The 115343-nt window shown below is 71.1% G+C and carries 90 protein-coding genes, 3 tRNA genes and 1 pseudogene (2 of these 94 only partly in view); 29 read left to right on the plus strand and 65 right to left on the minus strand.

The window, feature by feature from the left end; all coding sequences use genetic code 11:
- On the plus strand, positions 1 to 158 hold the end of the coding sequence (gene lnt / locus O0S08_RS38830; protein WP_269034524.1) for an apolipoprotein N-acyltransferase. The gene continues 1438 nt to the left of window position 1, outside the view; 158 of the gene's 1596 nt are visible here — the last part of the coding sequence; its start codon lies beyond the left edge, outside the window; it ends in the stop codon at positions 156 to 158.
- On the opposite strand, the gene O0S08_RS38835 is transcribed toward lnt, so the two are convergent.
- From O0S08_RS38835 to O0S08_RS38865, 7 genes are all read right to left on the minus strand, one after another.
- A complete protein-coding gene (locus O0S08_RS38835) occupies positions 130 to 588 on the minus strand; it encodes an NUDIX domain-containing protein (protein ID WP_269034525.1) in 459 nt (152 codons plus the stop codon). The genes lnt and O0S08_RS38835 overlap by 29 nt on opposite strands.
- A 58-nt stretch (positions 589 to 646) precedes the next feature.
- Positions 647 to 1405 carry a hypothetical protein gene (locus tag O0S08_RS38840; protein ID WP_269034526.1) on the minus strand — a complete coding sequence of 253 codons (759 nt, stop codon included), beginning with the start codon at positions 1403 to 1405 and terminating at the stop codon, positions 647 to 649.
- A 118-nt stretch (positions 1406 to 1523) separates the two neighbouring features.
- Complete coding sequence (locus O0S08_RS38845; RefSeq protein WP_269034527.1) at positions 1524 to 2612, minus strand: alpha/beta fold hydrolase; 1089 nt, start codon at positions 2610 to 2612, stop codon at positions 1524 to 1526.
- 34 nt (positions 2613 to 2646) lie between these two features.
- Positions 2647 to 5808 carry an efflux RND transporter permease subunit gene (locus O0S08_RS38850; RefSeq protein WP_269034528.1) on the minus strand — a complete coding sequence of 1054 codons (3162 nt, stop codon included), beginning with the start codon at positions 5806 to 5808 and terminating at the stop codon, positions 2647 to 2649.
- Positions 5805 to 9407, minus strand: a complete 3603-nt coding sequence (locus O0S08_RS38855) for an efflux RND transporter permease subunit (protein ID WP_269034529.1) — start codon at positions 9405 to 9407, stop codon at positions 5805 to 5807. The genes O0S08_RS38850 and O0S08_RS38855 overlap by 4 nt, the downstream gene beginning before the upstream one ends.
- Before the next feature lie 4 nt (positions 9408 to 9411).
- Positions 9412 to 10623 carry an efflux RND transporter periplasmic adaptor subunit gene (locus O0S08_RS38860; protein WP_269034530.1) on the minus strand — a complete coding sequence of 404 codons (1212 nt, stop codon included), beginning with the start codon at positions 10621 to 10623 and terminating at the stop codon, positions 9412 to 9414.
- Between the two features lie 157 nt (positions 10624 to 10780).
- Positions 10781 to 11470, minus strand: a complete 690-nt coding sequence (locus tag O0S08_RS38865; protein ID WP_269034531.1) for an HAD family hydrolase — start codon at positions 11468 to 11470, stop codon at positions 10781 to 10783.
- Between the two features lie 199 nt (positions 11471 to 11669).
- Between O0S08_RS38865 and O0S08_RS38870 the strand changes: the two genes are divergently transcribed.
- The 4 genes from O0S08_RS38870 (at position 11670) to O0S08_RS38885 (ending at position 17551) form a co-directional block, all read left to right on the plus strand.
- Positions 11670 to 12878 carry an FHA domain-containing serine/threonine-protein kinase gene (locus O0S08_RS38870; protein WP_269034532.1) on the plus strand — a complete coding sequence of 403 codons (1209 nt, stop codon included), beginning with the start codon at positions 11670 to 11672 and terminating at the stop codon, positions 12876 to 12878.
- Positions 12879 to 13109: 231 nt separating this feature from the next.
- Positions 13110 to 13183: transfer RNA gene (locus O0S08_RS38875), tRNA-Pro, on the plus strand.
- Positions 13184 to 13507: 324 nt separating this feature from the next.
- The gene (locus O0S08_RS38880) at positions 13508 to 15079 is read left to right on the plus strand and encodes a vWA domain-containing protein (RefSeq protein ID WP_269034533.1); all 1572 of its coding nucleotides are present in this window, start codon (positions 13508 to 13510) and stop codon (positions 15077 to 15079) included.
- Positions 15080 to 15277: 198 nt separating this feature from the next.
- On the plus strand, positions 15278 to 17551 hold the full coding sequence (locus O0S08_RS38885; protein ID WP_269034534.1) for an RCC1 domain-containing protein: 2274 nt from the start codon (positions 15278 to 15280) through the stop codon (positions 17549 to 17551).
- A gap of 225 nt (positions 17552 to 17776) precedes the next feature.
- Here the strand turns inward: O0S08_RS38885 and O0S08_RS38890 are convergent, their stop codons facing one another.
- Both O0S08_RS38890 and O0S08_RS38895 read right to left on the minus strand, forming a co-directional pair.
- Positions 17777 to 18025 carry a metalloregulator ArsR/SmtB family transcription factor gene (locus O0S08_RS38890; protein WP_269034535.1) on the minus strand — a complete coding sequence of 83 codons (249 nt, stop codon included), beginning with the start codon at positions 18023 to 18025 and terminating at the stop codon, positions 17777 to 17779.
- 35 nt (positions 18026 to 18060) lie between these two features.
- Complete coding sequence (locus O0S08_RS38895) at positions 18061 to 18351, minus strand: hypothetical protein (RefSeq protein WP_269034536.1); 291 nt, start codon at positions 18349 to 18351, stop codon at positions 18061 to 18063.
- A 397-nt stretch (positions 18352 to 18748) separates the two neighbouring features.
- On the opposite strand from O0S08_RS38895, the gene O0S08_RS38900 reads away from it, so the two are divergent.
- From O0S08_RS38900 to O0S08_RS38910, 3 genes are all read left to right on the plus strand, one after another.
- The gene (locus O0S08_RS38900) at positions 18749 to 19483 is read left to right on the plus strand and encodes a hypothetical protein (protein WP_269034537.1); all 735 of its coding nucleotides are present in this window, start codon (positions 18749 to 18751) and stop codon (positions 19481 to 19483) included.
- A gap of 75 nt (positions 19484 to 19558) precedes the next feature.
- Positions 19559 to 21022: an NCS1 family nucleobase:cation symporter-1 gene (locus O0S08_RS38905; RefSeq protein ID WP_269034538.1), complete on the plus strand. Its 1464-nt coding sequence runs from the start codon at positions 19559 to 19561 to the stop codon at positions 21020 to 21022.
- Positions 21023 to 21098: 76 nt separating this feature from the next.
- Complete coding sequence (locus tag O0S08_RS38910) at positions 21099 to 21776, plus strand: hypothetical protein (RefSeq protein ID WP_269034539.1); 678 nt, start codon at positions 21099 to 21101, stop codon at positions 21774 to 21776.
- 50 nt (positions 21777 to 21826) lie between these two features.
- On the opposite strand, the gene O0S08_RS38915 is transcribed toward O0S08_RS38910, so the two are convergent.
- A complete protein-coding gene (locus tag O0S08_RS38915; RefSeq protein WP_269034540.1) occupies positions 21827 to 22807 on the minus strand; it encodes a peptidyl-prolyl cis-trans isomerase in 981 nt (326 codons plus the stop codon).
- A gap of 253 nt (positions 22808 to 23060) precedes the next feature.
- Here O0S08_RS38915 and O0S08_RS38920 point away from each other — a divergent pair, with 253 nt between their 5' ends.
- The 4 genes from O0S08_RS38920 to O0S08_RS38935 all read left to right on the plus strand — a co-directional run bounded on the left by O0S08_RS38920 (position 23061) and on the right by O0S08_RS38935 (position 27303).
- Complete coding sequence (locus tag O0S08_RS38920) at positions 23061 to 25868, plus strand: SIR2 family protein (RefSeq protein ID WP_269034541.1); 2808 nt, start codon at positions 23061 to 23063, stop codon at positions 25866 to 25868.
- A 513-nt stretch (positions 25869 to 26381) separates the two neighbouring features.
- Positions 26382 to 26630: a hypothetical protein gene (locus tag O0S08_RS38925; RefSeq protein WP_269034542.1), complete on the plus strand. Its 249-nt coding sequence runs from the start codon at positions 26382 to 26384 to the stop codon at positions 26628 to 26630.
- A complete protein-coding gene (locus O0S08_RS38930) occupies positions 26627 to 26854 on the plus strand; it encodes a hypothetical protein (RefSeq protein ID WP_269034543.1) in 228 nt (75 codons plus the stop codon). Before O0S08_RS38925 ends, O0S08_RS38930 begins: the two co-directional genes overlap by 4 nt.
- A complete protein-coding gene (locus O0S08_RS38935) occupies positions 26851 to 27303 on the plus strand; it encodes a hypothetical protein (RefSeq protein WP_269034544.1) in 453 nt (150 codons plus the stop codon). Before O0S08_RS38930 ends, O0S08_RS38935 begins: the two co-directional genes overlap by 4 nt.
- A gap of 14 nt (positions 27304 to 27317) precedes the next feature.
- Here the strand turns inward: O0S08_RS38935 and O0S08_RS38940 are convergent, their stop codons facing one another.
- The 5 genes from O0S08_RS38940 to O0S08_RS38960 form a co-directional block, all read right to left on the minus strand.
- Positions 27318 to 28058: a hypothetical protein gene (locus tag O0S08_RS38940; RefSeq protein WP_269034545.1), complete on the minus strand. Its 741-nt coding sequence runs from the start codon at positions 28056 to 28058 to the stop codon at positions 27318 to 27320.
- A 214-nt stretch (positions 28059 to 28272) separates the two neighbouring features.
- Positions 28273 to 28716: a hypothetical protein gene (locus O0S08_RS38945; RefSeq protein WP_269034546.1), complete on the minus strand. Its 444-nt coding sequence runs from the start codon at positions 28714 to 28716 to the stop codon at positions 28273 to 28275.
- A gap of 4 nt (positions 28717 to 28720) precedes the next feature.
- Positions 28721 to 29662, minus strand: coding sequence for an NAD(P)-binding domain-containing protein (locus tag O0S08_RS38950; protein WP_269034547.1), 942 nt, complete (start codon positions 29660 to 29662; stop codon positions 28721 to 28723).
- Positions 29659 to 31371, minus strand: coding sequence for a 1-acyl-sn-glycerol-3-phosphate acyltransferase (locus O0S08_RS38955; protein ID WP_269034548.1), 1713 nt, complete (start codon positions 31369 to 31371; stop codon positions 29659 to 29661). The genes O0S08_RS38950 and O0S08_RS38955 overlap by 4 nt, the downstream gene beginning before the upstream one ends.
- An 84-nt stretch (positions 31372 to 31455) precedes the next feature.
- A complete protein-coding gene (locus O0S08_RS38960; protein ID WP_269034549.1) occupies positions 31456 to 31791 on the minus strand; it encodes a hypothetical protein in 336 nt (111 codons plus the stop codon).
- Between the two features lie 231 nt (positions 31792 to 32022).
- On the opposite strand from O0S08_RS38960, the gene O0S08_RS38965 reads away from it, so the two are divergent.
- From O0S08_RS38965 to O0S08_RS38975, 3 genes are all read left to right on the plus strand, one after another.
- Positions 32023 to 32937: a hypothetical protein gene (locus O0S08_RS38965; RefSeq protein WP_269034550.1), complete on the plus strand. Its 915-nt coding sequence runs from the start codon at positions 32023 to 32025 to the stop codon at positions 32935 to 32937.
- 38 nt (positions 32938 to 32975) lie between these two features.
- The gene (locus O0S08_RS38970) at positions 32976 to 33371 is read left to right on the plus strand and encodes a hypothetical protein (RefSeq protein WP_269034551.1); all 396 of its coding nucleotides are present in this window, start codon (positions 32976 to 32978) and stop codon (positions 33369 to 33371) included.
- A 623-nt stretch (positions 33372 to 33994) separates the two neighbouring features.
- Positions 33995 to 36676, plus strand: a complete 2682-nt coding sequence (locus O0S08_RS38975) for a hypothetical protein (RefSeq protein ID WP_269034552.1) — start codon at positions 33995 to 33997, stop codon at positions 36674 to 36676.
- Positions 36677 to 36806: 130 nt separating this feature from the next.
- On the opposite strand, the gene O0S08_RS38980 is transcribed toward O0S08_RS38975, so the two are convergent.
- Positions 36807 to 37838: a phosphoinositide-specific phospholipase C-related protein gene (locus tag O0S08_RS38980; RefSeq protein ID WP_269034553.1), complete on the minus strand. Its 1032-nt coding sequence runs from the start codon at positions 37836 to 37838 to the stop codon at positions 36807 to 36809.
- 89 nt (positions 37839 to 37927) lie between these two features.
- On the opposite strand from O0S08_RS38980, the gene O0S08_RS38985 reads away from it, so the two are divergent.
- On the plus strand, positions 37928 to 38575 hold the full coding sequence (locus O0S08_RS38985; RefSeq protein ID WP_269034554.1) for a hypothetical protein: 648 nt from the start codon (positions 37928 to 37930) through the stop codon (positions 38573 to 38575).
- Positions 38576 to 38780: 205 nt separating this feature from the next.
- Here the strand turns inward: O0S08_RS38985 and O0S08_RS38990 are convergent, their stop codons facing one another.
- The 5 genes from O0S08_RS38990 to O0S08_RS39010 form a co-directional block, all read right to left on the minus strand.
- A complete protein-coding gene (locus tag O0S08_RS38990; RefSeq protein WP_269034555.1) occupies positions 38781 to 40265 on the minus strand; it encodes a YfaP family protein in 1485 nt (494 codons plus the stop codon).
- 575 nt (positions 40266 to 40840) lie between these two features.
- The gene (locus O0S08_RS38995; RefSeq protein WP_269034556.1) at positions 40841 to 41551 is read right to left on the minus strand and encodes an NnrU family protein; all 711 of its coding nucleotides are present in this window, start codon (positions 41549 to 41551) and stop codon (positions 40841 to 40843) included.
- A 30-nt stretch (positions 41552 to 41581) separates the two neighbouring features.
- Positions 41582 to 43126 (minus strand): reverse transcriptase family protein, encoded by a 1545-nt coding sequence (locus O0S08_RS39000; RefSeq protein WP_269034557.1) that lies wholly within the window; start codon positions 43124 to 43126, stop codon positions 41582 to 41584.
- Between the two features lie 421 nt (positions 43127 to 43547).
- Positions 43548 to 45200 (minus strand): SWIM zinc finger family protein, encoded by a 1653-nt coding sequence (locus tag O0S08_RS39005; protein WP_269034558.1) that lies wholly within the window; start codon positions 45198 to 45200, stop codon positions 43548 to 43550.
- Complete coding sequence (locus O0S08_RS39010; RefSeq protein ID WP_269034559.1) at positions 45190 to 48387, minus strand: WGR domain-containing protein; 3198 nt, start codon at positions 48385 to 48387, stop codon at positions 45190 to 45192. The genes O0S08_RS39005 and O0S08_RS39010 overlap by 11 nt, the downstream gene beginning before the upstream one ends.
- Before the next feature lie 188 nt (positions 48388 to 48575).
- Here O0S08_RS39010 and O0S08_RS39015 point away from each other — a divergent pair, with 188 nt between their 5' ends.
- A complete protein-coding gene (locus tag O0S08_RS39015; RefSeq protein ID WP_269034560.1) occupies positions 48576 to 50189 on the plus strand; it encodes a M66 family metalloprotease in 1614 nt (537 codons plus the stop codon).
- A gap of 59 nt (positions 50190 to 50248) precedes the next feature.
- Positions 50249 to 51943, plus strand: coding sequence for a hypothetical protein (locus O0S08_RS39020; RefSeq protein ID WP_269034561.1), 1695 nt, complete (start codon positions 50249 to 50251; stop codon positions 51941 to 51943).
- A gap of 87 nt (positions 51944 to 52030) precedes the next feature.
- Here the strand turns inward: O0S08_RS39020 and O0S08_RS39025 are convergent, their stop codons facing one another.
- The 31 genes from O0S08_RS39025 to O0S08_RS39175 all read right to left on the minus strand — a co-directional run bounded on the left by O0S08_RS39025 (position 52031) and on the right by O0S08_RS39175 (position 86932).
- Positions 52031 to 53533 carry an outer membrane protein assembly factor BamB family protein gene (locus tag O0S08_RS39025; RefSeq protein ID WP_269034562.1) on the minus strand — a complete coding sequence of 501 codons (1503 nt, stop codon included), beginning with the start codon at positions 53531 to 53533 and terminating at the stop codon, positions 52031 to 52033.
- Positions 53534 to 53845: 312 nt separating this feature from the next.
- Complete coding sequence (locus O0S08_RS39030; RefSeq protein ID WP_269034563.1) at positions 53846 to 55066, minus strand: alpha/beta hydrolase family protein; 1221 nt, start codon at positions 55064 to 55066, stop codon at positions 53846 to 53848.
- Between the two features lie 377 nt (positions 55067 to 55443).
- Positions 55444 to 58929, minus strand: coding sequence for a TonB-dependent receptor (locus O0S08_RS39035; protein WP_269034564.1), 3486 nt, complete (start codon positions 58927 to 58929; stop codon positions 55444 to 55446).
- Between the two features lie 212 nt (positions 58930 to 59141).
- Complete coding sequence (murI, locus tag O0S08_RS39040) at positions 59142 to 59951, minus strand: glutamate racemase (RefSeq protein WP_276082563.1); 810 nt, start codon at positions 59949 to 59951, stop codon at positions 59142 to 59144.
- Between the two features lie 64 nt (positions 59952 to 60015).
- A complete protein-coding gene (locus O0S08_RS39045) occupies positions 60016 to 61161 on the minus strand; it encodes an acyl-CoA dehydrogenase family protein (protein ID WP_269034565.1) in 1146 nt (381 codons plus the stop codon).
- A 40-nt stretch (positions 61162 to 61201) separates the two neighbouring features.
- Entirely contained in the window at positions 61202 to 61393 is a 192-nt protein-coding gene (locus O0S08_RS39050) for a hypothetical protein (RefSeq protein ID WP_269034566.1), read from the minus strand.
- Complete coding sequence (locus tag O0S08_RS39055) at positions 61390 to 61710, minus strand: hypothetical protein (protein WP_269034567.1); 321 nt, start codon at positions 61708 to 61710, stop codon at positions 61390 to 61392. The genes O0S08_RS39050 and O0S08_RS39055 overlap by 4 nt, the downstream gene beginning before the upstream one ends.
- Positions 61707 to 62387: a cytochrome c biogenesis protein CcsA gene (gene ccsA, locus O0S08_RS39060; protein WP_269034568.1), complete on the minus strand. Its 681-nt coding sequence runs from the start codon at positions 62385 to 62387 to the stop codon at positions 61707 to 61709. The genes O0S08_RS39055 and ccsA overlap by 4 nt, the downstream gene beginning before the upstream one ends.
- Positions 62384 to 63145 carry a heme exporter protein CcmB gene (locus tag O0S08_RS39065; RefSeq protein ID WP_269034569.1) on the minus strand — a complete coding sequence of 254 codons (762 nt, stop codon included), beginning with the start codon at positions 63143 to 63145 and terminating at the stop codon, positions 62384 to 62386. The genes ccsA and O0S08_RS39065 overlap by 4 nt, the downstream gene beginning before the upstream one ends.
- A 75-nt stretch (positions 63146 to 63220) precedes the next feature.
- Positions 63221 to 63979 (minus strand): ABC transporter ATP-binding protein, encoded by a 759-nt coding sequence (locus tag O0S08_RS39070; protein WP_269034570.1) that lies wholly within the window; start codon positions 63977 to 63979, stop codon positions 63221 to 63223.
- Complete coding sequence (locus tag O0S08_RS39075) at positions 63976 to 65928, minus strand: hypothetical protein (protein ID WP_269034571.1); 1953 nt, start codon at positions 65926 to 65928, stop codon at positions 63976 to 63978. The genes O0S08_RS39070 and O0S08_RS39075 overlap by 4 nt, the downstream gene beginning before the upstream one ends.
- On the minus strand, positions 65925 to 66692 hold the full coding sequence (locus O0S08_RS39080) for a zinc ribbon domain-containing protein (protein ID WP_269034572.1): 768 nt from the start codon (positions 66690 to 66692) through the stop codon (positions 65925 to 65927). The genes O0S08_RS39075 and O0S08_RS39080 overlap by 4 nt, the downstream gene beginning before the upstream one ends.
- Before the next feature lie 2 nt (positions 66693 to 66694).
- A complete protein-coding gene (locus tag O0S08_RS39085) occupies positions 66695 to 68710 on the minus strand; it encodes a heme lyase CcmF/NrfE family subunit (RefSeq protein WP_269034573.1) in 2016 nt (671 codons plus the stop codon).
- A 21-nt stretch (positions 68711 to 68731) separates the two neighbouring features.
- Positions 68732 to 69151 carry a cytochrome c maturation protein CcmE domain-containing protein gene (locus O0S08_RS39090; protein WP_269034574.1) on the minus strand — a complete coding sequence of 140 codons (420 nt, stop codon included), beginning with the start codon at positions 69149 to 69151 and terminating at the stop codon, positions 68732 to 68734.
- A 7-nt stretch (positions 69152 to 69158) separates the two neighbouring features.
- The gene (gene moaA, locus O0S08_RS39095; protein ID WP_269034575.1) at positions 69159 to 70223 is read right to left on the minus strand and encodes a GTP 3',8-cyclase MoaA; all 1065 of its coding nucleotides are present in this window, start codon (positions 70221 to 70223) and stop codon (positions 69159 to 69161) included.
- Between the two features lie 159 nt (positions 70224 to 70382).
- On the minus strand, positions 70383 to 70916 hold the full coding sequence (locus O0S08_RS39100; RefSeq protein ID WP_269034576.1) for a cytochrome C oxidase subunit IV family protein: 534 nt from the start codon (positions 70914 to 70916) through the stop codon (positions 70383 to 70385).
- Between the two features lie 22 nt (positions 70917 to 70938).
- Entirely contained in the window at positions 70939 to 71622 is a 684-nt protein-coding gene (locus O0S08_RS39105; RefSeq protein ID WP_269034577.1) for a cytochrome c oxidase subunit 3 family protein, read from the minus strand.
- A 34-nt stretch (positions 71623 to 71656) separates the two neighbouring features.
- Positions 71657 to 73300 (minus strand): cytochrome c oxidase subunit I, encoded by a 1644-nt coding sequence (gene ctaD / locus O0S08_RS39110; RefSeq protein WP_269034578.1) that lies wholly within the window; start codon positions 73298 to 73300, stop codon positions 71657 to 71659.
- Positions 73301 to 73331: 31 nt separating this feature from the next.
- The gene (gene coxB / locus O0S08_RS39115; protein WP_269034579.1) at positions 73332 to 74360 is read right to left on the minus strand and encodes a cytochrome c oxidase subunit II; all 1029 of its coding nucleotides are present in this window, start codon (positions 74358 to 74360) and stop codon (positions 73332 to 73334) included.
- A 23-nt stretch (positions 74361 to 74383) separates the two neighbouring features.
- Positions 74384 to 75223: an SCO family protein gene (locus O0S08_RS39120; RefSeq protein WP_269034580.1), complete on the minus strand. Its 840-nt coding sequence runs from the start codon at positions 75221 to 75223 to the stop codon at positions 74384 to 74386.
- An 11-nt stretch (positions 75224 to 75234) separates the two neighbouring features.
- Entirely contained in the window at positions 75235 to 76020 is a 786-nt protein-coding gene (locus O0S08_RS39125; protein ID WP_269034581.1) for a hypothetical protein, read from the minus strand.
- Between the two features lie 17 nt (positions 76021 to 76037).
- Positions 76038 to 77294, minus strand: a complete 1257-nt coding sequence (locus tag O0S08_RS39130; protein ID WP_269034582.1) for a hypothetical protein — start codon at positions 77292 to 77294, stop codon at positions 76038 to 76040.
- A 2-nt stretch (positions 77295 to 77296) separates the two neighbouring features.
- The gene (locus O0S08_RS39135) at positions 77297 to 77950 is read right to left on the minus strand and encodes a c-type cytochrome (RefSeq protein ID WP_269034583.1); all 654 of its coding nucleotides are present in this window, start codon (positions 77948 to 77950) and stop codon (positions 77297 to 77299) included.
- A gap of 1 nt (position 77951) precedes the next feature.
- Positions 77952 to 78500: a DUF3341 domain-containing protein gene (locus tag O0S08_RS39140; RefSeq protein WP_269034584.1), complete on the minus strand. Its 549-nt coding sequence runs from the start codon at positions 78498 to 78500 to the stop codon at positions 77952 to 77954.
- Between the two features lie 3 nt (positions 78501 to 78503).
- Entirely contained in the window at positions 78504 to 79910 is a 1407-nt protein-coding gene (gene nrfD, locus O0S08_RS39145; protein ID WP_269034585.1) for an NrfD/PsrC family molybdoenzyme membrane anchor subunit, read from the minus strand.
- Between the two features lie 15 nt (positions 79911 to 79925).
- Entirely contained in the window at positions 79926 to 83189 is a 3264-nt protein-coding gene (locus O0S08_RS39150; RefSeq protein WP_269034586.1) for a 4Fe-4S dicluster domain-containing protein, read from the minus strand.
- 24 nt (positions 83190 to 83213) lie between these two features.
- Positions 83214 to 83867, minus strand: coding sequence for a cytochrome c3 family protein (locus O0S08_RS39155; protein ID WP_269034587.1), 654 nt, complete (start codon positions 83865 to 83867; stop codon positions 83214 to 83216).
- Positions 83868 to 84317: 450 nt separating this feature from the next.
- On the minus strand, positions 84318 to 84806 hold the full coding sequence (locus tag O0S08_RS39160; RefSeq protein ID WP_269034588.1) for a c-type cytochrome: 489 nt from the start codon (positions 84804 to 84806) through the stop codon (positions 84318 to 84320).
- 19 nt (positions 84807 to 84825) lie between these two features.
- A complete protein-coding gene (locus O0S08_RS39165; RefSeq protein WP_269034589.1) occupies positions 84826 to 85539 on the minus strand; it encodes an SCO family protein in 714 nt (237 codons plus the stop codon).
- Complete coding sequence (gene cyoE / locus O0S08_RS39170; protein WP_269034590.1) at positions 85536 to 86522, minus strand: heme o synthase; 987 nt, start codon at positions 86520 to 86522, stop codon at positions 85536 to 85538. The genes O0S08_RS39165 and cyoE overlap by 4 nt, the downstream gene beginning before the upstream one ends.
- On the minus strand, positions 86519 to 86932 hold the full coding sequence (locus O0S08_RS39175; RefSeq protein ID WP_269034591.1) for a hypothetical protein: 414 nt from the start codon (positions 86930 to 86932) through the stop codon (positions 86519 to 86521). Before O0S08_RS39175 ends, cyoE begins: the two co-directional genes overlap by 4 nt.
- Positions 86933 to 87129: 197 nt before the next feature.
- Between O0S08_RS39175 and O0S08_RS39180 the strand changes: the two genes are divergently transcribed.
- The 4 genes from O0S08_RS39180 to O0S08_RS39195 all read left to right on the plus strand — a co-directional run bounded on the left by O0S08_RS39180 (position 87130) and on the right by O0S08_RS39195 (position 95031).
- Complete coding sequence (locus O0S08_RS39180) at positions 87130 to 88059, plus strand: alpha/beta fold hydrolase (RefSeq protein WP_269034592.1); 930 nt, start codon at positions 87130 to 87132, stop codon at positions 88057 to 88059.
- 140 nt (positions 88060 to 88199) lie between these two features.
- A complete protein-coding gene (locus tag O0S08_RS39185) occupies positions 88200 to 89930 on the plus strand; it encodes a rhomboid family intramembrane serine protease (protein ID WP_269034593.1) in 1731 nt (576 codons plus the stop codon).
- Positions 89927 to 93076, plus strand: coding sequence for a serine/threonine-protein kinase (locus O0S08_RS39190; protein WP_269034594.1), 3150 nt, complete (start codon positions 89927 to 89929; stop codon positions 93074 to 93076). The genes O0S08_RS39185 and O0S08_RS39190 overlap by 4 nt, the downstream gene beginning before the upstream one ends.
- A gap of 188 nt (positions 93077 to 93264) precedes the next feature.
- Positions 93265 to 95031 carry a DUF2330 domain-containing protein gene (locus tag O0S08_RS39195; protein ID WP_269034595.1) on the plus strand — a complete coding sequence of 589 codons (1767 nt, stop codon included), beginning with the start codon at positions 93265 to 93267 and terminating at the stop codon, positions 95029 to 95031.
- A 352-nt stretch (positions 95032 to 95383) separates the two neighbouring features.
- Here the strand turns inward: O0S08_RS39195 and O0S08_RS39200 are convergent, their stop codons facing one another.
- Positions 95384 to 96109, minus strand: a complete 726-nt coding sequence (locus O0S08_RS39200; RefSeq protein WP_269034596.1) for a hypothetical protein — start codon at positions 96107 to 96109, stop codon at positions 95384 to 95386.
- A 165-nt stretch (positions 96110 to 96274) separates the two neighbouring features.
- Here O0S08_RS39200 and O0S08_RS39205 point away from each other — a divergent pair, with 165 nt between their 5' ends.
- Positions 96275 to 97813: a serine/threonine protein kinase gene (locus O0S08_RS39205; RefSeq protein WP_269034597.1), complete on the plus strand. Its 1539-nt coding sequence runs from the start codon at positions 96275 to 96277 to the stop codon at positions 97811 to 97813.
- Positions 97814 to 98203: 390 nt separating this feature from the next.
- Here the strand turns inward: O0S08_RS39205 and O0S08_RS39210 are convergent, their stop codons facing one another.
- The 6 genes from O0S08_RS39210 to O0S08_RS39235 form a co-directional block, all read right to left on the minus strand.
- Positions 98204 to 98851, minus strand: a complete 648-nt coding sequence (locus O0S08_RS39210) for a peroxiredoxin family protein (RefSeq protein WP_269034598.1) — start codon at positions 98849 to 98851, stop codon at positions 98204 to 98206.
- On the minus strand, positions 98848 to 100269 hold the full coding sequence (locus O0S08_RS39215) for a DsbA family protein (RefSeq protein ID WP_269034599.1): 1422 nt from the start codon (positions 100267 to 100269) through the stop codon (positions 98848 to 98850). The genes O0S08_RS39210 and O0S08_RS39215 overlap by 4 nt, the downstream gene beginning before the upstream one ends.
- Positions 100270 to 100389: 120 nt before the next feature.
- Positions 100390 to 102498, minus strand: coding sequence for a DsbA family protein (locus tag O0S08_RS39220; RefSeq protein WP_269034600.1), 2109 nt, complete (start codon positions 102496 to 102498; stop codon positions 100390 to 100392).
- 81 nt (positions 102499 to 102579) lie between these two features.
- Entirely contained in the window at positions 102580 to 104016 is a 1437-nt protein-coding gene (locus O0S08_RS39225; protein ID WP_269034601.1) for a DsbA family protein, read from the minus strand.
- 126 nt (positions 104017 to 104142) lie between these two features.
- Entirely contained in the window at positions 104143 to 104676 is a 534-nt protein-coding gene (locus O0S08_RS39230; protein WP_269034602.1) for a hypothetical protein, read from the minus strand.
- 195 nt (positions 104677 to 104871) lie between these two features.
- Positions 104872 to 104944: transfer RNA gene (locus O0S08_RS39235), tRNA-Gly, on the minus strand.
- Between the two features lie 310 nt (positions 104945 to 105254).
- Here O0S08_RS39235 and O0S08_RS39240 point away from each other — a divergent pair.
- A tRNA-Asn gene (locus tag O0S08_RS39240) sits at positions 105255 to 105327 on the plus strand.
- A gap of 68 nt (positions 105328 to 105395) precedes the next feature.
- Here O0S08_RS39240 and O0S08_RS39245 read toward each other — a convergent pair.
- Positions 105396 to 106580 (minus strand): hypothetical protein, encoded by a 1185-nt coding sequence (locus tag O0S08_RS39245; RefSeq protein ID WP_269034603.1) that lies wholly within the window; start codon positions 106578 to 106580, stop codon positions 105396 to 105398.
- A gap of 450 nt (positions 106581 to 107030) precedes the next feature.
- On the opposite strand from O0S08_RS39245, the gene O0S08_RS39250 reads away from it, so the two are divergent.
- Positions 107031 to 107372 carry a hypothetical protein gene (locus O0S08_RS39250; protein WP_269034604.1) on the plus strand — a complete coding sequence of 114 codons (342 nt, stop codon included), beginning with the start codon at positions 107031 to 107033 and terminating at the stop codon, positions 107370 to 107372.
- Here O0S08_RS39250 and O0S08_RS39255 read toward each other — a convergent pair.
- Both O0S08_RS39255 and O0S08_RS39260 read right to left on the minus strand, forming a co-directional pair.
- Positions 107366 to 107815, minus strand: a complete 450-nt coding sequence (locus O0S08_RS39255; protein WP_269034605.1) for an RDD family protein — start codon at positions 107813 to 107815, stop codon at positions 107366 to 107368. The genes O0S08_RS39250 and O0S08_RS39255 overlap by 7 nt on opposite strands.
- Before the next feature lie 88 nt (positions 107816 to 107903).
- On the minus strand, positions 107904 to 109124 hold the full coding sequence (locus tag O0S08_RS39260; RefSeq protein WP_269034606.1) for a hypothetical protein: 1221 nt from the start codon (positions 109122 to 109124) through the stop codon (positions 107904 to 107906).
- Positions 109125 to 109262: 138 nt separating this feature from the next.
- Here O0S08_RS39260 and ygiD point away from each other — a divergent pair, with 138 nt between their 5' ends.
- The 3 genes and pseudogenes from ygiD to O0S08_RS39270 all read left to right on the plus strand — a co-directional run bounded on the left by ygiD (position 109263) and on the right by O0S08_RS39270 (position 110990).
- Positions 109263 to 110042, plus strand: coding sequence for a 4,5-DOPA-extradiol-dioxygenase (gene ygiD, locus O0S08_RS39265; protein WP_269034607.1), 780 nt, complete (start codon positions 109263 to 109265; stop codon positions 110040 to 110042).
- Positions 110043 to 110110: 68 nt separating this feature from the next.
- Positions 110111 to 110371, plus strand: a pseudogene (locus tag O0S08_RS51460) (transposase); the annotation flags it as partial.
- Positions 110372 to 110387: 16 nt separating this feature from the next.
- A complete protein-coding gene (locus tag O0S08_RS39270; protein WP_269034608.1) occupies positions 110388 to 110990 on the plus strand; it encodes an IS5 family transposase in 603 nt (200 codons plus the stop codon).
- On the opposite strand, the gene O0S08_RS39275 is transcribed toward O0S08_RS39270, so the two are convergent.
- The 3 genes from O0S08_RS39275 to O0S08_RS39285 all read right to left on the minus strand — a co-directional run bounded on the left by O0S08_RS39275 (position 110987) and on the right by O0S08_RS39285 (position 114497).
- Positions 110987 to 112936, minus strand: a complete 1950-nt coding sequence (locus tag O0S08_RS39275; RefSeq protein WP_269034609.1) for an N-6 DNA methylase — start codon at positions 112934 to 112936, stop codon at positions 110987 to 110989. The genes O0S08_RS39270 and O0S08_RS39275 overlap by 4 nt on opposite strands.
- Positions 112937 to 112946: 10 nt before the next feature.
- Positions 112947 to 113597, minus strand: a complete 651-nt coding sequence (locus O0S08_RS39280; RefSeq protein WP_269034610.1) for an NADPH-dependent F420 reductase — start codon at positions 113595 to 113597, stop codon at positions 112947 to 112949.
- Positions 113598 to 113675: 78 nt separating this feature from the next.
- A complete protein-coding gene (locus O0S08_RS39285) occupies positions 113676 to 114497 on the minus strand; it encodes a hypothetical protein (RefSeq protein WP_269034611.1) in 822 nt (273 codons plus the stop codon).
- Positions 114498 to 115060: 563 nt separating this feature from the next.
- Here O0S08_RS39285 and O0S08_RS39290 point away from each other — a divergent pair.
- Positions 115061 to 115343, plus strand: the 5' end (the start) of a protein-coding gene (locus tag O0S08_RS39290; protein WP_269034612.1) for a DUF4178 domain-containing protein. It continues 368 nt past the right edge of the window; only the first 283 of its 651 coding nucleotides appear in the window; the start codon lies at positions 115061 to 115063; its stop codon lies off the right edge, out of view.

Here is a 115343-nt window from a genome sequence, read left to right on the forward strand (position 1 = left end):
GCCGCGACACCGCCTCCGCGCCGACCGTGTACGCCCGCGGCGGCTGGCTGTTCGGACATGTCTGTCAGGCCAGCGTGCTGGTCGTCCTCGCGCTGCTGTGGCGTCGCCGCCGCTCGGACCGCGAGCGGCTCACCGCCACGGCGCGCCCTCGGGCGTGATCAGCGACAGCGGGTGCACCGGCAGGCCGCGCTCGACGGCGGTGAACAGCTCCTCGACCTCCTCGCCCCGCAGCGGCAGCGCGCGCAGCTCGGCCAGGGTGACCCACCGGGCCTCGAGCGAGTGCTCGTCGGCGGTCGACTTCGGCGGGCGCTCGTCGACCGGCTCCGCGGTCAGGAACACGCGCACGCGCGTCATCTCGAAGTGGGCGGTGTGCTCGACCCGCAGCACCCCGGTCAGCTCGACGTCGAGCCCGGTCTCCTCGAGCACCTCGCGGCGGGCCCCGTCGAACAGCGACTCGCCCTGCTCGATGCGCCCCGCGGGCAGGTACCAGAGCTGGCCGTGCTTGACCTCGCGGACGACCAGGAAGCGGTCGCCGCGGCGGACCACCACGAGCGCGAAGTAGTACGAAGGGACCGGCGGGCGCGGCATCTCGCGCCCAAGACTACGCCCGCGGCCGCGCCGGCACCAGCGCACGCGAACGCGCGCGTCAGACCGGGCAGCCGGGGTCGCCCGCGTCGCAGCAGGCGCACACGGCCTCGCCGTCCTGCACCTCGCACGCGCCGTGGTCGTAGGTCGCGCCCATCCCGTCGCCGACCTCCGTGCACTGGACGAAGCAGTCGACCTCGGTCGTCTTGCCCCACTTGCAGCCGGCCCAGGTGCTCGCGCCCTCGCAGCTCGGCGCGTCGCCCGAGCAGGCCGCGCCCGAGCCCGAGCCGCACTCGACGTAGACCGTCGCGCCGTCATCGACGCAGCCGTACGCGAAGTCGTAGCCGTCGAGCTCGCACGTGTCGTCGAGCGAGGTGTCCTCGGCCCACACGCCCCCCTCGCAGTAGTACTGCGCGCTGCCCTGCGGCCCGCACGAGGCCGGGTTGGTGCAGAAGAAGCTCTCGCTGTTCTCGTCGCAGCTCGCCGGCGGATCGACGGCGTCGGGGCACGCCTCGCCGCCGCTCGTCCCGTCGCTGGTCGGCTCGCCCGTCCCCTCGGTCGGCGTCGCCGTGGTCTGGTCGGGATCGACGCAGCACGACAGGTCGTCGGCATCGTCGGGGTTACACCACGCATAACCGAGGTTGCAGAGGCACTCCCCGTTCTCCTGCGAGCTGTTCGGGTCGGGGCACGCTTGCGGCCCGCCGGTCTCGTCGCTCGAGCTCATGCCGTCGGTCCCCGGGCTGGTAGTCGTCTGCGTCACCCCGTCGGTGGTGAGGATCGGCTCGGACGAGTCGCCGCAGCTCGCCAGCGCCGCGCTCACAAGTACGAAAAGCCATGTCCTTAAAAACATATCCTTGAATCCATGTTTGAAGGGACAGGCTGGCGGCCTCGCAACCACTGCGGCGCCCCGGCCCGTCTTCACCACGAAGCTAGCACACTCAGAGCAGGCAGCCCGGCTCGTCGCGGTCGCAGCAGACGCAGGCGGCCTCGTCCTTGCGGATCGCGCAACGCCCGGAGTCGCGGGGCGTGCCCTCGGGGTCGCCGACGCTGCGGCAGCGCTGGACGCAGTTCGTGGCCGTCATCTTGCCGCGCTCGCAGGCGACCATCGCCACGCCGTCGCAGTAGGCGTCGCTGGTCTCGGGGGTGCACGTCGTGCCGGGCCCGAAGCCGCACGCCATCTCCGGGTTGCCCTCGGTCGGCACCGCGGTCGGGTCGAAGGCGAAGTCGTAGCCCTTGTCCTGGCACAGCTCGTCGGCGGTCCGCAGCACCGGCCCGGCGGCGGGGTTGCGCGGGTCCTGGCCGCGCCACGGGACCTTCACCGCCATCAGGTGCCACAGCTCGGTCCACGTCCGCCAGTCGTGCCCGCCCGGCCGCGTGAACACGTGCTCCGGCGGCAGCATGCGCCCCAGCATCGCCCGCCCGCGGTCGCCGTCCTCTGTCCCGTAGCCGAGGAAGATCGGCGGGTTTCTGGCCGCGCTCGCCAGCTTGAGCCAGCGCCAGATCTCGTAGTCCCACGGCCCCGTCTCCGCCTGCGGCTGCCAGTTCTCCGCCCCTGCGGCTTCGATCGCCCGCAGCGTGCGGCGACGCCCGAGGTACGGCGCCAGCAACACCACGCCGTCGATCTTCCCCGGGTGCATCGACGCCGTCCAGATCGCCCCCATCCCGCCCATCGAGATGCCGACCAGCCACACCCGCGCGTAGCCGGCCGCCCGCGCCGGCGCGACGATGTCCTCGTACAGCCGCGCCTCCGTCGACTTGTCGGCGTAGTAGCCCGAGTGCGCGTCGGCCACGATCACGTCGACCTCGGCGGCCTTGAGCTCGGCGACGAAGCCGTGGCGCACGAACTCGTCCGGCGCGTCGCCGTGGCCCTGAAGCAGGATCGCCACGGTGTCGCTGCGCTCGCCCTCGTGCGCCGGCAGCCCGCTCCAGCGCATCGGCACCTGGGTCGCGCGGGGGAACGGGCAGGCCGCCAGCGCCGCCAGCGCGAGCGCGCCGAGGCCGGCGCCGATCCTGAGAACCTGGCTCATGAGACACCCTCTCCGAGCCGAAACCTATCACCGTTCAGCGGCGGCGCCACAGCACCCGGCGGGTCCACTCGCCGGCCGCGAGCCGGAGGTCGTCGAAGTAGGTGTACGCGACCGGCACGACCACCAGCGTCAGCACCGTCGCAGTGGTCATGCCGCCGACCAGCGTCTTGCCGAACGGGCCGTAGTCGAGGCCCTCGCCGTTGGGGGTGGTGAACGCGAGCGGGATCATGCCGCCGACGGTCGTCAGCGCGGTCATCAAGATCGGGCGGAACCGCTGCATGCCGGCCTGGACGATCGCCTCCTCGCGCGACAGCCCCGAGGCGCGGGCGCTGTTGATGAAGTCGACCAGGACGATGCCGTTGTTCACCACCACCCCGAGCAGCAGCAGGATCCCGATCACCGCCAGCGCGTCGATCGGCGAGCCGGTGAACATCAGGAACCACCACACGCCGATGAACGACAGCGGGATCGACGGCAGCACGCTCATCGGCAGGATGAAGCTCTCGAACAGGAAGCCCATCACCAGGAAGATGAACGCGGTCGACAGGATCATCGCCCCGACCATGTCGTTGCGCAGGTCGTCGGTCTCGCGCGTCTCGCGGTCGGCGTCGAAGCTGACGCCCGCGGGCAGCCGGTAGCCGGCCATGAACTTGCGCAGCTTGTCCATGGTCTCGATCCGGCCCTCGTCGGCCAGCTCGAGCCGGATCAGCGCCGCCACCCGCTTGTCGTTGCGGATCAGCGCCTGGTCGCCCTTCTGCACCGTCATCTCGGTCAGCACCCGCACCGGCACCACGGTGCCCGGCTTCTTCTCGCTCGGGACCTTGAACTCGAGCAGCTCGCCGAGCTGCTCGCGGTCCTCCTTGCGGTAGCGGATCCGGACCTCGATCTCGCGGTCCTCGGTGGCGCTCTGGAACCGCGGCAGCACCTGCCCGCGGATCGCGTAGGCGATCGAGCTGGCGATGTTGCCGGCCGGGATCCCGAACCGCTCGGTCATGGTCCGGTCGACCGCCAGCGCCAGCTCGTCGCGGCGGACCGCGTCCGAGCCGCGGTTCGACACCCCGAGCACCCCGGGCTGCTGCAGCAGCTGCGTCTGCAGCGTCTCGCGGGCCTCCTGCACCGAGTAGTGGTCGTCGCCGTAGAGCGTGACCATGAACGTGTTGTCCTGGCCGCCGTCGGCCCCGCCGAAGCGGGCCTCCTTCACCCAACCGGGCCGGTTGGGCATCTTGTCGTAGACCTCCTGGCGGACCTCGTTGAACGGCCGCTCGCCGGGCTGCTGCGGCTCGAAGAACACCTGCACCTGGGCGAAGCTGCCGTCGAAGCCGATGTACTGGCCGGAGATCCGGTACTCGTCCTTGGCCTCCGCGATCGACTGCTCGACCTCGACGAAGAACGCCTCCGCCTCCGGCTTGGTGACGTCGGAGGGCATCGAGTAGTAGGTCCAGAAGTTGCGCGTGCCCATGTTCTCGCCGCTCGAGAACTTCACGCGCTGCATCGGCACCGCGCAGGTCGCCACCAGCATCAGCAGCGACGGGATCACCACGTCGATGCGCCGGCGCAGGCTGGCCCGCAGGAGCGCCCCGTACCACGCGTTGACCCGCCCCAGCGTGGCCACGTACACCCGGCCCATCCACGCCTTCCACCAGGCGTCGACCGCCAGCAGCCCGCGCCACAGCTTGCCGTTGCGGCGCAGCGGGTCACCTGTCCCGAGGGCCATGGCGCTGGTCATCGGCACCAGCACCAGCGCCACGAACAGGCTGGCCAGCAGCGACACGCACACCGGCGTGACCATGCGGATCATGAAGAACTGCGTCGGCCCCGAGCTGAGCAGCGCCGCCGGCGCGAACACGATCATCGTCGTCAGCGTCGCCAGAGTGATCGGCAGCGCCACCTCGGAGGCCCCGTGCAGCGCCGCCGCGTACGGCCCCATCCCGCGCTCGCGGTAGCGGTCGATGTTCTCCGCGACCACCACCGAGTTGTCGACCACCAGACCGACGCAGATCATCAGGCCGAGCAGCGAGATGATGTTGATCGACTGGTCGAGGAAGTACATCACCGGCAGCGACAGGAAGATCGACAGCGGGATCGAGGCGGCGATGAGCAGCGTCAGGCGGACGCGGCGCAGGAAGAACAGCAGGACCACGATCGCCAGCACCCCGCCCTGCAGGCCCGAGCTGGTGACCTGGTTGAGCGAGTAGCGGATCGCGTCGCCCTGCATGAAGAACGCCTTGACGTCGAAGCCCGAAAGCCCCGGCTCGCGCACCGCCGCGTCGACAGCCTCGCGGATCTTGTCGCAGACCTCGACCGTGTTGGCCTGCGACTCCTTGAGCACGAACAGCACCATCGACGGCCGCCCGTTGAAGCGGTCGATGCGGTCGCTCTCCGGGTAGTCGTAGACGACGTCGGCGATGTCCTTGAGCCGCAGGTTCTTCGACCCGACGATCGTGTCCTCGAGCTGCTGGACCGTCCGGTAGGTCGCCATCGAGCGGACCACGAAGCGCCCGTCGGGGTCGCGGATCTCGCCGCTGGCGAGGTTGAAGTTGGCCTGCGACAGCTTCTGCGCCAGCGTGAAGATGTTGACCCCGGCCGCCTCGGCGAGCGGCCGGTTGAGCTCGATGCGGATCTCGCGGTCCTCTTTGCCCCACAGGTTGACGAGGGCGACCCCGTCGATGCGCTCGATGGCGCGGACCAGGTGCTTCTGCACCCGGTCGCGCGGCAGCTCGATCGACTCGTCCCACGTCACGCTGTAGAACGCGACCGGGATGCCGGCGCCGGACTGCTTGTTGATCCGCACCCGCTGGACGTCGCTCGGCAGCTCCGGCCGCGCGCGCGCGACCCGGTCGCGGACCTCGCGGTAGGCGATGTCCATGTCGGTGTCGCCCTCGAACAGGAGGCTCACGCTGGCGCGGTCGGCCCGCGAGGTCGCGTTGATCTCCTCGAGCCCCGGCGTGGTCGCCAGCGACTGCTCGAGCGGCCGCGTGATCCGGTCCTCGATGTCCTGCGCCGTCGCGTTCGGGTACGGCACCTCGATCTGCAGGAACGGCGGCGAGAAGCCCGACGGGATCAGCTCGAGCGGGATCCCGAAGAACGCGACCACGCCGATCACCACCGCGCTGAGCAGCGCCATCAGCATCGTCACCGGCCGCACCAGCGACAGGTGGACCATCCCGTTGTCGCGCAGCTCGGGCCCGACGCTCATGACTTCGGCACCTCGACCTCCGGCGCCAGCTGCTCCGCGGTCACCGCCCGCACCTCCCGCAGCAGCGTCACCTCGCGCGACTCCGGCACCCCGCCGCCGAAGATGCGGTCGACCCCGGCGTAGATGGTCGGGATCACGATCAGCGTCAGCAGCGTCGAGAAGCTGAGGCCCGCGATCACCGTGATCGCCATCGGCGTGCGCAGCTCGGCGCCGTCGCCGAGCCCGAGCGCCATCGGCACCAGGCCGAGGACGGTCGTCAGCGTCGTCATCAAGATCGGCCGCAGGCGCACCTGCCCGGCCAGCGCCAGCGCGTCGTCGGTGCTGTAGCCGCGCTCCTTGAGCTGGCCGGTGTAGTCGACCAGCACGATCGCGTTGTTGACGACGATGCCCGCCAGCAAGATGAGCCCGAGGATCACCAGCACGCTGACCGGCACGTTCAGCAGCAGCAGCGTCCAGACCACGCCGACCAGCGCCAGCGGGATCGTGATCAGGATGATCATCGGGTACATCAGGCTCTCGAACTGCGAGGCCATGATCACGTAGACGAGGAAGATCGACAGGCCGAGCGCGAGGTACAGCGAGCGCGACGAGGTCTCCCACTCCTCGCTCTGACCGGTCACCGCCGTCGTCACCCCGGCCGGCAGGCTGAGCTTGGCCAGCCGCTCGTCGATCTCCCGCGCCGCGCTGCCGAGGCCCGAGCCGGCCAGGTTGGCCGTGACCAGGCCGACCCGCTGCTGACCGATGCGGCGGATCTCGTTGGGCCCGCGCCCGAGCGTGATCTCGGCCACCGCCGACAGCGGCACCGGCCGCGGCTGGCCCGGGTTGACCACCAGGTCGGCGAGCTCGTTCACGGTCGCGGTGTCGATGTCCTTGAGCCGGACCCGCACGGGGATCTTGCGGTCCTTGCGGTTGTACTTGGTGGCCTCGTAGCCCTGGACCTTGTTGCGCACCAGCTCGGCGACCGAGCGGATGTCGAGGTTGAGGCGGGCCAGAGCGTCGCGGTTGTAGACGATCTGGACCTCCGGGCTGCCCGGCAGGATCGACGACTTGACGTCGCGCAGGTCGGCGATGCCCGCCAGCGCGTCGCGCACCGCGTCCGTCGCGTCGCGCAGCTCGTCGAGCTCGTAGCCGCGCACCTGGACCTCGATCGGCGTGGCGAACGAGAACAGCACCGGCCGCGCCACGTGGATGATCGCGTCCGGCACCCCCTTCACCAGCGGCCGGATCACCGCCAGCGCCGCCTCCTCGGCCGCCGCCGGGTCGAGTTTCTTCTCCTCCTCCGGCTGCCGCGCCTGACCTTCGGGACCTGTCCCCTCGGACGTGTCCTTCACGCCCTGTCCTTCAGGACCTGCCCCTTCGGCCTTGTCGGCCGGCTTCGCCCGCTTCTCGCCGAGGGCGACGCGCAGGCGGGCGGTGTGCTCGCCGCGCTCGCCGGCCTCGCTCGAGTCGCGCTGGCTGCCGATGGTGGTGATCAGGGTGCGCAGGTCGGGGATGCTGGCCAGCAGCTGGCGCTCGAGCGGCGCGGTGGTCTCGTTGGTGGCCAGCAGCGGGGTGCCGACCGGCAGGCTCATCTCGACCGTGAACTCGCCCTGGTGGAGCTCGGGGATGAGCTCGCTGTCGAGCCGCGGCGCCGCCCACAGGGTGGCCGCGCCGGCGCCGAGGGTCAGCGCGTAGACGACGAAGCGGTTGCGCAGGCTCCAGCGGATCAGCTTCGGGTAGCCGGTCTCGAGCAGGCGCAGCAGGCCGTCGAACAGGAACAGCACCGGCATCAGCGGCCAGCGCAGCAGCCAGCCGCCGACCCGCACCGCCCGCACGGAGGCGAAGCTCAGCAGCAGGAACAGCGCGGTGAAGAGCTTGCCGAGCAGCTCGAACACGAAGTGGAGCGCGAAGCGCAGCACCCCGTAGAGGATCGGCACCAGAGTGATCCACCACCAGCTGGGGCGGACCGCCCGCCGGAGGTCGCGCAGCGACTCCCAGTCGAGCCACAGCCGCCCCAGCGAGCGCCAGAAGCCGACCGCGGGCCGCTCGTTCGACGGCGGCCCGCCGATGAACCGGCGCGACGCCAGCATCGGGATCAGGAACAGCGCCACCGCCAGCGAGGCCAGCAGGCTGAACACCACGGTCAGGCCGAGGTCGCCGAACATCTGCCCGGCGATGCCCTCGACGAACACCATCGGGAAGAACACCGCGACGGTGGTGAGCGTCGACGAGATGACCGCGCTGCCGACCTCGGACACGCCGCGGATGGTCGCGCGGACGTAGTCGTCGCCCTCCTCCTTGCAGCGGTGGATCGACTCGAGCACCACGATCGAGTTGTCGACCAGCATGCCGATGCCGAGCGCCAGGCCGCCCAGGCTCATGATGTTGAGCGAGACCCCGGCGATGTTGAGCGGGGCGAAGGTGACGAGCACCGAGATCGGGATCGAGATGGCGACGATGAGGGTGGTCTTCACGTCGCGGAGGAACAGGAACAGGATGATGACGGCGAGGATGCCGCCCGAGAGCGCGGTGCCGCGGACCTCGTCGATGCTCGACTCGATGAACTTCGAGCGGTCGGTGAGGATGTCGACCTGGGCCCCGTACTCCTTGAGGATCCGCGGCTGCACCCGCTGCTCGACCGCGTCGGTCACGCGCGCCGCCATGTCGACGATGTTGGCGTCGGCCTCCTTGTGGACCTCGATCTCGACCGCCTCGCGGCCGTCGACGCGGGTGATCACGTCGCGGTCCTTGAAGCCGCTCGAGACCTCGGCGAGGTGGCGCAGCTTGATGTCCTTGCCGTCGCGCGAGACGACCACCAGGTCGCGGATGTCCTCGAGGTCGCGGAACTCGTTGACCGTGCGCACCAGGTAGCGCGTCCGGCCGTCGCGCATGCTGCCGCCGGCGAGGTTGATGTTCTCCGCCTGCAGCCGCTTGATCACGGTGTCGATGTTGATGTTGGTGCGGCGCAGCTGATCTTCGTCGAGCCGCACCTCGATCTCCTCCTCGAGGCCGCCCTTGACCTTGACCGCGGCGACGCCCTCGAGCGGCTCCAACAGGCGGCGGATGTCGCGGTCGGCGATCCGGCGCAGGTACTTGAGCCCGGCGGTGCCCGCGAACGTCTCGCCCTCGCCGCTGATCGACAGCGTCAGCACCGGGTCCAGCGTGGGGTCGTAGCGGAGGATCAGCGGCTGCTTGATCTCCGTCGGCAGCGTCGGCTTGATCGCGTCGATCTTCTCGAGGACGTCCTGGTTCGCCTCGTCCATGTCGGTGTCCCAGGCGAACTCGAGGATCACGTCGCTGTAGCCGCCGCGCGACACCGAGTCGATGCGACTCAGCCCCGTGACCACCCCCAGGATCTCCTCCATGGGCCGAGAAACGTTGTTCTCGACCTCCGCCGGGGCCGCGCCGGGGTACTCGGTGCGGACCGTCAGGCGCGGATAGCTGATGTCGGGCATCAGGTTCAGCGGCAGCAGGCGGATGCTGAACGCGCCGAACACCACCACCGCGAGGAACACCATCAGCACCGCGACCGGCCGCGTGACCGTGAAGCGGTAGCGCTCCATCTCGCGGGCCTTGGCCGCCAGCTGGAGGTCGCCGGACTCCGGACGAACGGGCTCCACGGCTTTAGTTCTCCTTGTTGGCGGCCTTCGCGTCTTCGACCTTCGCGTCCGTCTTGGCGACGACCGCCTCGGCCTTCGCCTCTTCGACCTTCGCCTCGGCCGACTTGGCCTCGCCGCCCTCGGGTCGGCCTTGCATGTCGACGCGGACGATCTTCGCCCCGTCCTTGAGGCCCGTCTGACCGGCGACGATCACCGCCTCGCCGGCCCCGAGGCCCTTGAGGATCTCGACCTTCTCGGCGTCCTGCAGGCCGAGCTCGACGCGCACGCGGCGGGCCTTGTCGCCCTCGGGCACGAACACGTAGGTCTGCTCCTCGTCGTGGACGATCGCGCCCTTGGGCACCAGCGCGACGTCTTCGCGGTGGTCGACGGTGAGCGTCACCTCGGCGTACATGCCGGGCAGAAAGCCCTGGGCGCCGGCCAGCTCTTGCGGCAGCGCGACCGTCATCTTGACGGTGCCGGTGCCGGCGTCGACCGTCGGTGAGATCCGCAGGACCTTGCCGGTGCCCTTGCGGCCCTTCGCCGCCTTGCCGACCACCAGCGCCTCCTGCCCGACCCTGACGCGGTCGAGCTCCTTCTCGGGCACGAACACGCGGGCGACCAGAGTGTTGAAGTCGGTCACCTGCAGCAGCTCGGCGCCGTTGGTGACGAAGCCGCCCTCGATGACCTTGCGCTGGGTGATCGTGCCGGAGAAGGGCGCGGTGACCTTGGTGTTCTTCATCTCGCGGGCCCGGTCGCGCAGGTCGAGCTCGGCGATGTCGAGCTGGTTGCGGGCCTTCTGGTACTCCTCGTGGCCGAGCACGCGCTCGTTGTAGAGCTGCTCGATGCGCTGGAAGTCGGTCTGCGCCTTGGCCAGCGAGGTGTTGGCGCGCAGCAGCGAGTTGGCCTGGGCGTCGAAGCGGATCCTCGCCAGCACCTGACCTTCCTTGACCTTGTCGCCCTCCTCGACCGTGAGGTCGACGAGCCTGCCGACCGACTCGGAGTGGACGGTGACCTGGCGTTCGGCCTCGATCGTGCTCGCGGCCGAGATCGTCGCCGTGATCGCGCCGCGCTCGACGGCGCTGACGACGACGGGGCTGGGTTGCTCGACGACCTCCGCGTCCGCGGCCTTCTTCTCGACGCCGCCGGCGCTGGCCTGACAGCCGAGCGCGAGCGCGAGCGAGAGCAGCAGCGAACGACGCGAAGGACGGATCCTCGTGGGGGCGGGCGAACTCAGCATGTCCGGGCCTTACGCCCCGCGGCATAGCACGAAAGCGGCGAGATCGCCGCGGACACCCGCGACGCTCGCCGCGACGACGGAGCCGCGCGGCGGAGCCTTGCGACCTCCGCAGCGCGCGCCCAGTTTCGCGAACCTGCGAATTCTCGCGTAGGGGCCCTCACGCCCCGACGGCGAGCGCCGCGAGGACGGCCTCGGCCATCTCGACGAAGCCCTCGCCCTCGCGGGCCTGGGTGATGAATTGCGGGGCCTCGGGCAGGTACTGCAATTGCCCGGCGATGTCCGCAGTCCCCACCGTGGCGCCGAAGCGGCCGCCGACGAACAGGCCCGCGTCGTTGGGCGCGTCGCCGATCGTCACGATCGCCCGCGGGTCGAGCCCCAGCTCCGCGGCCATCTGCAGCACCGCCGCGCCCTTGTCCGGCACCGACTCGGCGAGGTGCACATGCACGTTCGACCACACGAGGTGCACGCCCATCTCGGCGGCCAGGTCGCGCAGGCGCACCAGCTCGGGCTCGTCGCGACCGTCGCGTTCGTAGGCGATATCACCAAGTCGGCAGAAGTCGTCGCCGGTGAGCCGCAGACGGGCGTCGTGCTCGGCGTTGAGGCGCTCGCCGACCTGGCGCAACCGCGGCTTGTCGGTCGGTTTGCCCAGCCAGCGCGGCGCCCGGTCGGGGATCACCTCGAGCAAGCCGTTCTCGGCCAGTCCACGCGTGACTCCGGGCAAGTAACGACACAGTCCCGTGACTTCACCCGCCGGCCGGCCCGACACCGGCATGACCGCGACCCCGGCGGCGACCAGGCGGGTGATCGCCGCCAGCGCCGCTGGGTCCAGCTTTCCCGCCCGGGTCAACGTTCCGTCGACGTCGGTCGCAATCAGCGCAGGCCGCTGGGGCGTGCTCAGGCGCGAAATCGGCGTAATTTCCGGGGCTTTACCCGATGTGCGCTGGGGGGTGGGTCGGCTCGGCAGGTGTGTGTTCATGGGACCGGCGGCTCGTTCGCGGGCCCCCTTGCTGTCTCGCGGGGCCCTCGTGATAGTTTTCGGGCGGGCTATGGCGCTTGTACTTCAACCCGGGGATGTCTACGCCGGAAACATCAAGATCCTGCGGGTCCTCGGCAGCGGCGCCTTTGCGAGCGTGTACAAGGTCGAGGTCCGCGGCTACGACAAGCCGCTCGCGCTGAAGCTCACGCGCGAGCCGGTGACCTCGGGCGACCAGGCCCAGCGGGCGCTCCGCGAGATCACGATCTTGCGCTCGCTGACCAACCCGCACGTCGTGCGCACCTTCGACTGCGGCCTGCGGCCTGACGGCCACGTGTACATGTTGATGGACTACCTCGAGGGCCAGACCCTCAACACGTGGCACAAGTTCGACCAGCCGCTGCACCCGGCGCAGGCGGTGACGATCGTGCACCAGGCCTGCCTGGGCCTGGCGGAGCCGCACGCGCAGGGGATCGTCCACCGCGACGTCAAGCCGGAGAACATCTTCGTCCAGGACAACGGGCAGATCAAAGTGCTCGACTTCGGCCTGGCGCGCTCGTGGGACGGCAAGAGCGTGATCGGCATGAACGCGACCCAGATCCACATGGTCGTCGGCACGCCGCACTACTGCCAGCCCGAGCAGCTGAAGACCCGCGTGCTGTCGCCGGCGAGCGACGTGTACAGCCTGGCGACCATCCTGTACGAGCTGTTGTCGGCGCGATCGCCGTTCCACGGCGACCGGCCGCTCAACGCGGTGCGCGAGGAGTACCGCGAGAAGCCGGTCCGATGGTTGCATGCGCACGCGAGCATGCCGGTGGTGCCGATCGACAAGCACGAGGGCTGCGAGGGCTTGCCGCGGATGTTGGTCAAGGGGCTCATGGCCTCGCTCGACAAGGAGCCGGAGCGGCGGCCGCACGACGCCGGGGTGCTGGCCAACATCCTCGGCGAGGTGCTGCACCGCGAGCTCGGCATCCCGGTGGCGGCGACCTTGCGCCTGCGCTGGCCGGAGGGCGGGGTCGAGGAGCGGATGTTCCTCCCCGGCAGCTACCGGATCGGCAGCGGCGAGCGCTGCGAGATCATGCTCCCCGACCATCACTCGCAGCACATCCGGCGCGTCCACGCCGTCCTCGAGTGGAGCGGGATCCCCAACCATCCCTTTCTCCGGCCCATCATCGGCGACGGCTCCGTGCGCGTGAACGACACCCCCGTCCAGCGCCCGGTCGAGCTCGAAGAGAACGACAAGATCTGGGTCGGCCCCTACGAGATCTCGATCGTCACCTGAGGCGCGGCGCTCGCCGGCCATTTTGCGGGCCTTTCGCGAGCCCATTCGGGCGCCTGGAGACGCGCGATCTCCCGGCCGCCGTCGCCGCGCTCGCCGCTCCTGGACCGCGGCCGTCGCGCCCGCCTCAATTCTCGCTCCTGAGCCCGTTTCGGCCCCGAGACCAGCGAGTTTGATCACGTTTTACCCTTTGACACGGACCCTTCGTTTCCGCTATCTACCCGGCCTCCTCTTCGGGGTGTAGCGCAGCCTGGTAGCGCACCTGGTTCGGGACCAGGGAGTCGGAGGTTCAAATCCTCTCACCCCGACAACAAAAGTAAGAAGGCCCGCGGTCGCAAGACTCGGGCCTTCTTGCTTTGGTCGCCTCGCCGCCCGGGCGTCGACCCTCGGCTCGAGCGCGACCTTCGCCGCTCGTCGGCTCGGGAGATCTCCGCGACCGCGAGGCCGACCCGCGCGCGGACATCTTCGGCGACTCGACGGCCCTCGGCGGCGTCGACGCGCAGGAATCGAGTGTCCCCTCGAACATGTCCCGAGGGACATTTGATTCCCTGCGCGCGGGCGTCCGCGCGGGCGCGCCCGCGCGCCACGGCGTCCTGTAAGAGCCTCCGGGACCCCGGCGTTCGGGCGGCTGCATGACCCGCCCGCGTCTGTTCTCCGTCGTCGCCCTGCTGCTCCTCACCCCGGCCTGCGCGAAGCGGGCGTCGTTCGCGGAACGGAGCTACTACGCGACCCCGGCCGCGGTCGCAGACGAGGCGCCGAACACCGAGAGCTACGCGCACATCGCCGAGAACGCGTTCAAGCGGGTGACGGACGACCCGCTCTCGACCTTCTCGATCGACGTCGACACGGCCTCGTACAGCAACGTGCGCCGCTTCCTCGAGGACGGCCAGCTGCCGCCGGCCGACGCCGTCCGCATCGAGGAGATGATCAACTACTTCACCTACGCCTACCCCGAGCCCGAGGGCGCGCAGCCGTTCTCGGTGCGGACCGAGGTCGCGGCCTGTCCGTGGAACGACAGGGCGCGGCTCGTGCAGATCGGGATCAAGGGCAAGTCGCTGGCGCCGGCCGAGATCCCGCCGCGCAACCTGGTGTTCCTGCTCGACGTGTCGGGCAGCATGGCGAGCGCCGACAAGCTGCCGCTGCTGCAGCGGTCGCTGACGATGCTGGTCGCCGACCTCCGCCCGGTCGACAGCGTCGGCATCGTCGTCTACGCCGGGGCCGCGGGCGTCGTGCTCGAGCCGACCTCCGACCGCGACGCGATCGTCGCCGCGATCGACAAGCTCTACGCCGGCGGCTCGACCAACGGCGGCCAGGGCATCGAGGCCGCCTACGCGCTGGCTCAGCGGTCGTTCCGCAAGGGCGGCATCAACCGCGTGATCCTCGCGACCGACGGCGACTTCAACGTCGGCGTCAGCAGCGAGGGCGCTTTGCAACGGCTCATCGAGCAGAAGCGCGACAGCGGGATCTTCCTGTCCGTCCTCGGCTTCGGCACCGGCAACGTCAAGGACAGCACGATGGAGCTGCTGGCCGACAAGGGCAACGGCAACTACGCCTACATCGACAGCCTGCAGGAGGCGCGCAAGGTCCTGGTCGAGCAGGCCGGCGCCACCCTGGTCACGATCGCCAAGGACGTGAAGATCCAGGTCGAGTTCAACCCGCTCAAGGTCGGCGCGTACCGCCTCGTCGGCTACGAGAACCGCGTGCTCGCCCACCAGGACTTCAACGACGACAGCAAGGACGCCGGCGAGATCGGCGCCGGCCACACGGTCACCGCGCTCTACGAGGTCCTGCCGCCCGGAGCCGAGGGTGCGGTGCCGGGCGTCGATCCGCTGCGCTACCAGCAGGAGAAGGCCGCGCCCGCCGCGAGCGCCGGCAGCGGCGAGCTCATGCACGTCAAGCTGCGCTTCAAGCAGCCCGAGGGCGGTGACAGCCAGCTGCTCACCATGCCGGTCGCCGATCCGGGCAGCGCCCTCGACGCCGCCTCCGCCGACCTCCGCTTCGCCGCCGCGGTCGCCATGTTCGGCATGAAGCTGCGCAACTCCGAGCACGCGCGGTCGGTCTCGTACCGGCAGATCCGCGGCCTCGCCGAGGGCGCCCTCGGCCCCGACCTCAAGGGCTGGCGCCGCGGCATGCTGGCCCTCGTCGGCCTCGCCGCTCGCCAGCAAGGCGAGCCCCTCGACGCGCCCGCCACCGTGGCCCGCTGAGCCTCGCGCAGCCGTGAGGCGCTCGCGCGAGGCCACGCGCACAGGACCTCGCCGTCCTCGCCGCGACGGCACGCCTCGGCTCCTTCACGACGGCCGCTCTGCTCGCGGCGCCTGCGGGCTCCGGCAGGCCGCGGCCCTCGCGCTCGGGCGCCCGCGATTTGCGGCCGTCCGCCGCCTCGGCCCGGGCATACTCGCCGCATGCGCCGCTCCCCGCGCGCCCTCGGCCTCGCCGCGGGCCTCCTCGCCCTCGCCGCCTGCGCCACCGGACCGCGCGGCTACCCGACCGCCAAGCCGCCGACCACCGCCAAACCTGGCTCTCAGAACACGTCCCCCGGGACAGGTCCTTCACAACCTGTCCCGAACAACACCAACACCGGCCCCGACCCTGCCACCGCGGTCGCCGCCGGCGGCGCGCACACCTGCGCCGTGCTGCGCTCGGGCGCGGTCGACTGCTGGGGCCGGGGCGGTAGCGGCGAGCTCGGCGACGGCAACCTGCGCGACAGCCCGCGACCGGTGCGGGTGGTCGGCCTCGGCGACGTCGTCCAGCTGGCGCTCGGCGACCAGCACAGCTGCGCCCTCGTGCGCGGCGGCCAGGTCCAGTGCTGGGGCAGCAACGCGGCCGGCCAGCTCGGCGACGGCGCCGGTCGGCCCGGGGCCCAGAGCGCCCGGCCCACCACCGTCCGCGGCATCACCGACGCCGCCGCGATCGCGGCCGGCCCGACGCACACCTGCGCCGTGCGCAAGACCGGCCAGGTCGCCTGCTGGGGCGACAACCGCCACGCCCAGATCGGCGACCTCAGCCGCCAGGTGTGGGTCTCGCCCGCGCTCGTCCCCGGGGTCACCGGCGCCGGCGAGGTCGTCGCCGGCGCGCGTCACAGCTGCGCGAGAGTACAGGGCGGAAAGGTCATGTGCTGGGGGACAGGTTCTCACGGACAGCTCGGCGACCGCGGCAGCGCCCGCGCGCCCGGTCCGGTCCCCGGGGTCGACGGCGTGCAGGCGCTGGCCGCCGGCCAGGGTCACACCTGCGCGCTCAAGGCGGGCGGCGGCGTGCTGTGCTGGGGCGCCGGCTTCGGCAAGAACCCGGTCGACATCGCCGGCGTCGCCGGGGCCGTGGCCCTGACCGCCGGCGAGGCCCACACCTGCGCCCGCACTGGCGACGGCGCCGCGCGCTGCTGGGGCGACAACGCCAACGGCCAGCTCGGCGACGGCACCGCCGAGGATCGCAAGGCCGCCGCCGCGGTGGTCGGCCTCACCCAGGCGGTCAGCATCGCCGCCGGCGCCGACCACACCTGCGCTGCCCTGCGCAGCGGCGGCGTGGTCTGCTGGGGCAGCAACGGCGCCGGCGCGCTCGGCAACGGCGTCGCCGGCGAAGAGACCGAGGGCGTCGCGGTCAGCGTCCGCAACCTCACCGGCGTCAGCGAGATCGCCAGCGGCGACGACTTCAGCTGCGCCCTGTCCGGCGGCTCCATCCTGTGCTGGGGCGCCGGCAACATGGGCCAGCTCGGCGACGGCTCGCAGGCCGATCGCGGCGGCGCCGACGACGTCAGCGGCATCGACGACGCCGTCCAGATCGCCGCCGGTCGCAACCACGCCTGCGCCCGCCGCAAGACCGGCGCCGTCGCCTGTTGGGGCCAGAACGGCCGCGGCCAGCTCGGCGACGGCAGCAAGCAGGCCCGCACCCGCCCGGTCGCGGTCGCCGGCCTCAGCGACGCGGTCGAGCTCGGCGCCGGTCGCGACCACACCTGCGCCCAGCGCAAGTCCGGCCAGGTGGTGTGCTGGGGCCGCGGCGCCGAGGGCCAGGTCGCCGTCGGCAAGATCGAGGACGCCGACCGGCCCACGATCGTCAATGGATCTTTCGGACAGATCACTCAGTTCGCCCTCGGCGAGGTCCACAGCTGCGCCCTGCAGAGCAACCGGATCCCGCTGTGCTGGGGGCAGAACCGCTGGGGTCAGCTCGGCAACCTCGCCGGCGTCGGCACCCAGACCGGCCAGGCGGTGGTCCCGGTGATGAAGCTGCTGCCCGCCGAAGAGATCGCCGCCGGCGCCCTGCACACCTGCGCGCGCACCAGCAACAGCGAGGTCTGGTGCTGGGGCAACACCGACGACGGCCAGCTCGGCGCCGGCCTCACGATCGCCTCGGTCGCGCGCGTGCGGGTCAAGGACATGCGCGGTACCACGACCATCGCCGGCGGCGAGGCCCACGCCTGCGCCGCGGTGGCTGGCGGGCAGATCTACTGCTGGGGTCGCGACAACGCCGGCCAGCTCGGCGACCGCGGCACCCAGCTCCAGCGCTTCCCCGTCCCCGGCCCGCGCATCGACGGCACGATCCGCCTCAGCGCCGGCTCCGAGCACACCTGCGCCCTGCGCCAGAACGGCCGCGTGCTGTGCTGGGGCAGCAACCAGCGCGGCCAGCTCGGCGGCGGCGCCGGCAGCCAGTCGAACACCCCGACCCCGGTGGTCGACCTCCCGTGACATGCTCCAACAGACATGTCCATTAGGACATGTCTGTTGGAGCTCTGCCCACCGCTCCGGCGGCCTCTCGATGTCTCATGGGATATGCCTTTCAGGGCATGTCTCAACGGTCCTACGGCGCTCGTTGACCCAACGGGACCCGCGCGACATCAGCTCGGTGTGTTCGAGGTCGACCTTGCGCAGCAAGATGCGAGGGCGCCCCAAAAAAGTTACGAGCGCTGACGGCTAGCGGTCGAACCACGCGAGCCATTCGGTGATGAGGGCGAGCCGCTTCCGATCGAGCGTGTAGACCCGCGTACGACCGCGCTTCTCCTGCTGGAGCAGCCCCGCCTCCGCGAGCACGTGGAGGTGGCGCGTGGTGGTCGGCCACGCGTGCTCGAAGCGCTCGGCGATCTCGCCGGCGGTCGCCTCTCCGCCGCGAAAATGGAGCGTGAGCAGAATCTGCCGGCGCGCGGGGTGTGCGAGCGCCGACACGACTCGATCGAGAGCCTCGAGCTTCTCCTGCGCTTTCAGATGGGCTCTACCTCGCAGATGATCAGCTCTTCGAGGACCGGTCCCATCGGCTCCCAGACCGCCATCACTTCGGGTGTCTGGTGCGCGACGTCGGACGATCTCCCGTCCTTCCACGCGAATTGCTCGATGAACGACACGCGCTGCTTCCGGATGTCGAACGCCTTCCACACTCGGAACGGCTCCGGCCCGGCGAGGCCGACGCTGCGCAGCGCGGGCTCGTGCTTCTTCACGAGCGCGAGCAGCTCCTCCTCCTTGCCCACCTTCGGCACGTACGTGACGACGTTCATGACGGGCGCCTCCGGGTCTTTGCGTCTGCGGTCGGGTTCGTGACTCATGAGCATTCTGCCTCCACGGCCCCCGTTTAGCCAACCGGTTCGATCTTGTCCATAAAATTTAGCAGATCGGCTAAATAACACTCACGCCCATGAGCGAGGATCCCGGCCCGCTCCTCGCACAACCCCGCCTTCGCCGCTCGACCCGCGCAGACTGCCGCGGGCTCGAGCGACTGGCCGGCGGCGCCGGTCTGTCCCGGCACGCTCGACATCGACGTGGCGGTCACGTTCGCGCAGGAGCTCCCGTGGGTGCCCGCGCAGGACCTGGTCCAGGCCACCGACCTGCCGCTCCAGGGCTGCTGATCCCTGCGCGCGCGTGGACACGTCGCCGGCGCGCGCGCATCCTCGAGACATGCGCACTGCGATCCTTACCTTACCTGTCCTTTCGACCATCCTCGCCTGCGGCCCCGGGGCGCCGGGCGACACCGACACCGACCCCACGACCTCGAGCTCGAGCGACGCCTCGACCGCGCCGGGCACCACCTCGACCGCGAGCACCACCACCACCGAGCCCGCGACCACCGACGCCCTGCCGACCACTGTCGCTACCACCCTCACCGAGGCGCTGCCGACCACCGGCGTCGAGACGACCACCGGCGAGACCACCGCCGAGACCACCACCGAGCCCGTCGAGACGACCACCTCGACCACCTCGACCGATCCCTCGACCACCACGACCACCGACAGCGCCGGCCCGCCCGACGTCGCCTTCGCCGCCGAGTTCTGGGCCGGCGGCCTCGATCACCTCACCGTCCGCATGGCCGCGCTCAAGGACGACTTCTGCGTCGACATTCGCTTCGCCCGCCCCGGCGACGTCCCGGCGCCCGAGCTCACCCTGCCGCCCGAATGGTGGTACCAGGGCGCCACGGTCTCGCAGGGCGCCGCCGACTGCCTCGACTTCATGGCTCCGATGCCGCAGGCAGTCGCCGCCGACAGCGTCGCCGGCGTCGCGGTCTGGGTCACCGAGCCGTTCTGCCCCCCGACGATCGACAGCCTCGACCTCGTCCTCGGCTTCCCGCAGGACCTGCCGTGGGTGCCCGCGGAGGTCAGCGTCGTCGCCGACTCTCTGGCGGTCAGCGGCTGTTGAGCCGCCGAGCGCTGTTCTGCGGCGGCGCGGCGGGCGGCGGCCTGGGCCCCGCGAGGGCCTGGTAGCATCGGCTTCATGTCCACGCAGGAGCAGGACGGCCTCGTCGAGCTCACGAGCCCGCCCGACGACGACGCCCTCCGCAACGCCGACCTCGACCCGACGCCGCGCAGCGAGCGGACGTGGAACCGCTGGAGCCTCGCCGCGCTGTGGGTCGGCATGAGCGTGTGCGTCCCGACCTACGTGCTCGCGGCCTCGCTGATCAAGAGCGGCATGAACTGGTGGCAGGCCATGCTCACCATCCTGCTCGGCAACCTGATCGTGCTGGTGCCGATGATCCTGTGCGGCCACGCCGGCACGCGCTACGGCATCCCGTTCCCGGTGTTCGCGCGGGCCGCCTTCGGCACCCGCGGCGCGCACATCCCCAGCCTGGCGCGCGCCCTCATCGCCTGCGGATGGTTCGGGATCCAGACCTTCATCGGCGGCCAGGCGATGTCGCAGCTGATCGGCCTGCTGTGGCCCGCGTGGCACGACCTCGGCGGCGGCGGGACCTTCATCGGCCTGTCCTTGCCGATGTGGCTGGCCTTCCTCGGCTTCTGGCTGCTCAACGTCGTGTTCGTCTACAAGGGCACCGAGTCGATCAAGTGGCTCGAGAACCTGGCCGCGCCGTTCCTCATCGTCGTGGGGTTCGCCCTGCTGTGGTGGGCCCAGAGCCGCGCCGGCGGCCTCGGCGTGATCCTCACCCGCTCGCAGGCGCTCGTACAGGGCTCTCGGGACATGTCCTCCTGGACATGGTTCGTGCAGGTGTTCCTGCCCGGCCTGACCGCCATGGTCGGCTTCTGGGCCACGCTCTCGCTCAACATCCCCGACTTCACCCGCTACTGCCGCAGCCAGCGCGAGCAGCTGCTGGGCCAGCTGTACGGCCTGCCCACCACCATGCTGCTGTTCTCGTTCATCGGCGTGGCGGTCACCTCCGCGACCCTGATCCTCTACGGCGAGGCGATCTGGGACCCCGTCGAGCTGGTGGTCCGGATGTCCCGAGAGACAGGCTCGACCCTGCTCGCCGTCCTCGCCATGCTCACCCTGGCGGTCGCGACCCTGTCGACCAACATCGCCGCCAACGTGGTCGGCCCGGCCAACTCGCTGGCCAGCGCCTTCCCGCGCGCGCTCGACTTCCGCCGCGGCGGCCTGGTCGCCGCGGCCGTCGGCGTCCTCGTGTGCCCGTGGCTGCTGCTCGACGTCTACCAGGCCTGGCTGGTCAGCTACTCCGGCCTGCTCGGGGCCGTCAGCGGGGTGCTGCTCGCCGACTACTGGCTGGTCCGCCGCACCGAGCTCGACCTCGCCGGCCTCTACCGCTCGCACGGCCCCTACACCTACCGCCGCGGCTTCAACCCCGACGCGATGCTGGCGATGGGCGTCGGCGTCGCGGTGGTCCTGCTCGGCAAGCTCGTACCTGGCCTCGAGTTCCTGTTCTCGGGGGCATGGTTCTCCGGCTTCGCCGCCTCCGCCGCGGTCTACCTCGCCCGCACCCGCAAGGCCTGAGCCGCGGCCTCCGCGACGAGCGCGCTTCGAGCTCGCCCTGCCTCGACAGCCGGATCGCGTCTCCTATACTCCGGCCATGCGAACTTACGCTTACGCGCTCCCCTTCACTGCCTTGCTCCTCGCGCTCACGCCCGCCTGTGCCACGACCCTGTGCGGCAACGACGGTGACTGCGCACCCACCGACACGGCCACCACCGGCGACCCTCCTGCGTCGACGACCGACGAGACCGGCACGACCAGCGAGCCGACCTCGACCGAGACCGAGACAGGCCCGACCTCGACTTCGGAAGAGGCGACGACCACCACCGGCGAGCCCGAGACCACCACCGGGCCCGGCACCACCGCCGAGACATCGACCGGCGAGACGACCGAGGGCCCGCTCGTCGGCCAGCCGAGCGCGCACAACGAGACGTGTGCGCCCGACGACGGCCCGGCGGTCGAGTTCAAGATCGACCTCGCCGAGCGCGCCTGCGACTCCGACTGGCCGGAGGACGCGCCGCTGCTCCGGATCGTCCTGTTCAAGGGCGTCGACTCGCTCGCGCTCGGCGAGCACCCGCTGAACGGCGGCTGGGGCTTCGCCTCCTACGACGACGGCGACGGCACGCCGGAGACCAGCGACCAGGGCACCGTCGTCATCACCGAGATCACCGCCGACGGCGTGCGCGGCACCTACGAGGTCACCCTGCCCGACGACGTCCTGCTGGCGGGCGCCTTCGACTCGCTCTACTGCCCGGCCGACGTGATGTGCGGCTGAACATGTCCGCTCGGGCATGCCCCTGAAGACATGTCCCACGGGACCGGCGGCTACAGCCGCTGGTCGATGTGCGTCTTGGCCCGCAGGCTCGACCGCAGGTCCTTGACCGCGCGGGCGAACGACTCCTGCTCGAGCTGCATGCGGATGCGCTCCTTGGCCTGGTCGAACGGCAGCACGTTGCCGGTGTCGTGGCGGACCACCTTGACGACCAGGTAGCCCTGGCCGGTCTCGAGCGGCCCCACGGTCTCGCCGACGCGGGCGGCGAAGATGGCGTCCTCGATGGTCGGCGCGACCTCGCCGCGCGACAGCGTCGCCTTCGGCTCGGTGATCAGGAACTCCTGCGCCAGCGCCATCGGGTCCTCGCCCGAGCGCATGCGGCGGGCGACCGCCTGGGCCTTGGCGTAGGCGGCGTCGCGGGACTTCGCGGTCTGCTCCTCGGGCGTGAACACGAAGCGCAGCAGGTCGGCCTTGATGTCGACGCCGCGGACCATCTTGCGGTACTGCTCGCGGATCTGCGCGTCCGTCACCGACGTGTTCGCCAGCGCCCGGGTGGTCTGGTACACGAGCAGCTGGTCCTTGGTGTCCTGGATGTAGTCGGCCCAGCTGCCGTACTGGCCGCTCTGCTCGACCGCCTCGCGCAGCTGCTTGATGTTGGAGAACCCGTTCTCCTGCGCGATCTGCTGCAAGTAGCGGTCGACGTCGGCGTCGGTGATGCTGATCTGGAAGCGCACGGCCTCCTTCTTGATCAGCTGCTGATCAATGAGCTCGTCGAGCGCCTGCGTCCGCGCCTCGCGGGTCGCCATCTCGACCTGCTGCTGGGTCGGGTTGCGGCCGTACTTCTGCAGCGCCTCCTGCATCAGCGGCGAGCTGGCGACCAGGGTGTCGAGCTGGCTCAGGAGGATGATCTCGTCGCCGACCACCGCGACGATCCGGTCGAGCACCAGGCCCTCGGCGCGCGCCGATCCCGGACCGACCGCCCCCGAGGCGAACCCCGCGACCACGAGCGCTGCGACGCGTGCGACCCTGCGCATGCGACCCTCGTAGCACCGCCCGCCCGCCGGCACAAGGCCGCAGCCCCGGCGGCCCGCCCGCGGTCCGCCCGCCCGCGGCGACGAACCTGCCCCAAAGACCAGGAATAACCGCGCCGGACGGCCTGCGCCTCGTCGCCCTCGACCCCGGCCGCCGCGCTCGCGCGCGGGCCCGGTCGCCGCCGCGCCGGCGAAGCGGTCGCCGGCCTCCCCGGCCCTTGCGGGCCGCGGTCGCGGGGGGTCATCCTGGGCCCGCATGAGCGTGGTCGAGCCCGAAGAGTGGGGCCCCGAGGGGCTGTGCGAGCAGTTCTGGGACATCGACCGCAAGATGCACAACCGGCGGTTCGCCTTCATCCTCGGCGCCGGCGCGTCGGTGCAGTCGGGGATCCCCGCGGCCGGCGCGCTGGTGCGGCGCTGGCTCGGCGAGCTGCACCGGCGCCTCGCTCGCGGCGGCGTGCCGCTCGAGCGGTGGGCCACCCCCGAGGCGCTCGAGATCCGCGACTTCTCGCTCCCCGACGCGCCGGCCTTCTACAGCCAGGTGTTCGCCCGCCGCTTCCGCCAGCACCCCGACGAGGGCTACGCCGACCTCGAGGACATCATGCAGGGCAAGGACCCGAGCTTCGGCTACTCGGTGCTGGCCCACATCCTCGCCGAGACGCGCCACAAGCTGGTGATCACCACCAACTTCGACAACCTCGTCGGCGAGGCGCTGTCGATCTTCACCGGCACCGCGCCGCTGGTGTGCGGCCACGAGTCGCTGGCCAACTTCGTCCACGTCGAGCCGCGCCGGCCGGTGGTGGTGAAGATCCACCGCGACCTCCTGATGGCGCCGATGAACCACGCGGCCGAGATCGCGGCCCTGCAGACGGCGTGGATCGAGCCGCTCACCCGGGTGTTCCGCGCCTACACGCCGATCGTGATCGGCTACGGCGGCAACGACGGCAGCCTGATGGGATTTTTGAAGGGGCTGCCGGAGGACGCGATCCCCGGCGGGATCTTCTGGTGCTACTACGGCCCCGCGGGCCCGCCCGGCCCCGAGATCCGCCGGCTCGTGGCCCGCCACCGCGGGGTCCTGGTGCCGATCGAGGGCTTCGACGAGCTCATGCTGCGCCTCAGCGCGCGCCTGCGGATCCCCCTGCTCGACCAGGTCATCGAGTCGAAGGCCCGCACCCGCGTCGACAACTACCGCCGCCGCGTCGAGGAGCTGCACGCGCGCGTGTTCCCCCCGCCCTCGCCGGCGCTCGAGGAGGCCGAACCCGAGCTCGAGGCGCGGGAGACCGAACGCGGCGAATCTTCCGAACATGTCTCTTCGACCAGCTCTCGTCCTGGTCGCCCCCCGGCGCCGCTGGCGGGCGCCTCGCGCCTCCATGACTCTTCGGAGATCCACGCCGAGGCCGCGCCTTCGGCAGAACCTGTCTCTTCGACCAGATTTCGCCCTGCACACCCCGCCGCGCCGCCGGCGGGGGCATCTCACACACCTGTCTCTTCGGACATCCACAGCGAGGCCGCTCCTTCGGCCGAACCCGCCTCCTCGACCGGCTCTCGCCCTGCACGCCCCGCGGAGCATTCGGGCGCATCGCGCACACCTGTCTCTTCGAACATCCGATCCGAGGCCGCCCCCACCTCTTCGACCAGCCCCGACCCTGCGCCGCCCGCGGCGGCTCCGCCTCGCGCACCGCGTCAACCTGTCGCTTCGGACAGCCGCGCCCCGGGCGGGCCGTCCGCCGCTCCTGCTGTCCGTTCGGAAGCCCGGGCCGGGTCGCTCGGCGCGGGGGACGACCCCCCGCAGCGTCAGGCCGTCCCCGCGAACCGCAGCGCCGCGGAGCCGTCGCCTGTCTCTTCGGCCATCTTAACGCCACCGCCGCCGCCGCCCGCCCGCGAGTCGCGGTCCGATTCGCAACCGCCGCTGCGCGGCCTCGAGTCCACGCGCCGTTCGTCTCCTGTCCGTTCGGACAGCACCCCCGTCGCGCGCACCGACGGGCGCGGAAAGATCGCGGAGGCTCCCGGAGGCGCCTCGCGCGAGGCGGCCCCGACCGGTTCGCCGTCCCCGCTCGGCGCCTCGGTCGATCCGGCGCAGCGAGGGCCCGAGTCGCTCCAGGCCGCGCCGATCCCTCGACTCGACGATCCCGCAGGTCGCGACCCGAGCGCCGAGCCCGCCGCAGATCCTGACCTCTCGGACATCTCGCAGCTCCCTTCCGGCTCCTCTCGCCCTGCCGCGCCCCCCGAAGCGGACCGGCGCTCGCAACGGCAAGACGCGGACGACGACGCCGACCTCGCACTCGCTCCGGAACCCGTCGTGGACGAGTCGTGGGCGGCCGAGGCCGAAGAAGTTGCCGCCGTGCCCAGGTCGTGGACCGCGGGTCCTCTGCGGCGCTGGCCGGCCGCCGCGGGCGACCTGCAGCGCGCCATGCAGCAGGTCGCCGGCGAGGCCGCTCACACCGACCCCTGGGCGATCTCGATGCAGGCCCGCGCCGAGCCGGATAGCGGCCGCGCCGTCGCGTTGCTGCGCGCCGGCCTGGAGCAGTTCCCCGCCGACCGGACGCTCTCCCTCGACCTCGTCGAGCGCCTCACCGATCCGCCCACGCACGAAGCTGTCTCATCGGCCATGTCGCTCGTCACGACCCTGCTCGCCGCCGATCCCGACGACAAGCTGGCGCTGGCGCACCGCACCCTGCTGCTCGCCTGGCAGGGCCAGTTCTCGGCGGCCGAGGACGCGCTCCGACGCCTGCACCGCGCCGTGATCGGGCAACACGCGAACAACATGGAGCTGGCCGGCCTCGCGTTCCTCGCCGGCCTGCTGCAGCGCCTGCAAGGTCGAGACGACCGCTACGTGCTCGCCCCCTTCCAGGTCCACGCCCGCGGCTTGTCGCCGCTCCTGGGCCTCCCGCGCGGCCTGATCGGCGCCCTCGCGCGCCGCCTCGATCGGGCGTCGCGGCGCTGCTACATCCGGCTGGCGCAGCGCCTCGCCGGCTCGCTGAGCGCCGCCGAGCTCGCTCGCCTCGAGCCCCGCCTCGCCGAGCTCCCGCCGTTCGACCTCGAGGCCCTCGAACACGAAGCCCCCTGAATGCGCGCGCTCGCCGGGCGGAGGGCCGCCGAGCTCGCAGGCCGAGCGCCGAGCTCGAGCTCTCGCCGTTCGGCCCGAAGCCGCCGGCGCGATGCCCTTTGCATGCGCGCGCTCGCGGAGCTCATGGGCCTGTCAGGCCCCGCAGCGGAGCGGCGGAAGAGGCTCGGAGCATGAGTCCGGGACCAGGACCTGGGCGAAGGCACCGGGCTCGCCGTCACCACGCCGAGGCATGTTCGCTCGCGGAGCGAGGTCGCAGCCGTCGCGCTGCCGCGGACGCATTCGCATGTCCCTCAAGACATGTCGAAAGGCTTGGAACTCCCGGCTCCACGCAGCACGACCTGTCTCTTCAACCGCGACCCATCCGTCCTTCATGCCGCCTCCCCGGCCCTGCCTCGAGGCCAGCTCGAATTCGCACCATCACGAGGAACGCTGCCTACACCCGCCTTACTCGCCTTTTTTCACTTCTTGAAAATGATATTCAAAACCCATATCAATTAACACCGAGAGCACCCCATGCACCCCACACGCCCCTGTCAGCGGACTCGCCTCGCCACCAGCGCGATGGTCACGATCGATGCGTGCAGCTGCACGATGATCCACCTCAACGTCGGCGCCACCACCTTGCGCTTCACCCCGGAGGCGTTCGAGGGCCTGTCGGCGCTGATCCTCGAGGCGGTCGCCGAGCTGGCCGCGCGGCCGCCGAGCGACCACGACGGCGGCCTCCCGCTGCACCTCGGGCGGCGCGTGCGAGGTGAGGCGTGAGCGGACGTCCCGACCCGGTCGTGCTGGCCAGCGCCCCCGGCTACCGCGTCGAGCTCGCCGGCGACGGCGTCGTCCACGTCCACGCCGGCCCGCTCAGCTTTCGCCTGGCGCGCGACGCCTGCGAGGCGCTGACCACCACCCTCGCGCGGGCGATGGTGCAGCTGGCGCGGGTCTGTCCCAGGCGACCTGGCCTCGAGGTCCTGCCCGGCGGAGGCGAGGGGTGACCGCCGGCTTCCCCGCCAGCGAGCCGCCCGAGGCCGGCGCGCTGCGGCTGGTGTTGACTCTGGCGCTGACGCGGCGGGAGGCTGCCGGCCTGCTCGCGCGCGCCGGCGAGGTCGAGTGCCTGTGGCCCTCGGCCGTGGTCGCGGCGCTGGGCGACGCCCTCGCCGACGACGAGCAGCTGTGGCGCGAGGTGACCGCGACCCTCGACGACCGCCTCGCCCCGTGGCTCGCCGAGCTCGGCGGCCGGCCCCTGCGCGACCTGCTGACTCGCGTCTCCGGCGACGCCGACGTCGACGTCCCCGCGCTCGCCGCCCTGTTGTGGTCGCTGGTCCGCCGGCGCCAGCGCGTCCTCGGCCCGCTGCTGGCGCACATCGTCCGCGAGGTCGAGGGCCTCATCGTCGCCGACGCCGGCCGCCGCGCCCGCGACCTCCGCCGCGAAGCCTCCGCCTGATGCCACGCCGGCCGTCAGAACTGGCAGGTCGCCTCGCTCTCGTCGGACATGTCCATGCAGTCGGCCTCGCCGTCGCACATGAAGGAGAACGCGATCGACTCGCCCGAGCCGCACACGAACGGTGGAAAGTCTTCGCACTTCTCCTCGGCGACGAGGGCGGTCGCCGGCGACGCCTTGGCGCACAGCCGCAGCTGCTCGAGGAAGGTGCCGTTGCACTCGAGCTCCTGCGGCCCCAGGTCGACCAGCTCGTCGCAGCTCAGCGGCGAGGTGCAGGTCGCGTAACCCTCCTCCGCCGCGGCCATGCACGCGATGTACTCCGCGTGCGCCGGATCGACCTCCTCGAGCTCGCAGAGGCACGCGACGTAAGGCGCGCCCTCCGTCGCCGAGTCGTCGAGGCAGGACTCGACGTCCGGCTCGAGGTCGGACTCGACCGCGCAGGGACACCACACCTCGTCCGTGTGCTCCAGCGCAGCCGCGTACTCCCCGCACGCGCCGGCCGGCTCGCCCGTGGTGGTCGAAGCGCCGCCGGTCGTCGGCAGGCCCGTCGTGCCCTCGCCGCCGCTCGTGCTCCCGCCGCCGCTCGTGCTCTCGCCGCCGCTCGTGCTCTCGCCGCCGCTCGTGCTCTCGCCGCCCGTCACCGCCGTCGTCGTGCCGCTCGAGCCGTCCGTGCCGGAGTCGCCCTTGTCGACCCCGGGACACCCGCCGAGCAGCACCACCGCGATCGCTCCTGATAGACCAAGTCTTCGCCAGTCCATGGGATCGATCTACCACGACCCGGCCGCGGCTCGGGGCGCGGGGCATGTCCTTTCGCCCATGCCCGAAGGAACATTGCCCTTCAAACATGCTCCAGGAGACATGCCCCTGGAGACAGATTTTATTAGCCCGACGACGCCGTACAGCGGCTCGGGCTCGGGCTCACCGCGGCCGAACCGCGTCGGTCGCCCGGGCCCCGCGGCCGGCTCGGCTCGTTCAGCCGGTGGTCGCGCCGGTGTCGGTGCCGGTGGTCGAGGTGCCGGTCTCGGGCTCGTCGGTGGTCGTCCCGGTCGTCTCGTCCGTGGTCGTCGTCCCGGTCGACGTCGTGGTCGCGTCGGTCGTCGGCGTCCCGGTGGTCGGCGCAGTGGTCGTCTCGCCGGCGGTCGTGCCCGTGCTCGCGCCCGTCCCGGTGTCGGTCCCGCTGCTCGTGCCGGTGGTGAGCGGCTCGAACGAGTCCGACTCGGTCGCGGGCACCCCGTAGACGGCGGTCACCAGGCAGCCGCTCAGCGTCAGGCCGGACACCAGCAGGGCCGCGGCGGTGCACACACCTGTCCCCGAGGACAGGCTCGCGTCGCAGTGCGGGCAGCAGGCGGCGCCGGCTCGCAGCAGCTCGCCGCAGGCGGGACAGGGGACGTAGCGGGTGGTGGGCAGCAGATTCATGACGTCACTCTTCTCCGACCTCGCGCGACATCAACGCGGCGACGGCCTCGCCCGCGGGGATCTCCCGCGCGAAGGCGGCCGCGCACAGCGTGATCACGGGCGCGTGCAGCTTGACCCGGCGGGTGTAGGCGGCGATCCGGCCGGCGCTCTCGAGGCCCTCGAAGTAGGTGCCGCCGATCGAGCCGATCTGCTCGAACGGCTGGTTCTCCGCGATCGCCCGCCCGATCGCCAGCTCGGGCCGCTCGTCGCCGGCGACCGCCGCCATCAGGTCGCCGAAGCCCGCCAGGCCCATGAACGTCTCGTGCTTGCCGCCGAGCACCACGCCGATCCGCGCCGCCTCGGCCATCGCCCGCGTCGCCAGCATCGCCTGCGCCGCCGGCCCGAGCCCGTGGCCCTGGGCGAACCCGATCGCGGTGGCGAACAGGCCGACCGCAGTCGACGCGAACTCGGCCCCGGTGACGTCGTCGGTGCTGTAGAGCCGCACCGACGACCCGCCGATCGCCTCGCGCACCGCCGCCCGCACCTCGGGGAAGCGGCTGGCGACCACCCCCCCGCTCGGCGCGCCGGTGATCAGCGCCTCGGCCACCAGCGGCCCCGCCAGCGCGCCGACGCGGCGGCACGGCGTCTCGCTGCGCAGCACCTGCGTCAGGCCGTGCAGGTCGTCGCCGACCACCCCGCGCGAGATGTGGACCAGGAAGTGGCCGCCGTCGAGGTGCACGCCGAGCTCGCGGGCGATGCTGGCGACGTACGGCGACGGCACGGCGAAGAAGATCAGCTCGGCCTCGGCGAGCGCGGCTGGCCCGGAGACCAGGTCGATGTGCTCGGTGCCGGCGCGCTGCGGCCGGCGGCTCCACAGCAGCGCCTGACGCCCGGCCCGCTCGACCGCGTGCGCGAGGCCCCAGCCGAAGTTTCCGCCTCCGACGATCCCGACCGGCGGCGCGCTCATGCCTTGCCTCCCTGGTTGACGATGCTGCGCGCGGCGGCCAGCGTCTCCTCGGTCGCCAGCTCCTCGGCCCACGGCAGCAGGCGGTTCTGATAGAACAGCAGCAGGTTCGGATCTTCGATCAGCACGTCGTCGCCGACCTCGCGCGCGACGACCTTGGTGTGGTAGTCGCGCCAGGCCGACAGCGCCTCGGAGACGAGCCGCTCCGGCGACTGCGAGCGCAGCACCGGCCCGACGTGGACCCGCCCCTCGGCCTCGGCCCGCAGCAGGCGGTCACGCGCCTCGGCGACCTCGCTCACCAGCTGCTCGCGCGGCATCGCCACCTCGCCGCGGCGGCGCTGGCGGCTGAACAGGTCGAGCTCGGGCGTGGCAAACACCAGGTAGCGGTAGAGCACGTGGGCGACCAGCTGCGTCCAGACGATCACCGTCTCGCGCTGGTACTCGCGGGCGATCGCGTCGCCGAGCTCGCGCGTGTAGCCGGCGTCGCGCGCCGGGTCGACCGACGGCACGCCGCGGCGGCTGACGTACGAGCCCGGGTCGACCGGCTTGCCCGACGGCGCGATCGACCGGCCCTCGTCGTCGACGGGGTTGCAGAACGGGTCCATCGCGTCGCCGAAGCGGACCACCAGCGCCGAGCGCAGCGTGACCAGCTTGGTCAGGAACGCGTAGACCCGGTCGACGCGCGAGAACTCGTCGTCGTCGATGATGTAGCGGGCCTGGCCCGCGCCCTTGAGGTGGTCCTCGATCAGCGTCTCGGCCTCGAGCACCAGCGCGTAGTTCAGCGTCGCCGGCACGAAGAACACCGGGCGGTGCAGCCCGCGCGACTGGTTGCGCGAGAACGCCTCGACCGCGGTGCCGGCCAGCCCGAGCTTCAGCTTGCGCTCGATCGTCCCCGAGCGCGAGCGCGTGCCGCCGGGGAAGAACAGCGAGTGATAGCCGCGCTCGATCATCAGGCACGAGTAGGTCTTCAGCGCCTCCTTGTAGAGCATCGCCGAGACCCGCCGGTCGACGCGGTAGGCGCCGAGGTTGTGCATGAAGAAGCTGATCAGCGGGTTACTGAACAGGTTCTTGCCGGCGCCGTAGACCACCGGCGGCAGGTTCTCGCGCATCAGCACGTAGCCGAGCGCGACCGAATCGAGGTTCGACGAGTGGGTCGGGACCAGCACCAGCGTGCCGATCTGGGCCAGCCGGCGCAGCTTGTCGAGCGGGCCCTCGGCGGAGATCAGGGCGTCGAGCTGGGCGAAGCCGCCGGCCAGCAGCTGGTTCGGCAGGCCCATCGGGTTCATCACCGCCGTCAGCACGCCGGGGATCAGCCGCGTCGCCAGCTTGTACACCCGCGGGTCGAAGTTACCGGCGATGTCCTCGGCCATGACGCGGGCGATCGCCCGCAGGCTGTCGGCCCGCTCCTCGTCCGACATCTTGCCGAGCCGCTTGACCAGCCGGCGCCACGAGCCCAGCGCCTGGTCGGCCTCGGCGTCGCCCTGCGCCGACAGGCGGCGGATCTCGGCGTGCCCGGCCTCGTTGAGCGCGTACAGCAGCTTCTTCGGATCGGCCGCGAAGTGCTGCTCGGTCCGCCGCACGACCTCGGCGATGATCTGCTCGCGCTCGCCGTTGAAGCGGAAGATCTGCGGGTCACCCGGCTGCGGCCTGGGCCCGAGGATGGCCGGCAGGCGCAGCGGGCGGGACAGCAGGCGGTGCACGAACGAGCGCATGGGCCGGGGGAGCATAACCGGCTCGCGGCGCCGCAACTACTCCCACGGCGTCACGCGGGTGCGTCGGCGCGAGCGCGCCGCCCGTCACCGCGCGGCGAGGGGCTCGCAGTAGAGCGAATAAACCTCGTTGGTGTAGCCGGGATCGCACACGCAGGTGGGCTTGGCGTCGACCGCCACGCACTGGCCGGCCTCGCCGCAGAAGATCCCGCGGCACACGTTGAACTTGTCGTAGCAATAATCGCCGTCGGGGTCGCACACGCTCGTCGGCTCGTTGCACAGCCCGCCGGGCGCGCAGAAGCCTCCGGGCGAGCCCGGCGGCGGCTCCTTCGGGCCCGGACCTTCGTAGCACGCACCGCCGAGCAGCGCGCCCAGCAGCGCCACGCCCAACCACTCGCGAACTCCGTGGTGGCCTGTCGTCACCCGATCAACGTAGCCGCAAAACCGCGCGCATGGGAAGGGCGGCGACGACGGGCCCGCGAACATGGACGGTCGTCGCCGGGCCTCGGGGCCAGGTCGAGGCACTGCGGCACGGAGACCCCGCCGCGCTCCTCGACGGCTATTCCGGGGGTGCTGCTCACAGCTCTGCGGGCCTGGCATTCGCGCCTCGGGCGCGTGTTTTCCTCCGCCGTCGGCCCTGGTACCGTGCCCGGGATGATCGCGCACTCGATCCCGGGACCGGCGCGAAGGCCCGTCCCGAAGCTCGCTGCGGCGTTGCTCGCCGTCACGCTCCCGATCACGACGTTGCCTCTGCCGGCGCTGGCCGGGGATGTCACGCCGGCCAGCGCCGCAGGCGTGCGCAAGACGGTGCAAGATCGCGCCAAGCCGATGCTCTCGAGCGATCCCGGCGGCGCGGCCGAGCTGCTCGCCGGCGAGGCCAAGAAGACCAGCGACCCGGTCCTCTACATCGACGCCGGCGAGGCCTTCCTCGCCGAGGGCGTCGCCGAGCGCGACAAGGCGGCGCTCGAGCGGGCCGTCGAGCACGCCTCGATCGGCATGGACATCGCCGCCTTCCAGCAGGACCCGCGCTGCGACCCGGCCTGGCAGCACCTCGACGCCGGCGAGTTCGACCGCGAGATGACCCGCGGCAAGAAGGTCGTCGAGGACAGCGAGAAGGCCATCGCCGACCTCGACAAGCCCGTGGAGGCCCCGCCGCCGGTCGAGGAGCCGAAGAAGGAGAAGGGCACCCCGCGCGACGGTCGCGGCCTCATCGCCGGCGGCGCGCTGGCGACCGTGGTCGGCGTCGGCGGCCTGGCGATGATCGGCGCCGGCCTGGCGCTCAGCAGCAAGGCGCAGAAGGACGTCGACGCGCTCGACCCCTCGGCCATCGACTTCGACGCCCAGTTCGCCGACATCGACAAGAAGGGCAAGACCGCCAACGTGGTCGCCTACGCCGGCATCGGCGTGGCCGCCGTCGGCCTCGGCGTCGGCATCGCGCTGCTCGCCCTCGGCGTCAAGAAGCGCAAGGCCTACCGCGCCGAGCACGGCGCCGACGAGACCGCGCGCGTCCACGTCGCCCCCGCGCTCGGCTACGGCTACGGCGGCCTCACCCTCGGCGGTCGCTTCTGACCGTGAGGACATTCCCCTTCGACCAGGAACCATCGGCCATGTCCTTCCGTACACCCGCCGTCCTGTCCGTCCTCGCCCTCGCCCTCGCCCTCGGCGCCGCCGCGCCGGCCCGCGCCGCCGCCGCGTGCTCCGACGCCAGCGGGGTGTGCCTGTCCGACGACAAGGCCAAGTGGGAGCCCGACGCGTCGCTGTCGGCCAAGCAGCTCAAGGCCAAGCGCAAGGGCCCCGCCTGCAAGGTCGCGTTCGAGATCGACGGCGGCCGCGGCAGCGTGTTCGTCAACGGCCGCTACGCCGGCACCGCCCCCGACGCCAACCTGTCGCTGCTGCCCGGCAAGCACGACATCCAGGTCCGCGACGGCCAGAAGATCCTCGCCGAGGGCGTGCTCACCGTGCCCAAGACCGGCAGCCTGCAGGTCACCGTCCGCCACGGCTGAGGTCCTTCTTCAAGAGAGGTGAGACCGCGCGAGGCGTGCTCGATCGCGGCAGCCTCCACGGTGCTTCGGCACATCTTCTTTCTCGAAGATGTGAGACCTCGCCGAGGCGTGCTCGATCGCGGCAGCCTCCACGGTGCCACGGCGGATCTTCTCTTCAGAGAGAAGTGGAACCTCGCTGCCGGACCCGCGCGACGGGCAGGCTCCTCGTCGGCGCTCCGCAGCACGGACGTATCCTCAAGGCCAGGTGAAGCTGCACCGGTGTGCCTCCAGAGTCGCAGGTCGTCGGCGTTGATCTGTCCTTTGGAGCAGACCGACGGACCGGAGTAGCTCGCGCGCATCGACCTGTCTTCGCGGCCAGGTCCGTCGTCACGCGGCGCTCGCCGGGCCGATGCGGACGCCGGTCGGACGCGACCGTCACTCGTGACCTGCGCCTCACCTGCGGGCCTCGGAGCGCGCCGGCGCTTCGACTGCGCCGATCGGCCGGATCGGCCTCGCCGTGACACGACCTCGGGCGGCGCGGGCGCACTCGGCTCGCGCACCTCTTTCGCGGGGGGCAGGCGCTCGGCGGACGAGCAGGGACGTGCCGACGCAGCGACCGCGCCCGCCGGCGTCATCTTCGCGGTGTGAACCACCGCTCTCGCGTCCGCCCGCGCGCCCTCGGAGCCGCGACGTCGGTCCTCTGCCTCGCCGCCTGTCCCCCCTCGGAAGGGCAGGCCCTGCGCGGCGCGCCCGGGGTCTCCGTGTTCTCCGCCGAGTTCGCGCTCGACGAGCCGGTCGTCGCCGCCGCCCCGGGGGATGCCCCGGCACTCGGCTTCAGCGGCGACCAGTGCCTCGCCGTGTGGCGCGACTTCCGGACCCTGCGCCCGCAGCTCCGCGGCGCCCGCATCGGCCTCGACGGCGAGCTCCTCGACCCGTCGGGCTTCCTCGTGCGCGACGTCGCCGACAGTTACAGCGTGCCGTCGGTCGCCAGCGACGGCGTCGACTTCATGGTCGTCATGCCCTCGGTCGACGGACCGATCCACGCCACTCGCGTGCTCGCCGACGGCACCGTCCCCGACCTCGACGGCGTCCTGCTCGCCACCGGCGGCTGGCTCGGCGCGCTCGAATTCGACGGCACCGACTTCCTGTACGCCTGGACCGGCGCCCCGGGGCTCCACGTCGCACGCCTGAGTCCTTCGGGGCAGGTCCTCGCCACCGGCGAAGAACCTGTCCTCGCGGACATCTCGCCGAGCTCGCTGGATATCGCCTTCGACTGGCAGCACCACCTCGTGGTGTGGCAGCGCGAGGCCGGCTTCGGCTCCCGCGTCGTCGAGGCCGCCCGTCTCGGGCTCGACGGCACCCTGCTCGATCCTGTGCCCATCACGATCGACCCGTTCAGCGGCATGGCCGGGCCGGTGGTCGCCTTCGACGGCGTCCAGCACGTCGTCGTCTGGGGCCGCAACGTCGAGGGCGATCCGGAACCGGACAAGCTGATGGCCGCGCGCGTCACGTCCGCCGGCGTCGTCCTCGATCCCGGCGGCCTCCTCATCGCCGAATACGACGGCGAGTTCGACGGCTTCTCCCGCATCGACGTCATCGGCAACGGTCTCGGTGCCACCGTGGCGTGGAGTCGCGACGGCTCCGACGACGGCGGCGATTTCTGGCTCGCAGTCGAGACCGCCCGGATCGGCCTCGACGGCGCGATCACGAGGAGTGCTCCGCTCCCCGGGGCCCGCGGCATCGACGTCGCGCTGGCCGGCCACGGCAGCGACGACGCCCTGCTCGCGTGGAGCGCCGGCGGGTCGAGCCCCGACGAAAACTTCGCCCCGATCTTCGGCCTGCGCCTCTCGTCCTCCTCCGGAGCGGCGATCGAGCCGTCTCCGCGGCGGATCTCCGGCCACGCCAACGCCCAGGAGGTGCGCGCCGCCGCCTCGGACGGCGACGACTTCCTGGTCCTGTGGACCGATACCCGCGACCTCGCCAGCCAGGGCCGCGACCTGTTCGCTACGCGCGTCACGCCTGCGGGCGTGGTGCTGGATCCCGCCGGCATCGCTCTCCCCGGGCACGTCGACGACGTCGACGTGGTGTTCGACGGCCAGAACTACTGGATCATCGGTCTGCAGTACTTCAATGACAGCGACCAACAATCCCGCGCCGTTCGCCTCCGTCCCGACGGCACCATCCTCGATCCAAAGCCGCTCCCTTTGCCCATGTGCGAAGCCTTTCCCGCAGCGGCTCGCGGTGACGCCGGGGTGCTCTTGCTGGGCCCCAGCTGCGAGTACGACCCGCAAGTCGGCTACCATGAGTTCGCCGCGATCCTCCTCGACGGCGCCGGCGCACTCTCATCCGTGCACTGGCTGTCCGAGGGCCCCGACGACTCGATGATCCGCGAGCCCGCTCTGGCGTCGCACGGCGACGGCTTCCTGGCCGCGTGGATCTTCCACGACACGATCTTCGGCCAGCGGCTCGGTCCCACCGGCGCGCCGCTCGGGCCGCGGTTCGTCGTCGTCCCTGCGTCGCCCGGCGTGGCCGTCAGCGACCTCTCGCTGCAGTTCGGCGCCGACGAGTACCTGGTCCTCTGGCAAGACACGCTCGGCCTGCACGCGACCTTCGTCGCGCTCGCGGGCCCGGCAGGGGCCTCGCCGGTCCTGTCGCTGGCGCCGCCCGAGGTGCTGACGGATGGTTGGGGCTGTAGCCGGTTCGCCGGCGCGTGCCCCAAGGCCGTGTTCGCCGACGACCGCTTCCTCGTCACCTGGCGCGCGGGCGCCGGCGGCTCGATGCCGGCGTCGCTCGACCTCGCGGTCGCCGAGCTCGATCCGTCGGGAGCGCTGCGCGGCCCCGTCGCCCTGTCTGCTGCGCCCGAGAGCGAGGGCGCGGCTGTTCTGGCCGTGAACGATCGCGGCGACGTACTCGCCACCTACTCGCGGTTCGTGGCCGACAGCGCCGTCAGCTCTCGCCGGGCCCACGCGCGGATCCTGGCCTCGCCGCCCGACCTCGCCGCCGGCGCGAGCTCGAGCGGCGGCGAGGCGCCGTCGACCAGCGACGAACTCACCACGAGCGCGACGTCCGACCCCACGAGCAGCGGCGAACTGCCGACGACCGGGGGCAGCGACGGCACCGCTGTCCCGACGTCCGGGCCGAGCGAGCCGGTCCCCGACGACCTCGAGACGACCGCCGCCGGCGCCCCGAGCGGCGCCGAGACCTCGGCCGGCGAGCCGCAGCAGTTCGCCAGCAGCGGCTGCTCCCTGCGCCGCGATTCCAGGCCGCCGTGGCTGCTCGCGCTGCTCGCCCCGCTCGCGCGACGCCGGCGTCGCGCGAGCACATGACCCGAAGGACAGGCCGCAATCCTCCCTTCACCCGGCCCGGAAGGACAGGAGGCGGGCGGGCCGCGGCCCCGGATGGACCTCGCGCGGCCGAGCGCCGCGGATCGCTGCCCAGCGCGCGTGTGCCCCTGCGTCACACCCCGTTGATCGCGTCGACCACCGCGAACAGATCGCCGCGCTCGTAGTAATCGACCGCCACGAAGTTGGGGAAATCGCCGCTCGTCTGCATGCACTCGACCACGCGCGCGTGCAGGACCTCGTAGGTGTTGACCTCGATCGCGTTCATCTCGCTCGGCAGGTCGAGCACGCTGTTGACCCAGTGGTTGACGAGGAACAGCGGGTTCTCGGTGCTGCCGCGGTTGAGTTCGCACGAGAAGTCGTCGGGGCTCATGTACGAGTAGGGCGTGTCCCACGCGAGGTCCCACAGGTGGTGGTACCAGGCCGGCGGCGGCCCGCCCTGCTCGGCGGTGACGACCAGGCGGGTGTCGGCGGCGATCATCGCTTCGAGCGTCGGGAACTCGCCGCCCCCGTACACGAACACCCGGTCCTCGAGGTCGAGCGCGGCGTAGTCGGCGGCGATCGCCTCGACGCTGGCCGAGTCCTCGTAGAGGATCGTCACGACTTCGCGCGGGTTGTCGGCCAGGAACGCGGCGATGTCGGCGAGCACCTCGACGTGGGGCGTCTTGCCGTAAGTACATGACCCATGGCACAGGGCCGTCGCGCCCTCGTCGAGGTGGACGTCGAGCATCAGCGCCCGCACCCCGTCGGCGAGCTGGACGGCGACCGTGCGCCGCTGGTTGGCGACCAGTTGGGTGAAGCCCGCGTCCTGCGACGAGTAGCTGTTGTGGGTGCACGGGTAGGCGACCTCGTCGTAGCGGCGCGAGCACAGGGCGACGTGGCCGTTGCAGGCGAGCGCGGGGTCCTCACCGGTCGAGGCCGCGGTCGTCTCTCCGGTCACCTCGGTGGTCACCTCGGTCGGCGATCCGCCAGTCCCTGTCGTCGTCGTCACATCGCCCGTCGATCCGGTCGCGCCCTCCCCGCTGGAGCCGGAGGTGCTCGAGGTCGCCGTCGGACTCTCACCTGCGTCGGTTTCGCTGGCGGATGTCGCCGGCTCACCGGTGCAGGCGACCAGGAGGAGGACGACGAGCGGCGATCGTGGGCTCATCTGCGCAGGATATCCGACGCTCGCCGATCGCTGCACCGCGCGGGCTCGCCCGTCGCAGTTCATCGCGGGAGTGATACGCTGGCGGCACGATGATGAAAGCCTTCCCCTCGCCTACCGACCTCGCTCCCCGTCACGCCCTCGCCGCCGACCTGACGCTCGGCGGCGCCGTGGGGACCCTGTTCGGCCTGCTCGTGGGCCTGTCCGGCTCGACCGCCGTGGCCGCGATCGCGGCGGTGGCGACCGCCCTGGCCGGCTCCGTGGTGGTGCTCCGCGGCTCCGAGACCGCCATCCGTCCCGCCCGCGCCGGCGCGCTGGCCGTGGCCGCGATCGCCTCCCTGGTCTTCGGGACATGGCTTCAACGCCATGACGCGTTCGGCCCGACGCCGGCCGAGGACGTCGCCGCCTGGCAGGCCGCGGGCCTGAGCAAGCGCGACGCGCTGACGGTCACCGCCGGCATGTGGACCGGCACGCCGCTGCAGATGGCGCCCGCCGCCCCGGCCGCCAAGGCCGTCGACAAGAGCAAGCTGACCCCGGCGAAGCGCATGGCCAAGCGCTCGGCCGAGCAGTACTGCGCCGACCTCGAGCGCCGCAAGTACACCCCGACCGAGGAGCTCCGCTCGTGGAAGATGCGCGGCGACTCGTGGCGCCAGGCCGCCCAGTTCGTCGAGACCCTTCCGTGCGGCCTGCGCCTCAAGACGATGAACGAGCTGCGCGCGATCGCCTGCGGCCGCCACTGATTCGCAGGGCCCGCCCAGCTGCGGCCGCACGACCGCCCGACCCGAACGGTCGAGGCCGTGCGGCCGCAAGCATGAGGAAGACCTGCGGCCGCACGAACGCCCCGACCCGAACGGTCGAGGCCGTGCGGCCGCAAGCGTTTGGTCGCCCCGCGAGCCTACCCGGGCCCATCGCCGGCCCTGGCAATCACATGTCCTCAAGGACATGTCACAGCCGGCGCGAGCGACCCGCCCGCGGCTCGGCGGGCGCGAGCACGGACGGCGGTTCCCCGCCGCGCCAGGCGGCAGCGAGCGCGCCGAGGGTGCGGAACGCCTGGTCCTGGCGAAGGTCGAGCTGTTCGCGGCCACGCATGTCGGCGATGTACTCGTCGAGCGTGCGACCGCCACCGGTGATCGCCAGAGCGCCGAGCATGACGTCGATGATCGCCTTCGGATCCTCGATGCGGAGGATGTGCGATTGCGGCAGGACCTCACCCCACTGGCGGAGGATCACGTCGTCGCTGTAGCTGGCGTACACGCCGGCATCGGCAGGGTGTTCGGCGGGCCGCTCCGCAGGGTCGTAGTCGAACTCGAGGATCGTCACCTCACTGTCGACCCCAGTCTCGCCCTTCTCGGAGATCACGCGGGTGAAATGCTCGACCCTGCCGTTGATCTCGACCTCGACGCGGAACTGCGTCGGCCGCTGGTCAGGCTCGTGGAAGCGATAGTTGTGGACGAACACGCGGTAGCGGCCGGCGGGGGCCGAGCCGCGGATCCACTGCACGTTCTCGACCGGCTTGATCGACTCGCCCCGCACGTTCATGTCGACGTCGAGCCAGCCGCCGCACTGGGAACGCTTGTGGGCGTAGTAGATGTGCTCGCCCGACGGCGCGATCACGTGGAGGTCGAGGTCGTTGCGGTTGTCCCAGATCAGCGACGCGCGGATGTCGACGCCTTCGTAGCGGCCGCCGGCCTGGAGGACGCGCTGGCGGATCTCCGCGTCGATGTCGGCGCGCCGCTCCGACATCGACTTCTGCGGGTAGATGAGGAACGTGTGGAACTTGTCCTGCAACTCGCGGAAGATCGTGCGGCTGTCGACGCCGGTCGCGCCTGGCTGCGCGCCGAAGCCGTCGCGCGGGTCGCCGCCGTGGACCGGCTGCGCCTCCGGCATGTCGTGGCCGAGCACGCGCCTCACCTGCTCGGCGCTGACTTGAGGATAGAACCCCTCGTCGCCGAGGAAGAAGAAGTAGCCCTTGGCACCGCGCTCGAGGCACGCGAGCTTGGTGTGGCGGGCGTAGTAGTAGGCCGCGAGCTCGTACGACTCCTGGCCCGAGCCGCCGCCGCCCTCCTCGATCCAGCACTTGCTGAGCGCCTCGTCGAGGCGGTTGTCGGCCTCGAATTGGCCGATCTGGAGCGGCGCCTTGTCGCCGGCGGTCGCGTCACCGATCGCGCAGAAGCTGATCGCGGCGCCGGGCACGTAGCCCTTGAGCTCGATCTGGCCGATGAACAGCGGCAGCTTGGCGTAGATGATGCGGGTGTCGTCGCCGCGCGAGCGCGTCACGTCCATTGCCACCACGATCGGCGTCGGGTTCATGCACTCGCGCACCTTGCCCTGCGCATTGAGCAGCGGGTGCACGCCCCGCGGCCCGTGCGGGCTCGCCTCGCCGCGGTAGGTGAACACGTCGCCGCCGCGCGAGCGCGACTCCCTCGCCACTTCGCCGTCGTAACTTCCGCCGCCCATGTCCGCTCCGGGCGCGCGGAGGATGGTCTTCGGGACAGGTGATGCCCGGGCCGCGCGCCGGCCTGCACGGTAGCGCGGCCGGCTCGACGGCTCAACGGGCGCGAACGCGCCGCCACGCGGTCGGCATCGCGCGGCCGTCCGAGTTTCGAGCGTTCGCTGCGTCCCGCCCACTTCGCCGTCCGCCCGCCGGACCGCGGCGTGCGTGGCTGAGGTCGGCGCGCCCGGACGGGGCGCGACTATAGACAATGACTCTCGGGACAGGTCCGATCTGCCGCCGACTCGCTCCTCGCGCGACCCGGCGGTCGCCGAGATCGCTGAGCTTGCCGAGCAGGCGGTTCACGTCCTGCGTGCGGACCATGCCCTCGCCGCCGAGATCGTGTACGAGGCGTGGCGGGCGAAGTCATCGTGAGCCGGCGGTAGATTCTCGAGCGCGACGGCGCCGTGCGGTCACCGAGGCGTTCGGGCGCGCCGGCCCGGCGCAGCAGGTGCGGGTCGTCGCAGACGTCGACCGCGTCTCGCGGCCTGTCCTGAGGGACATGCACAAAAGTTCAGGGGAACGGCAGCGCCGACACGCCGATCAGCAGCGGGTGGGCGGCGACGATCGCCGCGGCCACCAGCAGGGCCACGCCGGCGCGCCACAGGCCGATCTCGCCGGCCACGAACTGATTGCGGCCGGCGGCGATGGCGGCGAACGGGACGATCGAGGTGGCCGCGGCGTAGCGCTGCCAGCCGACCGGATCGCGACGGGCGCGCTTGCGATCGATGCTGAACATGCCGGCCAGCGCGGGCACTGCGATGGCGATGAACAGCACCAGCGAGGCTGCGTCGCCGTTGGCTGCCGTGTGCGCCGCGGCCCACAGCACGAAGCCCCACAGCATCGGGTGGCGGGTGACTCGCAAGATGCCGCGGGCCGGCGCGGGAGCATGCAGCGCGCGCTCCATGCCGACCGAGGTGGGGTTGGGCGTCGTCAGCGAGCCGACGAGCAGCAGCAGGGCGACCGGCATGACGACCAGCGGCGTCCACAGCGCCGCGTGGCTGGGCACCCACAGGTCGAAGTTGATACCGGGGGCGGCGGCGCTGCGGTACGCCATCACCAGCGCGACCAGGCTGGCGAGCGATAGCAGCGAGAAGATGCCCTGAAAGCCAGGTTCGCGGACCTTGGCGACGATGACGCGCCGCAGCGGTGAACCGGCGACCACGAGGTGGAGCAGGATCCACGCCCCGGCGGTGACGATCAGCGCGCTCAGCTCCGGCGTCATGCCGGTGACTGTCGCACGCCCCGACGGGCGCTAGAAGAGCTTCCAGCCCTTCTTGGCGGGGGCAGCGGGCGCAGCGGGCGCGGCGGGCTTGGGCGCTTCGGGGGGATTTACTGCCTGCGTGTTCGGCGAGGGCACGCGCGGGCCCGAGCCACTCGGCGGCTTGCTGGGCCCGCCGTGCTTGGCGAGCAACGCCCTCGCGCGCGCGAGCAACGGCTGGCCGCGCGCCGGATCGACCATGGCGACGAAGCAGGCGTAGCCGTGCACGGCCGCGAGCACGTCGCCGCCATTGCCCCAGCGCTTGCCCGCGGGGCCGTCCTTCTCGATCTGGAAGAGCGTCGCCCGGAACTTGCGCAGCTCGTCGCGCGGCACCGTCGGCCGGTCGTTGACGACGATGCCGGTGACCTCCTGTCGCCGGCCGCGACGCATCACCCGCGTCTTCTCCGGGTGCACGACGAAGCCCTCGTGCGCGACGATGTCGGCGACCCCGCGCAGCAGCTTGCCGACGCGCTTGCTCTCGGCTGCCTCGCCGCGGCCGCTGAACGTGAGGTCGTCGGCGTAGCGGGTGTAGACGAAGCCGAGCGCCTGGGCGAGGCCGCCGAGGCGGCGGTCGAGGCGGCGGCACAGCAGGTTGGTGATCGCCGGGCTGCACGGCGAGCCCTGCGGCAGGTAGCGCTGGCCGCGGGCCACGAACCACGTGGTACCGTCGAGCGCGACCTCGTCGACGTCGGGCTCGGTGCAGAGCAGCGCCAGCGCGGTCGCTACCGACTCGCTGTAGCCGAGGCGGCGCACTGCGCCCTTCACCCGCGGGAAGGTCACCGTGGGGAAGAAGTCCTTGAGGTCGAAGTTGACGACCACGTCGGCGCCGACGTGGGGCCTGGCGTTGGAGACGATCGAGCGGCCGGCGACGAAGCCGTGGGCGGCGGGGTCGACGGTCAGCTTGGCGAAGATGTGCTCGAGCGCCCACCGCTGGGCCTGCTTGAGGCGGGGCATCGGCGCCGAGATCAGGCGGAAACCGCCTGTCTTTTTGGGCAGGAGGAAGCGGCGGTAGTGGGAGACCCGCGAGACCTTGCGGTTGTAGGCGAGGAAGCGCAGCGCCTTGACCTCGACGCCGATCGCCTTGGCCAGCTCCTCGGCGCCGGCGAGCGGCGGCAGGCCCTCCTTCTTCAGCAGCTCGGCGTCGGATGTCTTTTGGGACATGCCCCCGGAGACATCTTCACCCAGGTGCAGGATCTCGCCAGCCTTGCGGGCCGCCCACTTCTGGGCCCGCTCCTGGCGCTCGCGCTCGCGGCGGGCCTTCGTCTCTTTCTGCTTGCGCCGCGACTCGAGCAGCCGGGCCTTGCGCTGCTCGGCGATCAGGACCTTCTCGTTGTAGAGCTTGCGCGACTTCTCGCGCAGCTCGGCCAGCTGGCGCTCGAGCTCGCCGCGGCGCCGGATCTCCTCGGCCGGGTCGTGCGGCACCGTGCCCTGCGCCGGCCAGAAGCCGAGACGGACCATCTCCTCGAGGATCACCTCCTCCTTGGAGGTGCTGCGGATCCGCTCGTACAGCGCTTCGCGGGATGTCGGTTGGCCGGCCATGATCCAGGCTGTTCCAGAGGCTCGTGAGGGGCGCGTCGGAGGGCGCGTCAGCGGTCGTGCAGCGGCGTGGAGATAGGTGTCATGACAACGGCGAAGACCCGCTACGAAGGCTCAAAGGACTGGACCGCTCAACTCAAGCGGCCCCGGGTAGCCATCGCTCAGTCGCTTCATGGAAGTCACACCGGAATAGCGATGGCTACCCGATGGGCCGCACAGTCAAGAGCGGGCCAGTGAAGCGTGAACGAGCATTTCGCAAGGACGGCGATCCACCGCCCGGGTTGCTAGGCTCGGCCTTCGCCGTTGTCATGACGAAACTGGGTGGGTGATGCGCCTCGTGGGGAGGGAGGATGGCGGACGAAGCGAAGAATCGCGTCAGCGGGAGGGAGCAGGTGGTTCGCGTGAGCTGCCCCGGAGGACAGGTTCAGAGGCCTCCGCCCTGGGCTCGGCGGTGCTGGATCCGCAGGGCCAGTATATGCTCACACGGCCCCTTGTACAGTTTATTTTGCTGGTAGAAGTTGCACGTGCACGACGCGGAAGCGAGCCGTTCGTCGCGGTCGAGCGCGAGCTCGGGCTCGTAGTTGTGTGAGCCGTCGCGGACGCGGCCGCGCAGCACCAGCCCGCCCTCGCCCGAGGGGAGCGCCTGGCGGACCGTGGCATGGTTCTGCTGGACCAGCGCCTGCGCCGAGGCCTCGCGCTCGTTGGCGAACCGCAGCTTGTCCATCGGCAGCGGGTCGCGGCTGAGCTCGCGGACGCGGTAGACCTGCTTGTCGAGGTCGTACATGGCCCGGCCGGCCTGCGTGTACGCGGCGAGGGCCCCGTAGACGGCGCTGGTGTCGAGCTCGAGCTCGCGCGCGAGCGCGTCCGGCTTGTAGAACCAGTGCTTCTTGAGGCCGTCGAACACCCGCCGCTTGGTGAACTCGTCGACGGTGGCGCGGGGGGCCATGAGGTCGAAGTTGCCGGCGGTGGACCAGTCGTTGGCTGTCCAACCGGACAGGCCGAGGGTGAAGTTCATGTCGCCGAGGTCGGCGATGTAGAACGACGGCAGGCCGGTGCCGAGCAGGTGGACGGTGAACTTGCTCGCCAGCTGGATGAGGCGCTCGAGGATGAGGATCCGCCGGCGGCCCCACACGCGGACCTCGTGCTCCTTGTCGCCGCGGAAGATCGAGCGGGGGAACACGATTTCACGGTTCCACGGCTCGAACACGACCTTGACCGGGTGCCCCGGCTTGAGCTTGTACCGCAGGCTGCGCGGGCCGACCTTCTCCTTGTGGCGGCGGAGGACGAAGCACAGGTTGTGCACGTCCATCGGGTGAAGATCGAAGGAGATCGTCGGCAGCGTCATCGCCGAGCTGACCTGCAGGAAGCCGCGCACCCACGAATCGGGCAGGTCGATCTTCAGCTCCTTGAAGTCGTCCTCGGCGGTGGTCTGCACGCCGAAGCCCGACGGGTCGACGCTGAACATCGTCTGCTTGTAGCGGCGGATCTTCTGGAACTCGTCGTAGAGGGCCGCCGAGTAGTCGATGTTGGTGGTGCCGCAGGCGAACTCCTTGACCTGCTTGAACACCTCGTAGCGCGCGCCGAGCCGGCCGTAGGTCGACTCGTCCTGCGAGAAGCACTCGAAGAACACCTCGTCCGGGTGGACCGTGATCACCGGGTCGAGCACGAACCAGGCGTCGCGGTCCTTCTGGTACAGGTAGTCGAAGTAGCGCCGCTTGGCGGTGTAGTAGCCCTGCATGCGGCTCGAGCTGGTGCGGTACAGCCCGTCCAGCTCCTCCTGCATGCGCTTGATCTCGGCGGCGTTGCGCGAGCGCTGCAGCGCGACCTGCTGCCAGTTGACCTGCTCCTGCTTGGCCAGCCACTCCTTGTACTCGGTCTTGTCCTTCGGCTTGAAGCGGAGGTCGGACACGACGACGTCGTGCAGCGCCGAGATCGCCTCGCGGAACTCGAGGCACTTGCCGAGCTCGCCGACGAAGTAGGTCGGCTCGCGCCGCGTGTCGGGCGAGAACGACATGCTGGTCGCCCGCGCCGACGAGTCGACGGCGGTGCTGCCGTGATAGCGGTACTCAAACTCCACGCTGCACCTGTCCCTTCGTCCGCACCGGCGGCTGGCGGATCTCGATCGGCATCGGCACGTCGCCGAAGCGCTGGCGCACCCCGACCATGGCGACGATGCTGGCCGCGCGGTCGCCGATCGCCATCGTCAGGCTCTGCCGCGTCATCAGCTCGGCGACCAGCTGCGCCCCCTCGGGGCTCTTCTCGGCCTCCGCCGTCAGGAAGCGGAACACCCGCGCCTTGGCCACGCGGCCGCGGTTGACCCGCGACAGCACGCCGAGGAAGTACGGCGTCAGCTCGCGCAGGCGCCCCGGCGAGCCGGCCGCGTACTGCTCAAGGTAGTTGGTGGCGAACAGCTGCACGTCGGCCGACGGGTGCTCGCTGAGGCGGCGCAGGTACTCGAGGCCGTGCTCCTCCTGGAAGCAGCGGGTGATCATCTCGCGGCCGAACGCCTGCACGTCGGCGCGCACGGAGTCGGCGATCGCCACCAGGACGTCGGGCGGGAAGTCGGCCGGCTGCAGGCGCTCGCGGAAGAACGCGAACGCGAACGCGCGCGAGTCGTCCCACTTGGCGTCGAGGATCTTGATCGCCTGCGGCAGCTCGCGTCCGATCCGCTCGACGTTGCGCTCGAAGAAGCTCCACGCGGCCTGGCGCACCGCCAGGATCTCGTGGCTCGCCAGGCGCGCCACCTCGCCGACGTCGAGGCTGTCGGGGTCGACGTTGCGCGCCAGCAAGATGCCGCCGAGCTCCTGCGCCGCCGAGGCCTTGGCCCGCAGCAGGCGCATGACGAGGTCCTTGTCGACCGCGCCGAGGGCCTGCTCGAGGTCGGTCTTGAGCAGGCGCAGGACGAAGCTGTGCACGCCCTCGTGGGCCTCCTTGACCAGCAGCGCGCCGATCAGCGGGGCGACGATCGCGGCGGCGAACGCCGGGTCGCGGCTCGCCAGGCGCTGCACCACCGGGCGGATGGCGTCGCGCTGGTCGACGTGGGCCGAGGTCAGGAAGGCCAGGATCAGCGCGCCGCGGTGGACGAGCACGCCGTCGGGCAGCTCGCCGAACAGGCGGATGCCGAGGCTGCGCACCGCCGCGTGCTTGCTCTCGACCGCCAGCGCGGCGACCAGCTGCTCGGGCAGGTCCTCGGGCCGGGTGTCGTGGTTGAGCAGGATGTTGGCCGCCAGCAGCTGGGCGCCCTCGAGCGGGTGGGCGACCAGGTCGACGACGATGTTGAGGCCGACGCCGCGCAGCGGGCGGGCGAACGCCCGCATCAACGTCTCGCCGACGTCGGCGGCGATCGCCGCCGCCTCCGGGGTGTCGGGCAGCGCGAGCACGCCGGCGACGGCCCTGCCGATCAGCGTCGACGCGGCCGCGGCCGGCAGCGGCACGCCCTGCAGCAGGACGCGAGCGTAGGCGCGGGTGTCGGCGTGGGCCGAGAACAGTAGCGCGATCAGCAGGTCGTGGGCGCCGGCGAAGCGGGCCCGGTCGGCGTCGATCCACCCGTGGGCCAGCTTGCGCGCGGCCGGGACGGCGCAGTTGGCGACGGCGGCGATCAGCGCCAGGTCGGGCTCGTCGGGGTTGTAGCGGGCCTTGGCCAGCTCGAAGCCGAGCTGCGCGGTGACCTCGAACGGCCGCTCGAGCAGCATGACGATGCCCTCGACGTCGAGGCCGGCCAGGAACTCCTTGTTGTCGCGGACCGCCCTGACCGCAAATTCATGCACCAAAGTACATGCGCTCTCGGACAGGAGGTGCATGAGGCCCATCGGCACCTGGTCCCAGATCTTCGGGAACGACTCCTCGCGGCTGGCGGGCGCCGGGTCGCCGGGCTTGTAGTTGCCGCGGCAGCGCCAGGTCGCGCCGCGCACCCGCGGCTCGTAGCGCGGGCTGTTGCCGCCGTAGAGGATCGCGTTGAAGGCGTTGTAGGCGGCGAACCGGTCCCAGCGGGTGACCTTGTTCTTGCGCGTGCTGTAGCTGTAGCGCGTGGCCGTCTTGACCTCCTGGCCGTCGGCGTCGGAGAACGGCAGGAGGACGCCGACCGCCATCTTGACGTAGCCCATGGCGTCGCCGGCCTCGGCCAGGCGCCGCAGCGAGCGGAAGGCGCGGCGCCGCAGGTAGTCGCGGGTCTTGCTCGAGTACGCCAGGCGCGAGTCGGTGCGCTTCAGCTCCTTGCCGACGTCGGTCCAGCGGCCGCCGAGGTACATGTTGCGGCGCGAGCCGAAGGTCGCCGGGGTCTTCTCGACGCGGTAGGCGATGAGGCCGAACACCTCGGCGTCGCCGCGGACCTCGGCCATCTTGAGCAGGTGGCGGACGTGGCGGAAGCTGCCGACCTGCAGCGGGATCGTGCGCAGGCCGGCGAGCAGGCCCGGGCGCACGGTGTCGTCGTCGATGCGGTAGAGATCCTCGAGCGCGGCGGTGTCGCCCGCAGCCAGCGCGGCCAGCAGGACCGCGGTGAACGCCTCCGGATCGCCCTTGCTGGCGAACTCCTTCAGCGTCGGCGGCAGGGCGGCGCGCGCCTTCTCGGCCACCGCGGCCCGCAGCTCGTCGCTCCAGCCGCGCAGCATCTCGAGCGTCATGCGCATCACCATGTCGCTCTTGGTCGCGCGCGGGATGAACAGCCGCACCGCCTCGTCGATGCTGCTGGCCTGAAGGCCAGGTTCGTTGCGGGCCCGGGCCAGCGCAGTGAAGGTGTCGGCGTCGCCGCAGCGGGCCAGGGCCCAGGCGATGCAGTAGTCGAGCATCGCGTCGCCGCTGCCGATCAGGCGGATGAGGTGCGGCACCGCCTCGCGCAGGCGGTACTCGCCGGCGCGCCAGACCACCCGCGCCGGCTTCCACGGCTTGCGCCCGCCGCCGCCCTGCAGGCGGGCGAGGATCGCCTCGCCCGGGGTGGTGAAGGCGGGGCTGGCCTTTCGGGCAGGTGCCGCCGCGGCCGCCGTCTCGCTCGGGGTGCCGCCCAGCGTCCGCGCCGCGGCCGCCGCCTCGCTCGACTCGGTGTAGCCCTTGCGCTTCTTCTCGTCGACGAGCTTGGCGAACACCGAGCGCGCGGTGGTCTCGCTGACGGGCGCTTCGGTCTTGGTGCCGTCCTTCAGCGGGCCGCCGCGGCGGCCGAACTGGAAGTTGACGACGAACTTGCCCTTGCTCACCTCACACAGGTCGACGATGTAGACCTTGTCGGAGGAGCCTTCGCGCAGGCCGAGGGAGACGCGACGGATCAACTTCACGGCACTCCCGCTATAGCCCTGACCGGCTTGCACCTGCAAGCAGGTGCGAGCGCCGGCCGAGATCACGCCGGGGACCGACGCGCGCGGCCGCCCGCGCCCGCGAAGACGCCGGAAAACCTCCCCGAGCGGCCCACGAGGCCCCCCCGAGCGGTACTCCGCGCCGGCCCGGCCTGATAAAGTCGCAGGCGATGTCGCGCCCCCGCCTCGCGTCCGTCCTGGCGATCGTCCTCCTGCCCGCGTGCGCCGACGACCCGGCGAGCGGCACCGAGTCCCTGCCCTCCTCGACCAGCAGCACCGGCGACGCCTCGACCGGCACCGGCACCGGCACCGCGGCGCCGACGACGAGCACGAGCTCCACCTCGACCACCGGCGAGGACGAGGAGCCCGCGCTCGAGTACGCCAGGGGGATCCGCCTGACCCGCGCGACGGTGAATCAGGGGGTCCAGCTGGAGATCGTGCGCGACGGCGTCGAGGTGCCCGGCGGCGAGCTGGGGGCCCGCCTGCTGGCCGGGCGCAAGGCGGTGATGCGCGCCGACTGGCTGCTCCACGCCGGGTTCGCGCCGCGCGAGATCATCGGCCGCCTGACCCTGTGGACCCCCGAGGGCGAGACCCGCGTCGACGACTTCAAGGTGATGGTGAGCGGGCCGAGCAACGACGGCGACCTGTTCACCACCTTCTCATGGGAGCTGCCGGCGTCGCTGGTCGGGCCGGGGCTGCAGTACCGCATCGAGGCGCTCGAGCCCGACCCCGCGGCGGCCACCGGCGAGGTCAGCGATCCGCCGCCGCTCCTGCCGCTGGCCGGTCGCGGCACGCTGCAGGTCGAGGACGCGCCGATGGAGATCAAGGTCGAGCTGGTGCCGCTGCAGCACGTCATCAACGGCATGACCTGCACGCCGACCATCACCGACGCCGACGTCGAGGCGATGCAGGTGTGGATGGAGCAGCACAACCCGATCCAGCGCGCGGTCCTGACGGTGCACGCGCCGTGGGAGTACACCGCGACGATCGGCAACGAGCCGAACGGGTTCGTGCCGATCCTGACCAAGCTCAGCGAGCTGCGGGCCGCCGACGCGCCGGCCGACAACGTCTACTACTACGGCCTCATCGAGAGCTGCGACGGCTACCCGCCGGGGCTGCTGGGCCAGGCGGCGGGCATCCCCGACCTGCCCACCAAGGGCTACGCGTACCAGCGCCTGGCGGTCGGTCGCTATCAATCGTCGGGGGCCGGCGCGCGCGACACGTTCGTGCACGAGATCGGCCACACCCAGGGCCTCTATCACGTCCGCTGCAGCGGCGGCGAGGCCGGGGCCGACCCCGAATACCCCTACCCCAACGGTCGGATCGGCCGCTGGGGCTATGGGATCCACGACACCGGGATGCGCTCGCCGACCAGCTTCCGCGACTACATGAGCTACTGCTCGCAGTCGTGGGTGTCCGACTTCGGCTGGGAGAAGACCTTCGATAATATCCGCGAGCTCACGTCGTGGGACGCCGGCGGAGCGCCGCTCGAACCAGTCGCGCGACCGATCGTGGTCGGCACGCTGATGAAGGACGGCAAGTCCCACTGGTACACGACAGTCGGCGAGGTGCCGCTGCGCGGGCGCGCGAGCGACACCTTCGTCGAGTTCGCGGTCGACGGCGCGACCGTGCGCGAGCCGGCCGCGGCGGTGGAGATCCCCGACAGCGACGCGACGATGGTGGTCGCCGCCCTGCCGCCGGGGAGCCTGAGCGGCCTGTCCTTCAAGACAGGCGGCAAGCTGCGCGCCGAGGTCGGCGCGAGCCAGGTCGTGCGCCTGCGCTGAGCGACCATCGCCTGTCCTCGCGGACAGGTACGAGCCGCGCCCGCTCGAGGACTTACGCGATGGTAAAAAAGTACGACGAGCGCAGGCTCAACTTCTTCTACCTCGACCCGTCCCCGGCGGCCATGGCCGCGCTCGTCGAGGAGTTCCTCGCCGAGCTGCCCGGGTGGCAAAAGGCCGCCGAGGAGGGGCCGCCCGCTCAGCGACCGCAGCGCGAGCAGACGATCCTCATCTACATGGCCTTCTTCGTCCACGCCGCGGCGGCCCGGCCGGAGTTCGTCCGCGTCTACGAGCAATTCGTCCGCGAGCGCTTCGAGGAGGCGTCGATGCTGGTGCCGATCCTCCGCGACGTCGGCGACGAGCAGAGCGACGCGGTCCTCCGCGAGATCGGCCAGCGGGACCCCGACCTCGCCGAGGCCATCGACGCCCTGCTCCGCGCGCCGCGCGGGTCGAACGGGGCCGAGCAGCTGCGGGCGCCGATCACCGAGCTGCACCAGCTCGACATGCGCTGGTCTCACTTCTTCGCCACCGGCGAGGCCGCGCCGATCGACGAGCTGCTGCAGCTCCTGACCTGGCCCGACGGCGTGCGCGCCCACCTGAAGGCCAAGCTGCAGCCGAAGACCGGGCTGCTGGCGCGCCTGTCCGGCCGGCGCGCGCGGCGGCGCGAGACGATCCGCGAACTCGCCGAGCTCGGCGTGCGCATCGACCCCGACACCTGCGCGGTGATCAACCGCGACGACCTCGACCGCTTCATCATGATGACCGGCTGTCGCCAGGACGTCGAGCGCTTCAAGGCCGTCAACGCCGCCCTGCCGGCGAAGGTGCCGGCCGAGCCGCTCGTGCGCGCGGCGATGAAGTCGTCGGCGATGTGGTCGCTGGCCGTCAACGGCGCCGAGCACCCCGCCGTCGTGGCGGTCTGCGAGCAGGCCGCCGAGCGCTTCGAGGGCGCGGCCTTGCTCGGGGTGCTGGCGATCCTCGGCCACGCGTACGCGCAGCGCGGCGAGTTCGCGGCGGCCCATCGGGTCACTGCGCGGCACCTCGAGCTCGACCCCGATCGCGTCGATCTGCGGCCGTCGCTGGCCCGCTTCGAGCTCGAGGCGCAGTTCGCCGAGCTGCGCGCGCGCACCGGCGACGGCGGCGGCGAGGCCGTCGCACCCGAGGTGGTCACCGCGGCGCTGACCGCCTGCGCCGCCCGGTTCCGCCGGCCGCCGACGTATCACGCCCGCGTCACCGAATCCGTCCACGGCGAGGACTGGAGCCGCTGCGAGTACCGGGCCCGCTTCGCCGGCCGCGAGCACGAGCACGTGACTCTCGGCCGCTGGAACCGCGAGCACGACGGCCTCGGCGACGAGTGGATCCGCCGCGACAGCGCGACCTACGTGAACCCTGGTCTTTGGGCCAGGTTGCCGGACGAGTGGCGCGACCGCTGCAAGGCCCCCGCGCACGTGCGCGTCGATCCGTTCGCCGCCGTGGCCGCCGGCGGCGCGCCGGTCCGGGCCCACGCGCCGGCCGACTCGCCGCACCTCGTGCTCGCCTGGGAGGTGCCGCGCCTGCCCGGGTTCGAGCCGCCCGGCGACCCGGGCCCGCTGGCGGTGGCGCTGTGGATCGATCACCGCGACGGCTGGATCGCCCACGCGCGCGTCGAGCCGGCGGCGCCCGGCCCCGCGGGGCCCGGGTTCGAGCTCGAGGCGTGGTTCATCGCCGCCGACCCGCCGTTCACGATCGAGGCGCCCGCGGACGCCATCCGGCCGCGCTGAGCTCGCCCGAATGAACCTTCGGGCATGCCCTCTCGGTCATGCCCTCTCGGCCAGGTCCTTCACGACATGCCGCGAAGGACAGGCGAGCTACGGCCGGAACAGGCCGACCCAGCTCTGCGACTCGCCGGCGGCCACCTGCACGCCGCCGAGGTAGGCGGTCGCGTCGGCGCCGACGGCCGCGTCGTAGGCGATGATGTCGGGCGGCAGCAGGTCGGGGCTGGGCGCGCGGTGTCGGACCCGGCAGCGTACCTCGCCGTCGCCGCCGAGGCGGGCCACCCACGCCTCGCGCCACTCGAGCTGGGCCTGCTTGTCCTTGACGCGGAAGCCGCCGGCGAGCACGACCTCGCCGCCGGGGGTGAAGGCCGCGCCGTCGAGCGACCAGCTGTCGCCGTCGTTCTCGTAGTCGGCCAGCGCCCGCTCCCACAGCAGCTCGTTGTCGGGGCCGACCTTGTAGATCCAGAAGTTGGGCACCGCGCCCTGCAGGCGCACCGCCGTGTAGAGCACGTCGCCGGCGGCGTCGACGGAGACCCAGCCGGGGCCGTGGTTGTGCACGCTGCCGTCGGCCAGCGGCGAGAACACCCACTCGGCGGGGCCGCCGTCGCCGGCGAACTTGAGCAGCACCGCCTCGCCGATGTTGTAGTCGACGTACTCGCGGGCGCCGACGTAGATCGAGCCGTCCTCGGCGACGGCCAGGCGGCCGGCGTCGTCGTTGGAGAACATGCCGTTGCCCTCGCCGCTCCACACGGTCGTCCACACCTCGGCGCCGTCGGCCGCGGCCAGCTTGCCGACCCACACGTCGCCGCCGCCGGGCCCCTCGATGACGTCGCCCGCGATCACCACGTCGCCGTCGGGCGCGAGCGCGATCCCGCTGGCGCTGTCATCGCTCGTCGGCTCGGCGCCGTCCTTGTCCATGGTCCAGAGGACATGTCCGTCGGATCCATCCAGCTTGACCGCGCGGACGTCGTTGCCGTCGGCGCCGTCGACCGTGGCCGCGACGTAGACGTGGCCGTCGGCGTCGACGACCCCGTCGACCGGGGTGAGGCGGACGTCGGCGGGGGCGAGCAGGACGTCCCAGGCCGGCTGCGCGTCGGGGTCGTAGCGGATCACCCGCGTGCGCGCGAGGCCGATGGTCTGCATGCCCTCCTCGTCGCTGGTGATCTCCCGCTGGCGCGCGATCGCCACGAAGCCACCGTCGGGCGCCGGCGCGACCGCGACCACCCACAGCTCCGATTCGGCCGAGGGCGCGAGCGCGACGGCCTCGCCGGCCAGGCCGCACGGGACCAGACAGGCGCTGTCGCAGCCGTCGTCGTCGGCGTCGTTGCCGTCGTCGCACTCCTCGTCGGCCTCGAGGTAGCCGTTGCCGCACACGGGCGCGGGCGGGTCGAAGCCCGGGTCGCCGCTGCTGCTGCTCGTGGGGTCGCCGGTGGTCGTCGGCGCCGTCGTGGTGCCGGTGGTCGTGCTCGTGCTCGCGCCGGGCTCGCCGGTGTCGGTCGCGGTGGTGCTGCTGTCGTCGGTCCCGCTCGCGGTGGTCGCGGCGGGGTCGTTGCAGGCGCAGAACAGCGCGAGGAGGACGCCGGAGCGGCGCGTCACGAACGAACCGTACATCGCGGTCAGGATGCCGCACAGTCGCGCTCCGGTGCAACCCGAGCACCGCCCCGCGCGAACGCGACAGGCGCGACCCGGCGCGTGGTGCGGCCCGGGCCCGCCGGCTATCGTCGACGCGAAAGGAGGGTCCGATGAAGACGAAGTCGAAGGTGAAGGCGGGCGGCCTGAACGTCAGCGGGCTGTGACCCGACCCGCGCCACGACGGCGCAGCGAGGGCCCGGCGGCGACGCCCCGGGCCCTTCGTGCGTCCGGAGGAGCATCCGCCGCCCCCGCACGCCGGCGGTCACGCGCGAGGCGTCACGAGCACTCGTTCTTGTCGCACGGCTCGGGCGGCGGGACCGCGTTACCGACCCCGATCGCGCACCAGTCGGGCATGCCTTCGGGGATCCCGAACTCGTTGTAGGGCGACTCGCCCGGCGCCAGCCAGTACGGGTGATCGAGGAAGAAGTCCCACAGCGGGGCGAACGCGGTCTGGCCGGGGTCGACCGGGAACGGCGGCGTCGAGTGGTTGCAGTTGTGGATGCACTCGAGCACGAAGTGGCCGCCGGCCTCGAGGTTCTGCTCGAGGTCCTTCGACGTCTGCTCGAAGTCGATGAGGATGCAGAAGTCGTCGGGGCCGCCCCACAGCACCATCGCCGGCATCTTGTGGGCGGGCGCGGTCCACGGCTTGATCGCGCCGCCTGTCCCTCCGGACAGGGACATGAAGGACGACAGCACGTCGCCACGGCCGCCCGCGAGCTGGCTGGTGAACAGCGCCCCCGCGCTGACGCCGGTCGACGAGACGCACTCCTTGTTGACGTTGAACTGCTCGGCGACGCACGACAGCATGTCGTCGAAGAACTGGAACTCGGCCTGGAGGTCGGCGTCGCTGTCGATCGCGCTGAACGGCCACTTGAACAGCAGGTCGCCGCGCGCCTCGGGGATGACCGCGATGAAGCGCTTCTGGTTGACCGCGTTCTGCACGTCGCCGCGCTCGTAGAAGTCCTGGGCCTCGCCGCCGAGCCAGTGCCACAGGAAGATCACCGGCAGGCGCTCGTCGGGGCTCGCGTCCTCGGGGGCGATGACGAGGAACAGGCGCTCGACGGTGTTGTTGCCGAGCTGCTGCGGCAGGACGTTGAACGCCTGGCCCTCCATGAAGCCGACCTCGAGGGCCGGGCAGGTGCCGCCGTACGCCGCGATGTCCGGGGCGAGGGTGGCGCCGTCGGGCGGGTCGTCGTGGCAGCGGAGGAAGTCGTCGCCGCCGCTGCCCATGTCGGGCTGCGGCGGATCGGCCGTGGTGCTCGTCGGCGGCTCGGAGGTCGACGTCGCGGCGGCCGTGGTCGTCGTCTCGGCCCCGCTCATGCTGCCCTCGCTGCTGCCCTGCGTGGGCTGGGTGGTCGTCGCGTCGGTCGGGCCCGGCGTGCCCGTGCTCGACGTCGGCTCGGACGTCGCGAGCGTCGCCACGTCCGTGTCGCCCACGAGGTCGTCGCCGCAGGCCAGGGCCGCGAGGAGAGGAAGACAGAGGAACCCACGACGCATGATGCCCGCCATCATCGCACGAATCGGAGCGAAATCGCGACGCACCCGCGTTCGCCGACACGGGCCGCGAAGGGCCCATCATCGGGAATCGACGGGCCTGCCTGACGAATCACGGCACTGCCGGGAATCATGCCACTCCGCCCAATGCTCGCCGGCCAGGCGCCGCATTCATGGGTGGGAATCGACGCAGCCCGTCGCGAGTAGTTTAGCGGTGAATGATTCGAGTCGACGACTCCGGACGCTCACCCCCGCGGATCGTCACGCTGCGGACGAGCGGAGCGGCGCCGCCGGGCGGCGCGGGCCAGGGCCCGAAAGCGGCTCGGCCCGCCTGTCGCGGACAGGCGGGCCGACGCGGCTCGCGGGCTCGAGGCCGGGCTTCAGAAGCGCAGGCGGAGCTCGAACTGGGCGCCGATCGGCTGCTGGAACACGGTCTGGACCAGGAAGTTGCCCTGCGGCGGGAGCACGCCGCGCTGGAAGAAGCTGGTCGGCGCGTTCGGGCTCTGCAGCTTGGCGTGCTTGAGGTCGTCGAGGTCACCGCCGGCGATGGCGCGGCCCTGCGAGAACGAGTAGGTCTCGTCGACGCGGAGCACCGCCTTGTTGTTGGTGATGTTGACGAGGCGCGCCGAGACCTCGAGCTCGACCTCGCCGGGCAGCGGGTAGGCGTAGCTGATGCCGACGTTGGCGAAGTAGTTCGGCTCGAGCCGGCCGCCGGCGCCGCGCGGGATGGCGTAGACCAGGAACTGGCCGGGGTAGCGGTTGTTGTCGGCGAACACGCTGATCGGCGTGCCCGACTGGTAGCGGAAGTTGAGGCCGAGGGTCAGGCGGCCGGCCTTCTTGAGGTCGAACGAGTAGTACCCGTCGAACTTGATCTGGTGCGGCCGGTTGTCCCACAGCGGGCCGTAGCTGTTACGGACCAGCTCCGGGATGTCGTAGGTGGCCGTGGTGCCGATGTCGATGGCGCCGGTGTTGCGGTTGACGAAGCCGTCGTAGTTACCGATGAGGCGGCTGTAGATGTAGCTCGCCTGGATCGTCCAGTTCTTGGCGAAGCGCTTGGTGATGTTGAACACCCACGCGTCGTAGTTGCGGACCGGCTTGTTGAACAGCGTGCCGACCTTGGTGTACGCGTCGGCGAGGAAGGTGCAGCGGTTGAGCTCGCGGGCGAGGACGTCGCGCTGCGGGTCGTCGTCGGCCGCCTGGTCGAACTGGTCCTGCAGCTTGGTACAGGCGTCCGTCTGGCGCTGGATGTCGGCGGCCGAGACCGACTCGCCGGGGTTGGCGATGATGAAGTTGAGGCCGCCGTTGGTCGACACGTCCTCGACCGCGCGGCCGAGGCTCTCGTGCTGCCACTTGACGCCGACGAGCAGGTCTTCGATGACCTCCTGCTCGTAGCCGACGACGAACTTCTGGGTGTACATGCCGCGCAGCTTCGGCACGACGGAGCCGGCGGTCAGGCCGGTGGTCGACTGGTTGAAGTCGGTGCACCACTCGGTCGGGTGGCCGTCCTCCGACCGGGCGCGCGCCTCGCCGCCGATGAGCACCGGAGTCGCGCAGTCGGACGCGCGGTAGCTGCGTTGGACGTTGACGAGGCCGCCGAAGGCGCGGTTGTTCAGGATGACCGGCAGCTGCTGGTAGAACCAGCCGTACGACGCGTACAGGCGGCTCTTGCCCTCGTCCGTCCAGTCGTACACGAGGCTGACGCGCGGCGCGACGTTGTCGTTGATGAAGATGTTGCGCTTGCCGAACACGTCCTTCATGTCCTGCATCTCCCAACGCACGCCGGCGTTGAGGTACAGGTTCGACAAGATGGACCACTTGTCCTGGACGAACAGCGCGTAGTTCTGGGTGGTCAGCGTCGAGTTGTAGGCCGAGACGCGGACGCCGGCGCCGATCGGGCTGGCGATCGCGCGCAGGTCCTCCTGCTCGTAGCGGACGCGGCCGAAGCCGAGGGTGCGGCGGTTGTCCGGGTTGTCGGCGTCGACGATGCTGATGCGGTTGTTGTTGACCCGGTTCGGGCTGACGTCGCCGCCGATCAAGTAGTTGTTGGTGGCCGGGTCGTAGCAGTACTCGCCGCCGCCGACAGTGCCGACCGGACAGTTCTGGTAGAAGTCGGGGTCGTTCTGGCCCGAGTAGGCGGTGCTCTGCTTGAGGCGGACGCTGTCGATCTCGGTGCCGTACTTGAGCTGGTGCGCGCCCGCCCGCTTGCCGCTGAGGAAGTGGGTCAGCGCCAGGTTGCCGCCGACGCGGTCCTGCACCGACTGCGAGTAGGTGCCGATGCCGCCCGAGAGCCACGTCCGCGTCGGACAGGTGAGGCCCGGCAGGTTGGCGTTGTTACACGCCTCGTCGACGCCCTGGACCAGGCGCACCGCGCCGTCGCGGTCGAGCAGGTCGTAGAGGTTGCGGCCCTGGCTGTCGGTCTCCTGCGTCAGCGGGACGTTCCGCTGATTCTCGTTGTCGAGCTTCCACGCCTGCTTGTTGCTGAAGCGCGAGTAGTAGATGCCGGCGTCGATCTCGAGCTTGTCGTTGGCGACGCGGCCCTCATAGTCGAGACCGACCTGGGTGCCGTTGAACAGGTCGCTGCCGAAGCTGTTGTTGACGACGCCCGAGCCGACGCGCGAGGCGCCGCCGATGGTCGCGTTCGGGTTGGTGCCGAACGAGTTGGGCTCGGACCCCGCCGGCTGGCGGTAGCTGCGGCGCTGGGTGGTCGGGCCGCCGCCGCCCGACAGGCGCAGGCGGTGCTTCGGGTTGATCTGCCAGTCGAGGGTGGCGAACCAGCCCATGTCGAAGCGGCCGGTCTTGAACCGCTGCTCGGCGAACTTGACCGAGTCGATGTAGTTGCCGTTGGCCGCGCAGTCGTTGGTGCCGTTGTCGTAGGCGCAATCCTCGTAGCCGCCCGAGCGGTCCTTGTCGCGGCGCTTGTAGAACGACTGGATCAGCGAGTTGTTGCGGCCGCCCGGCGACACGCCGACGGCGAAGAACAGCTTGTCCTTGATGATCGGGCCGGACAGGGTGACGACGCCCTGGCCCTCGTAGTTGTTGATCTCGGCCACGCGCAGCGACTCGTCGGTCGCGCTGATGAAGCGCGGCGTGGCGATGCGCGGGGTCATGCGGAACAGCACCGTGCCGCGCAGCTTGTTGCTGCCGCCGATGCGGCGCGCCTTGACGAGACCGCCGCTGGCGCCGCCGAGCTCGGCGTCGAACACGCCCTCGACGACCTCGACCTCGTCGATGAACTCCTGGACGATCGTCGCGCCGACGGTGCCGAACGCCGGGCTGGTGGCGTTCTGGCCGTCGACGACGTACTTCGCCTCGGCGCCGGTCGAACCGCCGAGGCGGATGCCGGCGGCGTCACGGCTGGCGGTCGGCGACATGTCGACCACGGCCGTGAAGTCGCGGCTGGTGCCGCCGACCGGGATGTTGCGCGCCTGCTCCATCTTCACCTTGGTGACCTGGGCGGCGTCGTTGCGCGTCTTGGTCTGGACCTCGATGTCGACGCGGAACTTGAGCTTCGGATCGATCTGGAAGTTGGCGCGCATCTTGGCGCCGGGCAGGACATCCATCGTCTTGTTGACGTTGGCGTCCTGATACAGCACCTGCACCGTGTACTTGCCCTGCGGCAAGTTGCGGAAGGTGTAGAGACCGTCCGCGTTGGTCATCACCTCGCGCGCGCCCTGGAGGCACGTACACTGGATGATGACGAGGGCGCCCGAGATCTTCTGGCCGGTGTTTTGGTCGGTGACGACGCCGCTGATCGTGACGTCGGAGGCCGCCAGCGCGAGGTTGGGGGCCATCGCCGCGACCGCCGGCGGGATGACGACCAGCGGCAGGGACAGCGAGTACTTGAGCAGAGAGCGGCTTGTCTTCACAGGAGGGTGCTCCTTGCGGTCACGGCGAGCGCCTCGGGCATCGGCTTGGATACCAGCGGGGGGTATATCACAACGAAAGCAACACTGAATACGGGAATCTTGCCAAAAGTGCCGCCCCCTCGGGGCCGGACTGCGATCAGACTTCCCCCCCACGGCCGCGAAAACCGCGGGCCTGCGAGACAGCGTCCTGCTTTGAAAACACCAGAGGTCCGTTACAGGTCCACCAGCTCGACGTCCTCGGGCGCGATCGCCTCGCCGAGGAAGACGGCACCGACCCGCGCGAACCGGCCGGGCGCATCGGTGGCGAGGAAGCGGACCCCCGCCTGCCCTGCCCCGCCTTCGCGGGTCCGGTGGCCGGCGCGCAGGTCCGATCGCAGGAGACAATCGACCACGACCTCGGCGGTCGTCTCGGCCGAATCGACCAAGCGGACGCGCGGGCCGACGGCCGCGGCGATCGCCTGGCGCAGGACCGGGAAGTGGGTGCAACCGAGGACCAGACAGTCGAGCGTCGGCCGCTCGCCGACCACGTTCGCGAGGTAGCGCTGCGCCACCGCCTCGGCGACGGGCCCGTCGATCCAGCCCTCCTCGGCGAGCGCGACGAACAGCTGGCACGCGACCGAGACCACGTCGGCGCCCGGACGCACGGCCCGGATCGCCCGCTCGTAGGCGCCGCCGCGGACGGTGCCCTCGGTGGCGATCACGCCGATCAGCCCGCTGGCCGAGGCGGCGCCGGCGGCCGCGGCCCCCGGCTCGATGACGCCGATCACCGGCAGCGGGGCGAACACCGCCGCGAGGTGACCGAGAGCGACCGACGAGGCGGTGTTGCAGGCCACGACGAGCAGCTTGATCCCGCGGCCGACCAGGACGCGGGTGGCCTGCTCGGCGTATCGCGTGACCGTCTCGCCGCTCTTGGTGCCGTACGGCAGGCGCGCCGTGTCGCCGAGATATATGAATCGCTCGTCTGGTAATGCGGACCGCAGGGCCCGCAGTACCGTGAGTCCGCCGACGCCGGAGTCGAACACGCCGATCGGTAGATCGGCCGCAGTCGCTGCGGGTGCGGACGCCTCGGCTCGCGACCCGCTCACGCTAGCCTCGAGCGAGGATGTTCTTGGCGATCACCATCCGCTGGACCTGCGAGGTGCCCTCGTAGATCTGCATCAGCTTGGCGTCGCGGTAGATCTTCTCGACCGGGTACTCGCGCGTGTAACCGTAGCCGCCGAACACCTGCACCGCGTCCGCGGCGCACTTCACGACGCTGTCGGCGCCGACGCACTTGGCGATCGCGCTGGTGGTGGTGCGACGGATGCCCTTGTCGACCTCCCACGCGGCCTTGTTGTAGAGGAGGCGCGTGGTCTCGTAGGCCATCGCCATCTCGGCGATCATGAACTGGATCGCCTGGTGCTCGGCGATCGGCTTGCCGAAGGTCTTGCGCTCCTTGGCGTAGCGGGCCGACTCGTCGAGGCAGCGGCGGATCATGCCGGCGCACTGCGAGCCGATCATCGGCCGCGAGCGGTCGAACACCTCCATCGCCACGTAGAAGCCCTTGCCCGGCTCGCCGATGATGTCGGCGTCGGTCAGCGGCACGTCCTCGAAGATCACGTCGCAGGTCTCGGAGGCGCGCTGGCCGAGCTTCTTCTCTTTCTTGCCGATGCTGATGCCGGGGCGCTCGCGGTCGACGACGAAGGCAGTGATGCCGCGGTGACCGAGCGCCGGGTCGAGGGTGGCGAAGCCGGTGAAGATGCTGGCGTGGCCGGCGTTGGTGATCCACCGCTTCTGGCCGGTGAGGCGCCAGCCGTTGCCGTCGCGCACGAGGCGGGTCTTCATCGACGCCACGTCGGAGCCGGCCTCGGGCTCGCTGCAGGCGTAGCTGATGAAGATGAACTCCTCGGTCAGCCGGCGCAGGTGCTTCTGCTTCTGCTCCTCGCTGCCGGCGACCAGCAGCGGCAGCGCGCCGAGGTGGTTGCACATCACGCTGGTGGCGACGGCGGCGCAGCCGTACGCGAGCTCCTCGGAGACGATGCAGCCGTCGAGGGTGTGGTAGCCGAGGCCGCCGTACTCCTCGGGGATCTCGATGTTCATCAGGCCGAGGTCGAACGCGGCCTTGAACACGTCGACGGGGAACTTCTCCGACTCGTCATACTCGTGCGCGACCGGGATGACGGCTTCGCGCGTGAATTTGCGCGCGGTCTGGATGAGGGCGTTCTGCTCGTCGGTGTACGTCGGGTCGAACACGGCGCCCCCGCATACCACGGCCTCACAAGCGACGCCAGCGTCACGGGGGCGCGTCGCCGCTGCGCGGCGGTTCGTGAGTCGGCTCCGACCTGGCCCTTCGGGCAGCTCCGCGTCGGGCCGCGAGCTCGCGGTCGGCGGCGCTGCTGACGGCGGCTCGACCGCCGAGGATGTACCCGATCAGCACCCCGAGGAGGAACACGCCCGGGATGTACAGGAAGTGCCCGAGCGTCACGCCCCGGGCCCTCCGCGGGCCGCGGGCCGGTCCAGCGCCTGCCGCAGGGCGTCGACGTCGGCGCGCAGCCGCGCCGACCGACGCCACAGGAACAGGCCGTAGGCGGCGAAGATGGCCCACAGGATGCCGTAGGCCCAGACGATGTGCTGGTAGTCGCTGGCGGTCTTGGCCGCGGCCTTGTCCTCGAGGGCGGCGAGGATCTCCTTCTCCTCGCGGCTCGTGCCGACCGCGGGCACGTAGTCACCGCCGTCGGCCGGCGCGGGCGCTGCCTCGAAGACGAGGCCGGTGATCAGGACGGGCGGAGCGATCGGTGTCATGCGCGAGAGTCCTCCAGGCGGACGTAGGCGTCGTCGAGCTCGCCGGCGAGGACGAGCTGACGGGCGCGGATGGCGAACAGGCCGAAGCTGACGAGGAGCAGCGCGCCGAGCCCGGGCCAGAAGGTGGCCCACATCTCCGGCGGCAGCTTGGCGACCACGCCGGTGGTCGGGTGCGTGGTCTTCCACAGCTTCACCGCGTAGTAGATGAGCGGCACGTTGACCGCGCCGAAGATCGCCAGCGCCGCGGCCAGCCGCTCCGACGCGTGCTGGCCGAAGTGGCGCAGCAGCAGGTAGGCCGCGATCACCAGCCACAACAAGGCGGTGGTGACCTGGCGGGCGTCGCCGGTCCACGGGGTGCCCCAAGTGGCGTGCCCCCAGATCGGGCCGGTCAGCATGACGCCGAGGCCGCCGAGGAACCCGATCTCGGCCGACGCCAGGGCCACCGCCGCGGCCGTGCGCGAGCGCCGGCGCAGCTGCACGTAGGCGGCGACGCCGGAGATCACCGCCATCAGCATGCACAGCCAGCCCATCGGCACGTGGAAGAAGAAGATCTTGAACGCGGTGCCCATGGTCCGCTCGTTGGGCGTGTGCAGGAACACCCGCTGGACGCTGTAGACCGCCAGAGGCGCGGCGGCCAGGAACAGCAAGGGGACCACGAGCTCGGACTTCCGCTTCATCGGGGCTCCTCTCGGCCGGCGGCGCGCAGTCGTTCGCGCGCGTGCTGCCGCGCCGCCTGGGCCGTGCGGGCCGGCGCGGCTCCCACGAGCACCGGCTCGAACAGCAGCGCGCCGACGCCGAGCAAGATGACGTCGAGCGCGGCCATCTGGCCGAGGTAGCTCGGGAGGTTGGGGTTGTTGTCGAGCAGCGCGCGGGTCGTCACCAGCCCGAACATCAGCACCGGGGTGGTGACCGGGTAGAGGATCACCGCCAGCAGCATGTTCTTGCCGCCGCCCCCCGCCAGCCCGGCGGCGAACAGGGTGCCGATGGCGACGTAGCCGAGGCAGCCGAGGACCACGAGCGTGGCTGTCTCGAGGGGCATGTCCAAAAAGACCTGTCCCGCGGGGAACATCGAGGCCAGCCCCGGCACCAGCAGCGCGCAGCAGACCAGCAGCACCAGCAGGGTCGAGCCGGCCTTGGCGACGTAGATCGCGGTGCGCTCGACCGGCGCGACCAGCAGCGCCCGCAAGGTGTCGGCCTCGCGCTCGCGGTCGAAGGCGCGGGTCAAGGTGATCGAGCCGACGAACGCGACCGTGAGCCACAACAGGCCCGGCACCGCCGGCAAGGTGTGCTTCTTCTCCAGCGCCGCGAACGACAGGTAGAACATGCCGAGCACGACCAGAGTGAAGAAGGTCGAGGTCAGGACCAGCTCGAGGTCGCGCAGCTCCTGGCGCAGCTCGCTGCGGAGGAGGAGCAGGCTCTGGCGGAGCACACGCACGCGCGCCAGGTGTAGCACAGGGGCGGCGGGCGGCGGAACCGGGCCGATGCGGTCCCTGCGGCCCGCGGACGCGGCTCAGGCGGCGGCGTGATCGTCGGGGCCGACGGCGGCGAGGACGTCGCTTGCGCGGGCGGCGAAGCCGGCCGGGTCGTCGCCGCCGCGCTCGACCTCGCGGACGATCGCGCCCGCGTCGAGCAACACCAGGCGATCGCACACCCGCAGCAGCGTGCCCTGGTCGTGGGAGCTGAGCAGGATCGCCGCGCCGCGGTCGCGCTCGGCCACCAGCGCCCCGGCCAGCTGCGACCGCCCGCGGGCGTCGAGCGCGGTGAACGGCTCGTCGAGCAGGAGCAGCTCGGGGTCACCGGCGACCGCCCGCGCCAGCGCGACCCGCTGGGCCATGCCGCGCGAGAAGGTCGAGACCGGCCGATCGAGGGCGTCGTCGGCCAGACCCAGGCCGCGGAGGACGGCGTCGGCTGGCCGCGAGGACAGGCCGGCCGCGCGCCGCAGCTCGGCGTACAGCTCGAGGTTGGCGCGCGCGCCGAGCCCCGGGTACAGCTGCGGCGCGTGGGCGACGTAGGCCAGGCGCGCGCGCAGCTCGAGGTCGATGTCGCCGACCACGCGCTCGCCGAAGCGGCGCTCGCCGCCGTCGGGCTGCAGCAGGCCGGCGAGGATCAGGAACAGGGTGGTCTTGCCGGCCCCGTTGGCGCCGACGAGGCCGGTGATGCTGCCGGCGCGCAGCTCGAGGTCGACGCCGCGGAGCACGACCTTGCGGCCGAACCGCTGGGAGATCGATCTCAGCACGACCGGGGTGATCGGCTCGCGCGCGCGGCTCATGCCTTGTCCTGCCACGCGGCGCCCGGGTCGGCGTGGCGCGGCCGCGAGTCGAGGGCGTCGAGCTGGCAGTAGACCTGGTCGAGGGCGGCGACGATCGGCTCGCGCCGGTCGAGGCTCGCGGCCTCGAGCTTGCGCAGCAGCGACGCCTTGCGCGCCAGCAGGCGGTCGCGCAGGCTGGCGCGCGGGCGCAGGGCGAACGCGAGGCCGCAGGCGAAGGCGACGAACAGGCCGAAGCCGAGGCCGAGCCACTTGTAGGTGCGCGGCCGGGTGACGAGGCCGTCGACCACGAGGTCGTAGGCCTGCCCCTGCGGCATGGCGCCGATCTCGTAGACGTCGAGGTCGACGCGGCTCTCGCCGTTCTCGTGCGGCGGCCGCACCGGCGGCTTCTTGGCGCCCTTGGCGAGCTTGAGGCCGTCGACCACGACGGCGCGGCCGTCGACGATCGGGAACGGCGCGGCCCAGCGGATCTCGGCGGTGCCGTCGTGCTCGAGCAAGTAGGCGGTCGAGAGGTCGATCAGCTCGCCCGGCGGCAACGGCCCGGTGATGGTGGTGAACGGCGCCTCCGCGTCGTGCTCGAGCACCTGGTCGGCGCGGTCGCGGACGACGAGCCCGGTGGCGCCGTCGGCCGCGTTCAACTTGTAGGGCTTGCCCGGCCAGTAGGCGGCGTCGCCGTCGACGAACACCTGGAACAGGTGGTCGACCCGCGCGAGGTCGTTCTCCATCGACTCGACGCCGAACTGCACCGCCGAGCGCACGCGCGTGAGGTCGGTGGTGATCGGATAGACCCGCATCTCGACGGCGACGCCCATGCGCTCGTCGAGGGTGAAGAAGCTCGACTTCCACGGGGCGCCGGCGTACGAGGCCTCGACGTGGAACAGGCCCTCGTTGCCGACCGGGATGTCGCCGATTCGGGCGACGCCGTCCTCGCCGGTGGCGTCCTCGTAGCGCTTGCTGAAGCCGGTGGTGTCCTGCTTGACGATCGCGACCGGGATGCCGTTGATCGGCTGGTCGTCGGGGCCGACGACGGTGACGCGCACGGTGCCGGGCAAGATCGTCGGCAACGCCCGCGGGCCCATCATCTGCCGCTTCTGCGGCGCGCGCTGGCCGATCACCGCCAGCACCACCGCCATGCCGACGTCCTTGCCGGCGAGCGAGAACGGCTGGCTGCGCTCGGTGCCGCTCGACAGGTCGGCCTCGGCCACCAGAGCGATGTCGGCGGCGAGCTCGTCGAGCCCGGGGAAGCGCGCGGTGCCGCGAGCGTCGCTGACCGCCTCGCGCGTCTCGCTCTTGCCGTCGGGCGCGGTCAAGACCAGCCGCACCTTGACGCCCTCGAGCGGGGTGCCGCCGCGCAGGTCGAGGGTGCCGACCAGCAGCGTGCCCTTCGGCGTGCCGGGGTTGACGAACGCGACGCCCGGCAGCGGCACGTCGGGCTGGGCGGGCGGAGCGGACGGGGCCGTCGCCGGGCCCGCGCCAGGAGCTTGCGGAGCGGCGCTCGCCGAACCTGCCCCTTTGACCAGGAGGACGCGGTAGCCCTGCGCCGGGGTCACGGTGATCGGCTGCGAGCTCTGGCGCTCGCCGTCGAGCTCGGCGCGGGCGACCGCGGTGCCGCCGTTGAAGGCCGAGAGGTCGGCGAAGCTGGCGCGGCCGTCGGCGCCGGCCACGGCGGTGCGCGTCTCGGTCTTGCTGCCGTCCTGCGACTTGAGCTCGAGCTCGACGGTGACGCCCACCGCCGGCTGGCTGAACGAGCCGAGCAGCGCGCGCACGGTGATGGTGCCGGGCTCGGTCTGCGGGTCGGCGCGCGGGATGCCGGACATCGCCCGCGGGTCGATCGGCGGCCCGCCCGGCGGCTGGGCCGAGGCATGTCCCGCGAGACATGTCCCGGCGAACATGAACATCAGGGCAGCTGCCCGCAGCGGCCGACGAAGCAGCGGTCGGCGAAGGACAGTCATGGACCGATCTCTCCCGCGGTCGAAGAGCCGCCGCGGCGCTCCGTGGTCGGGCCGCTCTTGCGGGTGTTGCGTTCGAGCGGGACGCCGCAGTGCTTGCAGAACCTGGCGTCGTTGTCGTTGGGGCCGGTGCACTTGGCGCAGATCCGCGAGGTGCGGTCGAGATCCGGCGAAGAAATCTCCATCAGGTTGCGCGGCGCCTCGCTCACCTCGTCGGTGCTCGCGGGCGCGGGCGTCGGGGCCGCTGCTGCCCCGGGCGCCGCGGGCGCTGACTCGTCGGTGCGCTTGCGGTCGAGGTCGGCGAGCACCTTCTGCAGCTCGGGGTGGAGGTCGCCGCCGCCGTCGAGGGTGCGCATGACCTCGATCGCCCGCACGCGGTAGGTGCCGATCACGGCCTCGAAGTCGGCGGTCGACAGCTTGCCCATGCCGTGGTCGAACTCGAGCTCCTTGATCGCGCGCAGCAGCCGGCGCTTCTCCTCGCGCAGCTCGGACTGGCTGAAGTGGCCGACGCCGCGGCCGACCTGGGCCAGCGAGTCGGGCCGGGCCAGCGCGCGGACCATCGCGTACATGCGGCGCAGCGCGTAGACCAGCGCGGCGCCGGCGGCCGCGAGGGCCAGGGTCGCGTCGTCGATCGGCCCGGCCGCGCCGGCGGCGACGAGCACCAGCACGAACGCGACGAGCGCGAGGCCGGCGGTGAGGAGCGCCGTGCGCGGGATCTTCGGCCCGGTCGCGGCGCGAGCGTCCGTGCTCTGCGGCGCCTCGGTCACGTTCAGGCGTCCTCCCCCGGCCCGTCGCTCTTGCGGGTGCCGACGCAGATCAGCGAGCCCGCGAGCATGACGGCGAAGCCGAACCAGATCCAGTTGACGAGCGGGTTGATGTAGAGGCTCATCTGCGTCCACCCGGTGGACATGTCGACCTCCTGGATCGACACGTACACGTCCTCGCCGAAGGTCATGTAGCGCGAGACCTCGGTGGTCGGCTGCTCGGGCAGCTGGAAGTACCACCAGCGCGCCGGCAGCAGGGTGGTCTTCTGCTCGCCGTCCTTGAGCACGGCGATGTGGGCCGTGATCATCTCCTTCTGCCAGTCCTCGGTCGCGCGCAGGCCGTCGTGCCGGATCACGTAGTCACCGAGCTCGGTGGTGTCGCCGGGGCGCAGCGTGGTCTTGCGCTCGATCTTGTAGGCGTTGCCGGCCCAGCCGAAGAACATCAGCACCACGCCGAGGTGGACGATGTAGCCGCCGTAGCGCCGGCGCGCGCGCAGGACCAGGCCGATCAGCGCGTCGAGGACGCTCTGCGGGCGCTGGCGCCGGCGCAGGGCCACGCCGCGGTAGAACTCCTGGACGATGGTCCAGAAGGTGAAGGCGCACAGGCCGAAGCAGGCCAGGCCCCACGGCGAGCCGAGGCCGAGCGCCAGCAGCACCAGCACCGTCAGCGCGCCGGCCACCAGCGGCCCGAGGAACTGCTTGACCAGGTTGACCTGCGAGGTCTTGCGCCACGCGAGCAGCGGGCCGACGCCGGTCAGCAGCAGCAGCGACAGGCCGAGCGGGCGCATGTAGCGGTTGAAGAACGGCGCGCCGATGGTGACGCGCTCGCCCGGGTCCTGCCAGCCGAGCAGGTCGGGGTAGCGCTCGGCGAGGATCATCCGCCACTCGGTGAAGGTCGGCCACATGGTCGCGCCGAGCACGAAGATCGCGGCGACCAGGAACAGCCAGTTGTTGACCAGGAACGCGAACTCGCGCGACAGCACGCTCTCGAGCTCGCCGCGCGAGCGCAGCAGCGGCAGGCGCCAGATCACCAGGCCGAAGCTGAACAGGACGATCGCCAGCATGAAGCCGCCGAAGGTCCACGCCAGCACCGGGTCGGCGCCGAAGGCGTGCACGCTCTGGACCACGCCGCTGCGGGTCATGAACGTGCCGACGATCGTCAGCAGGAAGCTGACGATCACCAGCGACACGTTCCACACCTTCATCATGCCGCGGCGCTCCTGGATCATGATCGAGTGCAGGAACGCGGTGACGGTGAACCACGGCAGAAGGCCCGCGTTCTCGACCGGGTCCCAGGCCCAGTAGCCGCCCCACCCCAGCTCCTCGTAGGCCCACAGGCCGCCGAGGATGAGGCCGAAGGTCAGGAACATCCACGAGAACAGGGTCCAGCGGCGGACGCTGCGCTGCCACGCGGCGTCGACCTGGCCGGTGATCAGCGCCGCCATGCCGAACGCGTACGGCACCGCCAGCGAGACGTAGCCGAGGTACAGGCTCGGCGGGTGGACGATCATGTACAGGTTCTGCAGCAGCGGGTTCAGGCCCTTGCCCTGCGTGGGGATGTCCAGCAGGTAGACGCCGAACGGGTCCTTGATGAACAGCAGGAGCCCGGCGAAGAACGCGGTGATGACCGAAAGGACAGCCGCGGCGTGGGGCACGAGCTCGCGGTGGCGGTCGCGGTTGGCGTGCAGCGCCAGTGAGGCGAACAGGGTGTGCAGCAGCACCCAGAACAGCATGCTGCCGTCGAGCCCGCCCCAGAACGACGTGATCTTGTAGAACAGCGGCATCGCGGCGTCGCTGGTCTTCTGCACGTACTGGATCGAGTAGTCGCCGGCGACGAACCCGTAGATGATGAGCGACGAGGCGAAGGCCGCCAGGGCGAAGCTGGCGTACGCGCCCTGCAGGCCGGCCTCAATCAGCCGCTCGGAGCGGCGAGCCGCGCCGAGGGCGGAGAAGCCGGCGCTGGCCAGGCTGAGCACGAACAGCAGGAGGATCGAGGCTGTACCGAGGGTGGCGATCGACATGGGGCTGCTCCTTGGGACAGATCAGCGACCGTTCTTGCTCGGGTCGGCCGAGGGCCGCTCCTCGTACTTCGACGGGCACTTGGCGGCCATCTCCTCCGACTCGAAGCGGCCGTCCTGCAGCTCGCCGGTGAGGATGACCTCGCCGCCCTCGGCGAAGGTGTCGGGCACCATGCTGGTGAAGTGGACCGGCATGCGCCGGCCGTCGCGCTCGATGTCGAAGGTGTAGTCGCCGGCCTCGCCCTTCTTCTGCCGGACGGTGCCGGGCACCACGGTGCCGTGGACCTTGATCATGCGGCCGCTGTACATCGCCGGGTTGTCGACGACCTTGTCGACGAAGATGTAGTCGAGCACGCCCTCGCCGCTGCTGGTGCTGACGAGGTAGAACACCGCGCCGCCGACGAAGAGACTGATGAAGACCTTGGACGAGACGGGGAGCGCCATGACGGGGTTAGCCTCCGATGCTGATCATCGCCTTGTCCGGGCCTCCGTGGCCATCCAGGGCGAAAGTGTGGCCCGACTGCTTGGACCCCAGGATCGCGCGTACGCGCGCCGCGAGGGCGACCGGGCCGGCGGATCGCAGGACCGAGCGTAGATCGCCGGCGTCGTCGCGGGCGAGACAATTGTGGAGCGTGCCTGCGGCCGACAGCCGCAGGCGGTTGCACGAGGCGCAGAAGTTCTCGGTCATGGGGGCGATGACGCCGACGCGGCGGCCTGCGTGAGGGCCCGAGGCGACGCGCCAATAGGTCGCAGGGCCGAGGCCGCGCACGCCCTCGCCGCTGTCGCTCACGAGCGGCGCCATGGCCGCGACGGCGATCCGTTCGCGGATCTCGGCAGCCGGCATCAGCTCGCCGGGCACGTACAGGCGGCCGCCCGACATCGGCATGACCTCGATGAAGCGTGGCACGAAGCCCCGCTCCCACGCCCACAGCGCGAGCTCACCGAGCTCGTGGTCGTTGAAGCCGCGGATCGCCACGGTGTTGATCTTGACGCTCTCGAAGCCGGCGCCCTGCGCGGCGTCGAGGCCCGCGAGCACCTCGGCCAGCACGCCGCGGCGGGTGATGGCTGCGAAGCGCTCGGCGTCGAGGCTGTCGAGGCTGACCGTGAGGCCGCGCAGGCCGGCGCGGCGCAGCGGCGCGGCCATCTCGGCGAGGCGCGCGCCGTTGGTGGTGAGGACGACGTCGATCGGGATCGCGGCCAGCGACTCGACCAGCTCGACCAGGCCGCGGCGGACCGTCGGCTCACCGCCGGTGAGGCGCACGCGCTCGACCCCGAGGCCGGCGAACACCTGCACGATCGTCGCGACCTCCTCGAGCGTGAGCAGGTCGGCGCGCGCGAGCCGGTCGATGCCCTCCTCGGGCATGCAGTAGGTGCAGCGGTAGTTGCACCGGTCGGTCAGCGACACTCGCAAGTAGCGGACGCGTCGCGCCTGCGGGTCGACCAGCGGCCCCTCCGACAGCGGAGGCCCCCCGACCGCGGACGGCGGCCGCGCGGTGCGGAGTTGAACCAGGGTCATGCGCGAACAACCTGCTGCGTCACCTTATGTTACCACAGGCGCGAGCAGCGCCCGCCGGGGCCCGAAAGCGGGCCCGGCCACGAAGCTGCCCCGTCTCGGGCGGCTCGTGGCCGGATTCGCCTCGTCTCGCGCGGGACGCGAGCGAGCTCGTGATCACTCTCAGTGCGCAGCGGCCTTGTGCTCGGCCTTGGCGTCGGCCTTGTGCTCGCCGCCGTGGTCGCCGCCGCCGTGACCGCCGCCGTGGGCTTCGATGTCGGCGAGGACCTTGGCGCGCCGCTCGGGCACGTTGTCGACGCCGACGACGAGGCCCTTGCCGGCGTTCTGCTGCTCCTTCCAGCGGACGAACGTCTCCTGCTCGTCGTTGAGGGCGTCACGGCTCTTGAGGTCGAACATCGTGAAGCCGAAGAAGATGCCGACGAAGATGATCGTGCCGAGGAAGACGAACAGGTGGTACTTGTCGTCGTACTTCAGGTGCATGAAGTAGGCGACGACCAGCGACGCCTTGATGAAAGCGACGACCATCGCCACCGTGAGGCTGGCGGGGCCGAGGTCGGCGAACGAGACCGCGAACGTCAGGCCGGTGAGGACGAACAGGGCGCCGATGACGGCGTTGTACGTGCTCATCGGGGAGATGTGCTCGTGGACCTCGTGCGGGTGCTCGACCGGTTGACCGTTGAGGAAGACCTTTGCCATGACAATCAACTCCGGGCGAGGGTCACTTGACCAGGTAGAGGAGCGGGAAGAGGAAGATCCAGATCAGGTCGACGAGGTGCCAGTACAGGCCGGTGTTCTCGATGGCCACGTAGTTCTTGGCGCCGAACTCGCCGCGACCGGCGCGGACGAACATCCACAACATGATGGCGAGGCCGATCGCCACGTGGATGCCGTGGAGGCCGGTCATCATGAAGTAGACGCCGAAGAAGATGTGCGGCAGCCCGTCGATCTCGTAGCCGTGGAGGTGCGCCGTGTAGTACTTGCCCGGCAGCATGCCGTGCTGGAACTTGGCGCTGTACTCGAAGTACTTGACCACCATGAAGATGCAGCCGCACAGGATGGTCAGCACGAGCATCAGGCGCAGCTTCTTGACGTCGCCGAGCTGGATCGAGCGGACCCCGAGGGCCATGGTGTACGACGAGGTCAGCAGGACCACCGTGTTGATGCCGCCGGCCCACTTGCTGAGGTGCTCGTGCGCCTCGAGCACCATCTCCGGGTAGAACATCCGGAGGATGAAGTAGGCGAGGAACAGGCCCGAGAACATCAGGATCTCGGTGGCCAGGAAGAGCCACATCCCGAGCTTCGCCGAGGCCGTCTGCTGGCCCATCGTGTCGAAGTGGTGGGCCAGGTGCGGGTTGTGCTCGTCGTCGTCGTGGGCGGGCGCGTGGGCGTGTTCGTTGCTCATGGCTGCGTACCCCGTGGAACTCGCGTCAAAGAAATCAGTGGTGACCGCCCGCGCCCGACTTGTCGATCTCGGGGAAGTCGTAGGGGCTGCCGTGGATGTGCGGCGTCTCGTGGAAGTTGTGCTCGATCGGCGGGCTCTGGGTCTGCCACTCGAGGCTCACGGCGCCCCACGGGTTCGACGGGGCCTTCTCGCCCTTGAACAGCGAGTGGACCAGGTAGATGAGGGTCCACAGCAGGCCGACCGCGAGGATGTACGAGCCGATGGTCGAGACCTGGTGCATCACCTGGTACTCGGGCAGGTAGGCGTAGTAGCGCCGCGGCATGCCCTGGTGGCCCAGGAAGAACTGGGTCATGAAGGTGACGTTGAAGCCGATGAACACCAGGAGGCAGCCGATCTTGCCGGCCGTCTCGTTGAACATCTTGCCGGTCATCTTCGGCCACCAGTGGTGGAGGCCGCCGATGAAGGCGACGACGGTGCCGCCGACCATGACGTAGTGGAAGTGCGCGACCACGAAGTAGGTGTCGTGGAGGTGCACGTCGATCGCCAGGGTCGACAGCGGCAGGCCGGTCAGGCCGCCGACCGTGAAGGTCCACAGGAACGCCATGCCGTACCAGCAGGCCGTGTTGTACTGGATGCTGCCCTTGTAGAGCGTCGCCACCCAGCTGAAGGTCTTGATCGCGGTCGGCACGCCGACGGCGAAGGTCAGGAAGCTGAACAGCACGCCCGCCAGCTCGGACTGACCCGAGACGAACAGGTGGTGGCCCCACACGACGAACGAGATGACGGCGATGGCGACCGAGGACAGCGCGATGGCCTTGTAGCCGAAGATGTGCTTGCGGCTGTGGACCGTGACGAGCTCGGAGATGATGCCGAAGCCCGGGAGGATCATGATGTAGACGGCCGGGTGGCTGTAGAACCAGAAGAAGTGCTGGAACAGCACCGGGTCGCCGCCCATCGCCGGGTCGAAGATGCCGATCCCGAGCGACCGCTCGATGATGAGCAGCAGCAGCGTGATCGCCAGCACCGGCGTCGCCAGCACCTGGATGACCGCGGTCGAGTAGATCGCCCACACGAACAGCGGCATCCGGTTCCAGTTCATGCCCGGCGCGCGCATCTTGTGCACGGTGACGACGAAGTTCAGGCCGGTGAGGATCGACGAGAAGCCGGCGATGAACACCCCGGTCGTCGCGGTGATCACCGCCGTCCCTGTACTCGTCGAGTACGGCGTGTAGAACGTCCAGCCCGTGTCGAGACCGCTCGTCAAGATGGCGGCGATCAGGAACACCGCGCCCGCCGAGTAGACGTAGAAGCTCAACAGATTGAGCCGCGGGAACGCCACGTCCTTGGCGCCGAGCATCAGCGGCAGCAAGAAGTTCCCCAGCGCCGCCGGCACGCTCGGGATGATGAACAGGAACACCATGATCGCGCCGTGCAGCGTGAAGACCTGGTTATAGGTCTGGGCGCTCATGAAGTCCTGGTCCGGCGTGAACAGCTCGGTGCGCAGGATGATCGCCAGGATGCCGGCGATCAGGAAGAAGAACATCACCGAGGCCAGGTACATCAGGCCGAGCCGCTTGTGGTCGACGGTGACGAGCCAGGACATCAGGCCCCGCTTCGACACCAGGTAGCTCGGCTCGACGGCGGGGTGTGGGTCGTGCGACTGGACAGCACTGGACATGGGAGACTCCGTGGGTGCCGCGGGCGAAGCGTTACTTCTGGGCCTTGATGTAGGCGATGAGCGCGGCGATCTGCTTGTCGTCGAAGCGCCCGGCGAAGCTGGGCATCTGCGGGCTGAAGCCGGACACGATCTTCGCGTTGGGCTCGAGGATCGACTCGCGGATGTAGTTCTCGTCGATGGTCACGGTGCTGCCGTCAGCCAGGGTCTCGGTCCTGCCGAACAGACCCTTGAAGCTCGGACCGGTCTTCACCGTGCCGTCGGTGGTGTGGCAGCTGGCGCAGCCGCCGCGGACGACGACGCGGGCGCCGAAGTCCTCGGCCGACTCGGTGTCGCCCTGCTTGAGCTCGCAGGCCTTGGCCAGGACGGCGTCGTACTCCTCGGCCGCCACGACGTGCACGCGGCCGACCATGCTCGAGTGCTCGTCACCGCAGTACTCGGTGCACATCAGCGGGTAGAGGCCCGGCTTGGTCGCCTCGAACCAGAGCACCGTGTAGCGGCCCGGCACCACGTCCTTCTTCAGGCGGAACGCCGGCAGGTAGAACGAGTGGATGACGTCGACCGAGGTCATCGTCAGGCGCATCGGCTTGCCGACCGGGACGTAGAGGTCGTTGGTCAGCGAGCAGCCCTTCACCTCGGGGTACTCGATCGTCCACGACCACTTCTGGCCGGTGACCCGCACGTCCATCGCGTCCGGCGGCGGCGTCGCCTGCTTCATGAACTCGATCTCGCCCCAGGCGAACAAGATCACGAAGAAGAACGTCGGGATCGCGCTCCAGATGAACTCGAGCTTGCCGTTGTGGGTCAGCGGCGAGGTCTTGGCGTGGCCCTCGGCGGGCTTCTTGTACTTCCACATGAAGTACGCCTGGACCCCGATCATGCCGACGAAGGCGATGCCGCAGAGGATCCAGAAGAAGATGTAGAGCGTGTCGAGCGCCTCGGCGTTGGCCGAAGCCGCCGGCAGGAGGCTCCACGGGGAGTCCGACATCGGCGGCGTGCCCGGGTTCGAGGGCGGCAACGCGGCTTCCGCGGCGGCAGGGGCGATCAAGAGCGAGAAGAGCACGGGTTTACCTCCGCAGGTCCCTGTCAGGCCGTGGCCCGGCGTTCACGCCGCCAGTACACGAGCAGGGCTGTTCCGATCAATAACACAGTCACGGCGCCCGCGATGCGCATGAGACCGAACGCAAACGGGCCGTAGCGACCGAGGGTCGCATCGTAGTGAAAGCAACTGAGGATGAGCCGGTCGATGGTGGTGCCCACCCGACCCTCGCTGGCCTCGATGAGGCCGAACTTCAGGTCGCTGGGGTTGTACGACAGGCCGTAGACGTAGCGGGCGATCTTGCCCTCGGGGGACAGGAACGCGATCACCGCCGGATGCGCGTACTGGTCCTGCTCCGGGTCGTACGTGTACGAAATCCCGAGCTGGGCCGCGAGCAGGCGGATGTTCAGGGCGTCGCCGGTGAGGAACGCCCAGTCGACGTCGTCGCCCCGCCCCAGCGAGTTGAGGTGGTTCTGCCGCTTCGGCCCGGCCACCTCCGGCGTCTCGCGCGGGTCGATGCTGACGGTGAGCACCCGGAAGTGCTCGTCCCCCGCCGTCCAGTCGAGCTTGGCCAGCGCGTCCGTCAGCTCGTTGAGCTGCACGTTGCACAGCACCGGACAGCGGAAGTAGTTCATCGTCACCAGCACCGGCCGCTTGCCGTCGAGGTAGTCACCGAGGGTGACGCGCTTGCCGGTGTGGTCGACGAAGCTCAGGCCGCGATCGACGTCGAGCCCGAGGTGCTCGTCGACGTCGATCGCAGTCATCGCCGGCGCCAGCGCCTGGTTGCTGCCCGCCGGCCGCACGTCGCCGGGAGCGGCGCGCACGGCCGCGGCTGACCCAAAGGCCAGCGCGGCGGAGAGACAGGCTGCGGGGATCCGGCAAGACATGACGAACGACTTCAGTGCGCAGGAGCGGGCGCGGGCGCGGACGGGTTGCTCTTGGCGCCGACCGGCTCGGGCGTGCCGCCCGGGACCGGCTTGGTGCTCTCGGACTGACCCTTGTCGGCGTTGACCGGCATGGCCTCGTCCTTGGTGCCCGGCGGCAGAGCGGCCGGCGGGGTGCCCTCGGCCGGCTTCGCGGCGGCGTCGGCCGGCTTGGCGGCGTCGGTCGGCGTGCCAGCGGGCGCAGCGGCACCCTCGGCCGGGGCAGCGGCGCCCTCGGCCGGGGCAGCAGCGCCCTCGGTCGGCACCGCAGGCGCGGTCCCGTCGGCGGGCGGCGTGCCCTCCGGCGCGGCCGGGGTCGGCGTCGGCGCGGCGGCCTTCTGCCCGCCCGTGGCGACGTCGTCAGGGTGGATCCACCCCGGCGGCGGCGCGAAGGCGCCGAGCTTCTCCGGCTTGGCGAGGATGAGGTCGCGAGCCGAGGCCAGCGGGATGTAGCTGTAGCGGGCCACGACCTTGCCGGTCGCGTCGGTCAGGGTGTCCTCGCCCTGGCCGCGGGTCCGCGTCTCCATGCCCTTGCGGTACTCGGCCAGCAGCGCGGAGCCCTCTTTGCCGCGCTCGGCGTTGAGGTCGCGCGCCTGGTCGTTGAACAGCTGCACGCAGGTGATCAGCGACAGCAGCGTCAGCGCGCCCAGGCCCCAGACGATGTTGAACAGCTCGCGGGTCGGCGGCGCGTCGAGCTCGTGGCCGCCACCGTGTCCGTGGCCGCCGTGGGCGCCGTGCGAATCGTTGTGATGCTCGGTCATGACTGCCTCCGCTCCGCTCAGAAGTTCTCGAACCGGACCGACTCCTCGATCCGCGGGTCGCCGGTGGGCACCAGAGCCTTGCGGCCGAGCGCCCAGGTGAAGGCGGCGATGAACACGCCGGCCACGCCCAGCAGCGCGAGGATGTCGACCGGGCCGATGTGCATGTGCATCACGTGGTCACCGCTCTCCAGCGCGTGGTGGTGCGAACGCACCGGCTGGATCAGCCAGAACATGTCGACCACCTGCATGAACAGGATCCACACCGCGGCCAGCGTCAGCGTGAACGCGTTGCGCTTGACCCCGCGGCGCAGCAGGAAGAAGAACGGGATGAAGAAGCGACCGACGACCAGCAGGAAGGTCAGCGGCAGGAAGTCGTCGGCGATGCGGTAACCGAACCACATCGTCTCTTCCGGGATGTTCGCGTACCAGATCAGGAAGTACTGGCTGAACGCGATGTACGTGTAGAACACCGTGAAGCCGAACAGGAACTTGCCGAGGTCGTGGTAGTGCTCGGTCGTCACCACGCCGCGCAGGTAGCCCGACTTGTGCAGCAGGATGACCGTCAGCGTGATCAGGGCGAACTCGCTGAGGGCGCTGCCGGCGAAGTAGTAGACGCCGAACATGGTCGAGAACCAGTGCGGGTCGAGCGACATCAGCAGGTCGAACGCCGCGAAGCTCAGCGACAGCGCGAACAGCAGCAGCGCCGGCGCGGCCCAGAACCGCATCGAGTGGGCGGCGCGCAGGCCGGCCTCGGGGTTGCCGTCGGAGCCGGTGCTCTTGCCGTAGAAGAACAGCGACAGCACGGTCCAGATGCCGAAGTAGACGAACATGCGGATGCGGAAGAAGCCCTCGTTGAGGTAGGCCTTCTTCGCGTTGAGCATGAAGTCGTGCTCGACGGCGGCGACGTCGGTCCAGTGGTACAGGTCGTGGGCGCCGAGGAAGATGATCGGCAGGCCGAGCAGACACAGCACCGGCAGGGTGATCATCGCGTTCTCGGCGATCCGGCGGACCGCGATCGACCAGCCGGCGCGGACCAGGTGCTGGACGATCGTGAAGAACAGACCGCCCAGGGCAAACGCCAGGAACACCATGTAGCCGACCAGGTACGCGTACCAGAACGCGTGGCTGTCGCCGGCGCTGGTCGCCCAGGCGCCGCCGAGGCTGGCCGCGCCGAGCAGCAGGCCGATGATCGGCATCTTGCGCCACATCGAACCGGCGGGGATGTGGATCTGGTCCGCCGGGAGAACGAACGGCTTGTCGTGAGCGTGGCTCATGGCTACTTGGCCTCCTCGGGCGTGCGCGCGACCTGCAGCGTGCGGACCCACACGGCGATCGCCCAGCGGTCTTGCACCGGGATCTGGGCCGCGTAGGACTGCATGGTGCCCTTGCCGTTGGTGATGACGTCGAAGAAGTGGCCGAGCGGCATGGCCCGGATCTGCGGGTCGTTGAGGTTCTTCGGCGCGACGCTGAAGCCGCCGCCGCGCAGGGTGGCGACGCCCTGGCCGCCGCCCGTGTAGTCGTGGCAGGGCTGGCAGTAGATGTTGTAGCGCTCCTCGCCGCGGGCCATCAGCTCGGTGCTGAGCTTGATCGCCGCCGGGAGGCGGTCGAGCAGGCGGCTGTCGGGGCCGCGGCCGCGGTACAGCTCGTCGTCGTCGTGCAGCTGCCCGACGGCCACGGTGCCGGCCATCGGCAGGCGCGCCGCCCTGCCCTCGCACAGGTGCTTGTTGTGGGCGTTCTTGCAGTCGACGCCGTGGAAGAACTCGTTGACCTCCTGAGCGTCGAAGCGCTGCTGGAAGTCCATGTTCTGGATGAGGTGGACCGGCGGCAGCTCGGACCGGTTGCCCTGACAGCCGGCGGCGCCGACGAGGGCGCAGCCGAGGGCGATGGCCGAAACAGACCCGAAGGGGCTGGGAAGGAGTTTGCGTGCCATGTCAGTCCTCGACCTCCTCGATGTGCAGAGCGCCGGTGCGCTCGAGCAGCTCGCGGGTCTTCTGCGGGTCGTACTTGGGGTCGCGCGCCTCGATGGCGATGAAGAACTTGTCGTCCGTGTGGCGCAGGAACCGCTCGCTGTTGAACAGCGAGTGGTACCACATGGGCAACCGGTTCAGCCCGAGCATGCCGAACACCGCGCCGAAGGCGGAGAACAGCACGCCGAGCTCAAACGTCACCGGCACGAACGCCTGCCAGCTGAAGTACGGCTTGCCGGCGATGACGATCGGGTAGTCGACCGTCGAGGTCCACCACTGCAGCAGCAGGGCCAGCGAGGCGCCCGTCATGCCCATGGCGAACACGATCCACGGCAGCACGCTCGGGCCGAGGCCCATGGCCTTGTCGAGGTTGTGCACCGCGAACGGCGTGTGCGAGTCCCACACCTTGTAGCCCGCGTCGCGGACCTGCTCGCACGCGTGGTAGATGGCCCGAGCCGAGTCGTACTCGGCGAGCAAGCCGTAGGTCTTCTTCTTGAGGAGGGGCTTACTCATGGCTCAGTGGTGCTCCCCGTGCGAACCGCCGTCGCCGTGGTAGTGCGGGTTGGCAATCGACATCACGCTCTTGACCTCGCCGATGGCGACCGTCGGCAAGTAGCGGACGAACAGGCAGAACAGGGTGAAGAAGAGGCCGAAGCTGCCGACCAGGGTCGACACGTCCCACACCGTCGGCGAGTAGTAGTCCCAGCTCGAGGGCAGGAAGTCGTGGTGGAGCGAGGTCACCGTGATGACGAAGCGCTCGAACCACATGCCGATGTTGACGAAGATCGAGAGGATGAACAGCCACACCACCGAGCGCCGGATCCGCCTGATCCAGAAGAACTGCGGGGTGATGACGTTGCAGCTCACCATGATCCAGTAGGCCCACCAGTAGTCGCCGAACAGGCGGTTCTGGAACGCGTAGCTCTCGTACGGGTTGCCCGAGTACCAGGCGATGAAGAACTCCATCCCGTACGCGTAGCCGACCATCGTGCCCGTCAGCAGGATGATCTTCGCCATGTTCTCGAGGTGCTTGATGCCGATGATGTGCTCGAGCTTGAACCAGGCCCGCAGCGGCAGCAGCAGCGTCAACACCATCGCGAAGCCGGAGAAGATGGCGCCGGCGACGAAGTAGGGCGGGAAGATCGTGGTGTGCCAGCCGGGCAGCTGCGACACGGCGAAGTCGAAGGACACGATCGTGTGCACGGAGAGCACCAGCGGCGTGCTCAGACCGGCGAGGATCATGTAGGCCTTCTCGTAGTTGAGCCAGTGCCGCGTGGACCCGCGCCAGCCGAGCGCGAACAGCCCGTAGGCGAAGCGCCGGATCGGCGTCTTGGCCCGGTCGCGCATCGTCGCCAGGTCGGGGATCAGGCCCACGTACCAGAACAGCAGCGAGACCGTGAAGTAGGTCGAGACCGCGAACACGTCCCAGAGGAGCGGGCTGCGGAAGTTCGGCCACATCTCCATCTGGTTCGGCAGCGGCAGCGGCCAGTAGATGAACCACGGGCGGCCGGTGTGGAACGTCGGGAACTGCAGCGCGCAGATGACGGCGAAGATCGTCATCGCCTCCGCGGCGCGGTTGATCGACGTGCGCCACTTCTGGCGGAACAGGAACAAGATCGCCGAGATCAGCGTTCCGGCGTGGCCGATGCCGACCCAGAACACGAAGTTGACGATCGCCCAACCCCACGCCACCGGGTTGTTGAGGCCCCAGATGCCGGTGCCCATGTAGAGCAGGTAGGCGATCGAGATGAGGTACACGCCGAGCAACATCACCGACGGGATGAACGCGATCCACCAGCGGCTGCTGGGGACCTCGATCGGCCGCGCGACGGCCTCCGTCACGTCGTGGAAGGTGACGTTGTCACCGTCGACGAGTTCCTTGCGGCCGGTGATCGGGTCGAGTTCGTCTTGATACTGAGCCATGTGCGTCACCTGGGCTTAGTGCGCCGGGGCGTGGTCGGCCTTGTGCTCGGCGGCTGCGTGCGGGGCAGCAGCCGGAGCAGCAGCGGCGGGCGCCGGAGCGGACGGAGCGAGCTCGGTGTTGGGGTTGCGGATCCGGCCGAGGTACGTGGTGCGCGGCCGCGTGTTGAGGTCGGTGAGGACGCCGTAGTGACGGACGTTGGTGCGGAGCTGCGCGACCCGGGTGGTCGGGTCGGCGACGTCGCCGAACACGATCGCCTGGGAGGCGCACGACTGCTCGCAGGCGACGACGATGACGCCGTCCTTGACGGTGTCCTCGCCCGCGACGTGGGCCTGGATCTTGGCCTCCTGGATGCGCTGGACGCAGTACGAGCACTTCTCGATGACGCCGCGGAAGCGCACCGTGACGTCCGGGTTCTTCTGCATCCACAGCAACTTCTCGTCGTCGCTGTTCATCGGGTCGCGGTTGAAGTTGAAGAAGTTGAAGCGCCGGACCTTGTACGGGCAGTTGTTGGCGCAGTACCGCGTGCCGATGCAGCGGTTGTAGGCCATGTCGTTGAGGCCCTCGGGGCTGTGCGCGGTGGCGGCCACCGGGCACACGTTCTCGCACGGGGCGGTCTCGCAGTGCTGGCACAGCATCGGCTGGACGACCGCGGACGGGTCCTCCTTGGCGCCGCTGTAGTAGCGGTCGAGGCGGATCCAGTGCATCTCGCGGCCGTTGGCCACCTGCGAGCGGCCGACCACCGGGATGTTGTTCTCGGCCTGACAGGCGACGACGCAGGCGCTGCAGCCGTTGCACTTGTTGAGGTCGATGACCATGCCCCACTGCTGCTTGCCGACCAGCGCCGGCGCGCCGAAGTCGGGGTGGGTGTTGTGGTCCCACAGCGAGACCAGCTGCTCGGGCTTCATGAGGTCGCCCTTGATGGCGAACTCGCGGCCGTTGGCCTTGAAGTCCTCGACGGTGGTCTCGCGCACGATCGGGCGCTCGGGGTAGCCGCGGCCCGGGTTCAGCAGGTTCGGGTCCATGTCGTCGCGCGTCGACGCCGTGTCGATCGCCGGCGACAGCGAGCCCCAGTCCTGCGTGGAGTAGATCTTGCGCTGACCGCCGGCCTTGGCCACGTCGCCGCCCTGGAGGAACCAGGGGTTGGCGGCGGACTGCAGCGGGTACACGTCGACGCCGGCGCCGTCGGCGGCGCGGCCGAGGTTCTGCCGGCCGTAGCCGAGCGCGAGCGAGACGGTGTCGTCGGCCTGGCCCGGGGCGATCCAGACCGGGATCTGGACCGACTTGCCGCCCACGGTCACGGTCACGAGGTCGCAGTTCTCGACGCCGAGCTTGCGCGCGGTGGCGATGCTGACGTAGGCCGCGTTGTCCCAGGTCAGCTTGGTCATCGGGTGCGGCAGCTCCTGCAGCCACGCGATGTTGCTGAAGCGACCGTCGGCGACCTTGGGGTCGACGTGGAAGTTGACCTCGAACTTGTTCGCCGTGAAGTCCGCGGCCTTGATCGCCTCGGCGACCTTGGCGTACTCGCGCGGGATCGGGTTCTGGCCGGAGCGCGGGACGCCGTGGGCGACGCCGTCGTGCAGCCAGCGGCGCCAGACCTTGTCGGACCACATGGCGCCGAGCGCCTTCTTCCAGTAACCCTGAACGAGGCTGTAGCCGTCGACCTCGGCGTCGCTGGCGATCCAGGACAGCAGCTCGAGCGCGCTCTTGCTGTTGTGCAGCGGGGCGATCAGCGGCTGGACGATCGAGATGGTCGCGTCGGCGGCCTCGAGGTCGCCCCACGCCTCGAAGTACGTGGTGGCCGGCAGGTGCCACGCGGCCAGCTTGCCGGTCTCGTCGTTGTACTGGCCGTGGTGGATGACGGTGACGGCCTTGAGCTTGCTGGCCAGCTCGAGGTCGCCGGGGGCGTCGTAGGCCGGGTTGCAGTCGATCACCAGGACGGTGTCGACGCCGGCCTGGAACGACCCCGGCAGCGCGCCGATCGGCTCGAGCGCGATCGCGGTGTCGTCGTGGCGCAGGCGGACGCTGCTGCCGACGTTGCCGAGCATGACGTTGATCAGCAGGCCGAGCGCGTGGGCCCACGCGGGCTGACGCTCGCCGACGATCACGAGGCTGTGCGCGTCGCGGGCGTCCTTGGCCGCCAGCAGGTCCTTGGCCAGGACCTTGACGAACTTCTGCTCGGCGTCGGTGAGGGTGACCGCCGGCAGGGCGTCGAGCACCGCCTCGGCGCCGCTCGGGGCCTTGCTGCTGCCCTTGATCTCGCCCGCGAGGGCGACGAGCACCGCGCCGACCTGGCTGGCGCGCATGCGCAGGCGGTGGTCGGCCTGGGCGCCGGTGATGCTGAAGTGCGGCTCGACGACGTAGAGCCGGTTCATGCTGGCGGCGTCGGCCTGCGAGTGGACCTCGCGGCCGGCCGCGAACTCGCGCTGCAGGCGGACGCTGTCCTGCTCGCCGCACAGGAAGTCGCTGTCGGCCGAGAAGATGACGCGCGTGCCGGCGGCGGTGATCTGGCCGCCCGCGCTGCCCTTGCCCTGGATGTGGTAGGTGAAGCGCGTGCCGGCGCCGCACAGCAGCTCGGCGCCGGCGTTGGCGTTGCGCGAGCCGACGACGTCGCCGTCGAACAGGCGGGCCTTGGGGAAGTTGGTGGTGAAGGTCTTGAGCGCCTCGCGCAGCGACGGCGACAGCACCGTCGGCAGCACGACCGCGAGCCCCTCACCCTGCTTGCCGCGCAGCTCCTTGAACTTGGCCCCGAGCTCCGCGGTGACGGTCTCCCAGTCGACCGCTTCCTGCGTCTCGCCGCTGCGCTTCAGCGGGTTCCGCGAGCGCGCCGGGTCGTACAGGCCCATGACGCTGGCCTGGGCCCACGAGTCGGTCGCGCCGAGCGAGCCGCTGTGCCGCGGGTTGCCCTCGACCTTGGTCGGGCGCCCGTCCTGCGACTCCACCAGCAGACCCTGCACGGTGCCGCCGACCTGGTACGCGGTGGCGTAGTAGACCGCCTGGCCGGGGATGGTGTCCTCGGGCCGCTTGCTCAGCGGCACGATGTGCTCGACCGGCTTGCGGATACACCCGGCCGAGGCCAGCGCCGTCGAGGCGCCGACCAGGCCCATGAACTTGCGCCGCGCCAGCGAGGTCGCCGGCACGAAGCTGGTCGCGCCGCCGTCACCGGCCAGCGCGCTCGCGTCCTTGAGGCCCGGGAACTCGTCGTGCTGCGGGGCCAGCGTGCCGTCGTGATCCGCGAGGCTGCGCCAGTATGCCTTGAGGTTGTCGGTGGACTTGGTCATGCGAAAAACCTGTCTGGCGGCGGGTTAGCGGTGGCACCCCGAGCAGTGCTCCGGCGGGTTCACGTCGCGCTTGCGCTTCGGATCCTTGGCGGCGTCGTAGGCCTTGCCGTCGGTGGCGGGGTCCCACGCCATGTTGGTGATCTGGTCGACGGGCCGGAGGTTCGGCTCCGGGTTGCGGTGGCACTCGAGGCACCAACCCATCGACAGCGGCTGCGCCATCTCGACGATCGTCATCTGATCGATGCGACCGTGGCAGGACGAGCAGCCGACGCCCGCCGCGAGGTGCGGCCGGTGATCGAAGAACGCAAAGTCGGGCAGCTGGTGGACGCGCACCCACGGGATCGTCTCACCGGTCTCGGCGCTGTCGCGCACGAGCTTGAGGCGCGGGCTGTCGGTCTTGACCAGCGAGTGGCAGTTCATGCAGGTCGCCGCCGGGGGCACCGCCGCGACCGCGGCGCGCTCGACCGTGTTGTGGCAGTAGCGACAGTCCATGCCCATGTCGCCCGCGTGCAGCTTGTGGCTGAACGGCACCGGCTGGATCGGGCGGTAGCCGACATCCGTGTACTTCGGCGAGAAGTAGTACCAGACGAAGCCCACGAGGCCGGCGAGCGCGAAGGGGCCGAGCACAGCGACGGCGAGCGGGATGTTGTTGGTCCAGCGGGGAAAGATGGCCGGCACTTCAGTTCACCCTCTTCTTAAAAGGTCCAAGGAGGCCGCAGGGACCCCCCGTGCTGGGACGTGTTCGTGGCGCGACATGAAAGCAGCGAGAAACGACCAGGACCCTTGTTTCGCGGCGCACCCTAACAGCACCGCGGGCGCCAGTGCAACAGTCGTGAACGGGCCCGGGGTCGAATGCTCCCGCAAGTTTCGCGGGTGGTCCGTATGGATCGTGATCGACGGGTTCGGCGCCGACGACCGGTGCGACCGCCTGCCTCACTCCGGACCGGTCGAGCACGCAACGCTGCGACGCGTACAGGTGTTCGCAATTCGCCGGTCGGAGCCTCCGCCGGGCGACATGTGCGGAGGCACAAGAGCCCCGCAACGCGATCTCTCGAGCGCCGCCGAGGCGGTCGTACGCAGCGCGGCACGTGTCTGCGCCGCAGGACCGGGTGGGCGCCGATTCGTCGCTCACGGCGCCGTCGCTGCGGGCGCGTCGGCCTTTGGTGCCTCGCGCCAACGCGGTGAGAAGGTCTTGATGTAACTCACCACTGCGCGCACGTCGTCGTCGCGCAGACCACCCCACGCAGGCATGCCCTTGTCGACCCTGCCCTGCTTGATGGTATTGGCGAGGTCGCCGTCGGTCGGTAACTCGTCGCCCGGTGTCGACTTATAAAGGAAGTGCGCCGCGCGGAAGTCTCGCGCCTCGAGGTTGCGCGCCGCGGGGCCCTTGCCGCCGCCGTCGTAGCCGTGACACGAGGCGCAGTAGCGGTTGAAGAGCTTCTGCCCGTGATTGAGGGTCTCGGCGGGGACCTCGACGCCGCCCAGCACCTGCGCCTCGGTGAACGGCGGAGGGCCCGCTTCACAGGCCAGCAACAGGCAGGACGCGGCGAGGGCGAATCGCCGGACCGGCAATCGGGCGACCGCAGTCGCCCTATTGAATTTGATGTTCAATGTCATGAGTCGGAATTGAACACCGTCACGGAGTCCGGTTGCAGCCCCCGCCGGTCCGCTGTCGCATCTCGCGGAGGACGTGCTGAGAGCGGTGGAACACCTCGTCGAGGCCCATCTCGTCGTCGCTGGCGTAGTAGCCGCGGATGTTGCCGTCGCCGTCGATGAGCACGAGCTTGGTGGTGTGCGCGATGTCGATCATGCCGGCCGGGCCGGTCTTCTTGTCCATCGCGCTGGCGAAGCCGCCGACGACCAGCTTCTCCATCGCCGCGAGCGGCCCGGTGACGAAGCGCCAGCGGGTCTCGTCGGCGCCGAGGTGGCCGGCGTAGGTCTTGAGCACCGCGGGCGTGTCGTTCTCCGGGTCGACCGAGAAGCTGACCAGGTCGACGCCCTCGATGCCGTGCTGCGCGTAGCGCTCCTGCAGGCTCAGCATGGCCCGCGAGATCTTCGGGCACGTGCTCGGGCACGAGGTGAAGATCAGGCCGGCCACCCAGACCTTGCCGCGCATCGACTCGGGCGTGAACGGCTGGCCGTCCTGGTCGACCAGCGCGAACGCCGGCAGCTGCGACAGCACCGGCGGCGGATCGGGCACGTGCCGGGTGCACGGGCGCATGGCGGTGACGATCACCAGGCCGACCACGGTGGCGAAGTGCCACGGGTACTGCATGAACTTGCGGCGCAACCAGCCGCCCTCGACCATGCCGGGCAGCTCGGGCTCGCGTTGCTCGGGACCGTCGCTCATCGCAGCACCACGTCGAGCACGAGGGCGACGATCAGCGCCGGGAGGTAGATCAGCGAGGCGAAGAAGAACCGCCGCGCCCACCGCAGCTCGCTGGCGCGGTCGCCGAACGCGACCAGGCCGGTGCAGGCCCAGCCGAGGAAGCCGAGGCTGAGCAGCAGGGCGACCGCGCAGTACAGCGGACCGGTGAGGCCGATCACGCTCGGCAGGACCGAGATCGGCAGCAGCACGATCGACCACAAGAACGCCTGCACGCGCGCGGCCGACTCGCCGCGGACCACCGACACGCAGCGGATGCCGGCCCGCGCGTACTCCTGGCGGCGGAACAGCATGATCGCCAGGAAGTGCGGCATCTGCCACACCAGCAGGATGAGGAACAGCGCCAGGCCGCCGAGGTCGAGCCGGCCGGTCACCGCGGTCCAGCCGAGCAACGGCGGCGCCGCCCCCGGGAAGGCGCCGATCAGCAGCGCCAGCGGGGTGCGGTACTTGAGCGGCGTGTACACCAGCACGTAGCCGACGGTCGCCCACAGCGTGAGCAGCAGGGTCAGCGGGTTGGTGAACAGCGCGAGCGTGACGATCGAGCCGAGCAGCAGCGCGGCGGCGAAACCGAGGCCTGTCGCGGAGGACAGGCGGCGCGCGGCCAGCGGGCGGTCCTTGGTGCGCGCCATCAGCGGGTCCCGCGCCCGCTCGAGCCACATGTTGAACGCGCTGGCGGCCGCGACCGCGAGGCTGGCCCCGACCACGCCGGCGAACCCGGCGGCGAAGCCCGGCGAGCACCAGCCGTCGGCCGGCGTCTCGGCCGGGAACGGCGCGTCGTCGGACTGCAGCGCCAGCCAGGCGGCGCCGGCGGCCGTCAGCGCGCACATGCGGGTCACGCCGGGCTTGGTCAGCTCCCACAGGTCGCGCGCCGGGCTGTGGCGCTTGCGCTTGCGCGAGCTGTCCGCAGGGACATGCTCCGAAAGACCGGTCGTCGGTTCGCCGCTCACAGCTGGACCGCCTCCCCGGCGGTGCGACAGAAGCTGTCGAAGGCGCGGTAGGCGTCGGCGCACGCGCAGTCCTTGGTGCGCTTGCACTGGCTGCCGCGCTCCTTGCAGGTGAGGAACACCCACTTGCCGTCCATGCTCTCGCTGGCGGGCAGCTTGCCGCAGCCCTCCTTGCGGTCCTGGCTCTTGAGGCAGTGGTACATCGCCTGCTTGACGCCGTGGTTGCACATCACCGCGGTCGCGTCGCACTCCTTGTGCCACGCGATCACGGCGTCGATGCAGCCCTCGGCGTCGAGCGACTTGCCCTTCTCTTCCATGATCGGGAACACCGCCTGGACCACCCGCTCGCCGTGGACGTAGGCGCGGTGCATCTGCCACGTCATCAGGCCGCCGAGCGCGAAGACGCCGATCATCACGGTGCGCAGGCTGGGGCCTCGCCACTCCGACCGCGACGGCCGGGCAGAACGGTCAGGGCTTGTCACGGGCGCGACGCTAGCCGCCGGGACCGGGGCGGTCAACGGCGCGGCGACCGGCGGTCGCACCCCTGCGACGCGCTGCGCACGAGGCCGTGTGGATCCTCCTATACACCCGTGCTATGCGGCGGGGCGCGATGCTCGGACACCTCTGGACGATCGGGCCCAACCTGCGTCATCGCCTGCTGCCCCACGCGGCGCCGGCGGCGACGCCGTGGTCGACCACCCTGCACGACCCGCGCGTCGGCCCGGTGCGCCTCACCGGCGCCCTCGCCCGCCTGCCCGGCGCGCGCGAGCTGGTGGTCCTCGTCCACGGCCTCGGCGGGGCCATCGACAGCAGCTACGTGATCAAGGCGGCGCGGGCGGCCGCGGCCGTCGGGCTCGACAGCCTGCGCCTGTCGCTCCGCGGCGCCGACCGCAGCGGCGAGGACTTCTATCACGCGGGTCTGGTCGACGACCTCACCGCGGCGCTCGCCAGCCCTGCGCTCGCCGACTACGACCGCGTGTACGCGATCGGCTTCTCGCTCGGCGGACACATGACCTTGCGCTGGGCGATGGCGCCGACCGACCCGCGGGTGCGAGCGGTCGCCAGCGTGTGCGCCCCGCTCGACCTGGCCGCCGGGTGCGCGGCGATCGATCAGGGGCGCGGCGCCGTGTACCGCGCGCACGTGCTGGCCGGCCTGCGCGAGATCTACGCCGCAGTGGCCGCGCGCAAGCCCGTGCCCACGCCGATGCCGGCGATCCAGGCGCTCACCACCATCCGCGCCTGGGACCGCCTCGCGGTCGTCCCGCGCCACGGCTTCTGCAGCGTCGACGACTACTACGCCAGCGAGAGCGCCGGCCCGCGGCTGCGCGCCCTCGCGCTCCCGAGCCTCATCGTCGCGGCCACCGGCGACCCGATGGTCCCCGCGGCCACCGTGGCGCCGCACCTCCGCGAGCTCCCGAGCCACGTCCACGCGCGGTGGGTCCCGGGGGGTCATGTCGGCTTCCGCGCCGGCCTCGATCTGGGCATGGGCGACGCGCCCGGGCTGGAGCCGCAGGTCCTGGCCTGGCTGCGCCGGCAGTGACCGACTATGCTGCCGCCCCAGCGTCCGCCGTGCAGCCCGCCCAGTCGCTTCCTGGCCCCGCGGGGCCCCGATCCGGGCATTCTGCCGGCGCCGCCGCGGCCGCGTCGTCGGCCGACGACATGACGCAAGGGACAGGTCCCGTGGGACAGCCCGAGCCGAACGCGTTCGCGGCGACCATCCGCGTCGAGCTCGAGACGAGCGCCCAGGACCCGCAGGGCCCCGGCGCGTCCGCGGCGACCATCCGCGTGGCGCTCGGGGCCGGCTCCCAGGGCCAGCAGGGCCCCGGTGCGTCCGCGATTGACATGTCGCTCGCGACATGCCCCAAGGGACAGACACGACCGGGCGTGTCCGCGAGCGACATGTCGCCGAGGACAGGTACGAAGGGGCGGGTCGGCGCGTCCGCGAGTAACATGTCGCTCAGGACAGGCTCCAAGGGCCAGGCGGCCAGGGGCGCCTCGACTGCGCCGGCGGCCCCTGCCGCGGCTCGTCCCGCCCGGCCGCCCGACCTGCTCGCGCCTCACCTGCCGCAGGAGGCCGCGCCGAAGACGCCGCCGCCCGACCTGCTCGCGCCGCACCTGCCGGCGGCGACGCGCCCGCCGAGCCTGCGGCCGCCGGACCTGCTCGCGCCTCACCTGCCGCGAGAGACAGGTCCGAAAGAGCAGGCGGCCGCCGCCCCGGGCCTCGCCCCGCTGTCGGCGCAGTGCCCGGCCTGCAGCCTGCACGCCCTGGTCGCGGTGCACCTGCGCCGGCAGGCCGCGGGCGGGCGCTGGCGTCAGCTCGGCGCGCGCGAGCGACCTGTCCCCGGGGACCTGACCCTCGATACATGTCCCATTTGCTTCGGGGTGTGGCTCGATCAGGGCGAGCTCGACCAACTGGGCGACGCCGACGTCGACCCGGCGTTCCTCAAGACCATGGTGGGCCGCTCGGCCGGGCGCATGTGCCCGCGCGGCCACGGCTTCATGAACGAACACCTGCTGCCGGGCATGCTCAAGACCCCGGTCGACCGCTGCCCGCGCTGCCGCGGCCTGTGGCTCGACGGCGACGAGCGCCACGCCCTCGCCCGCTCGAGCACCCCGTCCGGTCAGGAGGCTCCGGCGGTCCAGCTGGCCAAGCGCGGCGTCATCTGGGCCGCTCAGGTGCTGACCCAGCTGCCCATCGAGGTCGACAATCCGCGGCGCGGGATCCCCTGGGTCGTCCTCGGCCTCGGCGCCCTCCTGCTCGGCTGCTACGTCGCCTCCGTCCTCGGCCTCGTCTACGCCCGCGAGTACGCGCTGGTCGCCGGCGAGGTCGTCCGCCGGCCGCTGCACCTCTACACCGTCCTCACCCACGCGTTCTTCCACGCCGACTGGTTCCACCTCCTCTTCAACCTCTACTTCCTCTACGTGTTCGGCCGGAACGTCGAGCACGTGTTCGGCCGCCGGCGCTTCCTCATCCTGTACTTCGGGGCAGGTCTGTTCGGCGGCCTGCTGCAGCTGCTCCTCACCAGCGCGACCGGCACGCCGGTGATCGGCGCGTCGGGGGCGATCGCCGGGGTGTGCGGCGCCTACCTGGTGATCTTCCCGCGCGCGCGCCTGCTGCAGACCCTGCCGCTGGTGTACGTGCAGCTGAAGATCCCGGCGTGGGTCTACCTCGGCGCGTGGATCGGCTTCCAGGCGGTGATGGCGGCCACCTCGGAGGCGCCGCAGTTCGCCTGGTACGCCCACCTCGGCGGCTTCGCGCTGGGGGCCGCCCTCGCGCCGCCGGTGCTGCGCAGCGTGAGCCGCGAGGTCGGCGAGGCGGTGCGGGTCAAGTCGGCGGCCGCGATCTTCGGCAAGGTCCCGCGCCGCCGCGGGCCGCCGATCGTGGTCCAGCCGGTGCGGAGGTCGACGTGAGCGAGACGTCCGACAGCCAGGCGCCGGCCGACATCGCCGCCACCCTCGCCGGCGACGTCGACGAGCAGACCGCGTCCTCGTCGCCGGCCGAGAGCGAGGCGCGGCGGCTGATCGGCAACATGCCCGAGCGCCTCGGCCGCTACCGCCTGATCGAGCGGCTCGGCAGCGGGGCGATGGGGGTGGTCTACGCGGCCCGCGACGACGCCCTGGCGCGCAAGGTCGCGATCAAGGTCCTGCTCCGCGGGGCGACCGCCGACCCACACGCGCTGCGCCGCCTGGCCCGCGAGGCCCAGGCGATGGCCCGCATCGCCCACCCCAACGTCGTCGTCGTCCACGAGGTCGGCGAGAGCGACGGCCTGCTGTTCGTCGCCATGGAGATGGTCGACGGCGTCACCCTCGACCAGTGGTGCCGCCCGGGCGAGGGCCCGCGGCCCGACTGGCGGGCCCGGCTCGACATGTTCCTTCAGGCAGGTCGGGGACTGGCCGCGGCGCACGAGGCCGGCCTGGTCCACCGCGACTTCAAGCCGAGCAACGTGCTCGTCGACGCCCGCGGGCGCGCGCGCGTCCTCGACTTCGGGCTCGCGCGCATCGACAGCGAGATCGTCGACGCCGCCGCCTCGATCGTCGCCCGCGGCTCGTTCGACGTCGAGCTGACGCGCAGCGGGACGATGCTCGGCACGCCGGCCTACATGCCGCCGGAGCAGTTCGAGGGCCGGGCGGCGACCGCGGTGAGCGACCAGTTCAGCTTCTGCGTCGCGCTCTACGAGACCCTCGCCGGCGTGCGCCCCTTCGCCGGGCGCACCCCCTACGCCCTGCTGCAGACCATCCGCAGCGGCCAGATCCGTCCGCCCCCGCGCGAGGTCGAGGCGCCGGCGGCGGTGTTCACGATCCTGCGGCGCGGCCTCGCCGTCGACCCGGCCCGGCGCTGGCCCGACATGCAGTCGCTGCTGCAGGCGCTCGAGCGGGCGGTGCGGCCGCGGCAGGTGCGACGGGCGACGGTCGTGCTCGGCGTCGCCGCGGCGCTGGCCGGCGGGTTCGGCATCGCCGCGCTGTCGCTCGGCGGCGAGGAGCCGTGCGCCGCGATCCCGGAGCGCATGGTCGGGGTCGCCGACGCGGACCGGCGCGCCGCGGTGCACGCCGCTCTGCTGGCCTCCGGCAAGCCGTACGCCGCCGCGCTCGCCGGCAGCGTCGACGCGGCGCTGACCGACTACGCCGAGGCGTGGTCGCGCGCGGCCGTCGACAATTGCGAGGCGACCCGGGTCGACGGCGACCAGAGCGAGGCGATGCTCGACCTGCGCGCGGCCTGCCTCGACCGCCGCCTCGCCGGCCTCGACGCCGCGGTCGGCCAGCTGCTCACGCTCGACCCCGGCTCGTCGCAGCGCGCGCTCGACCTCGTCGACAACCTCGATCCGCTGGCGCCCTGCGCCGACCGCGAGCGCCTCGGCGCCGCCGTCCCACTGCCGAGCGACCCGGAGGCGCGCGCTCGCCTGGCCGAGGTCGAGCGCGACCGCACCGGCGCGGTGGCGATGCGGGCCGCCGGGCGCACCAAGGAGGCGCTCGCGCTGGCCGAGGCCAGCCGCGCCGGCGCGGCGGAGATCGGCTTCGCGCCGACGCTGGCCGAGATGGCGCTGCTCGTGTCGCGCCTCGAGCTCGAGCTCGGCCAGCACGAGAACGCCGAGGCCCACCTCGCCGAGGCCACCACCGCCGCCGCCGTCGCCGGTCGCGACGACCTGCTGGTCGACGCCTGGCTGGCCACGGTCTGGCAGCACAGCGTCCGCGGCGCCACGCCCGACGTCACGGCCGCGCTCATCCGCACCGCCGAGGTCGCCCTGGCCCGCGCCCGCGAGCCGCCGCGGCTGGCAGTGCTGTTCCACAGCACCGTCGCCCACGCGTACCAGCGGCTGTCGATGAGCGACAAGGCGACCGCGCACTACGACGCCGCGCTCGCGCTGCTCGACTCGCCCGACGTCGGCGAGATGCAGCGCCTGCGGACCCGCTTCAACCGCGCCACCCACCTGGTCGGGACCGACGGCGGCGAGCTGGCCGAGAGCACCCTGCAGGCGGTCCTCGGGGACATCGAGCGCCTGCTCGGGGTCGGCCACCCGATGACCGCGAACGTCCACCACGCGCTGGGCGACCTGGCCGCGAGGCAAGGTCACCTCGAGCGCTCACTGGCCGAGTTCGAGCGGGCGCGGGCGATCAAGCTGGCCGAGTTCGGGCCCGACAACCCGGGGACGATGCTGACGGACGAGCGGGTCGCGACGGCGCTCGAGGGGCTCGAGCGCGAGGACGAGGCGCTCGCGCGCTACGAGGACCTGCTGACGCGCGCGCGCGCGCTGCACGGCGACCGCAACACCACCGTCAGCCGCCTCCTCGGCAACATGGCGTCGCTGCTGCTGCGGCGCGGCGCCGTCGACCTCGCGTTCGCCCGCGCGAGCGAGGCGCTGGCCATCGACGTCGCCTTGCTCGGCGAGGAGCACGCGGACGTCGCCATCCGCCGGGTCCAGCTGGCCGAGGTGCTCGCCCACCGCGGCGAGCACGAGAAGGCGCTGGCCGAGCAGGCGCGGGCCCGCGAGGTGTTCCTCGGCACCCTCGGCCCGGAGCACGAGTTCGTGTCGATCACCTACAGCGCCGCCGGCCTGTCGCTGTCGGCGCTCGGCCGCTACCAGGAGGCCCTGGCCGCGTTCACCAAGGCGCGCGCGCTGCTGGTCGACAAGTTCGGCGCCGCCTACCCCGAGCTGCCGACCCTCGACCTCGCGTTCGGCGAGGCGCTGATCGCCGCCGACCAGGTCGACGAGGGGCTGCAGCGGGCCCAGGACGGCGCCGAGCGGCTGGCCGCGGACAACGGCCCGGACAGCGCCACCGCCCTCCTCGCCCGCGGCCAGCTCGGCAAGTGCCTCCTGCGGGCCCGCCGGCTCGACCGCGCGGTCACCACGCTCGAGGCCGCGGTGCACGACGCCGAGGCGGCCAAGATCGCCGCCCGCGACCTCACGACGCTGCGCCTCGGCCTCGCCGAGGCCCTCCTCGCCCGCGGCGACCGCGAGCGCGTGCGGGCCCTCGCCGGCCCGGCCCTCGCCTCCCTCGCGGCCGACGACCCGCTGCGCGCCGACGCCGAGCGCCTGCTCGCCGGCCAGCGCCCGCGCTGAGCCGCCGAACCGCAATCGCTGGCCGACCGGGGCCCGCCCGCGGCCGAGGCCTGCGAGCGACATGTCCGCATGGACATGTCCCTGAAAACATGCACTCCTCGCCGCGCGGTCTGACGCCTGGAGCCGCGGCCGGCCGCGTTGTGGCGCGGCACCTCGACCTGTGCGACCCTGCGGCCTGGAGTCTAGCGATGCGAACTAAGCTTATGTGGAAGCGAGCCTCGATCCTGGCCGCCGCTGCCTGTGCGGCCTTCACCCTCACCCGATCGCGGCCCGCCGAGGCCTGCGGGGTCAACGGCTGCGACGGTGGCGTGCCCGGGCCGATGCCGGTCAATCAGGACGGCGAGAACGTGCTGTTCGTCCTCAACCCCGGCGAGGTCGAGGTCCACATCCAGATCAGCATCGACCCCAACACCAACGCGCAGAAGTTCGCGTGGCTGATCCCGATCGCCCAGATCCCCGAGTTCGAGGTCGGCTCGCAGCCGCTGTTCGACGCGCTCCTGCAGGCCTCCGTGCCGCAGTACGGCCTCAACCAGAGCTTCGAGCAGTGCGGCGACCAGGGCAACTCGAGCGGCCTGAGCTCGCCGAACGGCGGCACCGACGGCGGCTTCGACAGCGGCACCACCGGCGCCGCCACCACCGGCGCGACCACCGACGATCCGGTGCTCCTCAAGACCACCGCCGGCGCGTTCGAGATCGTCGTGCTGCAGGACAAGACGGTCGCGCCGATCAAGCAGTGGCTGCTCGACAACGACTTCCTGTGGATCGACGGCGCCGACGAGGTGTTCCAGCAGTACCTCGACGACGGCCAGGTGATCGTCGCGCTCAAGCTGACCGGCGGGGCCGACGAGGGCGACGTGCACCCGATCGTCCTCCGCTACCCGTCGGACGAGAACTGCTTCCCGCTGCGGCTGACCCGCTTCTCGTCGGTCCAGGACATGGACATCCGCGTGTTCCTGCTGGCGAACGGCCGCGCCGCGCCGACCAACTACCGCCACGTCCTCGTCAACCCGCTCAAGATCGACTGGTTCAACTTCGCCGCCAACTACAAGGAAGTCATCGGCAAGGCGGTCGACGAGCTGGAGGCCGACGGCCTGGCGTTCGTCACCGAGTACGCCGGCGCGACCAGCATCACCGCCCCGTTCGCCTTCAACGTCTACAACCCGAACTGGAACGAGGCGGTGTTTGGCGGCCTGGCGCCCGAGCAGGTCGTCAACCGCCTCAACGAGCAGGGCCTCACCAACTGCTACGAGCCGGGCTTCTGCTTCTACAACCACCCGCTGATCCGGGGCGTCCTCACCGAGCACCTGCCCGTGCCCGACGGCCTCTCCCCCGAGGAGTTCTACGGCAACCTGGCCGCCTACGTCGACCAGATCGACGTGATGACGTGGGGCGACGGCAGCGCCTTCGCCACGGCCCTGGCCGACCGCATCATCAGCCCCGGCCTGCACGCCCAGGACCTGCTCGACACCTACCCGTACCTGACCCGCATGTACACCGTCATCTCGCCCAACGAGATGATCGCGGACCCGACCTTCCACATCAACCCCGACCTCGAAGACGTCGCCAACGTCCGGATCGCCGGCAACTACAACCTGTGCGACGGCAACAGCGTCATCACCCTGCCCGACGAGCGCGAGATCTTCGTCCCCGACGGCGGCCCGTGGCCCGACTTCATCGGCGAGATGTGGTGGGCCGAGGAGATCAGCCAGGTCGCCCTCAAGGGCAAGCCGATGCACCTCGTCAACAACACCGCCGCGATCAACACCAAGATCGAGGAGTGGAACACCTCGCACGGCTGGCCGCGCAGCACCTCCCCGGACTCCGGCACCGCCGGCAGCACCGGCGGCGACGACGCCGGCTGCGGCTGCAGCAGCGACCAGCCGCACAACGGCGCCGCCCTGCTCGGCGTCGCCGGCCTCGGCCTCCTGGCCCTGCGCCGGCGCCGACGGGGGTAACGCGAGGGACATGCCCGTAAGGGCATGTTTATAAGGACAGGTCGAAGAGGACATGCTCTTGCGGGCATGTCCTTTTGTCACTCTCGGAGCGCCGCGCCGCCTGGCGACGCGGAACCAGCTCTGGCTGCAGCGCCCACCCTCGGCGTGTCCGCGAGACAGCGGCCCCCTCCCCACGGCGGTCCACCTCGACGTGTCCACGACATCGAGGACCTGCGAGCGCGCCTCGACGAGCCCATGCTCGCATGTCCTATCGACCATGTCCCGAGAGTCATGGCCGCTCCCCGCCCTCGCCGGACGAGCAGTGCGAGCGGATGTCGCGGTGGCCCGGGTCGGGCCGAACAGGCGGGTGTGCTCAGGGCTGCTTCGCCGCGACGCCGGCCGGCTGGGCGCTGCCGGCCGGGGCCGCCTGCACCGCCCCGGCCACCGCGGGCGCCGCGGCGGGCGCGCCAGGGACCGCGGGCGCGCCGGGGGCCGGCGTGGTCGTCGGTGCGACGGGTGCGACCGGCGCCGCCATGACCTGCGTCGGCGCGGCCGAGGGCACCACTGCGGGCGGGGTCGCGACCACCGGTGGCGCGGCCGGCGGCGCCCCGGGCTGGGGCGCCGCCGGCAGCGGGCGCGCAGTCGTCGAGGCCGCCCCGCCCATGACCCCGTCGTAATGCCCGAGGTAGCTCCACTCGTGGTCGAACAGCATCGTCGCCACCACGAACTCCCCGGTGGCAGGGCGCACGCGGATCTCGAACGCGTGCCCGTCCTTCGACGGCCGGTCGGCGACGGTCAGGGGGTCGGGGTTGGCGTCCTTGTCGAGGTCGATGTGGCTGAACTGCCCCGGCTTCTTGTTCAGCGCGTCCTGCAGCTTGTCGGGCGTCTTCAGGCGGTTGAAGGTCACCAGCATCGACACCGGCTCGACCGCCAGGTCGGCAGACAGCGGCCGATCCTCGCCGGTCGGCGCCGGCGCGCCGGCCATCGACGCCTTGGTGAAGGTGGCGTCCTCTTTGCCGGACGGGTCGACCGGCTTGCCGCACGCGCCGACGAGGACGGCGAGGACCAGGGCTGCGTTCCGAGCTGTACTTTCGGACATGTGACCTCCGCGAGGGCGCCCCTGAGGGCGAGGAGAGCGCGGCTGGGACAGCGCCGCGGGGCCGGGTTCCAGGCGAGGGCCCGCCCGGCAGTATAACGGGACGGCGGACGCACGGCAGCCGGCGCGCACGCGACCGGGTAAACCGCCTATAATGCCGCCGCCGCCGTGACCTCCGCCGCAGCCTCGCCGCTACCCACCCCCGACGCCCCGCCGACCGCGTGGATCGGCCACACCCTCGACGGCCGCTACCACCTGCGCGACCTGCTCGGCGAGGGCGGCATGGGAGCGGTGTTCACAGCGGAGCACCTCAACCTGCGCAAGCTCGTCGCGGTGAAGATGATCCACGCCGAGTACACGGGCAACGAGGAGATCGCCGAGCGGTTCCGCCGCGAGGCGATGGCGACGGCGCAGATCGAGCACCCCAACGTGGCCAGCGCGATCGACTTCGGCCCGCTGCCCGGCGGCGGCGCGTACCTGGTGACGCAGCTGGTGCGCGGCTCGTCGCTGACCGACATCATCAACCGCGGCCGCATGCGCTGGCAGGCGGTCTGCGACATCGGGGCCCAGATCGCCGACGCGCTCACCGCGGCCCACGCGGCCGGCATCGTCCACCGCGACCTCAAGCCCGACAACATCCTGCTCGAGCCGCGCGAGGACGGCGAGGTCGTGAAGGTGCTCGACTTCGGGATCGCCCGCGTCGCCGACCACAGCGCCGGCACCGAGCCGCTGACCCGCCTCGGCACCGTGATGGGCACGCCCGGCTACATGGCGCCGGAGCAGGCGATGGGCGAGCCCACCGACCACCGCACCGACCTCTACGCGCTCGGCGTGATCCTGTGGGAGTGCCTGGCCGGCCGCGCGCTGTGGGACGGCGGCGAGATGAGCGACCTGCTGACGCGCCAGCTGACCCAACCGCCGCCGCCCCTGGCCGGCGAGGTCGTCGACCTGCCGGTCGAGTTCGAGCGCATCATCCAGCAGCTGCTCGCGCGCGAGGCCAAGCAGCGCCCGCAGACCGCCCGCGAGGTCCGCGACGCGCTGCGCGCCCTGAGCCGCAGCGTCAGCGCGGTGCCGGTGTCGACCCTGCCGCCGCCGAGCCCGACCCCGACCCTGCCCCCGGCGGCGGCGAGCAACCGCGGCCTGTCCGGCTTCATCGCCGTGTTCGTCGGCGCGGCGCTGCTCATCGTCGTGCTGTGGGCGGTCCGCCAGCCCGGCGGCGAGGAGGCGCCCGCGCCCGCCGAGGCCGGCGAGCGCCCGGCCGAGTTCGTGCCGGCCGCCGGCAAGGGCGCGCCGCCCGGCGACGGCAAGTCCGAAGGGGCAGGTCCTTCGGAACCTGTCCCTTCCGCCAGAAAGAACGACCTCGGCGAGCTGCCCGCCGGCCTGCGCGAGCCGGCCACGGCCCTGCTGGGTGAGACGAAGGACGGCCAGTTCAAGGCCGCCGAGGCGGTGCTGGCCTACGAGCCCGAGGTCGACGTGCCGCTGTGGCTGCACGGCCTGGCCCTGCTCGAGAAGGCGGAGAGCTGCGAGGCCAAGCGCGCCGCGGTCAAGCGGATCGCCGAGGCCAACGACAAGCGCGGCCTGCCGGCCCTGCAGCGCCTGAACAAGACCCCGCGCAAGGGCTGCGGCGTGTTCAAGGGCAGCGACTGCCTCGAGTGCCTGCGCACGACCTTGAAGAAGTCGATCGACCAGCTCGCGGCGCTGCCGTGAGACGACGCGGGCGCGAGACGCCGACCCGCGAGCCCGCAGCGTGCTCGCGGGCCACGACCTACGACCTCGCCTGTCGCGTCCGCGACGCGCAGCACCACGCGACGCCGCGGCCTGCTCGCAGACCGCGACTCACGACATCGTAGGTCGCGTCCGCGATGAGAAGCTGCGGCGCGGGGCCGCGGCGCGCTCGCGGACCGCGACTGCCGCGATCCTCGCTCGTGACTGCGATGGGGAGAGGCAGCGCGCGAGGCCGCGGCGCGCTCGCGGGCCGCGAGCCATGACATCGCCTGTCAGGCCCGCGGCGCGCCGCGGCGGCGTGCGGACAGCGAATCACGACATCGCCTGTCACGCCGCGGCGCGGAGCTCCGCGTCCGCGTCGATGCTCGCGGCCTAGCGCGCGAGCATCGACTCGACGCAGTGGTGCGCCGCGGGGCGGCCCCAGTCGCGCACGTTGACGTACGCGTGGACGAGCTGGCCCTCGGCGTCGACGAAGTAGGTGTCGGGCAGCTTCTCGCTGCCGTAGGCATTGTGCAGCTTGCCGGTCGGGTCCCACAGCACGCGCACGCCGGTCTGCTCGAGGCCCATGCGGGCGAGGAACGGCGCGACCAGGCTCTGGTCCTGGTCGACGCTGATCGCCAGGATCGCGACGTCGTCGCGGCCTTGCAGGCGCTCGGCCAGGCGGTCGAGCTGCGGCCACTCGCGGATGCACGGCTCGCACCACGTGGCCCAGAAGTTGACGACCACGAACTTGCCGCGCAGGTCGGCGAGGCTGACCGTCTGGCCGGCGAGGTCCTGCAGCGAGAACTCCGGCGCCGGGCCCTCGCGCAGCTCGGGCTGCAGCGCGCGGCAGGCCGCCTCGGCCTGGGCCTTGGCGGCCGGGCCGAGCGAGGCGGCGAACCAGAACATCCACAGCGAGCCGATGACGATGAACACCACGTAGGCGAGCGGGCCCATCAGGCCGCGGCCTTCTCCCCTGTCCTCGAGGACAGGGACCTGCGAGCCCGCGGGCTCGCCCGCCGGGGACCGCGTGGCCGTCACTTGCTCGGCTTCTCCTCGGCGCCGGCCATGATCTTGTCGTAGACCTGATTGCGCGGCGTGCCCTCGTCGACCAGCTTCTGCGCCTTGGCCTTCTCCTCGTCGATCAGCGCCTTGAACGCCTCGTAGGGCTGGGCGCCGGACAGGAACCGGCCGTTGATGAAGAACGACGGGGTGCCGCCGCTGCGCAGGCGGTTGGCCACCGCCTCGTCGTCCTTGACCATCTGCTCGGTCTCGGCGGCGGCGAGGTCGAGCTCGAACATCGGCACGTCGAGGCCGAGCTCCTGGGCGTGCTTCTTGACTGCCTCTTCGGACATGTCCGAAGGGCTCTGGAACAGGCGGTCGTGCATCTCCCAGGCCTTGCCCTGGCGGTGGGCCGCGAGCATCGCCCGGGCGCCGATCCGCGCCTGCGGGTGCATCGCCAGCGGGCGCTGGCGGAAGACGATGCGGACGTCGTTGGCGTAGTTCTGCTTGACGTCGGCGATGGCCGCGTTGACGCGCTTGCAGAACGGGCACTGGAAGTCGCTGAACTCGACGATGGTGACGAGCGCGTCGTCGGGGCCCCACTGCGGGCGGGCGTCGAGCGGGACGCGGTAGGTCTTGCTCGGGTCGGGGCCGTCGTCGCGCTGGCTCGGCGCCTTGCCGGGCCCGGCTCCGGGGCCGCGCGTGGCCTTGGCGTCCTTCATCAGGGCGCCGTAGACCTCGGCGCGCGGGGTGCCCTGGCTCTCGAGCTGGCGGCCCTGCTCGCGCTCGTACTCGAAGATCTCGCGCCACTGCTTGGCCGGCAGCGAGCCCGAGTAGGGGCGGCCGTTGACCAGGAAGTACGGCGTGCCGGTGGCGCCGGCCTTGCCGCCGGAGGTGTAGTCGCTGTCGACCGCGGCCTTGGCGGCGTCGCTGGTGCGGTCGGCGTTGAACTTGGCGATGTCGAGGCCGAGCTGCTGCGCGTAGCCCTCGAGGCTCTTGTCGTCGAGCTTCCGCTGGTTGGCGAACAGGAGGTCGTGCATCTCCCAGAACTTGCCCTGCTGGTGCGCAGCCCACGCGGCCTGGGCCGCGGGCGGCGCCGCGGTGTGGCCCGGCAGCGGGTAGTGCTTGAAGATCAGGCGCACGTCGCCATCGTAGGCGGCCATCGCGTCCTTCAGCGGATCGGTGACCTTGGCGCAGTACGGGCACTGGAAGTCGGAGTACTCGACCACGGTGACGAGCGCGTCGTTCGGCCCGAACTGCGGCTCGTCGCCGCGGAGCTCCGCCCGGTAGCGGTCGCCCTGCTCGAGCTTGGCCGAGGGCACGAAGAAGCGGTCACGGACCCACTGCCCGGCGTAGAAGCCGATCCCGATGGTCGCTGCGAACCCGAAGACCGCGATCAGAATCGAGGCGGGAGACTTCTTGCTGGGGGTGGGAGCAGGCGTCGTGGCGTCGGACATCGTCGACCTCGTGGGTACCCAATAGTAGCGCGCGATGCAAACCGGTTGGGGACGCCCGGCCCCGTCGCGCACGGGGCCGGGCGGGTCAGGACCAGGCGTTGCCTGGCCCGGAGACCAGGCTCACTTGCCCGGCGCCGGAGCCGGCGCCGGCGTCGGGGCCGGCGCCTTGACCGGCGCGCCGCCCTTGGCCGCGGCGTCCTTCTCCTTCTTCTGCGTCGCCTCGAAACCGCCGTTCAGCTCCTCGTCGAGGACCATCTTGAAGCGGTCGATCGGCTGCGCGCCGCTCATCAGGCGGCCGTTGATGAGGAAGCCGGGCGCGCCGCGGACCTCCATCTTGCTGCACTCCGCCATGTCGTCCTTGACCCGCTGCGCGGTCGCGGGGTCGTTGTAGTCGCGCTCGAACTTGACCACGTCGAGCCCGAGCTGCTGCGCGTAGCCCTTGAAGTCCTCGTCGGACCGCTTGGTCTTGTCGGCGAACAGCAGGTCGTGCATCTCCCAGAACTTGCCCTGGTTCTGCGCGGCGATGCCGGCGCGGTGGGCCGGCTCGGCCATCTTGTGCATCGGCAGCGGGTAGTTGCGGAAGTAGATCGCGACCTTGTCGCCGTAGTCCTTGACGATCTGCGCCACGGTGTCGGCGCCGCGCTTGCAGAACGGGCAGTCGAAGTCCGAGCACTCGACGATGTTGATCTTCGGGTTCTTGAGGTTGCCCTTGCCCGCGAGGCCCTTGGTGCTCACCTCGCGGCGCTTGAAGTCGGCCGGCGGCGGCGGCGGCGGGACCTTCAGCTCGGTCTCGAAGCCCTTGATCATCTCGTCGTACAGCTTGTCCTTGGCCGGCTTCTTCTCGGCCAGGAACTTCTCGGCCTTGACCTTCTCCTCGTCGATCAGCTTCTGGAACGCCTCGAACGGCTGCGCGCCCGAGAGGTGGCGGCCGTTGATGTAGAACGCCGGCGTGCCGTTCGAGCCGAACTTCTGCGCGGTCTGCTCGTCCTCCTTGATCATCTGCTCGAGCTTCGGGTCGGCCAGGTCCTTCTTCCACTGGTCGAAGTTGAGGCCGGCGATCTGGCGCGCGTAGCCCTCGAAGTCGGCGTCGGTGAGCGCCTTCTGGTTGGCGAACAGGAGGTCGTGCATCTCCCAGAACTTGCCCTGCTGCGCGGCGGCCAGCGAGGCCTTGGCGGCCGGGCGGGCGCGGTCGTGGAAGCCGAGCGGCAGCTGGCGGAACACGACGCGCACGTCGTTGGGGTACTTCTCCTTGATCTGCTTGAGCGTCGGCGTGACGCGGTTGCAGAACGGGCACTGGAAGTCGCTGAACTCGATCACCGTGACCAGCGCGTCGGCCGGGCCGAACGCCGGGCGGCCGTCGACCGGCACCGCGTAGTTGGCCGCCGGGTCGGGCTCGCCGACCTTCGGCTTGTTCTCCGGCGGCGGCTCCTTCCGCTCGTCCTTGGCCGCCTTCATGATGCGCGCGTAGACCTCGCTGCGCTTGCTGCCGTCCTTGATCAGCTGCTCGGCCGCGGCCTTCTCCTCGTCGACCAGCTTCTTCAGGCCGTCGATCGTCCGCGGCGCGCCGCGCTGCCACTTGCCGTTGATGAAGAAGCTCGGGGTGCCGCGCACGCCGAACTTCTTGCCGAGCGCCATGTCCTCGTTCACCTGCGCCTGGTAGGTCTTGGCGTCGAGCGTGGCCTTGAACTTGGCCATGTCGAGCTTCAGCTCCTCGGCGTACTTCTCGACGTCGGCGCGCGTCATCGCCTTCTGGTTCTTGAAGAGGATGTCGTGCATCTCCCAGAACTTGCCCTGCTCACCGGCCGCCAGCGCCGCCTCCGAGCCCATCGCCGCGTCCTTGTGCATCGGCAGCGGGTACTGCTTGAACACCACGCGCACGTCGTTGGCGTACGCGGGGTCCTTGATCAGCTCGTTCAGCATGTCGGTGAACTTCGAGCAGAACGGGCACTGGAAGTCGCTGAACTCGACGATCGTGACCAGCGGGTCCGCGGCGCCCTTGACCTGGTCCTTGTCGGTGTAGGTGACCCGGAACCGCTCGCCCGTGATCTTGCTGTTGAGCGAGTCGTCGACCTGGTCCATCGTGACCAGCCCGCCGCCCGCGGCGGCCGGACCGGCGGCGGCGGCGGCTTCTTCCTTCTTGCCGCCGCGGTTGCCGGTGCAACCAGTGAGAGGAGAAGCGGCCAGGGCGAGCGCCGAGACCAGGAACACGGGGAGGCTGATGCGTTTCATGGGACTCTGTGTCTGTAGTTGGTTGGGTGTTTGAAGGAACATGTCACAAAAATCATGTCCGAAAGGACATCATGGAAGAAGTCACTGGTGGAGATCGGCGCTCGGGAACTCGTTGGGAGGGATCGCCTCCTCGTCGAGGATCTTGCGCACGACGGCTCCGCGGGCGGCGCCGGCGGCGATCCGCTCCTGCGCGTGGGTCAGCTCGGCCTCGACGTCGGCGGCGAGCGCCTCGGCGCCGCGAAAGCCGTCGACGTAGCGGCCGTTGAGGAAGATCGCCGGGGTGGCGTCGAGCCCGAGCCTGCGGGCGTATACGAGGTCGTCGCGGACGACCTGGGCGACCTCGGCGCTGTCGAGGTCGGCGAGGAAGCGGGCCTCGTCGAGGCCGAGCTCGCGGGCGATCGCCGCGTAGGTGCGGCGACCGAGCCGCGGCGCGGTGAACAGCCGCTCGGCGAAGTCCCAGAAGCGGGACTGGCGGTCGGCGGCGACCGCCGCCCGCGCGGCGCTGTCCGCTCCGGAGTGGATCGGCAGCGGCAGCTGGCGGTAGGCGATCCGGACGTCGTTCGGGTACCGCCGCCGCAGCTCGGCGATGCCCTCGGTCGCGGCCTTGCGACAGAACGGGCACTCGAAGTCCATGAACGCGACCAGCAGCACCGGCGCGTCGTCGGGCCCGAGCGTGGGCGCGGCGCCGGCGTCGACGGCGTAGCGCTTGCCGGGCTCGGCCCGCTGCGGGGGCGGCGCCTCGGCGGCCTTGAATCGCTCGGCGAGGAGCCGTCGCTGCTGCGCGGTGGCGTCGTCGACCTCGAGCGGGGCGACCACTGCGTCGGTCATCGCCGCGGTGTAGAGGTCGGCGCGCGAGGTGCCGTCGCGCAGGCGCGCCTGGGCGGCGAGGATCTCCTCGTCGATCAGGGCGTGCCAGGCCGCCTCGTCGCGGAAGCCGATCACCGGCCGGCCGTTCACCAGCGCCACCGGGCTGAAGTAGATCCCCAGCTCGACCGCCTGGCGCCGGTGGCGGATCCGCGTGCCCGAGTAGACCCCCGCGTCGAGGTCGTCGAGGAAGCGCGGCACGTCGAGCCCGAGCGCCTCGGCGCCCTGCTTGAGCGCCGCGCGGTCGAACTGCATCGTGTCGTAGAGCCGGCGGTGCATCGGCCAGAATTGGCCCTGCGCCCCGGCGGCCAGCGCGGCCTCGGCGGCCCGCTCGCCGTCGGCGAAGCCCGGCAGGGTCTGGCTGCGGAACACCACTCGCAGGTCGTCGCCGTAGTCCTCGACCAGGTGGTCGAGGACCTTCCAGGTGCGCGCGCACGGCGGGCAGGCGTAGTCGGAGAAGACCACGACCGTGACCAGCGGCTCCGCCCCCCCGAGCGCGTGCTCGTCGGGGTCGAGGTCGATGCGGTAGCGCACCGAAGAAGTGGTGATCGGAGCTGCGGGCGCTTCAGGCGCGCCCGGCGAGCATTCGCAGGCTGCGTTGCTCAGCGCCAGGCCGAACGCGACCTGGCCGAGCCAGAGATGAGGGACACGCATGAGAGGACCGTCTCGAACACCCGGAGGGCGCCGCCGAGGCGCGCAGCGCCGGCTCCCGCGTGCAGGTGCACGAGGCACCTGCAGCCTCTCGGGCGCGACCCAAGACCTCCGGTCGGCCCGAGCGGACTACGCGGGCGCGACGCGAGGCGGGGGTGCTTCGGGACAGGTCGTTCGGGACAGGAGCGGCGGGTCGTCGCGCGGGCGCGCAGTCGTGAGCGACACGCGCCGCGGCGACCACTCGTCGCGCAGGAGCGCGGCGATGGCGCTGGACCCCGGCCCGAGCAGGTCGGGCGGCGGCCGCGCCGGCAAACCGCCGCGCTGGAGCTTGCCGCAGTTCTCGTCGGTCGGGTCGCACACGGCCCGCTTGAACAGGGCCTCGAGCAGGCGCGAGCAAGAGCCGCGCGACAGCTTGAGGACCGACGGGTCGACGACCAGGTCGGCCAGGAGATCGCCTCCGCACAGCACCTCGGCGTCGGGGTCGTCCTCGTCGCCGCAGAACTCCGCGGCGCCGAGCAGCTCGACGAGCCGCAGGTGAATGTCGCTGCGCAGATCTGGGGTGCCCGGAACCGCGGCCTCCGCGCTCGAGGCGGCCACGCCCGCGCTCAGCCACAGGCTGAGCACCACGAGACAGCGCAAGAAGCTGGAGAACAGGGCAGACACGGAGCGCGGCGAAACGTTAGGCGGGTTTTGCAAACTGCGCAAGCCGCCTTCTATTCCCGCACGTGCGGCCGACCACGGGACGCTGCTCGGCCCGGGGGCTCACGGGCCCCGGCGAGGCTGCGGAGCGGGCACCGGACCTGCGACGGACCAAACACGAAGCCCCGTCACCGGAGGTGACGGGGCTTTCGATTCTAGAGCGGGAGACGAGACTCGAACTCGCGACCCCGACCTTGGCAAGGTCGTGCTCTACCAACTGAGCTACTCCCGCAGATCGTGCAGAACAACGTCCGAGGACGGCACTCTGCCGGTTGGTTCAGGTTGTGGCCCCGTGCCAGTGGCGAGGGGAGGCGGAGAATATACGAGCCCCATGGAGTGTCAAGCCCCCTTCGACATGTTCTCGCAAGCCCCCGCGCGGGCGCTCCAGCCGCCCTGCGGGGCCCGATCGGCGGTTCCGGGGCGCCGGTCCGAACGCGGCGCTCATTCGTGCCCCATCTCACAGGTTCTCCGGCGATGCTGCTTGACGCCGTCACGGGGGATCGAGTACACACGCTCGCCCCGGGCTCCCAAGTCCAGGTCATTCCGACATAGCTCAGTCGGTAGAGCAGCGGACTGTTAATCCGCGGGTCGTAGGTTCAAGTCCTACTGTCGGAGCCCCAAAAACCCCTCCAGCGTTTCGCTGGAGGGGTTTTGCATTTTGGTCGCGCGCTCGCCGAGGAGCCTCAGCGGCGACGCCGGCGCGCGAGCCCGAGGAGCATGCCGAGGGACAGCGCCAGGCCGCCGACCCCGCCCGACTCGCCCGCGACGCAGCCGCAACCCTCCCCTCCGCCGTCGCCGTCGCCGTCGCCGTCGAGGTCGGGCAAGTCCTCGCCGGGCGTGGCGGTGACGACCTGGTGCGCGCGCGGGTTGCCGAACAGGTCGTAGGAGACGAGGACGAAGTTGTAGGCCTTGCCGTTCTCGAGCCCGTGGATGGTCGCGGACTTGCCGGCGAACGCGATGTGGTCGCTGCACACGTAGTCCCAGTCGAGGGCGTGCATGGCCGGGCTGACGCGCAGCTTGCAATCGGCGTCGCACAGGCCCTCGGGGTCGTTGTCGAAGCCGTCGTCGCAGGCCTCGCCGGCCTCGACCACGCCGTTGCCGCAGGTGTCCGGGTCGCTCACGTCCCCGGGCACGGTCATGACTGTCGAGAAGGGCTGGTCGCCGCACAGGTTGCCGGCAGTGAAGTAGTGATTGCCGTCCGGCACCTCGCCGAGCTCGGGCGTCGGGAAGTCGAGGCCGGGCGACGCGCCGGTGTCCGCCTCCTCGCACAGCACGCGGAACCCATAGACGTCGCCCGAGCCCGCCTCCCAGTGGAGCTCGACCGCGCCGTTCCCCGACTCTGCGGTCAGGTCCGTGACGTCGAGTAGCGGCGGCATGAAGTCGAACTTCAGCGCGGGCTGGCTCGCCGTGATGAAGAACTCCCCGGGCTGGCACCCGGCCATGCCGTTCTCCTGCGGGTCGCACATCCACAGGCCGGCCTCGCCGGTGACGTCGGCGTCGCAGATGTCGGCGACGATCGTCTCCGGCGCGTCGACGCTGCGCTCCGGCGACGAGGGATCGACGCCGACGGCCAGGAACGCGGGGTGGAACGCGCCCGTCACGCCCTGCGTGAAGGTCGAAGCCAGCGCCCTGGCCAGCTCCCCGCAGCGACGAAATTGACCGTCGATCGAGACCTCGGCCGTGGCGCACTGGGTGCCGACGAGGGCCTGGAGCATCTTCGTGGGATCGACGGCGCTGGCCTGCGCCTGGATGTTGACGCCGATCTTCTGCCCGCACTGGCAGCGGGCGCGGTTGATCGACTGCCTGAGATCGCGCTCCACCATCGGGCGCACGAACTCGCCGTTCTCGTCGGTCAAATAGTACGACACGGAGAAATCGGCTGGATCGGGCAGCTCGGCGCGGGCGGTCCCGGCGAAAGAAAAGGTCGCGAGCAGCGCAGCAACCACATACCGTGATGGCACATCGGGCATGTCGATCCAACTTCGGCCGCCTCGTGGTTGTTCCGCGATCGCGACTCGCAGGACGTCGAGTTACGAGCAGTCGAGGCTGCGCGCGTGTCGCATCAGGCATCCCGCGAACCCGACAACAGCGACCCCGCGGATCGGTCGCCGCCGCCTCGAGGGAGGCCGCGTGCACCGCCGCTTCCCCGCGTTCGAGCCCGACATCGTCGTCGAGGATGCGCTCGACCTCCACTCGTTCGGCGTGCCCGCGCTCATGGAAGTGGTCGGCGACGGCTACACGCCCGGTTCGGCGGTGATCCGGCTCGACAGCGGCGACGTGCTGGTCGGCGACCCGGCGACGTCCTGCTCGCGCCGCTGGTGCGGGTCCCGCAGCGGATCGCCGGCTCGGGCACCATCTTCGAGGCCGGCGGCGAGATCGGCTATCGCCAGGTCGACAGCAGCGTCGACGGCCGCCGCTACGTCAACTTCAACGTGTTTCTCACCGCCACTCTCGGCTGGCGCGTCGACTGCCGGCTGGCGCTCACCACTTTCTATCTGCTGCCCCAGGTCGGCGTCGGCGGCGACGTGGCCCGCACCAGGCCGCCCTCGCGCCGAGCCGCCGCACCCGCGCCTGGTCGGCGACTTGCTGCTCGGCTTCCGCCTCTGAACGGACCTGGTCGCCGAGGAACTCGCGCCCACGCCGATTGGTTCAGTCATTGAACGAAGCGCGCCACCTGGACCACGCGCGTCCCGCCGGCGAACGCGTCGTGGTTGCCCTGACGCAGCGGGCTGGCGCGGATCGTCCTGGCGATCACGATCCAGGCCGCGAGCGCGAGCAGCGGGCCGACGAAGGGGATCGATCCGATCAAGGTGAACGCCTCGCGCCGCAACGACTGCCGCACCGTGGGTCGACCGCCGTCGGGCCCGAGGACGCGAAGTCCCAGCGCGAACTTGCCGAGCGTCGCGCCGGCCCAGGCGTCGAGCAGGCTGAAGTAGAGGAAGACGAACGCCGAGCCGACCAGCAGCCAGTCGAAGCCGTAGCCCATGAGCCGGCCGAGGCCGACGTCGACTGCGGCGAGGACCAGGACATCGAGCCCACGCGCCAGCAGGCGCACCGGGAACTCGGCGGGGATCAGGGCATCGGCGGAAGAAACAGCGGACATGACAGAGCCTCCGCCACACAGACCGCGGCCGCCGGCGCGACTCATCGGTCCGCTCGAAATTTTTTTCCGCCGCGCCCGGCCGCCCGTCTCACCCGTACGGCGTCACCGGCAGCACCCTCCCGTCGGCCGCGACCCGCACCGCGAACTCGCAGCGCTGCTCCGACTCGCGCAGCAGCACGATCGCGTGCTCGCCGCGGGCATGGGCCGTGAACGACCACAGACCGTCCGGCAGCTCGACCAGCGCCAGGTCGGGCGCGCGGCCGAGCTCGGCCAGCGAGGCCAGGCGCGCGACCAGGGCCGACTCCTCGAGCCACAGCGCCAGCACCCGGTCGCCGAGCGGCAACACCTCGAAGTCGAGGTACTCGCTGGCCGGCAGCGGCGGGTGCCGCTCGACCCGCACCGTGCCCTCGGCCGAGGCGGTCAGCGCCACGATGTCGCGCGAACCTGTCCCCGAGAACATGTTGTCGTCCTTCCACAGCACGCGGCCCACCCCGCGAGTGAAGGCGACCCGCGTGTCGAGGCTGTCGAGCGTGTGCAGGGCCAGCGGCGACCACTGCCCCGCGCGGTAGAACGTGGTCGCCACCTGCGGCGCCTCGGGGCCGTGGGAGATCTCGATCGCCAGGAACGACGACCCGGCGGTGCGGAGGTGGAAGTGACACGGGTACACGCCCGGCGACGTCGCCGGCACGAGGCCGAGGTCGACGCGCGGGCCGACGCCGGCGGCGCTGACGCGGCGGGCGAACATCCGCAAGACGGTCGCCTCGGCGATCGCGCCGAACAGCCACCCGCCGCGGATCGTGCCGGTCTCGGCCAGCGCGCGCCGCTCGACGCGCCCGCTCGGGTGGGCGATCACCAGCTGTGAGGCGTTGCGCCAGCTCTCGGTCTCGAGCGCGAGCACCACCCCGTCGGCGAGCGCGTAGCCGCTGACCGTGCGGCCGAGCGCCCACGGCATGCGTCGTTGCCCGGACAGCGGCATCAGCCGCGTCGAGCGCCCGAGCGGTTCGCAGATCCGCAGCCACAGCGGGCTCCCGCGCTCGCCTGCGAGGATCTCCGCCTCCTCCGCCAGGCCCGTGCGGTCGAGGTCGTCGCGGTCGGCGAGGCCGACCTCGGGGACGACAGTCACGCGCACGCGGGGATCGTCGCCCTCGGCCGCGCTGAATTCACACAGGCGCTGACCGTCGGGGTCGAAACACACGAGCTCCGCGGCGGGCTCATGGTTGCGCAGCCAGGCCGGTTCGCTGTCACGGACGAACGGTACGACGACCGCGCCGGAGCCAGCGACGCGGGGGCAGCCGTCTGGCGCGCGCATCTGGGCCGACGCTAGCCCGAGGCGCGGGGCTGCGTCGAGGCCTCGGGGATTGTCGGCACCAGCGCAACAATGCGTTGCTTCGGGCCGGCTTGTCCGGGCGCGCGCGGGGTAACATACCGGGCGGTCAGGAGACCGGACATGCCCACCACGCCCGTCCTGTTCGTCGGCCACGGATCGCCGATGAACGTGATCCTCGACAATGCTTGGACGCGGACGTTCAACGATCTCGGAGCGGCGTTGCCGACGCCGCGAGCGATCCTCGCCGTCTCGGCGCACTGGTACACTCGCGGCACCTTCGTGACCGCCGGCGGCGACCCACCGACGATTCACGACTTCGGCGGCTTTCCCCGCCAGCTGTTCGAGATCCAGTACCCCGCCCGCGGCAGCGACGAGGTCGCGCGGCGGGTGTGCGAGCTGCTCAGCGGCGACAGGGCCGCGCCGCGCAGCGACTGGGGCCTCGACCACGGCACCTGGACGGTGCTGCACCACATGTTCCCGCGCGCCGACGTGCCGGTGCTGCAGCTCAGCATCGATCATCAGCGGCCGCCGGCCGAGCACCTGGCGATCGGTCGCGCGCTCGCGCCGTTGCGCGAGGAGGGGGTCCTGATCCTCGGCAGCGGCAATATCACCCACAACCTGCGCGCCGCCATGCAGCACGCCCGGAGCGGCGATACCTCGCTGCAGGAGTGGGCCCTGCGGTTCGACGCCGACGTCGCCCATGCGGTCGAGCAGCGCGACCACGACTACCTCGCGCGCGCCCCCGAGACCGCGCTCGGCCGGCAGAATCACCCGAGCATCGACCACTACTTGCCGCTGCTCTACGCCGTCGGCGCGGCGAGCGAGGCCGAGGCCCCGCGGTTCTTCAACCCCGGTTTCGACCTCGGCTCGATCTCGATGCGCGGCGCCCTGTTCGGCTAGGCCATGTCCGAAATCCCGAAAACGCCAGTTTCTTGGAGATATCGGGGTTTCTTGATCTGGTCGGGGACATGACGCCCCGCGTTCCCCGCCACCAGCTCACGGACGACCAGTGGAACCTGATCGCGGACCTGTTCCCGACTCGCAACTGCAAGACGGGACGGCCCGCGAGAGATCGCCGGACGATCCTGAACGCCATCTTTTGGGTGCTCCGCACAGGAGCGCCGTGGCGTGATCTTCCGATCGAGTTCGGTCCATGGTCGACTGCGTGGGACTTCTTCAACAAGTGGAACCAAGACAGGACGTTCGACGAGGTGCTGCGACGACTCCGCAGCTGCGTGGTTTCGCATGACGACCCCCCCGCCGAGCTCTGGTGCATCGACGGCACGTCGATCCGCGCGGCTCGCTGCAGCAGCGGCGGGGGGAAAATCGACGAACCCAGAAGAACCGAAGGATCACGCGCTGGGGCGCTCCCGGGGTGGCTGGGGCACGAAGATCCACATCCTGTGTGACGCACACGGACACCCCCTCCACTTCCATCTCAGCGCCGGCCAGATCCACGACCAGACGATGGTCGACACCTTGCTCTGCGGCGCCGATGAGACTCTGCACGACGAACACGGGACACCGATGGCTTGGCCCGTCGCGCTCGCCGGCGACAAGGGTTACCGAGCGAACTGGGTCGACCAGTACCTGTTGGAGCTCGGCATCAAGCCCATAATCCCGAGTAAGGAGAACGAGGACCGCTCCCTTCGGCCTGTCGCATTCGACAAGGCCGCGTACCGGCGTCGAAGCATCATCGAGTGCCTCATCGGCTGGCTCAAGGAGTCACGCCGGATCGCTACCCGGTTCGAGAAGAAAGCCATCAACTTCGGCGCGATGGTTAAACTGGCGTTTATCCACCGCTACCTGCGCCTGCGTGCTTCATGCGCGATTTCGGACATGGCCTAGTCGACGCGGGCGACCTCGAGGCAGGCCGCCCGCGCGCGCTCGCGGCTGGCCACGCGCTCGCGGATCGACGCCTCCACCATCCCCGCGATCCGGGCCCGCTGGGCCGGGTCGCGCGGCAGCGGCAGCACCAGCTCGCCGACGCGGTCGCCGAGCGAGTCGATGATGTCCTGCGTGAACCGCTTGGCCTCGATCTGCTTGCGCACCGGCTCCGAGCCGAGCGCCGCCAGCAGCAGGTACGGCGACAGCAGCTCGGGCCGGCACACCCGCAGCTTCAGCAGGTGGCTCTGGAACACGATGCGGGTGTCGTGCTCGGTGATGAACGCGCACGTGCCGATCAGATAGGTGCCGTCGCGGACCATCAGGATGTCACCGGCGCGCACGTCCTGCTTGGCGCGCAGCGACTCGTAGACCTCCTGGCCGACGCAGTGCTTGGGGTCGAGCTTGAGCTCCCAGTTCGACAGGTCGGAGGTGCGCACGAACGGCACGTCGCCGCCGCCGTAGGCCAGCTTGCCGACCTCGTGCCCGCTGGTGATGGCGAGGATCCCGTCGTCGAGCAGCTGCTGGACCGTCACCAGCTCGTGGGTGTGCTGCAGGCCGGCGAGGATGGCCGCCACCTTCGGGTCGTAGTAGCGCGGCGCCAACACGTTGCCGCGGACCGCCTCGGCCGCGACCGCGTGGCCGAGGCGGCTGGCCTCCGGCGGGCTGCCGGCCGCGTGCTGGCGGAAGCGGGCCTCGATCTCCGGCAGCTCGTCGCGGGCGATGCTGCGGCCGCGGCTGTCCTTGCCGCACCACGCCGCCTCGGCCATGAAGATCGCCGGCCGCGTCGACCCCGGGGCCGGCTCGCGGCGGTTGAGCAGCATCAGGCACACCTTGGTGTGCGTGCCGCCCTTGCCCGACGTCTTGAACAGCTCCTCGGGCATGCCGATGACCGCGCGCAGATCTGCCTGTTCGAACATGTACTGAACGACATGTCGATACGACTTGCCGGAGATCAGGCTCTCGGGCACGACCAGGCCGACGCGGCCGCCGGGGCGGGCCAGCGCGAGCAGGCGCTCGACGAACAGCACCTGCGGCGAGACCCCGCGCTGCAGCCGCGACGTCGGGGCCCAGCGGTCGTTCGGGCCGAGGCGCCACACGTAGCCGAGCGCGAAGGTCTGCTGGACCTCGGTCGAGGCGGCGACGATCTTGGCGCCGAACGGCGGGTTGGCGAGCACGACGTCGAACCCGCCCTGCACGTCGCAGCGCAGCGGGCCGCCGTCGTCGGCCTGCCAGGCCAGAGTGTCGCCGCAGTGCACCTGCGCCGGCGACATGGTCACGAGGCCGACGTGCGCGCGCGCCAGCCCGGCGAGGTAGCGGTCCTTGTCGATGCCGACCACGCTGCGCGCCACCTCGGCCGGCGGCACCCCGCGCGCGACCAGCCGGCGCGCGGTGTGGCTGAGGAACCCGCCGGCGCCGCAGGCCGGGTCGATCACCCGCTCGCCGGGGCGCGGGTCGACCAGGTCGACCAGCATGCGCACCGCCGTCTGCGGGGTGAAGAACTGGCCCTCGAACCCGCGCGTGGCCGCCGCGGTGAACACCTCGTAGGCGTCGCCGATCGGGTCGCAGCGCGGGTCGTCGAGGTCGAGCGTCCGCAGCTCGCGGTCGACCTCGAGCAGCGTCGCCGCGTCGAGCCCGATCTGCGCGTCGGCGGCGAACACGTCGGGGATCAGCGCCTTCAGCCGCGCCAGCTGGGCCCGGTAGAACCCCAGCAGCGCCCCGGCCTCGTCCGGCGCCGCCTCGCCGCCGCGGACCGTCAGCGCCCGGCAGAACACGCAGCGCAGCACCTCGTCGAGCAGCGCCGCGTCGCGCGTGGCGCCGACCAGCCGGCCGGCCAGGAAGTTGCGCAGGCGGGTGAAGACTTCCCTGGCCTGAGGGACAGGTACCGAAAAATCAGTCTCTTCCAACATGCTCGATCGGTCATCCACGACGCAGCAGCTTGAACGCGACCTCGCGCCCGTGGCCGCCGACCAGCGCAAGGTGGATCCACAGCACCGCCATGTTCTCGAGCGCGGCCGCGTTGCGCAGCGGGCCGGCGTCGAGCGGGCGGAAGCCGGCCCGCTGGATCAGCGCCGACAGCGTCGCCTTGGCCTCGGCGTCGTCGCCGGCGATCGGCACGTCGGCCACGGTGTCGCCGAGTTGCGGGTCGGCGTGGAACTCGGCGCCGAACGTGTTGAAGGCCTTGAGGACCCGCGCGCCCGGCAGCGCGGCCTGCAGCGCCGCGGTGATCGAGCCCTCCGGCGGCGGCGCCCACACCGGGCCCTGCGACCACGTCAGCGGGTTGTTGCAGTCGACCACGATCTTGCCGCGGAGATCGCCGAGGGCGTGGGCCGCCGCCACCGCGACGTTGCCGGGCACCGCGAGGAACACGATGTCGGCCGCCGCCGCCGCCTCGGGCGCGAGCGCGGCGGTGACCTTGCCGTCGAGTTCGGCCAGCGCCTCGGCGATCTTCGAGCCCGAGCGGACCCCGAAGCTCACGCGCGTGAAGCCTGCGGCGACCAGTCGGCGGGCGATGGCGGACCCGACGTTGCCGGGGCCGACGATGGCGATGGCTGGATCGTGCGTCGACATGGCGCGGAGCGTACCGCGAAATACCGCGCCGCGCGAGTTCCGCAGGCCCTGCTGCAGCGACTGCAGGCCCGGCCGCAGCTACTGACAGACCAGCGGCGCGCCGTCGAAGATCGTCACGGTGCAGGTCGGATCGGCCGCGCAGCCGCACACTCCGGCGTAACAGGTGTCCACGTTCTGTCCGCCCGCGCAATCGCTGTCGATCGCGCAGCCGCAACGCCCCGCCACGCACTGCGTGTAGCCGGGCAACCCCGAGTCCAGGCAGTCCTGATCGATCTGGCACACGCACCGACCCGACGGCACGTCGCAGACCGGGTGCCCGGTCTGGGCCTGACACGCCTCGTCGCCGGCGCACGGGCTCTGGCACGCCCCGGCCTCGCAGGTCGCGACCGCCTGTCCGCACACAGTCACGTCGGGCCCGCCGTCGAACGCCGGCAGCATCTTCTCGACCAGCCCGAAGTCGGCGCAGGCGAAGGTCCCCGGGGTCAGCGCGCAGCGACCCGCGTCCGCGACCAGGACGCACGCCTCCCCGGTCGCGCACTCGCTCGGCCCCGCGCACGGGTTCTTCCACCCCGACAGCTCGGCCAGGCACTGCGCGTCGCTGGTGCAGTCCGGGTACAGGCACAGGCCGTCGATGCAGCGGAAGCCGAGGTCGCCGCCGCCGATCCGGCAGTCGCGGTCGTTGTCGCACTGCGACTGGCAGCGCTTGGCCTCGGCCCCGGTGGTGGTCGATTCGCCGCTCGTGCCAGTCGTGGTCGTCGCCGCCGTCGACGACGAGGTCGGCGAGGTCCCGGTCTCCGTCGCGGCCGTGGTCGAGGACGTGGTCGGCGGCTCGCTGGCCGTCCCGCCGTCCGCCGGGGGACACGCCGTCAGCAACACCACCAAGAGGCCGAAAGTTCGCATTCCGCCAGGCAACCCCATGACAGACGACCGTAGCGCATTTTCGCCCCTGGGCGAAGAAACCCGCGCATGCGGACCCCGCCCTCCACCCCCGAGAGCTCGTCCGCGCCGGGGCCCGTCTCCGCCGCTCGCTCATTCGCCCTTATGGACATGTCTTTAACAACATGTCCTTTCACGCACATTGCCGACTCCTCGAAGCCGGCACTGCCCGCTCCGAGGCAATCCATCCGACTGCATCACCACCAGCCTACTGAGAGCAGCAACATCCCCGACTCGGAGCCGGCGACCCGCTCCATCTCCGCGGCCCGCTCGCTGCAGTCCCCCTCCACTCCGCCGCCAACCACTGCGCACCGTGGGGCGAGGCGATCCATCACCTGCCGGGCGCACCACCGCCGCGCTGCCGGCAGCGACATCGCCCGACGCCACCTCCGCCCCCCCTTCCCCGGCGCGAGCTGCAACCCGCCCGCGATGACGCCGACGCCCGCGCATCGCCTGCGTCCGCGCGGCCGCGAGCGCCCTGACGGCCCTTTGTGCCGCGCCCGGGGAAGTGGCACCATGGCCGCGCGATGGAGCGCGAGCGCCAGGTGTCGTGCCCGCAGTGCGGGGCTCCGGCGCCGTTCCGCGGCACCGCGGTCTCCCTGGTGTGCGAGCACTGCGGCAGCACGGTCGTCCGCGCCGGCCTCGACGTCCGCCTCCTGGGCAAGGTCTCGGCCGTCGTCGACGACGGCAGCCCGCTGCTCCTCGGCGGCAAGGGCAGCTTCGCCGGCCGCGGCTTCGAGATCGTCGGCCGCCTGCAGCTCCGCTACGCCCGCGGCGCGTGGAGCGAGTGGTACCTGCAGTTCGCCGACG

The sequence above is a fragment of the Nannocystis punicea genome (assembly GCF_026965555.1).
In the GTDB taxonomy this organism is placed as follows: Bacteria; Myxococcota_A; Polyangia; order Nannocystales; family Nannocystaceae; genus Nannocystis; species Nannocystis punicea.

Bases quoted from the DNA above. Each gene is read 5' to 3' on its own strand.
- O0S08_RS38950 (WP_269034547.1), bottom strand. From the start codon at position 29,662: ATGAGCGCGCCGCCGGTCGGGATCGTCGGAGGCGGAAACTTCGGCTGG.
- O0S08_RS39135 (WP_269034583.1), bottom strand. From the start codon at position 77,950: ATGGCACGCAAACTCCTTCCCAGCCCCTTCGGGTCTGTTTCGGCCATC.
- moaA (WP_269034575.1), bottom strand. From the start codon at position 70,223: ATGACCCTGGTTCAACTCCGCACCGCGCGGCCGCCGTCCGCGGTCGGG.
- O0S08_RS39105 (WP_269034577.1), bottom strand. From the start codon at position 71,622: ATGAGCAACGAACACGCCCACGCGCCCGCCCACGACGACGACGAGCAC.
- O0S08_RS38925 (WP_269034542.1), top strand. From the start codon at position 26,382: ATGCACCCCACACGCCCCTGTCAGCGGACTCGCCTCGCCACCAGCGCG.
- O0S08_RS39030 (WP_269034563.1), bottom strand. From the start codon at position 55,066: ATGCGTCGTGGGTTCCTCTGTCTTCCTCTCCTCGCGGCCCTGGCCTGC.
- O0S08_RS38955 (WP_269034548.1), bottom strand. From the start codon at position 31,371: ATGCGCTCGTTCGTGCACCGCCTGCTGTCCCGCCCGCTGCGCCTGCCG.
- O0S08_RS38915 (WP_269034540.1), bottom strand. From the start codon at position 22,807: ATGCGCAGGGTCGCACGCGTCGCAGCGCTCGTGGTCGCGGGGTTCGCC.
- O0S08_RS39125 (WP_269034581.1), bottom strand. From the start codon at position 76,020: ATGACCGAGCATCACAACGATTCGCACGGCGCCCACGGCGGCCACGGA.
- ygiD (WP_269034607.1), top strand. From the start codon at position 109,263: ATGCCCACCACGCCCGTCCTGTTCGTCGGCCACGGATCGCCGATGAAC.
- ctaD (WP_269034578.1), bottom strand. From the start codon at position 73,300: ATGTCCAGTGCTGTCCAGTCGCACGACCCACACCCCGCCGTCGAGCCG.
- O0S08_RS39150 (WP_269034586.1), bottom strand. From the start codon at position 83,189: ATGACCAAGTCCACCGACAACCTCAAGGCATACTGGCGCAGCCTCGCG.
- O0S08_RS39285 (WP_269034611.1), bottom strand. From the start codon at position 114,497: ATGCGAACTTTCGGCCTCTTGGTGGTGTTGCTGACGGCGTGTCCCCCG.
- O0S08_RS39000 (WP_269034557.1), bottom strand. From the start codon at position 43,126: ATGGCCGGCCAACCGACATCCCGCGAAGCGCTGTACGAGCGGATCCGC.
- O0S08_RS38850 (WP_269034528.1), bottom strand. From the start codon at position 5,808: ATGAGCGTCGGGCCCGAGCTGCGCGACAACGGGATGGTCCACCTGTCG.
- O0S08_RS38965 (WP_269034550.1), top strand. From the start codon at position 32,023: ATGATCGCGCACTCGATCCCGGGACCGGCGCGAAGGCCCGTCCCGAAG.
- O0S08_RS39055 (WP_269034567.1), bottom strand. From the start codon at position 61,710: ATGACACCGATCGCTCCGCCCGTCCTGATCACCGGCCTCGTCTTCGAG.
- O0S08_RS38880 (WP_269034533.1), top strand. From the start codon at position 13,508: ATGACCCGCCCGCGTCTGTTCTCCGTCGTCGCCCTGCTGCTCCTCACC.
- O0S08_RS38895 (WP_269034536.1), bottom strand. From the start codon at position 18,351: ATGAACGTCGTCACGTACGTGCCGAAGGTGGGCAAGGAGGAGGAGCTG.
- O0S08_RS39175 (WP_269034591.1), bottom strand. From the start codon at position 86,932: ATGATCGGCGTCTTCGCGCTCGGCGGCCTGATGACGTGGCAGATGCAC.
- O0S08_RS39180 (WP_269034592.1), top strand. From the start codon at position 87,130: ATGCTCGGACACCTCTGGACGATCGGGCCCAACCTGCGTCATCGCCTG.
- O0S08_RS39225 (WP_269034601.1), bottom strand. From the start codon at position 104,016: ATGCGTGTCCCTCATCTCTGGCTCGGCCAGGTCGCGTTCGGCCTGGCG.
- ccsA (WP_269034568.1), bottom strand. From the start codon at position 62,387: ATGAAGCGGAAGTCCGAGCTCGTGGTCCCCTTGCTGTTCCTGGCCGCC.
- O0S08_RS38885 (WP_269034534.1), top strand. From the start codon at position 15,278: ATGCGCCGCTCCCCGCGCGCCCTCGGCCTCGCCGCGGGCCTCCTCGCC.
- O0S08_RS38970 (WP_269034551.1), top strand. From the start codon at position 32,976: ATGTCCTTCCGTACACCCGCCGTCCTGTCCGTCCTCGCCCTCGCCCTC.
- O0S08_RS39195 (WP_269034595.1), top strand. From the start codon at position 93,265: ATGCGAACTAAGCTTATGTGGAAGCGAGCCTCGATCCTGGCCGCCGCT.
- O0S08_RS39090 (WP_269034574.1), bottom strand. From the start codon at position 69,151: ATGGCGCTCCCCGTCTCGTCCAAGGTCTTCATCAGTCTCTTCGTCGGC.
- nrfD (WP_269034585.1), bottom strand. From the start codon at position 79,910: ATGGCTCAGTATCAAGACGAACTCGACCCGATCACCGGCCGCAAGGAA.
- O0S08_RS38905 (WP_269034538.1), top strand. From the start codon at position 19,559: ATGTCCACGCAGGAGCAGGACGGCCTCGTCGAGCTCACGAGCCCGCCC.
- O0S08_RS38995 (WP_269034556.1), bottom strand. From the start codon at position 41,551: ATGACGCCGGAGCTGAGCGCGCTGATCGTCACCGCCGGGGCGTGGATC.
- O0S08_RS39120 (WP_269034580.1), bottom strand. From the start codon at position 75,223: ATGTCTTGCCGGATCCCCGCAGCCTGTCTCTCCGCCGCGCTGGCCTTT.
- O0S08_RS39220 (WP_269034600.1), bottom strand. From the start codon at position 102,498: ATGAAACGCATCAGCCTCCCCGTGTTCCTGGTCTCGGCGCTCGCCCTG.
- O0S08_RS38870 (WP_269034532.1), top strand. From the start codon at position 11,670: ATGGCGCTTGTACTTCAACCCGGGGATGTCTACGCCGGAAACATCAAG.
- O0S08_RS39215 (WP_269034599.1), bottom strand. From the start codon at position 100,269: ATGTCCGACGCCACGACGCCTGCTCCCACCCCCAGCAAGAAGTCTCCC.
- O0S08_RS38845 (WP_269034527.1), bottom strand. From the start codon at position 2,612: ATGAGCCAGGTTCTCAGGATCGGCGCCGGCCTCGGCGCGCTCGCGCTG.
- O0S08_RS39200 (WP_269034596.1), bottom strand. From the start codon at position 96,109: ATGTCCGAAAGTACAGCTCGGAACGCAGCCCTGGTCCTCGCCGTCCTC.
- O0S08_RS39255 (WP_269034605.1), bottom strand. From the start codon at position 107,815: ATGTCCGCTGTTTCTTCCGCCGATGCCCTGATCCCCGCCGAGTTCCCG.
- O0S08_RS39070 (WP_269034570.1), bottom strand. From the start codon at position 63,979: ATGAGCCGCGCGCGCGAGCCGATCACCCCGGTCGTGCTGAGATCGATC.
- O0S08_RS39100 (WP_269034576.1), bottom strand. From the start codon at position 70,916: ATGGCAAAGGTCTTCCTCAACGGTCAACCGGTCGAGCACCCGCACGAG.
- O0S08_RS39020 (WP_269034561.1), top strand. From the start codon at position 50,249: ATGGTAAAAAAGTACGACGAGCGCAGGCTCAACTTCTTCTACCTCGAC.
- O0S08_RS38900 (WP_269034537.1), top strand. From the start codon at position 18,749: ATGCGCACTGCGATCCTTACCTTACCTGTCCTTTCGACCATCCTCGCC.
- O0S08_RS39015 (WP_269034560.1), top strand. From the start codon at position 48,576: ATGTCGCGCCCCCGCCTCGCGTCCGTCCTGGCGATCGTCCTCCTGCCC.
- O0S08_RS39085 (WP_269034573.1), bottom strand. From the start codon at position 68,710: ATGTCGATCGCCACCCTCGGTACAGCCTCGATCCTCCTGCTGTTCGTG.
- O0S08_RS39160 (WP_269034588.1), bottom strand. From the start codon at position 84,806: ATGACATTGAACATCAAATTCAATAGGGCGACTGCGGTCGCCCGATTG.
- O0S08_RS39140 (WP_269034584.1), bottom strand. From the start codon at position 78,500: ATGAGTAAGCCCCTCCTCAAGAAGAAGACCTACGGCTTGCTCGCCGAG.
- O0S08_RS39275 (WP_269034609.1), bottom strand. From the start codon at position 112,936: ATGTTGGAAGAGACTGATTTTTCGGTACCTGTCCCTCAGGCCAGGGAA.
- O0S08_RS38860 (WP_269034530.1), bottom strand. From the start codon at position 10,623: ATGCTGAGTTCGCCCGCCCCCACGAGGATCCGTCCTTCGCGTCGTTCG.
- O0S08_RS39270 (WP_269034608.1), top strand. From the start codon at position 110,388: ATGACGACCCCCCCGCCGAGCTCTGGTGCATCGACGGCACGTCGATCC.
- O0S08_RS38920 (WP_269034541.1), top strand. From the start codon at position 23,061: ATGAGCGTGGTCGAGCCCGAAGAGTGGGGCCCCGAGGGGCTGTGCGAG.
- O0S08_RS38940 (WP_269034545.1), bottom strand. From the start codon at position 28,058: ATGGACTGGCGAAGACTTGGTCTATCAGGAGCGATCGCGGTGGTGCTG.
- O0S08_RS38835 (WP_269034525.1), bottom strand. From the start codon at position 588: ATGCCGCGCCCGCCGGTCCCTTCGTACTACTTCGCGCTCGTGGTGGTC.
- O0S08_RS39280 (WP_269034610.1), bottom strand. From the start codon at position 113,597: ATGTCGACGCACGATCCAGCCATCGCCATCGTCGGCCCCGGCAACGTC.
- O0S08_RS39075 (WP_269034571.1), bottom strand. From the start codon at position 65,928: ATGACTGTCCTTCGCCGACCGCTGCTTCGTCGGCCGCTGCGGGCAGCT.
- O0S08_RS39165 (WP_269034589.1), bottom strand. From the start codon at position 85,539: ATGAGCGACGGTCCCGAGCAACGCGAGCCCGAGCTGCCCGGCATGGTC.
- O0S08_RS38910 (WP_269034539.1), top strand. From the start codon at position 21,099: ATGCGAACTTACGCTTACGCGCTCCCCTTCACTGCCTTGCTCCTCGCG.
- O0S08_RS39130 (WP_269034582.1), bottom strand. From the start codon at position 77,294: ATGAGCCACGCTCACGACAAGCCGTTCGTTCTCCCGGCGGACCAGATC.
- O0S08_RS39260 (WP_269034606.1), bottom strand. From the start codon at position 109,124: ATGCGCGCGCCAGACGGCTGCCCCCGCGTCGCTGGCTCCGGCGCGGTC.
- O0S08_RS38980 (WP_269034553.1), bottom strand. From the start codon at position 37,838: ATGAGCCCACGATCGCCGCTCGTCGTCCTCCTCCTGGTCGCCTGCACC.
- O0S08_RS38945 (WP_269034546.1), bottom strand. From the start codon at position 28,716: ATGAATCTGCTGCCCACCACCCGCTACGTCCCCTGTCCCGCCTGCGGC.
- O0S08_RS38985 (WP_269034554.1), top strand. From the start codon at position 37,928: ATGATGAAAGCCTTCCCCTCGCCTACCGACCTCGCTCCCCGTCACGCC.